This window comes from Ancylobacter mangrovi (assembly GCF_024752355.1).
Taxonomy (GTDB): domain Bacteria; phylum Pseudomonadota; class Alphaproteobacteria; order Rhizobiales; family Xanthobacteraceae; genus Ancylobacter; species Ancylobacter mangrovi.
Window position 1 is genome coordinate 339,570 of the sequence record NZ_JANTHZ010000002.1, and the last position, 113,027, is coordinate 452,596.

Annotated in this window: 101 protein-coding genes and 2 tRNA genes (2 of these 103 cut by a window edge); 58 read left to right on the forward strand and 45 right to left on the reverse strand. The window is 70.9% G+C overall.

Translation table 11 applies throughout. The annotated features are described in order from the left end of the window. The 3 genes from fabI to NVS89_RS06925 all read right to left on the reverse strand — a co-directional run. On the reverse strand, positions 1 to 545 hold the 5' portion of the coding sequence (gene fabI / locus NVS89_RS06915; RefSeq protein ID WP_258732354.1) for an enoyl-ACP reductase FabI. It extends 271 nt beyond the left edge of the window; the window shows 545 of its 816 coding nt (coding positions 1–545); the start codon lies at positions 543 to 545; its stop codon lies beyond the left edge, outside the window. Between the two features lie 113 nt (positions 546 to 658). Continuing rightward, a complete protein-coding gene (locus NVS89_RS06920; protein WP_258731866.1) occupies positions 659 to 1,648 on the reverse strand; it encodes a DnaJ C-terminal domain-containing protein in 990 nt (329 codons plus the stop codon). A gap of 96 nt (positions 1,649 to 1,744) precedes the next feature. Further along, positions 1,745 to 2,101 (reverse strand): RT0821/Lpp0805 family surface protein, encoded by a 357-nt coding sequence (locus NVS89_RS06925; protein ID WP_258731867.1) that lies wholly within the window; start codon positions 2,099 to 2,101, stop codon positions 1,745 to 1,747. 190 nt (positions 2,102 to 2,291) lie between these two features. On the opposite strand from NVS89_RS06925, the gene pdxH reads away from it, so the two are divergent. Both pdxH and NVS89_RS06935 read left to right on the forward strand, forming a co-directional pair. Further along, entirely contained in the window at positions 2,292 to 2,918 is a 627-nt protein-coding gene (pdxH, locus tag NVS89_RS06930) for a pyridoxamine 5'-phosphate oxidase (protein ID WP_258731868.1), read from the forward strand. A 31-nt stretch (positions 2,919 to 2,949) separates the two neighbouring features. Further along, a complete protein-coding gene (locus NVS89_RS06935) occupies positions 2,950 to 3,699 on the forward strand; it encodes an SDR family NAD(P)-dependent oxidoreductase (protein WP_258731869.1) in 750 nt (249 codons plus the stop codon). A 21-nt stretch (positions 3,700 to 3,720) separates the two neighbouring features. On the opposite strand, the gene NVS89_RS06940 is transcribed toward NVS89_RS06935, so the two are convergent. After that, positions 3,721 to 4,128 carry a DUF2000 domain-containing protein gene (locus NVS89_RS06940; protein ID WP_258731870.1) on the reverse strand — a complete coding sequence of 136 codons (408 nt, stop codon included), beginning with the start codon at positions 4,126 to 4,128 and terminating at the stop codon, positions 3,721 to 3,723. Between the two features lie 73 nt (positions 4,129 to 4,201). Here NVS89_RS06940 and NVS89_RS06945 point away from each other — a divergent pair, with 73 nt between their 5' ends. Then, positions 4,202 to 4,729: an Lrp/AsnC family transcriptional regulator gene (locus NVS89_RS06945; protein ID WP_258731871.1), complete on the forward strand. Its 528-nt coding sequence runs from the start codon at positions 4,202 to 4,204 to the stop codon at positions 4,727 to 4,729. On the opposite strand, the gene NVS89_RS06950 is transcribed toward NVS89_RS06945, so the two are convergent. Then, positions 4,707 to 5,684 (reverse strand): magnesium transporter CorA family protein, encoded by a 978-nt coding sequence (locus NVS89_RS06950; RefSeq protein WP_258731872.1) that lies wholly within the window; start codon positions 5,682 to 5,684, stop codon positions 4,707 to 4,709. The genes NVS89_RS06945 and NVS89_RS06950 overlap by 23 nt on opposite strands. A gap of 278 nt (positions 5,685 to 5,962) precedes the next feature. After that, positions 5,963 to 6,190, reverse strand: coding sequence for a hypothetical protein (locus tag NVS89_RS06955; protein WP_258731873.1), 228 nt, complete (start codon positions 6,188 to 6,190; stop codon positions 5,963 to 5,965). Positions 6,191 to 6,481: 291 nt separating this feature from the next. Here NVS89_RS06955 and NVS89_RS06960 point away from each other — a divergent pair, with 291 nt between their 5' ends. Beyond that, positions 6,482 to 7,084, forward strand: coding sequence for a L,D-transpeptidase (locus tag NVS89_RS06960; RefSeq protein WP_258731874.1), 603 nt, complete (start codon positions 6,482 to 6,484; stop codon positions 7,082 to 7,084). Between the two features lie 184 nt (positions 7,085 to 7,268). Here NVS89_RS06960 and NVS89_RS06965 read toward each other — a convergent pair whose 3' ends face one another. Together NVS89_RS06965 and NVS89_RS06970 are read right to left on the reverse strand one after the other, a co-directional pair. Then, a complete protein-coding gene (locus tag NVS89_RS06965; protein WP_258731875.1) occupies positions 7,269 to 8,651 on the reverse strand; it encodes an aminotransferase in 1,383 nt (460 codons plus the stop codon). Between the two features lie 169 nt (positions 8,652 to 8,820). Beyond that, positions 8,821 to 10,359, reverse strand: coding sequence for an extensin-like domain-containing protein (locus tag NVS89_RS06970; protein WP_258731876.1), 1,539 nt, complete (start codon positions 10,357 to 10,359; stop codon positions 8,821 to 8,823). A gap of 68 nt (positions 10,360 to 10,427) precedes the next feature. On the opposite strand from NVS89_RS06970, the gene NVS89_RS06975 reads away from it, so the two are divergent. Both NVS89_RS06975 and NVS89_RS06980 read left to right on the forward strand, forming a co-directional pair. Then, complete coding sequence (locus NVS89_RS06975) at positions 10,428 to 11,168, forward strand: HAD family hydrolase (RefSeq protein WP_258731877.1); 741 nt, start codon at positions 10,428 to 10,430, stop codon at positions 11,166 to 11,168. Beyond that, the gene (locus NVS89_RS06980; protein ID WP_258731878.1) at positions 11,165 to 11,950 is read left to right on the forward strand and encodes a DUF1499 domain-containing protein; all 786 of its coding nucleotides are present in this window, start codon (positions 11,165 to 11,167) and stop codon (positions 11,948 to 11,950) included. The genes NVS89_RS06975 and NVS89_RS06980 overlap by 4 nt, the downstream gene beginning before the upstream one ends. An 18-nt stretch (positions 11,951 to 11,968) precedes the next feature. Here the strand turns inward: NVS89_RS06980 and NVS89_RS06985 are convergent, their stop codons facing one another. Continuing rightward, complete coding sequence (locus tag NVS89_RS06985) at positions 11,969 to 12,880, reverse strand: MBL fold metallo-hydrolase (RefSeq protein ID WP_258731879.1); 912 nt, start codon at positions 12,878 to 12,880, stop codon at positions 11,969 to 11,971. Positions 12,881 to 13,020: 140 nt separating this feature from the next. Between NVS89_RS06985 and NVS89_RS06990 the strand changes: the two genes are divergently transcribed. Continuing rightward, positions 13,021 to 13,635, forward strand: a complete 615-nt coding sequence (locus NVS89_RS06990; protein WP_258731880.1) for a carbonic anhydrase — start codon at positions 13,021 to 13,023, stop codon at positions 13,633 to 13,635. On the opposite strand, the gene NVS89_RS06995 is transcribed toward NVS89_RS06990, so the two are convergent. After that, on the reverse strand, positions 13,569 to 13,967 hold the full coding sequence (locus NVS89_RS06995; protein ID WP_258731882.1) for a DUF2934 domain-containing protein: 399 nt from the start codon (positions 13,965 to 13,967) through the stop codon (positions 13,569 to 13,571). The genes NVS89_RS06990 and NVS89_RS06995 overlap by 67 nt on opposite strands. Positions 13,968 to 14,223: 256 nt before the next feature. Between NVS89_RS06995 and NVS89_RS07000 the strand changes: the two genes are divergently transcribed. After that, positions 14,224 to 14,778 carry a YciE/YciF ferroxidase family protein gene (locus NVS89_RS07000; RefSeq protein WP_258731883.1) on the forward strand — a complete coding sequence of 185 codons (555 nt, stop codon included), beginning with the start codon at positions 14,224 to 14,226 and terminating at the stop codon, positions 14,776 to 14,778. 12 nt (positions 14,779 to 14,790) lie between these two features. On the opposite strand, the gene treY is transcribed toward NVS89_RS07000, so the two are convergent. The 6 genes from treY to NVS89_RS07030 form a co-directional block, all read right to left on the reverse strand. Continuing rightward, the gene (gene treY / locus NVS89_RS07005) at positions 14,791 to 17,340 is read right to left on the reverse strand and encodes a malto-oligosyltrehalose synthase (protein WP_258731885.1); all 2,550 of its coding nucleotides are present in this window, start codon (positions 17,338 to 17,340) and stop codon (positions 14,791 to 14,793) included. Continuing rightward, positions 17,337 to 19,148 (reverse strand): malto-oligosyltrehalose trehalohydrolase, encoded by a 1,812-nt coding sequence (treZ, locus tag NVS89_RS07010; protein ID WP_258731886.1) that lies wholly within the window; start codon positions 19,146 to 19,148, stop codon positions 17,337 to 17,339. The genes treY and treZ overlap by 4 nt, the downstream gene beginning before the upstream one ends. Further along, positions 19,145 to 21,208 (reverse strand): glycogen debranching protein GlgX, encoded by a 2,064-nt coding sequence (gene glgX, locus NVS89_RS07015; protein ID WP_258731887.1) that lies wholly within the window; start codon positions 21,206 to 21,208, stop codon positions 19,145 to 19,147. Before glgX ends, treZ begins: the two co-directional genes overlap by 4 nt. A 129-nt stretch (positions 21,209 to 21,337) precedes the next feature. Beyond that, a complete protein-coding gene (locus tag NVS89_RS07020) occupies positions 21,338 to 22,030 on the reverse strand; it encodes an SOS response-associated peptidase (protein WP_258731888.1) in 693 nt (230 codons plus the stop codon). Between the two features lie 137 nt (positions 22,031 to 22,167). Further along, positions 22,168 to 23,502: an MFS transporter gene (locus NVS89_RS07025; RefSeq protein ID WP_258732355.1), complete on the reverse strand. Its 1,335-nt coding sequence runs from the start codon at positions 23,500 to 23,502 to the stop codon at positions 22,168 to 22,170. Between the two features lie 883 nt (positions 23,503 to 24,385). After that, positions 24,386 to 24,462, reverse strand: a tRNA-Pro gene (locus NVS89_RS07030). Positions 24,463 to 24,637: 175 nt separating this feature from the next. Between NVS89_RS07030 and NVS89_RS07035 the strand changes: the two genes are divergently transcribed. Further along, positions 24,638 to 24,712 (forward strand) — tRNA-Gln (locus NVS89_RS07035). A gap of 54 nt (positions 24,713 to 24,766) precedes the next feature. Further along, positions 24,767 to 25,519 carry an aspartate/glutamate racemase family protein gene (locus NVS89_RS07040; protein ID WP_258731889.1) on the forward strand — a complete coding sequence of 251 codons (753 nt, stop codon included), beginning with the start codon at positions 24,767 to 24,769 and terminating at the stop codon, positions 25,517 to 25,519. A gap of 49 nt (positions 25,520 to 25,568) precedes the next feature. Here NVS89_RS07040 and NVS89_RS07045 read toward each other — a convergent pair whose 3' ends face one another. The 7 genes from NVS89_RS07045 to NVS89_RS07075 form a co-directional block, all read right to left on the reverse strand. Continuing rightward, entirely contained in the window at positions 25,569 to 26,030 is a 462-nt protein-coding gene (locus tag NVS89_RS07045; protein ID WP_258731890.1) for a MarR family winged helix-turn-helix transcriptional regulator, read from the reverse strand. Positions 26,031 to 26,116: 86 nt separating this feature from the next. After that, complete coding sequence (locus NVS89_RS07050) at positions 26,117 to 26,836, reverse strand: ABC transporter ATP-binding protein (RefSeq protein WP_258731891.1); 720 nt, start codon at positions 26,834 to 26,836, stop codon at positions 26,117 to 26,119. Further along, positions 26,833 to 27,594 carry an ABC transporter ATP-binding protein gene (locus NVS89_RS07055; RefSeq protein ID WP_258731892.1) on the reverse strand — a complete coding sequence of 254 codons (762 nt, stop codon included), beginning with the start codon at positions 27,592 to 27,594 and terminating at the stop codon, positions 26,833 to 26,835. The genes NVS89_RS07050 and NVS89_RS07055 overlap by 4 nt, the downstream gene beginning before the upstream one ends. Then, complete coding sequence (locus NVS89_RS07060; RefSeq protein WP_258731893.1) at positions 27,591 to 29,504, reverse strand: ABC transporter permease; 1,914 nt, start codon at positions 29,502 to 29,504, stop codon at positions 27,591 to 27,593. The genes NVS89_RS07055 and NVS89_RS07060 overlap by 4 nt, the downstream gene beginning before the upstream one ends. Before the next feature lie 42 nt (positions 29,505 to 29,546). Further along, entirely contained in the window at positions 29,547 to 30,767 is a 1,221-nt protein-coding gene (locus NVS89_RS07065) for an ABC transporter substrate-binding protein (protein WP_374114533.1), read from the reverse strand. Positions 30,768 to 30,883: 116 nt separating this feature from the next. Then, a complete protein-coding gene (locus tag NVS89_RS07070) occupies positions 30,884 to 31,777 on the reverse strand; it encodes a DMT family transporter (RefSeq protein ID WP_258731894.1) in 894 nt (297 codons plus the stop codon). A 3-nt stretch (positions 31,778 to 31,780) separates the two neighbouring features. Beyond that, positions 31,781 to 32,308, reverse strand: a complete 528-nt coding sequence (locus NVS89_RS07075) for a GNAT family N-acetyltransferase (RefSeq protein ID WP_258731895.1) — start codon at positions 32,306 to 32,308, stop codon at positions 31,781 to 31,783. 201 nt (positions 32,309 to 32,509) lie between these two features. Here NVS89_RS07075 and NVS89_RS07080 point away from each other — a divergent pair, with 201 nt between their 5' ends. The 22 genes from NVS89_RS07080 (at position 32,510) to NVS89_RS07185 (ending at position 64,383) form a co-directional block, all read left to right on the forward strand. Next, complete coding sequence (locus tag NVS89_RS07080) at positions 32,510 to 32,989, forward strand: hypothetical protein (RefSeq protein ID WP_258731896.1); 480 nt, start codon at positions 32,510 to 32,512, stop codon at positions 32,987 to 32,989. Between the two features lie 185 nt (positions 32,990 to 33,174). Next, positions 33,175 to 34,077, forward strand: coding sequence for a L,D-transpeptidase (locus tag NVS89_RS07085; protein ID WP_258731897.1), 903 nt, complete (start codon positions 33,175 to 33,177; stop codon positions 34,075 to 34,077). A gap of 169 nt (positions 34,078 to 34,246) precedes the next feature. After that, positions 34,247 to 35,011, forward strand: coding sequence for a bifunctional demethylmenaquinone methyltransferase/2-methoxy-6-polyprenyl-1,4-benzoquinol methylase UbiE (gene ubiE, locus NVS89_RS07090; protein WP_258731898.1), 765 nt, complete (start codon positions 34,247 to 34,249; stop codon positions 35,009 to 35,011). Between the two features lie 4 nt (positions 35,012 to 35,015). Next, complete coding sequence (ubiB, locus tag NVS89_RS07095; RefSeq protein ID WP_258731899.1) at positions 35,016 to 36,584, forward strand: 2-polyprenylphenol 6-hydroxylase; 1,569 nt, start codon at positions 35,016 to 35,018, stop codon at positions 36,582 to 36,584. Positions 36,585 to 36,635: 51 nt separating this feature from the next. After that, entirely contained in the window at positions 36,636 to 37,865 is a 1,230-nt protein-coding gene (coaBC, locus tag NVS89_RS07100; protein WP_258731900.1) for a bifunctional phosphopantothenoylcysteine decarboxylase/phosphopantothenate--cysteine ligase CoaBC, read from the forward strand. Then, complete coding sequence (gene dut / locus NVS89_RS07105) at positions 37,862 to 38,335, forward strand: dUTP diphosphatase (protein ID WP_258731901.1); 474 nt, start codon at positions 37,862 to 37,864, stop codon at positions 38,333 to 38,335. The genes coaBC and dut overlap by 4 nt, the downstream gene beginning before the upstream one ends. A gap of 9 nt (positions 38,336 to 38,344) precedes the next feature. Then, complete coding sequence (locus tag NVS89_RS07110; RefSeq protein ID WP_258731902.1) at positions 38,345 to 38,788, forward strand: RrF2 family transcriptional regulator; 444 nt, start codon at positions 38,345 to 38,347, stop codon at positions 38,786 to 38,788. A 125-nt stretch (positions 38,789 to 38,913) separates the two neighbouring features. Continuing rightward, on the forward strand, positions 38,914 to 39,897 hold the full coding sequence (gene cysK / locus NVS89_RS07115) for a cysteine synthase A (RefSeq protein ID WP_258731903.1): 984 nt from the start codon (positions 38,914 to 38,916) through the stop codon (positions 39,895 to 39,897). A 130-nt stretch (positions 39,898 to 40,027) separates the two neighbouring features. After that, positions 40,028 to 42,592, forward strand: coding sequence for a sensor histidine kinase (locus NVS89_RS07120; protein WP_258731904.1), 2,565 nt, complete (start codon positions 40,028 to 40,030; stop codon positions 42,590 to 42,592). 5 nt (positions 42,593 to 42,597) lie between these two features. After that, positions 42,598 to 44,307 (forward strand): tRNA (adenosine(37)-N6)-threonylcarbamoyltransferase complex ATPase subunit type 1 TsaE, encoded by a 1,710-nt coding sequence (gene tsaE / locus NVS89_RS07125; protein WP_258731905.1) that lies wholly within the window; start codon positions 42,598 to 42,600, stop codon positions 44,305 to 44,307. After that, entirely contained in the window at positions 44,304 to 45,023 is a 720-nt protein-coding gene (locus NVS89_RS07130; RefSeq protein ID WP_258731906.1) for a nucleotidyltransferase family protein, read from the forward strand. The genes tsaE and NVS89_RS07130 overlap by 4 nt, the downstream gene beginning before the upstream one ends. Positions 45,024 to 45,074: 51 nt before the next feature. Then, positions 45,075 to 48,158, forward strand: coding sequence for a double-strand break repair protein AddB (addB, locus tag NVS89_RS07135; RefSeq protein ID WP_258731907.1), 3,084 nt, complete (start codon positions 45,075 to 45,077; stop codon positions 48,156 to 48,158). Further along, complete coding sequence (gene addA, locus NVS89_RS07140) at positions 48,155 to 51,580, forward strand: double-strand break repair helicase AddA (protein ID WP_258731908.1); 3,426 nt, start codon at positions 48,155 to 48,157, stop codon at positions 51,578 to 51,580. Before addB ends, addA begins: the two co-directional genes overlap by 4 nt. Before the next feature lie 80 nt (positions 51,581 to 51,660). Further along, a complete protein-coding gene (gene trxA / locus NVS89_RS07145) occupies positions 51,661 to 51,981 on the forward strand; it encodes a thioredoxin (protein WP_258731909.1) in 321 nt (106 codons plus the stop codon). A gap of 327 nt (positions 51,982 to 52,308) precedes the next feature. Beyond that, positions 52,309 to 52,758, forward strand: coding sequence for a chemotaxis protein CheW (locus NVS89_RS07150; RefSeq protein WP_258731910.1), 450 nt, complete (start codon positions 52,309 to 52,311; stop codon positions 52,756 to 52,758). Then, the gene (locus NVS89_RS07155; RefSeq protein ID WP_258731911.1) at positions 52,755 to 54,080 is read left to right on the forward strand and encodes a CheR family methyltransferase; all 1,326 of its coding nucleotides are present in this window, start codon (positions 52,755 to 52,757) and stop codon (positions 54,078 to 54,080) included. The genes NVS89_RS07150 and NVS89_RS07155 overlap by 4 nt, the downstream gene beginning before the upstream one ends. Further along, positions 54,073 to 54,714: a chemotaxis protein CheW gene (locus NVS89_RS07160; protein ID WP_258731912.1), complete on the forward strand. Its 642-nt coding sequence runs from the start codon at positions 54,073 to 54,075 to the stop codon at positions 54,712 to 54,714. Before NVS89_RS07155 ends, NVS89_RS07160 begins: the two co-directional genes overlap by 8 nt. Positions 54,715 to 54,729: 15 nt before the next feature. Continuing rightward, the gene (locus tag NVS89_RS07165) at positions 54,730 to 56,835 is read left to right on the forward strand and encodes a methyl-accepting chemotaxis protein (RefSeq protein WP_258731913.1); all 2,106 of its coding nucleotides are present in this window, start codon (positions 54,730 to 54,732) and stop codon (positions 56,833 to 56,835) included. After that, positions 56,832 to 59,066 (forward strand): hybrid sensor histidine kinase/response regulator, encoded by a 2,235-nt coding sequence (locus tag NVS89_RS07170; protein WP_258731914.1) that lies wholly within the window; start codon positions 56,832 to 56,834, stop codon positions 59,064 to 59,066. Before NVS89_RS07165 ends, NVS89_RS07170 begins: the two co-directional genes overlap by 4 nt. After that, on the forward strand, positions 59,066 to 60,127 hold the full coding sequence (locus NVS89_RS07175; protein WP_258731915.1) for a chemotaxis protein CheB: 1,062 nt from the start codon (positions 59,066 to 59,068) through the stop codon (positions 60,125 to 60,127). Before NVS89_RS07170 ends, NVS89_RS07175 begins: the two co-directional genes overlap by 1 nt. After that, on the forward strand, positions 60,114 to 63,245 hold the full coding sequence (locus NVS89_RS07180) for a response regulator (RefSeq protein WP_258731916.1): 3,132 nt from the start codon (positions 60,114 to 60,116) through the stop codon (positions 63,243 to 63,245). The genes NVS89_RS07175 and NVS89_RS07180 overlap by 14 nt, the downstream gene beginning before the upstream one ends. Beyond that, positions 63,238 to 64,383 carry an EAL domain-containing response regulator gene (locus tag NVS89_RS07185; RefSeq protein ID WP_258731917.1) on the forward strand — a complete coding sequence of 382 codons (1,146 nt, stop codon included), beginning with the start codon at positions 63,238 to 63,240 and terminating at the stop codon, positions 64,381 to 64,383. The genes NVS89_RS07180 and NVS89_RS07185 overlap by 8 nt, the downstream gene beginning before the upstream one ends. 29 nt (positions 64,384 to 64,412) lie before the next feature. Here the strand turns inward: NVS89_RS07185 and NVS89_RS07190 are convergent, their stop codons facing one another. The 5 genes from NVS89_RS07190 to NVS89_RS07210 all read right to left on the reverse strand — a co-directional run bounded on the left by NVS89_RS07190 (position 64,413) and on the right by NVS89_RS07210 (position 70,326). Beyond that, complete coding sequence (locus NVS89_RS07190) at positions 64,413 to 67,145, reverse strand: HAD-IC family P-type ATPase (RefSeq protein ID WP_258731918.1); 2,733 nt, start codon at positions 67,143 to 67,145, stop codon at positions 64,413 to 64,415. Between the two features lie 167 nt (positions 67,146 to 67,312). Continuing rightward, a complete protein-coding gene (locus NVS89_RS07195) occupies positions 67,313 to 68,122 on the reverse strand; it encodes a DUF2076 domain-containing protein (RefSeq protein WP_258731919.1) in 810 nt (269 codons plus the stop codon). Between the two features lie 28 nt (positions 68,123 to 68,150). Beyond that, positions 68,151 to 68,873, reverse strand: coding sequence for a Bax inhibitor-1/YccA family protein (locus NVS89_RS07200; RefSeq protein WP_258731920.1), 723 nt, complete (start codon positions 68,871 to 68,873; stop codon positions 68,151 to 68,153). Positions 68,874 to 68,915: 42 nt separating this feature from the next. After that, positions 68,916 to 69,701, reverse strand: a complete 786-nt coding sequence (locus NVS89_RS07205; RefSeq protein WP_258731921.1) for an anti-sigma factor family protein — start codon at positions 69,699 to 69,701, stop codon at positions 68,916 to 68,918. Beyond that, on the reverse strand, positions 69,685 to 70,326 hold the full coding sequence (locus NVS89_RS07210) for a sigma-70 family RNA polymerase sigma factor (protein WP_258731922.1): 642 nt from the start codon (positions 70,324 to 70,326) through the stop codon (positions 69,685 to 69,687). The genes NVS89_RS07205 and NVS89_RS07210 overlap by 17 nt, the downstream gene beginning before the upstream one ends. A gap of 153 nt (positions 70,327 to 70,479) precedes the next feature. Here NVS89_RS07210 and NVS89_RS07215 point away from each other — a divergent pair, with 153 nt between their 5' ends. Then, a complete protein-coding gene (locus tag NVS89_RS07215) occupies positions 70,480 to 70,740 on the forward strand; it encodes a hypothetical protein (protein ID WP_258731923.1) in 261 nt (86 codons plus the stop codon). Between the two features lie 267 nt (positions 70,741 to 71,007). Here the strand turns inward: NVS89_RS07215 and NVS89_RS07220 are convergent, their stop codons facing one another. From NVS89_RS07220 to NVS89_RS22975, 5 genes are all read right to left on the reverse strand, one after another. After that, positions 71,008 to 71,199 carry a DUF3008 family protein gene (locus NVS89_RS07220; RefSeq protein ID WP_258731924.1) on the reverse strand — a complete coding sequence of 64 codons (192 nt, stop codon included), beginning with the start codon at positions 71,197 to 71,199 and terminating at the stop codon, positions 71,008 to 71,010. Between the two features lie 51 nt (positions 71,200 to 71,250). Beyond that, the gene (locus tag NVS89_RS07225) at positions 71,251 to 71,757 is read right to left on the reverse strand and encodes a YciE/YciF ferroxidase family protein (RefSeq protein ID WP_258731925.1); all 507 of its coding nucleotides are present in this window, start codon (positions 71,755 to 71,757) and stop codon (positions 71,251 to 71,253) included. Between the two features lie 141 nt (positions 71,758 to 71,898). Beyond that, positions 71,899 to 72,303, reverse strand: a complete 405-nt coding sequence (locus NVS89_RS07230) for a hypothetical protein (RefSeq protein ID WP_258731926.1) — start codon at positions 72,301 to 72,303, stop codon at positions 71,899 to 71,901. A gap of 25 nt (positions 72,304 to 72,328) precedes the next feature. Next, a complete protein-coding gene (locus tag NVS89_RS07235; protein WP_258731927.1) occupies positions 72,329 to 73,144 on the reverse strand; it encodes an endonuclease/exonuclease/phosphatase family protein in 816 nt (271 codons plus the stop codon). Continuing rightward, positions 73,141 to 75,339, reverse strand: coding sequence for a VTT domain-containing protein (locus tag NVS89_RS22975; RefSeq protein ID WP_374114534.1), 2,199 nt, complete (start codon positions 75,337 to 75,339; stop codon positions 73,141 to 73,143). The genes NVS89_RS07235 and NVS89_RS22975 overlap by 4 nt, the downstream gene beginning before the upstream one ends. 234 nt (positions 75,340 to 75,573) lie before the next feature. Here NVS89_RS22975 and NVS89_RS07250 point away from each other — a divergent pair, with 234 nt between their 5' ends. After that, positions 75,574 to 76,758, forward strand: coding sequence for a M20 aminoacylase family protein (locus NVS89_RS07250; protein WP_258731928.1), 1,185 nt, complete (start codon positions 75,574 to 75,576; stop codon positions 76,756 to 76,758). Positions 76,759 to 76,777: 19 nt separating this feature from the next. Further along, entirely contained in the window at positions 76,778 to 78,016 is a 1,239-nt protein-coding gene (locus NVS89_RS07255; protein ID WP_258731929.1) for an MFS transporter, read from the forward strand. Positions 78,017 to 78,028: 12 nt separating this feature from the next. Here the strand turns inward: NVS89_RS07255 and NVS89_RS07260 are convergent, their stop codons facing one another. Together NVS89_RS07260 and tal are read right to left on the reverse strand one after the other, a co-directional pair. Beyond that, on the reverse strand, positions 78,029 to 78,790 hold the full coding sequence (locus NVS89_RS07260; RefSeq protein ID WP_258731930.1) for a sulfite exporter TauE/SafE family protein: 762 nt from the start codon (positions 78,788 to 78,790) through the stop codon (positions 78,029 to 78,031). Between the two features lie 45 nt (positions 78,791 to 78,835). Further along, positions 78,836 to 79,807, reverse strand: a complete 972-nt coding sequence (gene tal, locus NVS89_RS07265) for a transaldolase (RefSeq protein ID WP_258731931.1) — start codon at positions 79,805 to 79,807, stop codon at positions 78,836 to 78,838. Positions 79,808 to 80,021: 214 nt separating this feature from the next. On the opposite strand from tal, the gene NVS89_RS07270 reads away from it, so the two are divergent. From NVS89_RS07270 to NVS89_RS07280, 3 genes are read left to right on the forward strand one after another with little or no spacing between them, the layout of a single operon-like run. Then, positions 80,022 to 80,864 (forward strand): hypothetical protein, encoded by an 843-nt coding sequence (locus NVS89_RS07270; RefSeq protein ID WP_258731933.1) that lies wholly within the window; start codon positions 80,022 to 80,024, stop codon positions 80,862 to 80,864. 10 nt (positions 80,865 to 80,874) lie between these two features. Next, positions 80,875 to 81,549: a chromate transporter gene (locus tag NVS89_RS07275; RefSeq protein ID WP_258731934.1), complete on the forward strand. Its 675-nt coding sequence runs from the start codon at positions 80,875 to 80,877 to the stop codon at positions 81,547 to 81,549. After that, positions 81,546 to 82,091 carry a chromate transporter gene (locus tag NVS89_RS07280; RefSeq protein ID WP_258731935.1) on the forward strand — a complete coding sequence of 182 codons (546 nt, stop codon included), beginning with the start codon at positions 81,546 to 81,548 and terminating at the stop codon, positions 82,089 to 82,091. The genes NVS89_RS07275 and NVS89_RS07280 overlap by 4 nt, the downstream gene beginning before the upstream one ends. Positions 82,092 to 82,160: 69 nt before the next feature. Here the strand turns inward: NVS89_RS07280 and NVS89_RS07285 are convergent, their stop codons facing one another. Beyond that, positions 82,161 to 82,853, reverse strand: a complete 693-nt coding sequence (locus tag NVS89_RS07285; RefSeq protein ID WP_258731936.1) for a TIGR00266 family protein — start codon at positions 82,851 to 82,853, stop codon at positions 82,161 to 82,163. A gap of 248 nt (positions 82,854 to 83,101) precedes the next feature. Here NVS89_RS07285 and NVS89_RS07290 point away from each other — a divergent pair, with 248 nt between their 5' ends. Further along, positions 83,102 to 83,464 (forward strand): hypothetical protein, encoded by a 363-nt coding sequence (locus NVS89_RS07290; RefSeq protein ID WP_258731937.1) that lies wholly within the window; start codon positions 83,102 to 83,104, stop codon positions 83,462 to 83,464. A gap of 175 nt (positions 83,465 to 83,639) precedes the next feature. Further along, positions 83,640 to 84,320, forward strand: coding sequence for a YoaK family protein (locus tag NVS89_RS07295; RefSeq protein ID WP_258731938.1), 681 nt, complete (start codon positions 83,640 to 83,642; stop codon positions 84,318 to 84,320). A 48-nt stretch (positions 84,321 to 84,368) separates the two neighbouring features. Here NVS89_RS07295 and NVS89_RS07300 read toward each other — a convergent pair whose 3' ends face one another. Both NVS89_RS07300 and NVS89_RS07305 read right to left on the reverse strand, forming a co-directional pair. Further along, on the reverse strand, positions 84,369 to 84,713 hold the full coding sequence (locus tag NVS89_RS07300) for a hypothetical protein (protein WP_258731939.1): 345 nt from the start codon (positions 84,711 to 84,713) through the stop codon (positions 84,369 to 84,371). 126 nt (positions 84,714 to 84,839) lie between these two features. Beyond that, complete coding sequence (locus tag NVS89_RS07305) at positions 84,840 to 85,427, reverse strand: DUF6101 family protein (RefSeq protein WP_258731940.1); 588 nt, start codon at positions 85,425 to 85,427, stop codon at positions 84,840 to 84,842. Between the two features lie 214 nt (positions 85,428 to 85,641). Between NVS89_RS07305 and NVS89_RS07310 the strand changes: the two genes are divergently transcribed. Genes NVS89_RS07310 through lpxK form a run of 5 tightly spaced genes read left to right on the forward strand, consistent with a single transcriptional unit; the run spans position 85,642 to position 89,832 of the window. Then, positions 85,642 to 86,487: a 3'(2'),5'-bisphosphate nucleotidase CysQ gene (locus NVS89_RS07310; protein ID WP_258731941.1), complete on the forward strand. Its 846-nt coding sequence runs from the start codon at positions 85,642 to 85,644 to the stop codon at positions 86,485 to 86,487. A 44-nt stretch (positions 86,488 to 86,531) separates the two neighbouring features. After that, on the forward strand, positions 86,532 to 86,768 hold the full coding sequence (locus NVS89_RS07315) for a DUF4170 domain-containing protein (RefSeq protein ID WP_258731942.1): 237 nt from the start codon (positions 86,532 to 86,534) through the stop codon (positions 86,766 to 86,768). Positions 86,769 to 86,783: 15 nt separating this feature from the next. Next, positions 86,784 to 87,521, forward strand: coding sequence for a lysophospholipid acyltransferase family protein (locus NVS89_RS07320; protein WP_258731943.1), 738 nt, complete (start codon positions 86,784 to 86,786; stop codon positions 87,519 to 87,521). Positions 87,522 to 87,526: 5 nt separating this feature from the next. After that, on the forward strand, positions 87,527 to 88,822 hold the full coding sequence (locus NVS89_RS07325; RefSeq protein ID WP_258731944.1) for a 3-deoxy-D-manno-octulosonic acid transferase: 1,296 nt from the start codon (positions 87,527 to 87,529) through the stop codon (positions 88,820 to 88,822). 5 nt (positions 88,823 to 88,827) lie between these two features. After that, complete coding sequence (gene lpxK / locus NVS89_RS07330; RefSeq protein WP_258731945.1) at positions 88,828 to 89,832, forward strand: tetraacyldisaccharide 4'-kinase; 1,005 nt, start codon at positions 88,828 to 88,830, stop codon at positions 89,830 to 89,832. A 7-nt stretch (positions 89,833 to 89,839) separates the two neighbouring features. Here the strand turns inward: lpxK and NVS89_RS07335 are convergent, their stop codons facing one another. After that, on the reverse strand, positions 89,840 to 90,064 hold the full coding sequence (locus tag NVS89_RS07335) for a DUF2093 domain-containing protein (RefSeq protein WP_258731946.1): 225 nt from the start codon (positions 90,062 to 90,064) through the stop codon (positions 89,840 to 89,842). Between the two features lie 119 nt (positions 90,065 to 90,183). After that, the gene (gene xseA, locus NVS89_RS07340; protein WP_258731947.1) at positions 90,184 to 91,746 is read right to left on the reverse strand and encodes an exodeoxyribonuclease VII large subunit; all 1,563 of its coding nucleotides are present in this window, start codon (positions 91,744 to 91,746) and stop codon (positions 90,184 to 90,186) included. A gap of 122 nt (positions 91,747 to 91,868) precedes the next feature. Here xseA and NVS89_RS07345 point away from each other — a divergent pair, with 122 nt between their 5' ends. From NVS89_RS07345 to NVS89_RS07360, 4 genes are all read left to right on the forward strand, one after another. Next, positions 91,869 to 92,810, forward strand: coding sequence for a glycine--tRNA ligase subunit alpha (locus NVS89_RS07345; RefSeq protein WP_258731948.1), 942 nt, complete (start codon positions 91,869 to 91,871; stop codon positions 92,808 to 92,810). Positions 92,811 to 92,852: 42 nt separating this feature from the next. Then, a complete protein-coding gene (locus tag NVS89_RS07350; RefSeq protein WP_258731949.1) occupies positions 92,853 to 94,178 on the forward strand; it encodes an MFS transporter in 1,326 nt (441 codons plus the stop codon). A 108-nt stretch (positions 94,179 to 94,286) separates the two neighbouring features. Next, complete coding sequence (gene glyS, locus NVS89_RS07355; protein ID WP_258731950.1) at positions 94,287 to 96,335, forward strand: glycine--tRNA ligase subunit beta; 2,049 nt, start codon at positions 94,287 to 94,289, stop codon at positions 96,333 to 96,335. A 126-nt stretch (positions 96,336 to 96,461) separates the two neighbouring features. Beyond that, positions 96,462 to 96,626 (forward strand): DUF3096 domain-containing protein, encoded by a 165-nt coding sequence (locus NVS89_RS07360; RefSeq protein WP_258731951.1) that lies wholly within the window; start codon positions 96,462 to 96,464, stop codon positions 96,624 to 96,626. A 64-nt stretch (positions 96,627 to 96,690) separates the two neighbouring features. Here NVS89_RS07360 and NVS89_RS07365 read toward each other — a convergent pair whose 3' ends face one another. Next, positions 96,691 to 97,089, reverse strand: coding sequence for a DoxX family protein (locus tag NVS89_RS07365; protein ID WP_258731952.1), 399 nt, complete (start codon positions 97,087 to 97,089; stop codon positions 96,691 to 96,693). Between the two features lie 292 nt (positions 97,090 to 97,381). Here NVS89_RS07365 and ppdK point away from each other — a divergent pair, with 292 nt between their 5' ends. After that, positions 97,382 to 100,060, forward strand: coding sequence for a pyruvate, phosphate dikinase (gene ppdK / locus NVS89_RS07370; protein ID WP_258731953.1), 2,679 nt, complete (start codon positions 97,382 to 97,384; stop codon positions 100,058 to 100,060). Between the two features lie 160 nt (positions 100,061 to 100,220). Here ppdK and NVS89_RS07375 read toward each other — a convergent pair whose 3' ends face one another. Next, complete coding sequence (locus NVS89_RS07375; protein WP_258731954.1) at positions 100,221 to 101,678, reverse strand: MFS transporter; 1,458 nt, start codon at positions 101,676 to 101,678, stop codon at positions 100,221 to 100,223. A gap of 165 nt (positions 101,679 to 101,843) precedes the next feature. On the opposite strand from NVS89_RS07375, the gene NVS89_RS07380 reads away from it, so the two are divergent. Beyond that, the gene (locus NVS89_RS07380; protein ID WP_258731955.1) at positions 101,844 to 102,755 is read left to right on the forward strand and encodes a LysR family transcriptional regulator; all 912 of its coding nucleotides are present in this window, start codon (positions 101,844 to 101,846) and stop codon (positions 102,753 to 102,755) included. A gap of 25 nt (positions 102,756 to 102,780) precedes the next feature. On the opposite strand, the gene mutS is transcribed toward NVS89_RS07380, so the two are convergent. Beyond that, on the reverse strand, positions 102,781 to 105,549 hold the full coding sequence (gene mutS, locus NVS89_RS07385) for a DNA mismatch repair protein MutS (RefSeq protein WP_374114535.1): 2,769 nt from the start codon (positions 105,547 to 105,549) through the stop codon (positions 102,781 to 102,783). 59 nt (positions 105,550 to 105,608) lie between these two features. Then, on the reverse strand, positions 105,609 to 106,100 hold the full coding sequence (locus NVS89_RS07390) for an MmcB family DNA repair protein (RefSeq protein WP_258731956.1): 492 nt from the start codon (positions 106,098 to 106,100) through the stop codon (positions 105,609 to 105,611). 143 nt (positions 106,101 to 106,243) lie between these two features. Here NVS89_RS07390 and NVS89_RS07395 point away from each other — a divergent pair, with 143 nt between their 5' ends. Together NVS89_RS07395 and NVS89_RS07400 are read left to right on the forward strand one after the other, a co-directional pair. Beyond that, positions 106,244 to 106,825 (forward strand): chromate transporter, encoded by a 582-nt coding sequence (locus tag NVS89_RS07395; RefSeq protein ID WP_258731958.1) that lies wholly within the window; start codon positions 106,244 to 106,246, stop codon positions 106,823 to 106,825. Continuing rightward, positions 106,822 to 107,352, forward strand: coding sequence for a chromate transporter (locus NVS89_RS07400; RefSeq protein ID WP_258731959.1), 531 nt, complete (start codon positions 106,822 to 106,824; stop codon positions 107,350 to 107,352). The genes NVS89_RS07395 and NVS89_RS07400 overlap by 4 nt, the downstream gene beginning before the upstream one ends. Positions 107,353 to 107,364: 12 nt before the next feature. Here the strand turns inward: NVS89_RS07400 and NVS89_RS07405 are convergent, their stop codons facing one another. Next, positions 107,365 to 108,738 carry an MATE family efflux transporter gene (locus NVS89_RS07405; protein ID WP_258731961.1) on the reverse strand — a complete coding sequence of 458 codons (1,374 nt, stop codon included), beginning with the start codon at positions 108,736 to 108,738 and terminating at the stop codon, positions 107,365 to 107,367. Positions 108,739 to 109,045: 307 nt separating this feature from the next. On the opposite strand from NVS89_RS07405, the gene argB reads away from it, so the two are divergent. The 5 genes from argB to NVS89_RS07430 form a co-directional block, all read left to right on the forward strand. Then, positions 109,046 to 109,975, forward strand: a complete 930-nt coding sequence (argB, locus tag NVS89_RS07410) for an acetylglutamate kinase (RefSeq protein WP_258731962.1) — start codon at positions 109,046 to 109,048, stop codon at positions 109,973 to 109,975. A gap of 9 nt (positions 109,976 to 109,984) precedes the next feature. Further along, positions 109,985 to 110,698 (forward strand): pyrimidine 5'-nucleotidase, encoded by a 714-nt coding sequence (locus tag NVS89_RS07415; protein WP_258731963.1) that lies wholly within the window; start codon positions 109,985 to 109,987, stop codon positions 110,696 to 110,698. A 76-nt stretch (positions 110,699 to 110,774) separates the two neighbouring features. Then, the gene (dapD, locus tag NVS89_RS07420) at positions 110,775 to 111,617 is read left to right on the forward strand and encodes a 2,3,4,5-tetrahydropyridine-2,6-dicarboxylate N-succinyltransferase (RefSeq protein ID WP_258731964.1); all 843 of its coding nucleotides are present in this window, start codon (positions 110,775 to 110,777) and stop codon (positions 111,615 to 111,617) included. 123 nt (positions 111,618 to 111,740) lie between these two features. After that, positions 111,741 to 112,982: a succinyl-diaminopimelate desuccinylase gene (gene dapE / locus NVS89_RS07425; RefSeq protein WP_258731965.1), complete on the forward strand. Its 1,242-nt coding sequence runs from the start codon at positions 111,741 to 111,743 to the stop codon at positions 112,980 to 112,982. A gap of 10 nt (positions 112,983 to 112,992) precedes the next feature. Beyond that, positions 112,993 to 113,027 carry the start of an NUDIX hydrolase gene (locus NVS89_RS07430; protein ID WP_258731966.1) on the forward strand. The gene runs 409 nt beyond the window's last position, so only the first 35 of its 444 coding nucleotides appear in the window; it begins with the start codon at positions 112,993 to 112,995; its stop codon lies beyond the right edge, outside the window.

Genomic DNA, 113,027 nt, shown 5'->3' on the forward strand with positions numbered 1-113,027 from the left:
TTGGGGCCGAGGTCGGCGGCGAGGTAGCGCACGCTCGCCTCCAGCGCCGCCTTGGCGACGCCCATCACGTTGTAATGGGGCATCCACTTCTCGGCGCCGTAATAGGTGAGGGTCAGCATTGAGCCGCCGTTCACCATCAGCTTCTCGGCGCGCTGGGCGACGGCGGTCAGGCTGTAGCAGGAGATCAGCATGGTCTTGCTGAAATTCTCCGCCGTGGTGTCGACATAGCGCCCGTCCAGCTCGCTCTTGTCGGAGAAGGCGATGGCGTGGACCAGGAAGTCGAGCCCGCCGAGCTGACGCTCGGTCTCGGCGAAGACGGCGTCGATGGTGGCGGGGTCGGTCACGTCGCAATGGCCGACGACGACGGCGTCGAGTTCGGCGGCGAGCGGCTCGACCCGCTTGCGCAGCGGCTCGCCCTGATAGGTGAAGGCGAGCTTCGCTCCCTGCGCCTGGGCCGCCTTCGCGATGCCCCAGGCAATGGAGCGGTTGTTCGCCACCCCCATCACCAGGCCGCGCTTGCCGTTCATCAACCCGCCCGATGCCATGCCTGTCACGCTGTGCTCCGTACTCTCTGCTCACCTCGCGGTGGCGGAAGGTTCCTATCGCACAGCGGCAACACCCGCTCAAGCGACCCGCTCGCGCGGCCGGCGGTCCCGGATCAGCCGGCGCTCTCCTGACGGCGCTTCATCAGCGCCTCCAGTTCGGGGTCGTGATCCTCGGGCAGCACGATCCGCATGCTCGCGAAAAGATCGCCCGTGGTGCCGTCGGCCTTGGGCAGGCCCTTGCCGCGCAGGCGGAAGGTGCGCCCCGAATTGGTCCAGTGCGGCACCGAAAGCTCGACCTCGCCCGACAGGGTCGGCACGCGCACCTTGCCGCCGGTGACGGCGAGCGCGAGGGGGAGCGGGACGTCGGTGCGAAGGTCCGCGCCGTCGATGCGGAAATGGCGGTGCGGGGCATAGGCGACGACGACATAGGCGTCGCCCGGGGCACCGCCGAAGGGGCTCGGCTCGCCCTGGCCCTTCATCCGCATGCGGTGGCCTTCCGCCACCCCGGCGGGAATCTTCACCTCGACCGTGCGCCCGTTCGGCAGGTGGACCTTGACCGGGCCGCCCTCGATGACCTTGTCGAGCGGCACCGGGACCGTGATCTCGACGTCGCCGCCGCGCGGCATCTCCCCGCCGCCACCGCCGGCCCGGCCGCGACGCCCGCGCATGCCCCCGCCGAGGCCGCCGAGAATGTCCGACAGCACGTCGTCGAAGCCGCCGGCGTCATGCGGCCCGTGGCCGGAGCGGCGCGCGCCCTCCGGGCCATAGGAGAAGCTCTCGAAAATGGTCTCGCCGCCCGGCCCGCGGCCGAAGCCGCCGCGCCGGAAGCCGCCGCCACCGAAGCCCTGGCCGCCGCCGGGGAAGCCCTCGAAGCCGCGCGGCTTGCCCTCGGCGTCGATCTCGCCGCGGTCGAACTGGCCGCGCTTCTCCGGGTCGGAGAGGATCTCGTGGGCGCTGTTCAGCTCGGCGAACTTGTCCTGCGCCTTCGGATCGTCCTTGTTGGCGTCCGGGTGCAGCTTCTTGGCGAGCTTGCGGAAGGCTCGCTTGATCTCGCTCTGGTCGGCGGTACGGGCGACGCCGAGAATCTCATAAGGATCGCGCATGGGTGATTATCCGTCCGGCGGTTCCGGGCTTCGGACGTCATGTAGGCACGGTGTTGCTGCGATGCAACGGTCGAACCGGCCCCTGTCGAACGGCATTCAGCCTTTCTCGAGCATCCGGGCCTGATCGACCTTCCAGGAGCCCTTCGCGGTCCGGCACGCCTCGCCCTCGAGCCAGTTCTCGCTGGTGTCGCGCACGAAGCTCATCAGGAAGGCGCGGCAGTCGCCCGCGGTGGCGAGCCGGGTGCCGATCGGCGTCACCGTGCCACGGGTGGCGCTGGCATAATTCTCCCACGGCACGCTGGGCGCAACCTGGTCCTCGCTCAGCGCCTCGGCGAGCGCCTGGCGCGCGGAGAGCCAGTCGTCGGGCGCCACCCCGTCCGGGATCGGCTCGGAATAGGCCATGGGGATCGGCGTCACCGAGCCGGTCGCCAGCGGATCGAGCGCCGGCGGCATGGAGCAGCCGCCCAGAGCAAGCCCTGAGATACCGGCCAGGAACAGGAGCGATAGTGCTGGGCGTTCGCCAGCGGCACGCTTATATGAGGAGCGATGTGTCGCCCGTGTCGCTGTCATCCGCCGCCCATGGAACGTCGACATGGCCTTGATTTCCAAGGGGGCGCCCGCCCCCACCCTTGAAGATGCCGTTATGGAAGCGCCCGAACCGTTAACATCCGGTGATTTCACCGACGCCTCAGAGCCTTTTCAGCTGTTCGAAGACTGGTTCGAGGAAGCGAAGGCCAGCGAACCGAACGATCCTAACGCCATGGCGCTCGCCACCGTCGACGCCGACGGGCTGCCGGACGTGCGCATGGTGCTGCTGAACGCGCGCGACGCGCGCGGCTTCGTGTTCTTCACCAATACGGGGAGCGCGAAGGGCCGCGAGCTGGCGGCAGTGCCCAAGGCGTCCGTCGTGTTCCACTGGAAGTCGCTGCGCCGGCAGATCCGGGTGCGCGGGCCGGTGGAGCAGGTCAGCGACGCGGAGGCGGACGCCTATTTCGCCACCCGCCCGCGCCTGTCGCAGATCGGCGCCTGGGCGAGCCAGCAGTCGCAGCCGCTGGAAGGGCGCTTCGCGCTCGAGGGCGCGGTGGCGAAGTACACCGCGCAATACGCGCTCGGCGGCGTGCCGCGCCCGCCGCACTGGACGGGCTTCCGCATCAAGCCGGTGCAGATGGAATTCTGGCACGACCGCCCGTTCCGCCTGCACGACCGCATCATGTTCCGCCGTCCCTCCCCCGATGCGGGGGAATGGAACAAGTCCCGGCTTTATCCCTGACAGGCACCCGCCGCTGAGCTAAGACACACCCATGAACCAGGGTTCCAACCAGCCTCGCCGTACGCTCCTGCTCACCGGCGCCTCGCGCGGCATCGGGCACGCCACCGTGAAACGCTTCTCGGCGGCGGGCTGGCGCGTCATCACCTGCTCGCGCCATCCCTTCCCCGAGAACTGCCCGTGGGAGATGGGGCCGGAGGACCATATCCAGGTCGACCTGTCCGACTCCGCCGACACGATGCGGGCGATCGAGGAGATCAAGAGCCGGCTCGCCAATGGCGAGTTGCACGCGCTGGTCAACAATGCCGGCATCTCGCCCAAGGGCGCGGGCGGGGCGCGCCTCGACACGATCGACACGCCCGAGGAAGACTGGCACCGCGTGTTCCAGGTGAACTTCTTCGCCCCCGTGTTGCTGGCGCGCGGCCTGCTGGAGCAGCTCAAGCGCACGCATGGCGCGGTGGTGAACGTCACCTCCATCGCCGGCTCGCGGGTGCATCCCTTCGCGGGCGCCGCCTACGGCACCTCCAAGGCGGCGCTCGCCGGCCTCACGCGCGAGATGGCGGCCGATTTCGGGCCGCTCGGCGTGCGCGTCAACGCCATCGCGCCGGGCGAGATCGACACCTCGATCCTGTCGCCGGGCACCGAGAAGATCGTCGAGCAGATCCCGATGCACCGGCTCGGCACGCCGGACGAGGTCGCCAAGATCATCTATGTGCTGTGCACCGAGACCTCGTCCTATCTGAACGGCGCGGAAATCCACATCAACGGCGGCCAGCACGTCTGAGGGCGCTCCGGGCCCACGCCCTCACGGGTGAAGGCGGGCGCCCTTGACCGCCTTGTCGACGTCCTTGCGCGGCCCGCGCAGGGCGAGGCCGACGAGTTCCGGCGCGTCGGCGTCCTCCTGGCGGAACACCGCGCGGTTCGCCGCGTCGTGGCCGGTCTCGAACATGGCGCGGACATAGGCGGCGCGGGTCAGCTCGCGCTGTATCGCCTGTGCATAGGCGCGCCGAAGCTGCTCGCCGGTGGCGGCGAAGATCAGCATCGGCTGGCCGAGCAGGCGTGCGTGCCTTCGCCCCGCCGCATCCTCATAGGGCTCGCCCATCGCCTCGGGCGCCGCGCCGGCGATGCCGGTGGCGAGGAAGGCGGTCACGTTCAGCTTCTGCCAGACCGCGAGATCCTCCTCGACCAGAATGGCCACCTTGGTGTCGAACATCGCCAGCTTTCCGAATGATGTTAAGCTGGAGCGAGCTTATGCCGAACATCATTCGTCACAAGGGCACGTCACCATGTCCGCCGACAATACGAACCGCATTCGGTCGAGGCCCCTGGCCGCGCCGCGCCTCGACGCCACCGACCGAAAGCTGTTAGCCGCGCTCGCGGCCAATGCCGAGCGCAGCTATGCCGAGCTCGGCGAGCTGTTGCACCTGTCGCCGCCCGCGGTGCACGAGCGGGTGAAGCGGCTGAAGGCGGCCGGCGTCATCACCGCGGTGGCGGCGCGGCTCGACGGCGAGAAGGTGGGGCGCCCGCTGCTCGCCTTCGTCCATGTCGACACGACGAGCTGGGCGGTGACGCGGCAATTGCTGAAGCTGACCGAATTCCCGGAGGTCGAGGAGATCCACACCGTCACCGGCGAGAGCGCCATGCTGCTCAAGGTGCGCACCGCCAACACCCGCACGCTGGAGGCGCTGCTGGAGCGGATCCACGCCATAGAGGGCTTCACCGGCACGCGCAGCTATGTCGCGCTCACCACCTATCTCGAGCGCGGCCCGAGCCCCGAGATCGCCGCCGACGCTACAGCCAGCGCCGCCACTTGAAGAAGAGGTAGGGCACGATCGCCGCGGCCAGCATGGCGAGCAGCGCGATCGGGTAGCCCCAGCGGTCGGCGAGCTCGGGCATGTAGCGGAAGTTCATGCCGTAGACCGAGGCGATCAGCGTCGGCGGCATCAGCACCACCGAGAGCACCGCGAAGATCTTGATGATGTTGTTCTGCTCGATGCCGACCATGCCGAGCGTGGCGTCGAGCAGGAAGGTGACCTTGTTGCCGAGGAAGCTGACATGGTCGTTCAGCGAGGTGACGTCGCGCTGCATGCTCTTGAGCATGGCGCGCTGGTCCTTGCTGAAGCGCTCGACCTCGCTCTCATTGGCGAGGAAGATCACGAGGCGGCCGATCGAGACCAGGCTCTCGCGCACCTTCGAGCCGAGGTCCGCGCGCCGGCCGATCATGCCCATCAGCCCGCGGAAGCGGTCGCTGCCGGCCCCCTTGGTGCCGTTGTCGCCGAACACGCTGCGCGAAAGCTGGTCGAGTTCGTCCGCCAGCCGCTCGATGATGTCGGCGGCGCGGTCGATCACCGTGTCCAGCATCAGCAGCAGCAGCGCGTTGCCGCCGAGCCCGGAGGGGCAGCCGCGGTCGAGCCGTGAGACGATGAGCGAGAACGGCTTGGATTCGTCGTAGCGCACCGTGGCGAGCCGCCCGCCGGCGAGGATGAAGGTCACGACCGACAGGGTCGGGTGCTCGCTCTCGCTGTTGCAGACGATGGCGCCGGTCATGTAGCGCGCGCCGTTCTCGACCCGCAGCCGGCTCGACGGCTCGATCTCGGCCATCTCCTCCCGGGTCGGGATGGAGACGCCGAGCAGGGCCTCGACCCGCCGGTCCTCGTCGCCCGTCGGGCGGAACAGGTCGATCCAGATCGCTTCCGGCGGCACGGCGCCGTCCGGCTCCACCGGAACGCGCACCAGCGCGCCGGCCCGCACGCAATAGGCGTTGATCATGCCGTCTCCCGCTCGTCCATCCCGCCGGCCGGTCGCGCGTCGACCGGCCGAATCCCACTCATCCTAGCCCGCCTGCGCCCCGCTGGGAGCACCGGCGCGGCGAAGCGCCGCCCACCCACAAGCCGCAAGGCCGGCCCGCGTTCCGGAACGGGGCGCGTTCAGGAACGGTATGGGCGTGCGAACGCCGCCGGCAGCGCCGGCCCGTCTCGCCAGAAGGTGTGGCCAGGCGAGGTGGCCAGGGGATGTGGATGGTGTCGAGGGACGGGGCCGAGCCGAGCTCAGGCCGCGAAATACTCGATGTCGCGAAGCGTCACCACTTTGTCCGCGTCCTCGGTCCGCGCCGCACCCTTGGCGGGGGCATCGGATACCGTCTGCTTGTCGGAACTGTAGCGGGCCGCCGCGGCGACCGCCGAAATGCCGATCTCACGCCAATGTGCTCGTTGCTGCGAACGTTCCCAACGTTCGCTCGGCCGGCCCTCGGGGACCGGACTTTCCTCGTCAGACATGACCTTCTCCATCGTAAGGAGCCCACCGGACGGGCAGGCGCCGCGGAAGTGAGCCCCGGACTGCGTCAAAATTATGCGAAATCACCGTCGAAAGGTGGAGTTTGACGTAGGGAGAGGTCGATCCAGGGCAATTTTGACCTCTTCCAACGGAAGTGATGCTTTTTCGCAACATTCTTGAGCAACGACGCCATGGCACCGATGTGGCCTCTTCAAGGCGGAAAGGAGTTCGGTTAATCGACTGTAGCGACAGCATGCGCCGAGCATGCGCGAAACGATTCGGAGCAGCGGGAAATGAACGTGCGGGTGGCGGGAGCGGTTCTTCTGGCGCTTCTCCTTGGGGCGTGCAGCGCCGTGGAGCGCCAGCCGGCGCCCGAGGCGTCGCTGACGCCGCGCGACAAGAAGTGGCTGGCCAACGCGCCTTACAAGAAGGTGCTGCCGCCGGACATGTTCCAGCGCTCCATCGTCGACTATACGGGCTCCGAGAAGCCGGGCACGATCGTCGTCGATACCAACAAGAAGTTCCTCTATTTGGTCGAGAACGACGGCAAGGCGATCCGCTACGGCGTGACCGTCGGCGAGGAGGGCCTCGCCTTCCACGGCGAGGCCAAGGTCGGGCGCAAGGCCGAATGGCCGACCTGGACGCCGACCGCCGAGATCAAGGAGCGCCTCGCCGGCGTGCCGAACTTCGTCGGCCCCGGCCCGCAGAACCCGATGGGTGCGCGCGCGCTCTACCTCTACCAGGGCAACAAGGACACGCTGTTCCGCATCCACGGAACCAACCAGCCCGAATATATCGGGCAGGCAATCTCCTCCGGCTGCATCCGCATGCTGAACGAGGACGTGATCGACCTTTATTCCCGCGTGCCGCAGGGCGCGAACGTCGTCGTTCTCTGAACGATCGGCGCCGGCCCGGAACCGGGCCCGGACGACATCAAGGCGCTGCCGCGGCAGCGCCTTTTTTGTTGCGCGTCTTCCCCGACCGGCACCCAGCCGACAACAAAAATGCCCGGGCAGGCGCCCGGGGATTTTGTCGTCCATGGCGGAGGGGATCGCGGCGCAGAGCGCGCCGCGCCCGCCCTCAGGCCGCCAGCAGGTTCTCGCGCACGGCCCAGTCCAGCGTCCGGTCGAGCGCGCGGGTGAGGCGGTCGAACAGCTCGTCGATCTCCGCCGGCGAGATGACCAGCGGCGGGCAGATCGTCACCGCATCGCCGAACACGCTGCGCACGATCAGGCCCTCCTGCTGGGCGAAGCCGACGCATTTGGCGGCGACGCCGAGCTTCGGGTCGAACTGGTGCTTGGTCTTCTTGTCCGCCACCAGCTCGATGCCGGCCACCATGCCGGCGCCGCGCGCCTCGCCGACCAGCGGATGGTCCTCCAGCGCCGCGCGGCGGGCGTTGAACTGCGGGATCTTCCCCCGCACGCGCTCGAACACGTTGTCGCGCTCGTAGATCTCCAGCGTCTTCAGTGCGACCGCCGCCGGCACCGGATGGCCCGAATAGGTGAAGCCGTGGCCGAAGCTGCCGATCTTGGTGCTCTCGGACAGCATCGCCTCGTACATCACCTCGGGGATCATCACCGCGCCGATCGGCTGGTAGGCCGAGGACAGCGCCTTGGCGACCGAGATCGAATCCGGCTTCATCTCCATCGCGTCGGAGCCGAAGGCGGTGCCGAGGCGGCCGAAGCCGGTGATGACCTCGTCGGCGATGAAGAACACGTCGTATTTCGACAGCACGTTCTGGATCTTCGGGTAGTAGGTCTTCGGCGGTACGATCACCCCGCCCGCGCCCAGCACCGGCTCGGCGATGAAGGCGGCGACCGTCTCCGGCCCCTCGGCGAGGATCAGCGCCTCGAGGTCGGCGGCGAGGCGGGTGGCGAAATCCTCCTCGCTCTCGCCCGGCTCGGCGAGGCGGTAGTGGTGCGGGCAGGTGGTGTGCTTCACGCCCGCGATCGGCAGGTCGAAATCATTGTGGTTATTGGCGAGGCCGGTCAGCGAGGCGGAGGCGATGGTCACGCCGTGATAGGCGCGCATGCGCGAGATGATCTTCTTCTTCTTCGGCCGCCCGAGCCCGTTGTTCATGTACCAGACCAGCTTCATCTGGGTGTCGTTGGCTTCCGAGCCGGAGCAGGTGAAGAACACCTTGGAGATCGGCACCGGCGCCATCTCCTTCAGCTTCTCGGCGAGCTCGATCGCGGGATCGTGGCTCTTGCCGCCGAAGATGTGGGTGTAGGGCAGCTTGCGCATCTGCGTCGCCGCCGCCTCGACCAGCTCCTCGTTGCCGTAGCCGAGCGAGGTGCACCAGAGGCCCGCCATGCCTTCGAGATACGGCTTGCCGTCGACGTCATAAACCCACACACCCTGGCCACGCTCGAGCACGAGCGGACCGGTCTCGCGGAACGAGGCGAGATTGGTGTAGGGGTGGATCAACGTCTCGACGTCGCGAGCCTGAAGATTGGTGAGCATGGCGGGGCAACTCCGGGGGTAAGCATGGGTTGGCTCACCCTAGTGCGGCGCGGGTCGGACCGAAAGCGCATCCTTGGTCGGATCGCCCGCCCGCCCGCGGCATCGTCGCCCACCCGCCGCCGTTTCACGGCCGGCGGCGCCGCCTCGTCATTCCGTGACGGCAGACGCGCTATTTGCTGCTGCCGATCGCCCAGTGGCAGATCACCATGCCCGAGCGCCGCTCCGCCCGGTCCACATGCAGGTGATGCTCGTGATAGCCGTCCGAGCCGGGGCCGAGGATGGTGGTGAAGTCGGTGCAGGCGCTGGCCTTGAGGATCTCCTGGAACGCCTGCGGCATCGTCTCTTCCTTGCCCTTGCCGGGGCCGATGACGAAGACGCGGCCGTCTGAGAGCTGGTAGCCGCGCGTGTCCATGGCGTTGCCGCGCCCGTGCTCGCTGATCTTGGCGCCGGCGACGCGGTTGCGCGGGCGGCACTGCTGGGAGGCGGCGACCAGCACCGTGTCGAGCGGCGCGCCGAGCGTGGCCACCGCCGGGTCGACCTGCTCGCGCAGCCAGTGCGCGACCGAGGCCGCCATCTCGCAGCGCAGCGTCGCGGCCGGCTCGAGCTTCACGAGCCGCCCGTCCTTCATCCGCACCGCCGAGAGCGAGACCGCGCGGTCGACCGTGCAGAGCGGGTTGGTGGCGGTGACGGTGACGGGAGTGAACTCGCCGAGATCCCCGTTCGAGAGTTCGGGGCAGACGGTCGGGATCGCCGGCGTCTTCGGGGCGGCGCCCTCGGCCTGCGGCGCGCTGTCCGGCGTCAGCGCGGCGACGCGCGCGCCGTCGGCGGCGGGCGGCACCTCGGCCGGACGGGCCGGCGGCAGGGGAGCCGAGGCTGCGAGCTTCACTGATGAGCGCGCCGAGGGCGTGGCGGACGGCTTCGCCGTCGCCTCCGGGGTGGCGAGCGGCATCGGCGCCTCGACCGGCTCTTCGTCCAGCGCCGCGCTCGCATCGTGCTGCGGGTCCGCTGTGCCAGGCGCCGGCTCGGCCGGCGGCGGCGCGGGTGCGGCCGCCATGCGCCGCTCGGGCGAGGGCGGCGGCAGGGGCGCCGTGGCGACTCGGGCGGGCTTCGCAGGCTTTACGGGCGTCGCCTTCGGCGGCGGAGACGTCGCGGCGGCGGTCACGGGCGGAGCGGGAGCGGGAGCGCCCTGCGCCGACGGCTCCTGAGCGGGCTTGTTCCGCGCCTGCTTCTCCTGCGCCGGCTCGGCCGGGGCAGCTTGCGCCTTGGCCCGATCCACCGGCTTCGCTGTGACTGGCGCCGTGTCCTTCGGCGTCGTCCGCGCCGTCGCGGATTCGGAGGCGGGAGGCGTCGCCTTTTCGGCCGGCTTTGCGCCCTCCTCGTTCGACGCCGCCTCGCCCACCTGCGCCGGGCGCGGCGGGGGCAGCGGCGCGCGGGCGGGCATCGCCTGCCGGCGAGCGGGACGCGTCGTCTTGTGCGGCTTGTCGCCGAACCATTCGCCGAGCTGATTGTTCAGCGCCCGGCCGGCATCGTCGAAGGAGGAGCCGATCTCCGCCAGCGGCTCGGCGGCGGCAGGGCGGGCGAAGCCGGCCAGCGGCACGGCGATGAACAGCCCCAGCAGCAGCGGGCTGAGAAAGGTACCGCGGCAGGCGGCCGGACGAACAGGCAGGCGACCTTCGGACCGTCGCCGTGGGAGCGTGCGAGAATCCATGCTATCAGGCCTTTCCTGTTCGGTCGGTCTTGCCAATCGGGTCGTGCCAAGCCGTGAATGCACTTCAAGTGAACGCCGTTCGCGCCATTCTGTTCGACAAGGACGGTACGCTGGTCGACTTCGACCGCACCTGGGGTCCGGCCGCCGGCGCCGTCATGGAGCGGTTCGCCGCCGGCGACGCGGCCACACTGGCACGCCTTCACGCCGTCAGCCACTATCTGCCCGCCGAGCACCGCTTCCTGCAGTCCTCCCCGCTCATCGCCGGCTCGTCGCGTCAGTTCGGCCCGCTCTGGGCCGAGACGCTGGGCCGGCCGGCCGATCTCGCCTTCTTCCTCGAGATCGACCGCCTGTTCACGCTGGAGGGCCGCCGCTTCCTGACGCCGATCGGCGTGCCGCGTCAGGACCTCACCCGCCTGCATCGCTCGGGCCTCGTGCTCGGCATCGCCACCAACGACGCGGAGGCCAACGCCCATATCCAGGCCGACCTGCTCGGCATCGCCGGGTTGGTGAGCGCGGTCTACGGCTATGATTCGGGCCACGGCTCCAAGCCCGCGCCGGGGATGATCGCTGCCTTCAGCCACCTCACCAGGCTGCCGCCGGGCGCCATCGCGCTGGTCGGCGACACCAGGCACGACCTCGACACCGCCCGTGCGGCGGGCGCGCTCGCGATCCTCGTGCGCTGCGGCCCGACCCCGGTCGACGACTTCGCCGACGAGGCCGATCTGGTGGTCGACGATGTCGGCGCGCTGGCCGACCTCCTTCTCGCCGGCCGCCCGGCGGATGCGCTTTCCGCGGAGGCCGCGCCGTGATCCGCCGCCGGCTTTATGTCGAGGAGCGGGTCTCGCGGCTCGCCGTGTGGAGCCTGCGCACCGCCGTCTTCGCGCTGCCCGTCACGCTGATCGGCCTCGCGCTCTACCTCGTCGAGGCGCTGGACTTCCGCAGCGCCGCCTACACGGTGATGGCAGGCGTCGCCGTCGCGGCGCTGGCGCTGCTGATGGCGCTGGCCGGCTTCGTGGTGATCTGGAACGAGGGGTTGCGCGGGCTCGGCCGCGTGCTCGGTGCCGCCGCGCTGGCGCTGGTGCTGATCACCCCGGTGGCGGCGCTCGCCGCCTTCAGCGTCGGCCTGCCGGTGATGCACGACATCACCACCGACACCGAGGACCCGCCGCAATTCGTCACCCTCGCCATGGCACGCGGGCGTAACACCAACCCGCTCGCCTATGCCGGCGACAGCGCCGCCGAGGAGCAGCGCATCGCCTATCCGGGCATCAAGCCGATCGAGTTCGACGGCCTGCCGGACGACATCTACACCGCGCTGATGCGGCTCGTCGCGCACCACAAATGGCTCGTCATCGACGCCGTGCCGCCGCGCGGGGGCATACGCGACGGGCGCATCGAGGCGGTGGCGCGCAGCATGCCCTTCGGCCTGCGCGACGACATCGTGATCCGTATCCGCCCGACGGCGAACGGCACCCGGGTCGACATGCGCTCGCTCTCGCGCAACAGCGACCGCGACTTCGGCTCCAACGCACGGCGCATCGACACGCTGTTCTCCGAGCTCTCCGAAGCGCAGGGCCGCCCGCGCCGCTGAGCCGGAAAAGCGCGGCCTTCAGGCCAGCGAATAGGTGCCTTCCAGCGCCGCCGGTCCCTCGGTCAGCACTTCGCCGCGTCCCACGAGGTCTTCCAGATGGGCGAGCGTCGACAGGCCCGCCGCGCCGACGAGACGCGGGTCGAGGCCGATATAGATCGCCCGCACGATCTCGGGGATCGCCATCGGCCCGCGGGCGAGCGCGCGCATTATGGCCTGCTCGCGCGCCACGCGGTGGCGCAGATAGCGCGCGACGAAGGCCGGGCCCTCGCGCACCGGCCCGCCATGGCCGGGCAGGTAGAAACGCTCCGGCCGCTCGCCGAGGCGGCGCAGCGAGTCCATGTAGTCGCTCATCGAGCCGTCCGGCGGGGCGACGATCGAGGTCGCCCAGGCCATGACATGGTCGCCGACGAAGATCACGTCCTCGCCTTCCAGCACGAAGGCCATGTGGTTGGCGGTGTGGCCGGGCGTGGCGAGCGCGGCGAGCGCCCACCCCGCGCCCTCGATGCGGGCGCCGTCCGCCAGCGCCACGTCGGGGAAGAAATGCCGGTCGCCGGCGGCGTCGAGCGCGCTGGTCTCCCCGCCGTGCAGCGCACGGGCGGGCCGGTGCGGGCCCTCGGCATAGGTCGGCGCCCCGGTCGCCTGCCGCAGCGCGTCGAGCGCGCCGGAATGGTCGCGATGGGTATGGGTCAGGAAGATGTGGGTGACCCGCTCGCCGCGCACCGCCTCCAGCAATGCCGCGACATGCGCGGGCTCGTCGGGGCCGGGATCGATAATCGCCACCTCGCCCTCGCCGACGATGTAGCTGCAGGTGCCGGTGAAGGTGAAGGGGCCGGGATTGGGCGCCAGCACGCGGCGCACGCCCGGGGCCACGGTCTCGGCCACGCCGGGCACGGCGTCGAAGCGCCGGTCGAACGGAATGTCGTCTGCCATGGCCGCACCTCTCGCACCCGTTTCGCCGCTCTTCAACTAGCGCAGCGCAACGGGCGGGTCGAGACTGCGACCTCCGGGCGATTGCGCCCCGCGCCATGCCCGGCTATGCAACGATGTGTCGCGTGCGATGAGGGTGAGCGATGGACAATCTCGTTGATGGCTACCGCCGGTTCCGCAACTCGGCGTGGCCCGGGCGCAAGGCGCTGTTCGAGAAGCTGGCGGCCCTCGGCCAGCGCCCTCAGACCCTCGTCATCGCCTGCTCGGACAGCCGTGTCGACCCGAGCATGATCTTCGACGCCGGGCCGGGCGAACTGTTCGTGGTGCGCAACGTCGCCAATCTGGTGCCGCCCTATTCCGCCCCCGACCACGCCCATCACGGCACCAGCGCGGCGATCGAGTTCGCCGTGCGGGTGCTGGAGGTCCGGCAGATCGTCGTCCTCGGCCACGCGCTGTGCGGCGGCGCCGGGGCGCTGGTCGACGGCGCGCCCGAGGCGGCGCGCGACTTCCTGCCCGACTGGATCAAGATCGCCGCGCCGGCGCGCGACGTCGCGCTCAACCTGAGCGAGGACGCCGCCGAGCGGCGCCGGATCGTCGAGTACCAGTGCGTCAAGCTCTCGCTGCACAATCTCGAGACCTTTCCCTGGATCCGGAAGAGGGTCGAGGAGGGGCAGCTCGTGCTGCACGGGGCCTATTTCGCGGTGGCGACGGGCGTCTTGGAGCGGCTGCGGGCCGACGGCACCTTCGGCGCGGCCTGAGCAGGCTCGGCCGGCGCGGGCGCGGGCTTGCCGGCGGCGGGCTTTCCCGCTGCGGGTTTGCTCGCGACAGTCTTGGCTGCCTTCGGCGCCGGCGCCCCCACGGCGGTCGCCTTCGGCGTGACGGTCTCCGGCGCTACGCTGTCGGGCGAAGGCGCGGCGGGCTTGCGCGGCTTCTTCGGCGCCGCGACGGCAGGCGCCGGCACCGGCGCGATTTCCGCCGCCACGATCTCGCTCGCCCTGTACCAGTGATGATCGGCCCGCCCGTGCGGGCAACCTTCCTCGATCCACAGAAGATAGGCACGTTCGCGGATACGGTCCTGCAGCTCGTCCATCGCCTCATCTCCGGGAATGGCCGCCGATGCGGCCCATCGAATCACTCACCTCGCGATCATACGCGTCGAATCGACCGCGACACCGCTTCAGCCATGTGACCAATGCGCTTGTCCCAAGGTAAGGAGAAGCGGGTAGGCGAAGGGTTCCTGCGCCGTCGATTTCGGTATTGCACACCGGAACAAGGCGCCTTGGGAAGCGTTGAATCGACTGGCGGAGTATTTCGTCCAATCAAGACATTTCGAGGAGGAGAGCGCCATGGGGTTGCTCACGAAGGACATCAAGTCGCTCGACGACCTCCTGCGGCAGGGACTCGGCGAGCTGCTGTACAGCGAACGGCGCATCAGGCGGGCGATTCCGGCCCTGCGCAGCAAGGTTCGCGACCCGATGCTCAGGCGCGAGCTCGACGACTGCCTGCAGGCGGCAACCGAGAACGCCCGGCACCTCGAGGAGGCATTCACGCTCCTCGGTGCCCTTCCCGGCAGCATCGAGTGTCCGGCCATTGACGGCATCTTCATCAGCGCGGAAGAGCTGAACGACGAGATCGACGGCTATCACGTGCTCGACACCGCCATCGCCGCGGCGATGCAGGCGGTCGAGAACTACGCCAGCGCCCGCTATGTCACCGTCATCGGCTGGACCCGCGAGCTCGACCGGCCCGAGACCGCCCGGCTGCTGCAGAAATGCCGCGCCCGCCACCAGCATGGCGCCGACAGCATGTACCTGCTCGCCGAGCGCCGGCTGAATGCGCAGGCCGGGCGGCGCTCCTCGGCCTCGCGGAGCGTCGCCTCCCCCATGCCGCTGGCGAGCTGAGCGGCGCGGGGCTCAGCCCCGCCTCAGCGCGACCAGCAGCGGCAGGCGCGCTTCCAGCATGTGGCCGGCAAGAGAGACCTGCCGGCCTTCGAGATCGCGGAACCCCGCCGGCAGCTCCAGTGCCGTCATCTCCGGCGGTACCTCGCCCTCCGGCACGCGGGTCGGCACCACGACGAGCACCGCGTCACCCGCGCCCTCGCGCACGAAGCCGAACCAGCGCCATGGCGAAGGTGCGAAGTCGAGCGGCCGGTAGCCTCCCCCGGAAAAGCAGCCGAGATCGCGCCGCAGCCCGAGCAGGCGGTGCGTCAGCCCGCATTTTTCCACATCCTCCGGCTCCCCCTCGCCCGACAGCGCGGCGAGACGACGCTCGAAATCGACCGGACGGCGATTGTCGGGGTCGACCAGCGAGAAATCCCGGAATTCCGTGCCCTGATAGATGTCCGGCGTGCCCGGCAAGGTAAGCTGCAGCGCCGTCTGGGCGAGCGAGAGCACATGCGTGGCCGGCGCGAGGCGCGCCACCAGACGCCCGACGAGGCGGCGATAGTCCTCGCCCCCGGTGCCCTCGACCAGTTCACCGGCGACGCGCAGCACCGCCGCCTCATAGGCGTGGTCGGGCGTCTCCCAGGTGGTGTGGCGCTTGGCCTCGCGCAGAGCCTTGAGCATGTAGCCCTCGAGGCGTGCCATCGTGATCGGCCAGGTCGCGATCAGCGTCTGGTGGATCAGCCGTTCCTCCAGCCCGTCGGGGATCGCGCCCTCCTCGCTCTTTTCCCGCAGCGGGGCGAGCAGAGGTTCGGCCTCGCGCAGGAAGTCGCGCCAGAGCGCGGGGCGGTGCGACAGGGCGTTGAGCCGCGCACGCGTCTCCGGTCCGCGCTTGGTGTCGTGGGTCTCGAGCGGGACGAGGTCGCGCGCACCGAGCCGCGCCCGCGCTGCGAACAGGCGGTGCAGCTCGCCGGGCTCGCGCGCGGGATGGTCGAGATCTCCGCCGACCTCGTTGACCGAGACCAGGATCGGCGTGCGGTAGAGCTCGGTATCCTCGAAGCCCTTCGCCATGGCCGGCCCCGAGACCTGCTGGAAATAGCGGCGGAACGCGCGGTCGCCCGCGACCTCGGGCTTTTCGAGCCGGTCGAGCAGCAGGTGCGCCGCCGCCACCGTCATCGGGTCCTCATGCGCCTCGACGCGCTCCAGCGTCGCCGCCCAGATGGCCGTGTCGGCGGGACCGTGCGCGTGGTCGGTCGCGTAGCTGCGATAGACCGGGCAGTGGACGAGAAGGGCGAGGACCGCGCGCGCGAGCGCGCCCTCGGTGATGTCGCCGCGCTCCATTTCCTCGCGCAGCCCCTCGCGCACCAGCCCGACCAGCCGGGCAAGCTCGGCGCCGAGACTGGTGCGCATGATCTCGCGCTTGGCCGCCGCGACGCGCTCGCCCGTGGTGCCGCGCAGCAGGTTGGCGGCGCGCAGCTCCGCCTCGAAGGCACGGTAGCCGGCCTCGTCGACGAACAGGGCGTTGATGTCGTTGAGCCGCTCATAGCCGGTGGTGCCGTCGATCGGCCAGGCGGGCAGAACCTCGCCCGGCTCCAGGATCTTCTCGACGAACACCGGCACGTCGGGGCCGACCGCCGCGCGCAGCCGCTCCAGATATCCGGCGGGGTCGACGAGCCCGTCGACATGGTCGATGCGAAGCCCCTGCACGAGGCCGCGCCGCACCAGCGCCAGGATCAGCGCATGCGTCGCCTCGAACACCGCCGGGTCCTCGACCCGCACCCCGACGAGGTCGGTGATGTTGAAGAAGCGGCGGTAGTTGAGCTCGTCCGCCGCCGTGCGCCACCAGGCGAGGCGCCAGTGCTGGGTCTCCAGCAGCGCGGCGAGGTCGGCGCCAGCGAGCGCCTCTTCCACCATCTCCCGCGCCGCCTCGGGGAGCGCGCGCATCGCCTCGCGCGCTGCGCCGATGGCGGGCGCGTGGACATTGCCGGAGGCCAGCGCGACCCAGACGCCGGCGAGCGGGGCGAGCGCGTCCTCACGGTGCGCCAGCGGCTCCAGCAGGGTGGAGACGCTTGCGGGCCCGAGCGGGAAGGCGTGCTCGGCATAGGCAACGACGAAGCGCCCGGCCTCCCAGTCGGCGTGCAGGCTCAGGCGTCCTTCTTCCAGCGTGGCCCGCAGCGGGTCGCCGAGCACCGGGAGCAGCAGCCGGCCCGCCTCCCACCAGATGTCGAACAGCGCGGCGGCGGGCGCCGCGGGGCCGAATTCCAGCGCCTCCATCCAGTAGGGATTGTGGCTGGAGGCCGCCATGTGGTTCGGCACGATGTCGAGGATCAGGCCGAGGCCGTTCGCCGCCAGCGCGCCCGCCAGCGCCTCGAAGCCCGCAGCGCCGCCGAGCTCGGGATTGATGAGGTTCGGGTCGACCGCGTCATAGCCGTGCATCGAGCCCGGCACCGCCGCCAGGATCGGCGAGGCGTAGACGTGGCTGACGCCGAGCCGCGCCAGATAGGGCACGACGGCCTCCGCCGCGGTGAAGGGAAAATCGCGGTGGAATTGCAGCCGGTAGGTCGCGCGAAGGGGAGGCGTCATGCGGCAAGGCTCCAGACGGCGGCGGCGAACGGGCCGAGCGCGAGCCGTCCGTCCGTCTCGTGGAGCACGTCGCCGAGGCTGGTTGCCACCGGCATGCCGGGCCGGCCGGTCGGCGCGGCCATCACCACGCGCTCCGTGCCGGGGTTCAGCGCCATCACCAGCGTGCCGGCGGCAAAGCGCCAGACGAGGCGCAGCGCGTCGCCCTCGCGCGCCTGGTCGGCGCCGAGGAACTCGCTCGCCGTGAGCGGCCAGACGAGGCGTCGGCGCAATTCCGCCAGCCGGTGGAAGGCGTCGAGCTCGGCCTGCGCCGAAGCGGAGGCGAAATCGGCCGGGCGCAGCTTGGCGGACTGGAAGGTCGCGGGGTCGAGCGGATCGGGAAAGCTCGCCGCGTCGTGGTCCCTGAAGAAGTCGGGAAACTCGCTGCGACGTCCCTCGCGCACGGCGTCCGCGAGTTCGCCGCCGAAATCGCAGAAGAAGGGGAAGGGCGTCGCCAGCAGCGCCTCCTCGCCCATGAACAGCAGCGGCACGGATGGCGAGAGCATCAGCACGAAGCGCAGGAAGGCGAGCCGCTTCGGCTCCACCGCGCCGGCGAGCCGGTCGCCCAGCGGGCGATTGCCGATATGGTCGTGGTTCTGGATGAAGGCGACGAAGGCCTCCGGCGGCAGCTCGCGCGAGGCCTCGCCGCGCGGCGCGCCTTCCGCGTCCGGGTAGGGCTCGCCCTGGAACACGAAGCCTTCCGCCAGCGCCCGCCCGGCCCCGGCGACCGGATCGCCGGCATAGGGCCGGTAATAGCCCCGGCTCTCGCCGGTCGCGAGCACGTGGAACACGTGGTGCCAGTCGTCGTTCCACTGCGCGTCGTAGAGGCCTTCCTCGCGGGTCATCCAGCCGGCGATGTTGTCGTGGTTCTCGAGCACGAGATAGGCGTCCGGCTTCACCGCCCGGCAGCCCAGCGCCAGCTCGCGCAGGAAGGTCTCGACCCCGCCGGTGGTGAGGGCGTGGACGGCGTCGAAGCGCAGCCCGTCGAAGCCCACATCGCCCAGCCAGTAGCGCGCGTTCTCGACGAAGAAGGCGCGCACCAGCGGGTTCTCGAGGTCCACCGCCGGCCCCCACGGGGTGCGCACATCCTCGCGGAAGAAGGAGCGCGCATAGAGCGGCAGGAAATTCCCGCTCGGGCCGAAATGGTTGTAGACGACGTCCAGCATCACCGCGAGGCCGCGCGCATGGGCGGCCTCGATCAGCGCGTGGAGGTCCGCCGGCGTGCCGTAGCTGCGGTCGGGCGCATAGAGCAGCACGCCGTCATAGCCCCAGTTCCAGCGCCCGGGAAAATCGGCGAGCGGCATCAGCTCGATCACGGTGAAGCCGGCGTCGCGGTAATGGTCGAGCCGCTCGATCAGGGCGCACAGCGTGCCGTCGGGGGTCGCCGCGCCGACATGAAGTTCGGCGATGACCGCCTCGTGCCAGGGCCGTCTGGCGAAGGATGCGACGTCCGCCGGCGGCTCGGGCACCAGGCTCCAGCCCTCGGCATCCTCGCGCTGCCCGTGCGAGGCGGGGTCCGGCACGTCCTGCCCGCCGACGCGGAACATATAGGCCGTGCCCGAGCCGGCGCCGGGAACGTCGGCGACATGGAACCCGTCTTCCGTGGGCTGCATGGGCCGGGGTTCGGCGCCCTCGATCAGCAGCTCGACCGCCGGCGCATCCGGCGCCCAGAGGCGGAAGCGCGTGCCGCCCGCGGTCGGCAGCGGCCCGAACCGGGGCGGCGCGCCGGGCGGCGGAGTATCGGCCGGCGTCGTCTCGGAACTTCCACTCATTCGTGCCACTCCCATACGACGAGGGTGCGCGCGGGCATGGTGAAGGTCTCGCCGGGCGCGAGGCGCGCGCCTTCCAGATCGTTGCCCGTGGCGAGGACCGCCTCCCATCCGCCCGACTTGGTCGGCAGGGCGACGAAGTCGACGTCGACATGGGAGGCGTTGAGCATCATGGTCAGCGAATGTTCGTCGCGAAAGACCGGGGAGAGGCGCACCGTCAGGCATTTGCTGTGCGGGTTGGCCCAGTCCTCCTCGCTCATGCGCGTGCCGCCATTGGAAAACCAGGCGACGTCGGGCTGGCCGAGCTCGTTGCGCGCCCCGGTCAGGAACTCGGGGCGCGAGAGGGCCGAGTTGCGCTTGCGCAGAGCCGCCAGCCGGGCGACGAAATCGGTGAGCTCGGGGTCCTCGTCCGACCAGTCGATCCAGCCGATCTCGTTGTCCTGGCAATAGGCGTTGTTGTTGCCGCCCTGCGAGTTGGAGCGCTCGTCGCCGCCCAGCAGCATGGGAATGCCCTGGCTGAGGAACAGCGTCGCCAGCAGGTTGCGCTTCTGGCGCTGGCGTAGCGCCAGCACCTCGGGATCGTCGGTCTCGCCCTCGACGCCGCAGTTCCAGCTCCGGTTGTCGTCATGGCCGTCGCGGTTGTCCTCGCCGTTCGCCTCGTTGTGCTTGTCGTTGTAGGAGACGAGGTCGTGCAGGGTGAAACCGTCATGGGCGGTGATGAAGTTCACGCTCGACCACGGCCGGCGGCGCCCTTCCGAGAAGATGTCGGCCGAGGCCGCGAAGCGGGTGGCGAAGCTCGGCAGCAGCCCTTCCGAGCCGCACCAGAACTGGCGCACCACGTCGCGATAGTCGCCGTTCCACTCCGAGAAGCCGGGCGGGAAGGCGCCGAGCTGGTAGCCCCCCGGCCCGACGTCCCACGGCTCGGCGATCAGCTTGAGGTCGCCCAGCACCGGGTCCTGAAGGATCGCGTTGAAGAAGGCGTGGCCGGGATCGAAGCCGTCCGGCCGCCGGCCCAGCGTGGCGGCGAGGTCGAAGCGGAAGCCGTCGATGCCGTAGAGCTGCGCCCACATGCGCAACGAATCCATGATCATCTGCAGAACGCGCGGATGGTCGGTATTGACCGCATTGCCGCAGCCGGTCAGGTCGTCATAGTAGCGCGGGTCGCCCGGCAGCAGCCGGTAGTAGGACGCGTTGTCGATGCCCCGGAAGGAGAGCGTCGGGCCGAAATGGTTGCCCTCGCAGGTGTGGTTGTAGACCACGTCGAGGATCACCTCGATCCCCGCCTGGTGCAGCCTGTCCACCGCCTCGCCGATCGATTCCAGCCCGTCCTCGCCGAGATAGCGCGGCTCCGGGGCGAAATAGTTCAGCGTGTTGTAGCCCCAGTAATTGCTCAGCCCCCGGTCGACCAGGTGCCGGTCCTGCAGGAAGGCGTGGACCGGCAGCAGCTCCAGCGCGGTGACGCCGAGCTTTACCAGCTGGTCGACGAATTCCGGCTGGCCGAGCGCGGTGAAGGTGCCGCGGATCGATTCGGGCACCAAAGGGTGGCGCATGGTCAGCCCGCGCACATGCCCCTCATAGATCACCGTCTTGGGCCAGAACACGCGCGGGTGGGCGGTGGCGACCAGCGGCGCGCCCGACACCACCCTGGCCTTCGGCATGAAGGGCGCGCTGTCGCGCTCGTCCATGACGAGGTCGGAATCGGGGCTGCCGTCGATGGTGTAGCCGTAGAGAGCGTCGTCCCAGCCGATGCCGCCCACCAGCGCGCGCGCATAGGGGTCGAGCAGCAGCTTGTTGAAGTTGAAGCGGTGGCCTTCCTGCGGCAGCCAGGGCCCGGAGACGCGCCAGCCATAGACCTGCCCGCGCCCGACGCCGGGCAGGTGGCAATGCCAGACCCCGTTGGTGCATTCGTGCAGCTCGATGCGCTCCACTTCGCGCTCGCCGAGCCGGTCGAACAGGCACAGCGTGACGCCGGCCGCATTGTCGGAAAACAGCGCGAAGTTGGTCCCCGTGCTGTCGACCGTTACACCGAGAGGAAAGGCGTAGCCCGGATTGACGCGTCTCATCTGTGCCCCTGATCCCTGGTCGCCAGTATCGACCATCCGTGCCGCCGGCACCCGCCGAGGCCCTCGCCCCGGCAGCATAGTGCCTGCCTGCCGGCAACATCTCTCGCTGCCAGCCGTTCCCGGCGGGGATCAGGATATTTCGCGCGCGGGGGGTGCGAACAGGTCGCCCTGGGCAGGGCGGCCGGCCGATTCCGGCAGGCCGTGGCCGACGATCCTTAGCGCGTCGTCCGGCAGCGGGCGCTGCAGGGCCCTCGCCTCCTCCCACGGCGCGCGAAGCCAGACCTCGCGCTCCTCGGCGGTGGTGAGGATGACCGGCATCGCCTTGGGGTGGATCGGCTTCACCACCGCGTTCGGCTCCGTCGTCAGGAAGGCGAAGATGTCGGCGGTGACCTCGCCCTCCTTCACCTTGCGCACGCTGGTCCAGTTGGTCCACAGGCCGGCGAAGAAGGCGAGCGGGCGGGTCTCGTCGAGCGCGAACCAAGTGACCTCGTGCGTCACCGGCGCGTTCTCCGAGAAGCTGGTGAACGGCACCAGGCAGCGATGCGCCGGCCCGAGCCAGCGGCGCCAGTGTGGCGAGCCGACATTGCGGATGTTGGTGACGCCGGGATCGCGGTTCTTCCCCTTCAGCACGAACACCGGCGAGGGCATGCCCCAGCGGGCCATGGCGAGCTCGGCGCCGTCCGCGCCCATGCGCACGACCGGCGCGGGATAGTCCGGGAAGATCTCCGGCTGCGGGGGAAGGTTGCCGGCTTTGTTCTTCAGCGTCCCGACGAGATCAGCGATCGCGTCGACATTGGAGTGGTGGCTGTAGAGATTGCACATCGACCGCCCAACGCCAATTCTGTCGCGACAAAAGCTGGAATAGTCGTCGGAGGGTCAGGATTTGAGCCTGCCCCTGGTCCCGAACGAAGTGCGCGGCCGTCGGCGGACCGGCGGCCGCGCGCTTCAAAAAAGCTTCCTCAGTGCGAGATCGCCTCGAGCGACTTTCCCTTGGTTTCCACGCCAAGAAGTCCGATCGCCAGCGCGGCCACCACGAAGGATCCAGCACCTAGCGCGAAGACCCCGTGATTGCCAAGCGTCGGCAGGACCACGCCGATCACATAGGGGCCCAGGAGCGAGCCGATCCGACCCACGGCAGAGGCGCAGCCGGCGCCGGTTGCGCGCGAGCGCGTCGGATAGAGTTCCGGCGTGTAGGCGTAGAGCACCGACCACATGCCGAAGAGGAAGAACTGCATCGCAAGGCCATAGGCGATCAGCAAGGTGACCGACGGCGCGTTGCCGTAGAAGTAGGCCGCGACCGCCGCGCCGACCAGCATGAGCATCGCCGTCGGCTTGCGCCCCCATTTGTCGAGCAGTATCGCCGCGGCGATGAACCCGGGCACGCCCGCGAGCGAGATCGTGATCGTATAGCTGACCGACTTCATGACGCTGAAGCCGGCTTCCTGCAGCAGCGCGCTGAGCCAGGTGGTGAGGCCGTAGAAACCGAGCAGGGCGAAGAACCACACCGTCCAGATCATGACGGTACGGCGCGCATAGCCGTCGGCCCAGAGCTCCATAAAGGAAGAGCGCCGTTCGCGGCGCGGACGGGGAGGCAGGGGTTTCGGCTCGTCGAGCAGCGTGCCGGCCGGAAGGCGCTTCAGCACCTTGGCTTCGATCCCGACCATGACGCGCTCGGCTTCCCGGGTCCGGCCGGCATCTACCAGCCAGCGTGGCGACTCCGGGATGATGACCCGGACGACGAACAGGAACAGGGCCGGAAATGCCTGGAACAGGAACATGGTGCGCCAGTCGTGGTGGGTCAGGAAGTAGAGGCTGAGCACGCCCGCAGCAATGAAGCCGAGCGGCCAGAACCCTTCGAGGATCGCGAGATAACGCCCCCGCTTCGCGGTCGGCAGGAATTCGGAGAGGATCGCCAGCGCGACCGGGAACTCCATTCCCATGCCGAAACCGAGCAGCAGCCTCGCATAGCCGAGCGTCTCGGCGTTCGACGCATAGGCACACCAGAGGCTGCCGAGCCCCCAGAAGATCATGCTGATCTGGAAGACCGACTTCCGGCCGATCCGATCCGCCAGCATCCCCGCGAGCGCGGCGCCCAGGAACATGCCGACAAAGCTCATGCTGGAGAGAAGGCCCGCCTGGGTCGTCGTGAGGCCGAATTCCTCGCGGATCGATCCGAGCAGAAAGGTCAGCGATCCCAGATCGATGGAATCGAACAGCCACGCCGTCGCGATGATGCCGAAGATCAGCCGCTGATATCCGGTCATGGGCAGCCGCTCGAGTCGTGCGGCGATCATGACATCGGCAGTGGTATCGGCGGCGGCAGCGGTTCTGGCAGAAGCCAAAGCGGCTCCCGCCGCCTGGTCGGAAGCTAGATCTGACACGGTAATCGTCCTCCCTACATTTTAATTTTTTCAGTCGGAGAGCGAACCCAATCAGATCGGGCAATAACATGCAATAGATATGTCAGTAGTCGACATACAGAGACCCGCCTGCGACGGTGCCTCCTGTTCCCGATCCCGGAATATGCGGGACGGAACGCCGCTTTCTCGGCCGTGCAGCCACTGTGCTGCTGGCCGAAGCGCACGGCGCAGCAGTGCACACCTTCAAAGGACGAATTCGGCTTGCGAAGCTCCTCTTGCCTCTTGCCGGAAGGAGCAGAACCGGCGACCTCATCCTGCCGATAAAGGCTGGCTGCGGTCAGACCGCAGCGGCATGCAAATAGGGTTGCAGCCCAGAACGACCGCTAGATTGGCGATCGACTATGACACTGGCGCCGGATGCCTTCGGCGGCTTCTACAGACACAAGACGGGGCAAGAAGCGTCCGTTCGATCCGTGGGACGAGGGAGCTGGGACTGGGGAATCGGCGGACGATGCCGAGGGTTCGGCCGTCGAGAGAGCAGCGCCGACACCCGGCAGTTCTCTCAGCAAAGCTCAACATCCCGGTCGACCTACGTGCTTGAAACCGACGGGTGCCCGCACATCGCCGATTCAAGAGGCGAAGGGACTCTTTCGACTCCACTGAAACGGCCGCTCTGGCGATTCCGCGCGTCGGGCAGCGGAGAAGGATACGGACCTTCCCGTTCATGGAGCCGCCGTTTCGTGGACCATTTCATGGGCGCGCCTCTCGGCGCCGCCCGTCGCGGTGGCATAATTTATTGAAAGAACTCGGGAAATTTTGGTCGGAGTGGCAGGATTTGAACCTGCGACCCCCTCGTCCCGAACGAGGTGCGCTACCAGGCTGCGCTACACTCCGCCGCGGCGCGAGCCTCTAGCACGCCGATGCGGCCCGCCGCAAGGGCGCCGGCGTCGCTTCTCGTGGATGACCGGTGCGGCAGTGGACAAGGGCAGGTGCGGGGCCATCGCCGCCGCAGTTGAAAGCTGCGCGCTCCTGTGGCTATGTCCGCGCCGATGCGGGCCTCGCCGCCCGTTGGGGCGTCGCCAAGTGGTAAGGCAGGGGATTTTGATTCCCCCATGCGGAGGTTCGAATCCTCCCGCCCCAGCCAGCTCCCGTGCTAGAAGCTCATCGTCCTCTCAATTCGAACGCCTGCGGCCGGCCCTTGCGCATCCATCTCGTCAATCCGAACACCACGCGCTCGATGACCGACAAGATCGCCGCCGCCGCGCGGGCGGTGGCCGGGGCGCAGACCGAGATCCGCGCCGCCACCTCCGCCATGGGGCCGGCCTCGATCGAGGGCTATTACGACGACGCGCTGGCGCTGCCCGGCCTGCTGGCGGCGGTCGCGCAGGCCGAGGCTGAGGGTGCCGACGCGCATATCGTCGCCTGTTTCGACGATACCGGCGTCGACGCCGCCCGCGCCCTCGCCCGCGCGCCGGTGATCGGCATCGGCGAGGCCGGCTTCCATCTCGCCAGCCTGATCGCGCACCGCTTCGCCGTGGTGACCACGCTGTCGCGCTCGATCGCGGTGATCGAGGGCAATCTGCAGCGCTACGGCCTCGACCGGCGCTGCTGCGCGGTCCGCGCCTCCGACGTCGCGGTGCTGGAGCTCGAGGATCCCCGTTCGGACGCGCGCGCGCGCATCTCGGCCGAGATCGGCCGCGCGGTGCGCGAGGACCGGGCGGAGGCGATCGTGCTCGGCTGCGCCGGCATGGCCGACCTTGCCCGCGCGCTGGCGCTCGAGCACGGCGTGCCGGTGGTGGACGGGGTCGCCGGCGCCGTGACCCTGGCCGAGGGGCTGGTGCGCGTCGGCCTCGCCACCTCCAAGGCGGGCGCCTATGCGCCGCCGCGGCCGAAGGGCTATGTCGGCCGCCTTGCCGACTTCGCCCCGCCGGGCCTGCCCAAGCCGGACTGACACCACCGGACTGACGGGTCCGCCCACGCGATGCGCGACCCTATACGCGCTAGCTGATCTTCTTCAGCAGGCGGACCATCTGCTCGCGTTCGTCGGGCTCCAGCGGCTCCAGCGTGGCGGCGCTGATGGCCCTTGCCGCCTCGATCGCCTCCTCGGCGATCGCCATGCCGCTCTCGGTCAGGCCGACGGCGCGGCGCCGGCGGTCGAGCGGGTCGTCGGCCGTCATCACGAAGCCGCGACCGATGAGCCGATCGACCACGCCCTTGATGGTGGCGGCATCCAGATACACCAGCCGGCCGAGCCGATTCTGCGAGCAGGGGCCCACTTCACGCAGCCGGGCGAGGGTCGCGAACTGCGGCGGGGTCAGCCCGCCGACCATGCGGGCCATGAACAGGGCGGTGTGCCGCTGGTTGGCAACGCGCAGGAGAAAGCCGATCTGATCGTCCAGACGGTATGATTGAACCGCTCTCTCGTCAGCGTCCGTTTCCTTGGACCCGCGGGCCACCGTCATCGGTTTCTCCTGGTCTTTTGTTCGGACGGGCCAGACCCTGGGCAAGCCGGCTCACAGCTTCATTACAAAGGCATTCAGCAATTTTTTCAATCCAACGGCGACGCTGAATCGTGATTTCGAGCCTCGTCAAGGCTCGCCATCGGGCCGCTCCAGCGCAATTCGCCCTGCCCGATCACGTAAGCACGATCGCAAATCGAATTGCATACGGCGTAATTCTGTTCCGAAAGCAGGATCGACAGTCCGCTCGCCTTCAGAGCGCCGATGGTATCAATCATCTGTTCAACAATGATTGGCGCGACTCCTTCCGAGGGCTCGTCGAGAACCAGGAGTTGTGGCGCCGAAACCAGGGCCCGCGCCAGCGACAGCATCTGCTGCTCGCCGCCGGACATGGCGCCGCCGCGGCGGTCCTGCATCCGCGCGAGGTTGGGAAAGAGGTCGAACAGCGCCTCCCGACTCCAGGCCGGGCCGTGCCCGCCCGCGGCGCCGGGGCGGGCGGCGATGTCGAGATTCTCGGCGACGGTCAGGTCGGTGAAGATCCGCCGGTCCTCGGGCACGTAGCCGATGCCGAGCCGGGCGATGCGGTAGGTGGGCAGGTCGGCGATGTCCACGCCGTCGAACACCAGCCGCCGCGCGCGCCGGCGCACCAGCCCCATCAGCGCCTTCAGCGTGGTCGACTTGCCGGCCCCGTTCGGGCCGATCAGCGCCACCGCCTCGCCGCGCCGCACCTCGAAGGACAGGTCGAACAGGATCCTCGCCGCGCCGTACCAGGCGTCGAGCCCCTCGACCTCGAGCATCGGCGCGCTCATGCCCGCCCTCCCGCCGCCCGTCCGGTGCCGAGATAGAGGGCGCGCACCTGCGGGTCGGCGCGGATCGCGTCGACATCGCCGCTGGCGACGATCTGGCCACCCGCCAGCACGACCACCCGGTCGGCATGGCCGAACACGACATCCATCGAATGCTCGGTGAACAGCACGGCGAGCCCGCGCGAGCGCGTCAGGCGCTTGACCAGCTCGATCAGCGCCAGCCGCTCGGCCGGCGCCATGCCGGCGGTCGGCTCGTCCATCAGCAGCAGAAGCGGCTCGGAGGCGATCGCCATGGCGAGCTCCAGCCGCTTCACGTCGCCATAGGCGAGCTCGGAGGCGGGGCGTCCGGCATGGTCCGCCATGCCGGTCTGCTCGAGCAGATGCTGCGCCTCCTCGCGCGCGATCGTGGCCGCCGGACGCCACAGCGCGAAGGTCTGCCGGCGCGCGGCGATCAGCGCCGCCTGCACGTTCTCGAGCACGGTGAGCGAATCGAACACCGCCGCGATCTGGAAGGTGCGGCCGACGCCGAGCCGGGCCATGCGCCGCGGCGGCAGGCCGGTCACCTCGCGTCCGGCGAGGCGGACCGTGCCGCGATCCGGCCGGATCTGGCCGTCGACGATGTTGAAGCAGGTCGACTTGCCCGCGCCATTGGGGCCGATCAGCGCCAGCAATTCGCCCGCGCCGACCGTGAAGCTCACCCCGCCCAGCGCCTGCACGCCGCCATAGGCCTTGGCGAGCCCCTCCACCTCGAGGACGCTCATGGCGCGCGCCCCGCGCGGAACCGCAGGCGGCGCAGCGCGCCGGCGATGCCGCCCGGCGCGACGAGCACCACGGCGAGGATGAGCGCTCCGAGCAGGGCTCGCCAATAGTCGGTCTCGCGCATCACATTGTCCTTCAGGAAGGTCAGCGTGGTGGCGCCGAGCACCGGCCCGGCGAGGCTTTCGACGCCGCCGAGCAGCACCATCACCAGCCCGTCGATCGAGCGGCTCACCGAGATCGCCTCCGGCGAGATCGAGCCCTTGGCGAACGCATAGAGGCCGCCGGCGGCGCCGCACATCGTGCCGGCGAGGGCGAAGGCGAGCCAGCGCACCCGCGCCACCGGAATGCCCAACGCCTCCGCCCGCAGGCTTGAATCGCGGCAGGCGCGCAGGGCGAGCCCGAACGGGGCGAACACCATCCGCCGGATCGCCAAGAGCGCCAGCGCCACCAGCACCAGCGCGGCGAGGTAGAGCCCGGCGCGGCTGTCGAACGGCCAGTCCGGCCACACCCCGAACAGCCCGTTCGAACCGCCGGTCACCTCCTCCCACTGGAACGCGACCGACCAGACGATCTGCGCGAAGGCGAGGGTGAGCATGGCGAGATAGACGCCCTCGAGCCGCACGCAGAACCAGCCGAACAGCACCGCGCCGGCCGCCGCCACGCCGATCCCCGCCAGCAGCGCCACGGGCGTCGGCGCGCCGAGGGCGGTCGCCGCCAGCGCCGCGCCATAGGCGCCGAGCCCGAAATAGGCGGCGTGGCCGAAGGAATCCATGCCGCCCGGCCCCATGATGAAGTGCAGCGAGGCGGCGAACAGCACCGCGATCAGCATGTCGAGCGCCAGCACCGGGGCGTAGGGGAACGTGCCTTCGGCCAGCGGCAGCAGGGCGAGCAGCGCCAGCCCGGCGAGCAGCGCGAGGCGGGCCGGCCTTCCGAGCGGGCGCAGCGGCGCCTCGCTCGTGCCGCGATGGGGAATCGCTGCCTGCGGGCGGCCGAACAGCCCGTGCGGGCGCACCACCAGCACCAGCGCCATGATCAGGAACTCGGCGACGAGGGTCAGCCGCGACAGGTTGAAGGCGAGCGCGCCGATCTCCACCGTGCCAAGGGCGATGCACAGCGCCTTCACCTGCGCCACCAGCACGGCGGCGACGTAGGCGCCGCGGATGGAGCCCATGCCGCCGACTACCACCACGACGAAGGCGTCGCCCAGCACCGACAGGTCGATGGCAAGATTGGCCGGCTCGCGCGCCATCTGCAGCGCGCCGCCGAGCCCGGCGATGCCCGCGCCCAGCGCGAACACGGCGGTGAACAGCAGCGCCTCGTTGATGCCGAGCGCGGCGACCATCTCGCGGTCCTGCGTCGCCGCCCTGATGAGCCGGCCGAAGCGGCTGCGGGCGAGCAGCAGGTGCAGGCCGGCGAGCACCGCCGGGCCGGCGAGGGCGAGGAAGACGTCGTAGCGCGGCAGGTTGCGGCCGAGCAGTTCGACGGCGCCGGAAAGCCCCGGCGCGCGCGGGCCGAGAATGTCCTCGGGCCCCCACAGCCAGAGCACCGCGTCGCTGATCACCAGGAGCAGCGCGAAGGTAGCGAGGAGCTGGTAGAGCTCGGGCGCGCCGTAGATCCGGCGCAGCAGCACCACCTCGACCAGCGCGCCGAGCACCGCCACGCCGAGCGCGGCGCAGGCGACCGCCGCCCAGTAGCCGAGATCGGGCCCCAGCACCGCGCCGAGCCGCGGCGCCAGCGTGACCGCGCCGTAGAGCCCGAGCATGTAGAACGAGCCGTGGGCCATGTTCACGATGCGGGTGACGCCGAAGATGATCGACAGCCCCGCCGCCACCAGGAACAGTCCGGAGGCGGAGGCGAATCCGTTCACCGACTGGAACAGCAGCGACTGCAGCAGGGAGGAATCGAACGTCATTCCGGCCTTTCCGCCGCCCGGCGCGCCCGCGGCCCGCGCCCGTCAGTCGGACGCGGGGCGCAGCGCCTTCACCTCGGCGTCGGAGGGCAGGACCGAGAGCCCGTCGACATATTTCGGATCGAGCATCACCCCACCGCCATCCTTCACCCCGAGCGTCCCGACGAAGGCGCCCATGGTCGCCTGGTGGTCGCTGGCGCGGTAGGTGAAGGGCCCGAACGGGCCGACCACCTCGAGCCCCTCGAACGCCTCCACCAGCTTCTCGGGATCGGTACTGCCGGCCTTGGCGATGCCGGCCGCCAGCGACTTGATGGTGGCGTAGCCGACCACCGAGCCGAGGCGGGGATAGTCGTCATAGGCCTTGCGATAGGCGTCGAGGAATGCCTTGTGGGCGGGAATGTCGATGGCGTACCAGGGATAGCCCGTCACCACCCAGCCGGCGGGCGCCTCGCCCTTCAGCGGGTCGAGATATTCCGGCTCGCCCGACAGAAGGCTGACCACGAACGCGTCCTTCAGCGCACCGCGATTGTCGATCTCGCGCACGAAGCGGGCGAGGTCCGGGCCGAACAGCACGTTGAAGACGGCGTCGGGCCTGGCGTCGGCGATCGCCTGCACCACCGGCCCGGCATCGAGCTTGCCGAGCGGGGTCGCCTGCTCGGCGACGAATTCGACGTCGGGCTGGGCCTGCTTCAGCAGCTTCTTGAAGGTCTCGGCGGCGGACTGGCCGTATTCGTAGTTCGGGTAGACCAGCGCCCAGCGCTTGCGCTTGGCGGCCACCGCCTCCGGCATCAGCATCGCCACCTGCATGTAGGTGGAGGCGCGCAGGCGGAAGGTGTAGCGGTTGCCGTCGGACCAGGTGATCTTGTCGGTCAGCGGCTCGGCGGCGAGGAAGAACACCTTGCGCTTGCCCGCATAGCCCGCCACGGCGAGCCCGACATGGGAGAGGAAGGTGCCGGCGAGCACGTCCACCCGCTCGCGCGTGACCAGCTCCTCCGCCACCCGCACCGCGTCGCCCGGATTGCCGCCGTCGTCGCGCGAGATCAGCTCGAGCGGCCGGCCATCTATGCCGCCGGCGGCGTTGATCTCGTCGACGGCGAGCTGCATGCCCTGGCGGTAGGGGCCGAGGAAGGCCGGCTGGGACTTGTAGCTGTTCAGTTCGCCGATGCGGATCGGATCGGCCGCCTGGGACGGCCGCGCGGCCCCCATCGCGGCCAGCATCAGCACGACCCCCGCGAACACGGTGCGCAGAGGGTAAGGATGGCGCATGGCTCTTCCCCGACTGGTGGGCTCAGACCGCACCAAGGTATCGCGCGGCGCCGGCCCGTCCACCCCGGAACGCCGGCCGGCGGCACGAAATCGGCGGCAAGAGGTGCGGCAAGAGATTACGGCCCGATCTCCACCTCGGGCTCGGCGACCTGCGCCGGCCCGCGCGAGGCGATGAGCGCGCCGCCGACGATGAGCGCCGCGCCCAGCAGCGTGCTCGGCGCCGGCACCTCGCCGAAGACGGCGAGGCCGATGCCGGCGGCCCACACGAAGGCGGTGTATTCCAGCACGCCGAGCCGGCTGGCGTCGGCCCGGCCATAGGCCCAGGCCATGCACAGGTGCCCGGCCGTGCCGAGCAAGCCGATGGCGGCGAACAGGATAAGCTCCGGCCCGGCCGGCCGGGTCCAGTGGATCAGCCCGGCCGGAGCCAGCAGCAGGCCGGCGAACACGTTCTGCAGCAGCACGATGGTGGGCAGCGGGTCGCGCGCCGCCCTCGTCTTCAGCGTGACCATGGCCATCGCATAGGTGACCGCGGCGATCAGCGCCGCCACCACGCCGAACAGGTTGCCGCCCGCCCCGCCCCGGCCGAGTTGGTCCGACAGCACCACCAGCACGCCGACGAAGCCGAGCCCCAGCGCGACGAAGATCGAGCGCCCCGGCCGCTCGCCCAGCACGACCGCGGCGAACAGCGCGATGAAGATCGGCGAGGTGAAGGACAGCGCCAGCGCGACCGCCAGCGGCAGCGCGGCGAGCGCGTAGAAGAAGGCGAGCGCCGTGGTGGCGACAATCACCGAACGCCAGGCGTGCGGGCGCAGCGTCGCCATGTCCGGCCAGGCGGTGCGCGAGGCGCGGAACACCGCGAACGCCACGACCGCCCCCACCAGGTAGCGCAACGCCGCGACCTGCGTCACGTCGTGGCTGGCGGCGGCGTATTTCACCAGCCCGTCCATGATCGACAGCAGGCCGATGCCCGCCACCGCCATCAGGGCCGGCGCGACGGATGAGCGGGACATGGCCTAGCCTTCGGGAGAAGCGGGGGAGCGGGAGGTCAGGGCGAGGCTATAAGGGTATTCCCAGGTCGCGGAAAGGTCCCCGAGCGCACGCGCCCCGGGCAGGCGCACGAAGCCGCAGCTCTCGTAGAAACGGTGAGCGTCGGCGAAGCGCGTATCCGTCCACAGGTGAATCAGCGGCGCGGCGCGCTCTTCGGCCAGCGCTCGCGCCCATGCATAGAGCGCGCGTGCAACGCCGCGACGACGGGCGGACCGCGCCACATAGACCTTGGTGATCTCCATCGCCCCGTCGGCGAGGCCCTCATCGCGGCTCGGCGCGATGGCGAGCGAGCCAAGCACCGTGCCCGCTGCTTCCGCCACCCAGATCGCGCCGTCGCGGGCGGCGAAGTGGCTGGCGATGGCGTCGAGCTCGGGAAATTCCGCCGCCCGGTCGAAGACGCAGCCCTCATATTCGGCGAAGGCCTCGGCGATCAGCGCGGCGATGGCGTCGCCGTCGCCATCATCGCTGGCCGGCCGCACGATCAGGTCGTTCACGGGCGCACTCTCCGCCCCGCAGGGCGCGAAAAAACCGGCGCGGGGTCGTCAATATTCCAAGTTGTGGCGTGCGCGGACTATGTTCGGCCCCTCATCTCGCGTAAAGCTGAATCATTGTGGGCGCGTGCGAATCTCACCAGTGACGGGCGCGCGTCCGGCCCTCGAATGTCCGTGCGGCATCCTTCCGTCCCGGAGTGCTCGATGAAGTCTCATTCCCGCTTCCTGCATCTCGCCGCGATTGGCGCGGCCGCTTCCCTGGCTGCCGCCTGCGCGCCGTCCACCACGGCGCCGCCGGTCGCCACGCCGGCGACGCCGCAATTCATCTCGCCGATCACGCCGCAGCAGGTGGAAGGCAAATGGGGGCTCGCCGCCTATCATCGTCCGGACGATGCGGTGCGCACCGAGAAGCAGGCCCGCGAAGGCTGCCGCCAGCCCTACGTCATCAATGCCGGCCCCTCCGGCGGCTTCATGATGTACCTCGCCGACGAATCGCAGCCCTCGGAAGTGGTGTCGAAGCAGACCCCACCCGGCCCGACCTATATCGGCCTGCCGGACGAGCCCCCGGGCGCGCAGACCGACCGTGAGGTGGTGCGCTTCGACAGCAATGTGATGGTACTCAAATGGGTCGACCCGGAAGTCGCCGGGCGCTACGGCACCATGGTCTATGTGCGCTGCCCGTGAGGCGGCGCCCCGGCTCCCGGGCACGGAGCGGCGGTAGCTTATAACCCTTCGTTAACCATGGTTCGGGAAAACTGTGGTCAACGAAACGACATCAGGTTGCCGCCGCCATGCGTGATTCGCGCCGCGCAGGAACTGACATCGGGCTCCCGTGCCCCGCAGTGGTCGGGATCGCCGGCGGAGCGCTGATGGCGCTCTTCGCCTTCGCCGCGCCGGCGGCGGCCCAGAGCGGCATGTACGGCTTCGAATCCTCCTACCGGCTGTTCTCCGGCAACGGCTCCCCGCGCGGCGGCTCGCATGGCTGGCAGCCCGGCGCGCCGAGCGTCTATCCGCCCGGGCAGGTCTACCGGGCGCCTCCCCGCGGCCATGGCGGCCCCGGCTATGGCGCCGGCACGCTCGCCGTGGGCTCGGCCTACGGCTCGGGCGGCGGGGTCTACGGCACCGTCCCGCGGGGCAACACCACGTCCGGCTTCGTGCCGCCCGGCAATGTCCCGGGCGCGGCCAACGCGGGCGGCGGATCGAGCTATGACGCGCGCCGCACGGCCCCGCAGATGGCGGCCGCCACGCCCGACTATGACGATGACTATTACGACGAGGACGGCCCGGCGCTGCCGGTGCGCCGCGAGGTCAGCGGCGGGCAGGGCGTCGATCCCAAGTTCAACCGCCATGTGGTGAGCTATTCCAGCGCCGACCCGCCGGGCACCATCATCGTCGATACCGGGGCGCGCTTCCTCTACCTCATCGAGCCCGGCGGCAAGGCGCTGCGCTACGGCATCGGTGTCGGCCGCGAGGGCTTCGCCTGGAGCGGCACGCAGCGCATCTCCAGCAAGCGCGAATGGCCGGACTGGCGCCCGCCGGCGGAAATGGTCGCCCGGCGTCCCGACCTGCCGGACATGATGCCCGGCGGGCCGGACAACCCGCTCGGCGCCCGCGCGCTCTATCTCGGCAACACGCTCTACCGTATCCACGGCTCCAACGAGCCCGGCACGATCGGCCAGGCGGTGTCCTCGGGCTGCATCCGCATGCGCAATGACGACGTGATCGACCTCTACAACCGCGTGCAGGTCGGCACGCTGGTGCGCGTCATCTGACACCCCCATGCGGCACTGCGGGGCGCGGCTTGGATGCGCGCGCCCTCTCCGCTATGGTCCGCCGCGTTTTCGGTTCAACGGCGGAGCGACGAGGCAGATGGCTGCGGGCACGGAAGCGGCAGGCACGGACTCCGCAGGTGGCAACGCGCTGGGCGCGGACGCCGCCGGCATGAACGCTGCGAGTGCCGCCGACACTCATTTCGGCTTCCGCACGGTGCCGCTGGGCGAGAAGCAGCGGATGGTGGACGAGGTGTTCCATTCGGTCGCCCGCCGCTACGACCTCATGAACGACCTGATGTCGATGGGCCTGCACCGGGTCTGGAAGGACCTGCTGGTCTCGCGCATCCGCCCGCCCAGGAGCGCCCGGCCGTTCGCGCTGCTGGACGTGGCGGGCGGCACCGGCGACGTCTCGTTCCGCACGGTCGAGGCCGGCGGGGCCGGCACCCGCGCCACCGTCGCCGACATCAATGGCGGCATGCTCGCCGTCGGGCGCGAGCGCGCCGCCGGGCTCGGCCTTGCCGACCGCGTCGAGTTCGTCGAGGCCAATGCCGAGGAACTGCCCTTTCCCGACCGCTCCTTCGACGCCACCTCCATCGCCTTCGGCATCCGCAACGTGCCGCGCATGGACAAGGCGCTGGCCGAAATGCGCCGGGTGCTGAAGCCGGGCGGGCGCTGCTTCGTGCTGGAATTCTCGCGCGTCGACGTGCCGGTCCTCGACGCGATCTACGACACCTATTCGTTCAAGCTCATCCCCGGCATGGGCCGGATGGTGACGGGCGACGCCGAATCCTACCAGTACCTCGTCGAATCGATCCGCCGCTTTCCCCCGCCGGAGGCGTTCGCGGAGATGATGCGTGCCGCCGGGCTCAAGCGCGTGGACTACACGCCGCTGACCGGGGGTATCGTCGCCCTGCATTCCGGCGTGCGGATCTAGCGGCGTGGCCACACCCCTCGGCGATTTCCTGCGTCTTGCCCGGGCGGGCTTCGTGCTCGCGCGGGAGGGCGTCGTCTCGCGCATCGATCCGGCCATGCTGCCGCCGGGCTCGGAGCCGCTGTTCGCGGTGGCGAAGCTGATCGAGCGGCGCGGGCCGGCCTCCAGCGCCGCGCGCCTCGGCGCCGCCATCTCCCGGCTCGGCCCGTCCTACGTCAAGCTCGGCCAGTTCCTCGCCACGCGCCCGGACGTGGTCGGCGCGCAGCTCGCGCGCGACCTCGAGACGCTGCAGGACCGCATGCCGCCCTTCCCGCAGGAAGTGGCGGAACAGACCATCGTCCGCAATTTCGACCAGCCGGCGAGCGTCGTCTATCAGCGGCTCGGCCCGCCGCTGGCGGCCGCCTCCATCGCCCAGGTGCACCAGGGCGAGGTGAGCGATCCCGACGGCACGGTGCGAAAGGTGGCGGTGAAGGTGCTGCGCCCGGACGTGCAGCGCCGCTTCCGCATCGACCTCTCCTCCTTCTACCGCGCCGCCCGCCTCGGCGAGCGCGCCTCGCCCGAGGGCCAGAGGCTGCGGCTGGTCGCCATCGTCGACACGCTGGCCCGCTCGGTGGCGATGGAGATGGACCTCCGGCTGGAGGCGGCCGCGCTCTCGGAGCTCGCCCAGAACACGCAGGCCGAGCCCGATTTCCGCGTGCCCTCGGTGGACTGGGACCGCACCGGCCGCGAGGTGCTCACCACCGAGTGGATCGACGGCATCAAGCTGAACGACCTCGAGGGGCTGCGCGCCGCCGGCCACGACCTGCCGGCGATCGGGCGCATCGTCATGCAGTCCTTCCTGCGGCACGCGCTGCGCGACGGCTTCTTCCATGCCGACATGCACCCGGGCAACCTGTTCGTCGACGCCGACGGCCGGCTGGTCGCTGTCGATTGCGGCATCATGGGCCGGCTCGGGCTGAAGGAGCGGCGCTTCCTCGCCGAGATCCTCTACGGCTTCATCACGCGCAACTGGAAGCGCACCGCCGAGGTGCATTTCGAAGCCGGCTACGTGCCCGCGCATCATTCGGTGGAGGACTTCGCGCAGGCGATCCGCGCCATCGGCGAGCCGATCTATTCGCGCCGCGCCGACCAGATCTCGATGGCGAAGCTTCTCACCTTGCTGTTCGAGGTCACCGCCCTGTTCGACATGAAGACGCGGCCCGAACTGCTGCTGCTGCAGAAGACCATGGTGGTGGTGGAGGGCGTCGCCCGCTCGCTCGACCCGCAGCTCGACATGTGGAAGACCTCCGAGCCAGTGGTGCGGAACTGGATCGAGCGCAATCTCGGCCCGGTCGGGCGGATCGAGGAGGTCGCCCACGGCGTCAGCGCGATCGGCCGCTCGCTGCAGTCGCTGCCGGACCTCATCGCCCAGGGCCAGCGCATCGCCGACCAGCTCGATGCCGCGACGCGGCACGGGCTCACCCTCGCGCCGGAAACCACGGAGGCGATCGGGCGCGCCGAGGGGCGCGGCAATCGCTGGATGAGCATCGCACTCTGGGTCATCGTGGTACTGCTCGCGTTCAACCTGCTGACGTGACGGCGCCGGCGGCGGCATCGACGCTGCCAGGGCGCGGAAGATGGAAGGACCATGCTCGCGGACAAGCGCATCCTGCTCATCATCGGCGGCGGCATCGCCGCCTATAAGAGCCTCGACCTGATCCGCCGGCTGAAGGAACGCGGCGCGGGCGTGCGCGTGGTCATGACCGCGGCGGCGCAGCACTTCGTCACCCCGCTTGCCGCCGGCGCGCTCGCCCATGACCGGGTGTTCACCGAGCTGTTCGACCGCGAGGACGAGCAGGATGTCGGCCATATCCGGCTCTCGCGCGAGGCGGACCTCGTCATCGTCGCGCCGGCCACCGCCGACCTGATGGCGAAGATGGTGCACGGCCTCGCCGACGACCTCGCTTCCGCCGTGCTGCTCGCCAGCGACAAGAGGGTGCTCGTCGCCCCGGCGATGAACCCGCTGATGTGGGCCCATGCCGCCACCCGGCGCAACGTCGCCCGGCTCGTCGCCGATGGCATCGCCTTCGTCGGGCCGAATGCCGGCGCCATGGCCGAGCGCGGCGAGGAGGGCGCCGGGCGCATGGCCGAGCCGCTCGAGATCGTCGCCGCGGCCGAGCAGGCGCTCGCGCCCGCCGGCCCGCTCGCCGGGCGGCACGTGCTCATCACCTCCGGCCCGACCCACGAGCCGATCGACCCGGTGCGCTACATCGCCAACCGGTCCTCCGGCAAGCAGGGCCACGCCATCGCCGCCGCCGCCGCGCGGGCGGGCGCGCAGGTCACGCTCGTCTCCGGCCCGGTGAACCTGCCCGACCCGCAGGGCGTGGCGGTGCGCCATGTCGAGACCGCGCGCGAGATGCTGGCGGCGGTGGAGGCGGCGCTGCCGGCGGACGCCGCCATCTTCGCCGCCGCGGTGGCCGACTGGCGCACCGCGAGCGAGGCGGACGAGAAGATGAAGAAGGACGGCAAGGCGATCCCCGCGCTGGCGCTGGCCGAGAATCCCGACATCCTCGCCACGGTGGCGCATCTGTCGAACCGCCGGCCGCGCCTCGTCGTCGGCTTCGCGGCGGAGACGCAGGACGTGGTCGCTTATGCGCAGGCGAAACGCGCGCGCAAGGGCTGCGACTGGATCGTCGCCAATGACGTGTCGCGCCGCAGCGGCATCGAGGGCGGGGTGATGGGCGGCGATGAGAACGCGGTCCACCTCATCACCGCCGAGGGCGTCGAGCACTGGCCGCGCGCCTCCAAGGCCGACGTCGCCGGCCGGCTCGTGGCGCGGGTCGCCGCCGCGCTCGGGCCGATGGAGGCCGCCTCGTGAGCGTTCCCGTTCCCGTCACCGTCCTGCCCCACGCCGCCGGCCTGCCGCTGCCCGCCTACGCCACCGACGGCGCGGCCGGGCTCGACCTTCTCGCCGCCCTGCCGGCAGAGGAGCCGCTGGTGCTCGCCCCGCGCGCCCGCGCCGCCGTGCCGACCGGGCTGTGCCTCGCGCTGCCGGAGGGCTACGAGGCGCAGATCCGGCCGCGCTCGGGCCTCGCGCTGAAGCAGGGGCTCACCGTCCTCAACGCGCCCGGCACGGTCGATTCCGACTATCGCGGCGAGGTGAAGGTGCTGCTGGTCAATCTCGGCGAGGCGCCGGTGATCCTGGAGCGCGGCCAGCGCATCGCGCAGATGGTGGTGGCGCCGGTGACGCGCATTCAGCTCATCGAGGCCGGGGGATTAACCGAAACAACACGCGGCAGCGGTGGATTCGGTTCAACGGGGCTCGACGGCGGGACAATATCACGTTAGCGAGAGGCCATGCCGCGCTTATCCGACAAAAGCCTGCTCGCCATCGCCGCCGTGGTCGACGTCGCGCTTCACGCGCGCGGCGCGCCGGTGGCCGCGAAGGCGCTGGCGGCCCGTCACCAGCTTCCCCCGCGCCATCTCGAGCCGGTGCTGCAGTCGCTCGTGCATGCGGGCGTGCTGAAGGGCGTGCGCGGCCCGCGCGGCGGCTATGAGCTCGCGCGCGAGCGCCGGCGCATCACCGTGGCCGAAGTGGTGCGGGTGGTCGAGGCCGAGGCGGGCGAGGCCATGGCCGCGTTCCCGCCGATCGTCATCGACATCGTGCAGCCCGCCGTGGCGGAGGCGGAGCGCGCCTTCGAGAACGCGCTCGACGAGATCACGATCGAGACTCTGTGCCGCGCCGCCGCGCAGAACACGCTGCGCCGGGGATTGCCCGAAGGTATCGATTTCACCATATAATTTTGTATATTATGTCGTTCCTCGACATTATTTCGTGAATATGGTAGCACCGGGCCGATCTCGATGCGCCGGACGTGCGCCCGGGGCGCAGAGCCGCCTCGGCATCGAGCCCTGAGGAGGCACCCATGGCCGAAGCCACCCTGCACCAGCCCCCCGTTGCCGCGAAGCCCGGCCGGGGCCGCGTCTACAGCTCGATCACCGAAACCGTCGGCGACACCCCGCTGGTCGAGGTGAAGCGGCTTCCCGCCGAGCGCGGGATCAAGGCCCGCATCCTCGCCAAGCTCGAATTCTTCAACCCGCTCTCCAGCGTCAAGGACCGCATCGGCGTGTCCATGATCGACGCGCTGGAGGAGGCTGGCCTCATCAAGCCCGGTACGGTGCTGGTCGAGCCGACCTCGGGCAATACCGGCATCGCGCTCGCCTTCGTCGCCGCCGCCCGCGGCTACCGGCTGATCCTGGTGATGCCGGAATCGATGTCGGTGGAACGGCGCAAGATGCTAGCCCTGCTCGGCGCCGAGCTGGTGCTGACCCCGGCCGCCCAGGGCATGCGCGGCGCGGTCGCCAAGGCCGAGGAACTGGTCGCCGAGCTGCCCGACGCCATCATTCCCCAGCAGTTCCGCAACCCGGCCAACCCGGCCGTCCACCGCCGCACCACGGCGGAGGAGATCTGGAACGACACCGACGGCGCGGTGGATATCGTCGTCTCCGGCATCGGCACCGGCGGCACCATCACCGGCATCGGCCAGGTGCTGAAGCCGCGCAAGCCGGGCCTCACCATGGTCGCGGTCGAGCCGGAGGACAGCCCGGTCCTGTCCGGCGGCCAGCCCGGCCCGCACAAGATCCAGGGCATCGGCGCCGGTTTCGTGCCGGACGTGCTCGACCGCTCGGTGATCGACGAGGTGGTGACGGTCGGCAACCAGACCGCCTTCGAAACCGCCCGCGCCGTCGCCCGGCTCGACGGCATCCCGGTGGGCATCTCCTCCGGGGCCGCGCTGGCGGCGGCGCTGGAGGTCGGCGCCCGGCCGGAGAACGAGGGCAAGACGATCGTCGTCATCATCCCCTCCTTCGCCGAACGGTACCTGTCGACCGCTCTTTTCGAAGGTCTGTGACTCCTCGCCGGCTCTTCGACGCCGGTGCCCTTCTAGCGGGACTCCCGCTCCGGTAAAGTTCGGGTGATTCGGACCGCGCCGTGCGCGCGGCCGGCCGGGGCGAAACGTCGGCAAGGGGGGACAGGCGCGGATGGCGCAGCCGGCCGGCAGCGGCGCAGCCATTGAGGTGGCGGGAGGAAACCGGACGTCCGGCCCCCGCACCCGGCGTCGTCGCTCGGCATCCGCCCTTTCCCTCGTTACCTCGACCCTGAGCGCCGCCACGCTGTGGGCGGCAGGCCTCTCGGGCGCGGCCGCACAGACCGCCACCGCCCCATCGGCCGGTCACTCCCTGTTCGCCCCGCTCGCCGCGCTCGGGCCGGACGTGCTGATCGGCCTCGCGCTGGTTCTGGGCCTCATCGCCTTCGCCACCACCACCGCCATCGTCCATGTGCGCTTCCGCCGCCAGGCGCTGGAGCGCGAGACCTTCGCCTTCGGGGAGATCTCGCGGCTCGAGGCGCAGATCGAGGAGGCGCGCGCGCTGCTGCTCGCCGAGCCGCAGATCGTCGTGGTCTGGCGCGACCCGGCGGCGGAGCCGGAAATCATCGGCAACACGCCCGCCTTCACCGGCGTCGCCGCGCCCGGCCGCATCCTCGCCTTCGGCGCCTGGCTGGCGCCCTCCTCGGCGCGCGAGATCGAGAGCGCGATCGACCTGCTGCGCCGGCGCGGCGCGCCCTTCGCCACCACCCTCGCCACCCAGGACGACCGCCATGTCGAGGCGGACGGGCGCCCGGTCGGCTCGGCGGTGATCCTGCGGCTGCGCGACATCACCGGTGTGCGGCTCGACTATGCCCGCCTGCACGAGGGCTATCGCGCGCTCGACGCGGAAAGCTCGGCCGTGCGTGCCCTGCTCGACGCGCTGGCCGTCCCGGCCTGGGTCGGCGACGCGGCCGGCCGGCTGCTCTGGGCCAACCGCGCCTATGCCCATGCGGTCGAGGCCCGCGACGGAGCGGACGCGGTGGCGCGCGACCTCGCCCTGCTCGACAAGACCGGCCGCGACCAGGCCGCCCAGGCCCGCTCCGAGGGCAAGCCCTTCGCCGCCCGCCTGCCGGTGGTGGTCGCCGGGTCGCGCCGCGTGCTCGACGTGCAGGAGGTGAGCACCACTGAGGGCACCGCCGGCATCGCACTCGACGCCACCGAGGCCGAGGCGGTGCGGGTCGAGCTCGCCCACGTCATCGGCGCGCACCGGCGCACGCTCGACCAGCTCGCCACAGCGGTCGCCATCTTCGGCGCCGACCAGCGGCTGGTGTTCCACAACGCCGCCTATGCCAGCCTGTTCGAGCTCGACCCCGCCTTCCTCGACGAGCGCCCGACCGACACCGCCACGCTCGATCGCCTGCGCGCCGCCCGGCGCCTGCCCGAGCAGGCCGATTTCCGCGTCTGGCGCGACGAGCTCCACGCCGCCTACCGCTCGCTGGAGCCGCGCGAGCACTGGTGGCACCTGCCCGGCGGGCGCACGCTGCGCGTGGTCACCGCCCCCAATCCCGAAGGCGGCGTGACCTATCTGTTCGACGAGGTCACCGAGCGGCTGGCGCTGGAGAGCCGCTTCAACTCGCTCACCCGCATCCAGAGCGAGACGCTGGACGCGCTCGCCGAGGCGGTCGCGGTGTTCGGCAGCGACGGGCGGCTCGGGCTCAGCAATTCCGCCTTCGCGCGGATGTGGAAGCTGGAGCCGGCCGTGCTGAAGCGCCAGCCGCATATCGACCTCGTCGCCGAGGCCTGCGACCCGCTCACCGCCGACAGCGTGGTGTGGACGCGCCTGCGCGCCGCCGTCACCGGCATCGAGGCACGCGTGCCGACCGAGTTCCGGCTGGAGCGCACCGACGGCAGCGTGTTCGACGGCTCCACCCAGCCGCTGCCGGACGGCGGCACGCTGGTGACGCTGCGCGACGTGACCGACAGCGTCCATGTCGAGCGCGCGCTGGTGGACCGCAACGAGGCGCTGGTCGCCGCCGACCACCTGAAGAGCAGCTTCGTCAGCCACGTCTCCTACGAGCTGCGCTCGCCGCTCACCACCATCATCGGCTTCGCCCAGCTTCTCGACGACGTCGCCATCGGCCCGCTCAACACCAAGCAGCGGGCCTATGTGACGCACATCACCGAATCCAGCGCGGCGCTGCTCGCCATCATCAACGACATCCTCGACCTCGCCACCATCGACGCCGGCACGGTGGCGCTGGAGCTCGGCGACGTCGACGTGCGCACCGCCATGCAGGCGGCCGCCGAGGGCGTGCGCGACCGCCTCGCCGAGGGCGGGCTAAGGCTCGCCATCGAGCCCGGCAATGCCGCCGGCACCTTCCGCGCCGATGCCAAGCGCGTGCGCCAGATCCTCTACAACCTGCTCTCCAACGCCGTCGGCTTCGCGCCGGAAGGCTCCACAGTCACGCTCTCGGCCGAGCGCCGCGACGGCGAGGTGATGTTCCGCGTGCGCGACCTCGGCCCCGGCATCCCGCCCGAGATCGGCGAGCGCGTATTCGACCGCTTCGAGAGCCACACCGCCGGCTCGCGCCATCGCGGCGTCGGCCTCGGCCTGTCGATCGTGCGCGCGCTGATGGCGCTGCACGGCGGCAGCGTCGCCATCGCCCCCGCGCCCGGCGGGGGAACGCTCGTCACCTGCATCTTTCCGGCCGCCGGGGCGGGCCGGGCAGCGGCGGAGTAGTCACGATGGTCGAGCCCCGCACCTATCAGGGACAGCCGGCCACCGCCCATTGGGACGTCGTCCTTCCGGACGAGAAGGCCACCGGCCGCCTCGCCATGGACCTCGCCGCCATGCTGCAGCCCGGCGACCTGGTGCTGCTGAGCGGCGACCTCGGGGCAGGCAAGTCCACCCTGGCGCGGGCGCTGCTGCGCGAACTGGCCGAGGACCCCGAGCTCGAGGTGCCGAGCCCGACCTTCACCCTGATGCAGGGCTATGACCTGCCCCGCCACCGGGTGGTACACGCCGATTTCTACCGGCTGGGCGACGCGCTCGAACTCGACGAGCTCGGCTGGGACGAGCAGACCGATGGCGCCATCGCGCTGGTCGAGTGGCCCGAGCGCGCCGGGGCGGCGCTGCAGGTGCCGGACCGGCTGGAGGTGCGCATGGCGCTGGTGCCGGACGCGCCGCCGACGCTGCGCCGGGTGCGGCTGCTGGGCCATGGCCGGCTCGCCGGCGCGCTGCAGCGCATGCGGGCGATCCGCTCGCTGATCGACCAGTCGGGCTTCGGCCCGGCCCAGCGGCGCCACCTGCAGGGCGATGCCTCCACCCGCAGCTATGAGCGCCTGACCGGCGGCAAGCGCGACGCGGTGCTGATGAACGCGCCGCGCCGGCCAGACGGACCGCCGGTGCGGGGCGGCCGGCCCTACAGCGCCATCGCCCATCTCGCCGAGGACGTGAAGCCGTTCGTCGCCATGGCGCGGGCGCTGAAGGCGCGGGGATTTTCCGCACCCGCCCTTTACGCCGCCGACCTCGATGCCGGGCTGCTCATCATCGAGGACCTCGGCGACGAGGGCGTGGTCGCCGGCACGCCGCCCTCGCCGCTGACCGAGCGCTACGAGCTGGCCGCCGACGTGCTCGCGGCGCTGCACGGGCTCGACCTGCCGGCGACGCTGACCGTGGCGCCGGAGATCGAGCACCGCCTGCCGGCCTACGACATCGAGGCGCTGCTGATCGAGGTCGAGCTGATGCTCGACTGGTACCTGCCGCATCTCGGCACGCGCCCGCCCTCGGACGCCGCGCGTGGCGAGTTCCGGCGGCTCTGGAGCGCCGCCCTGGCGCCGTCGGTGGCGCAGCGCCCGGTCTGGGTGCTGCGCGACTACCATTCGCCGAACCTGATGTGGCTGCCCGAGCGCGACGGCCTCGCCCGGCTCGGCCTGCTCGACTTCCAGGACGCGGTGATGGGCCCGCCCGCCTACGACCTCGCCTCGCTGGCGCAGGACGCGCGCGTCGACGTCTCCGAGGAGCTGGAGCTCACCCTGCTCGGGCGCTACGTGAAGGCGCGCCGCCATGGCGACCCCGGCTTCGACATGCGCGGCTTCGCGGCGTCCTATGCGGTGATGGCCGCGCAGCGCGCGACCAAGATCCTCGGCATCTTCGCCCGGCTCGACCGGCGCGACGGCAAGCCCGGCTATCTCCGCCACCTGCCGCGCATCTGGAGCTATCTCCAGCGCGACCTCGCCTTCACCGACCTCGCCGCGCTGAAGGACTGGTACGATTCCTACGTCCCCGCGCCGGAGGGCTCGGCCTGGCCGCGCCCGGTGCCGCCACCGGCGGGCGTCCCGGCTGCCGCTCCCCGCGGCGACGAAACGGCATTGGCCGAGGCGAATGCGACGGCAAAATCGGATATATCCGCCGGGCACCCTTCCGAATCGTCGAGCGCTCCGACCCGTTCATGACCTCCATCCGCTCCGCCATGGTACTCGCGGCCGGCCTCGGCACGCGCATGCGTCCGCTGACCGACCGCATGCCCAAGCCGATGGTCGAGGTCAGCGGCCGGCCGCTGATCGACCACGTGCTCGACAGACTCGCGGATGCGGGCGTCGAGACCGCGGTGGTCAATCTCCACCATTACGCCGACATGCTGGAGCGCCATCTGGCGGGGCGCACGCAGCCCCGCATCGTCTTCTCCGACGAGCGCGGCGAGCTGCTCGAGACCGGCGGCGGCATCCGCCGGGCGCTGCCGCTGCTGGGCGAGGCCCCCTTCTTCTCGATCAACGCCGACACCATATGGATTGAGGGGATCTGCCCGAACCTGTCGAACCTCGCCGCCGGCTTCGACCCGGAGCGGATGGATGCGCGGCTGCTGCTGGCCGCCACCTCCTCCTCGATCGGCTATGACGGGCGGGGCGATTTCCTCATGACCAGCGAGGGACGGCTGGAGCCGCGCGCCGAGCGCGAGATCGCTCCCTTCGTCTATGCTGGCGCCGCCGTGCTCTCGCCCCGCCTGTTCGAGGGCGCACCGGAGGGCGCGTTCTCGCTGGTCCGGCTGTTCACCCGTGCCGCCGCGGCCGGGCGGCTGTTCGGCCTGCGCATGGAAGGGCTATGGATGCATGTCGGCACTGTCGATGCCATCAGTGAAGCCGAGGCGACGATACAGCGCTCGAAGGACTGACCGGCGCCTCACGGGCCGGTCCTGCCGCGCGCGACCTCCGGGCGCGCCGGCATGAACGCTGATATGAGCGGCGACCTGCGCCGTGCGGAGCCGCGCCTCTTCACCATTCCCGCCTCGGTGCCGTTCCTCGACACGCTGGCCGACGCGCTGCTCGACGGCCGGCTGATCGAGGGCTTCGCGCCGCGCGCCGACCCGTTCGCGCTCGCCTCCGCCACCGTGTTCCTACCAACCCGCCGCGCCGGCCGGCTGTTCGCCGAGGCCCTGCGCCAGCGCGCGCCCTCGGGCGTCGCGCTGCTGCCGCGCATCGTGCCGGTCGGCGACGTGGACGAGGACGCGCTCGCCTTCGCCGACAGCTTCGTCGATCCGCCCGACGCGGTGCCGGCGATGACCCGCCGGCTGGCGCTCGCCCATCTCATCGGCAGATGGCGGGCGCTGCTGCGCGCCGGCGACGGCCGGCTGGCAGTGGCGAGCGGGCCGGGCGCGGAGATCGCGCTCGCCGACGCGCTCGCCCACCTTATCGACGAGATGGCGGCCCAGCAGGTGCCGTGGGAGCGGCTCGACCGGCTGGTGCCGGGAGAGCACGACCTCTACTGGGACATGGCGCTCGACTTCCTCACCATCGCCCGCGCCTTCTGGCCGGCCCGGCTCGCCGAGCTGAACCGCGTCGACGGCGCGGTCCGGCGCGACCGGCTGATCGCCGCCGAGGCCGCGCGTCTGGCGGCGGGGCAGGCGAACGGCCCGGTGATCGCCGCCGGCTCGACCGGCTCCATGCCCGCCACCGCGCGGCTGCTCGGCGTGGTGGTGCGGCTGCCGCAGGGCTGCGTTGTGCTGCCCGGCCTCGACCCGGTGCTGGACGAGGCCTCCTGGGCCTCGCTGACCGACGAGGCCTCGCCCGCGCCGAGCCATCCCCAATACGGCCTCGCCCTGCTGATGCGCCAGCAGATGGGCGTCGGGCGCGAGGCCGTGGTCGCCCTCGCGCCGCCCGCCCCGCACGGGCGCGAGGCGCTGCTGTCGGAGGCGCTGCGCCCGGTCGATTCCACCGATGCCTGGGCCAGTCTCGGCGAGCGGCTGCCGGCCGAGGCGATCGAGGCCGCGCTGGCCGGTGTCGCCGTGATCGAGGCGGACGACGCCCGCGAGGAGGCGCTGTCGATCGCGGTCGCGCTGCGCGAGACGCTGCTCGCGCCCGAAGGCACCGCCGCGCTCATCACCCCGGACCGCGACCTCGCCCGCCGCGTCGCCGCCGAGTTGCTGCGCTTCGGCGTGAGGATCGACGATTCCGCCGGCGAGCCGCTGTCCGAGAGCGCCCCCGGCCGGTTCGCCCGCCTCGTCGCCGATGTCTGCGCCGAAGCGCTGGCGCCGGTGCCGCTGGTGGCGCTGCTGCGCCACGGCCTCGCGCGCTTCGGGCTGGCGCGCGAGACGCTCGGCGCGGCGGCGGACGCGCTGGAGCTGATGGTGCTGCGTGGCCCGCGGCCCGCTCCCGGGGCGCAGGGGCTGGTCGACGCCGTCGCCGCCTTCGACCCGGCACTCCACTATCGCAGCGACCCGCGCGCGAGCATCGACGAGGCGACCCGCGCCCGCGCCGCCGACCTCGCCGCCCGCATCGCCGCGGCGCTCTCCCCGCTGCTGGCGCTGGCGAAAGGCGAGCACCCCTTCGCCGACCTCGCCGCCGCCCATGGCGAGGCCATCATGGCGAGCTGGCGCGCGGGGGAAGAACCGGAGGAAGAGGCCGGCGACGAGGCGGAGGAGATCGCCCGCGCCGAGCTCGCGCGGGTGTTCGCGGAAATGGGCGAGGCCGCTTCCGAGGCCGGCGCCATGACGCTCGCCCATTACGCCGCCGCCCTGCCGCTGCTGCTCGCCGACCGCCCGGTGCGCCCGCCGATCGAGCCCGAGGCGCGGCTGCGCATCCTCGGGCCGCTTGAGGCGCGCCTGGTGGCGGTCGACCGCGTCGTTCTGGCCGGGCTGGTCGAGGAGACCTGGCCCGCCTCGGTGCGGACCGACCCGTGGCTGAGCCGGCCGATGCGCGCCGCGCTGGGGCTGGAGGCACCCGAGCGCCGGATCGGCCTTTCCGCCCACGACTTCGCGCAGGGGTGCGGCGCCCGCGAGCTGGTGCTGTCGCGCCCGCGCAAGCTCGGCGGCGCGCCGACCGTGCCCTCGCGTTTTCTCCAGCGCCTCGCCGCCGTCAGCGGGCCGGCGCGCTGGCAGGCGGCGCTGGCACGCGGCGACCGTTTCCGCCGTCTCGCAGAGCTGATCGACGCCGATCCGCCCGCCCCGCGCCTCACCCGCCCCGCGCCGCAGCCGAAGGTCGAGCTGCGCCCGACGCAGCTCAGCGTCACCGAGATCGAGGCGTGGCTGCGCGATCCCTACACGATCTATGCGCGCCACGTGCTCAGGCTGCGCCCGCTCGACCCGCTCGACCAGGAGCCGAACGCCGCCGAGCGCGGCACCGCGATCCACGAGGCGCTCGGCCGCTTCGCCCGCGCCTTCCCGCGCGAGCTGCCGGACGATGCCGAGGCCCGGCTCGCCGCCTTCGGCCGGGAAGCCTTCGCCTCGCTCGAGACCTTCCCGGCCGAGCATGCGCTGTGGTGGGCGCGCTTCGAGCGCCTCGTCGGGCGCTACATCGCCTGGGAGCGCACGCGCCGACCGACGCTGGCGCGCGTCCATGCCGAGACCGGCGGCGCCATGGTGCTGGCAGGCGGGCGGTTCCGCCTCACCGGCAAGGCCGACCGCATCGAGGAGCTGCGCGCGGGTGGCCTCGCCATCGTCGACTTCAAGACCGGCGGCGTGCCGAGCCCGAAGCAGGTGAAGTCCGGCCTCTCGCCCCAGCTCCCGCTGGAGGCCGCCATGGCGGCGGCGGGCGGGTTCCGCGACGTCGCCGCCGAGGAGGCGGCGGCGCTGGTCTACGTGCATCTGGGCACGCGCGAGCTGAAGGAGGGCTCGGCCGTTGTGAAGGAGACCACCGCCGCCGAGCTGGCGAAGGAGGCGCGCGAGCAGCTCGAGAAACTGGTGCTGACCTTCGAGAACCCCTCACGCGGCTATGTCTCGCTGCACAGCCCGATGTTCCGCGGCCGCTATGGCGATTACGACCACCTCGCGCGCATCCGCGAATGGTCGACCGGACCGGAGGGCGAAGCGTGAGCACCCTTCCCGACAGCGCTGCCCTGCGCGCGGCGACCGAGCTGCAGTCCCGCGCCTCGGACCCCGCCATCTCGGCCTGGGTGTCGGCCAATGCCGGCTCGGGCAAGACCCATGTGCTGGCGCGGCGGGTGATCCGGCTGCTGATGCGCGGCGTCGCGCCCAGCCGCATCCTGTGCCTCACCTATACCAAGGCGGCGGCGGCCAACATGGCCAACCGCGTGCTCGGCGAGCTGCGAAGCTGGGTGACGCTCGACGATGCCGCGCTCGACGCGGCGATCATGGCGGCGGATGGCGGCGCCCCGGGCCCCGCGCGCCGCGCCCGCGCGCGCCGCCTGTTCGCGCTGGCTCTGGAAACGCCGGGCGGCCTCAAGATCCAGACCATCCACGCCTTCTGCGGCGCGCTGCTGCACGCCTTCCCGTTCGAGGCGGGAGTGCCGGCCGGCTTCGGCGAGCTGGAGGACGCGACCCGCATGGAACTGCTGGCCCGGGTGCGGGCCGAGGTGGTGCTGGAAGCCGCCGGCCGGCCGGAAAGCGCGCTCGGGCAGGCGCTGGCGCTGATTGCCGGCGAGGCCTCGGACGAGGGCATCGGCCAGATGCTCGCCGACCTCGTCGACGATCCCGGCGCGCTGGAGGCGAGCGAGGCCGACCTCGCCGCCGCCGTCGGCCTCGAGCGCCCGCTCGCCTCGCGCGAGATCGAGCGGCGCATCGTCGACGAGGCGACGATCGCCCGCGGCGCCTGGATCGGGCTCGGCGAGGCGCTGGTGATCGAGGGCGGCAACTGTGCCCGGCGCGGCCATGCCCTGCTCGCCGCCGCCCGCGCGCCGGAGGACAGCGTCGCCGACACCTATGCCGGCGTGTTTCTGAAGGAGGATGGCAGCGCCTATGCCGACATGCAGTTCGGCAAGGCGGAGATCCGCGAGCGCTATCCCCAGCTCCTCGCCGAGCGCGACCGGCTGGCCCCGCTCGGCGCGATGCTCGCCGCCGCGCGCGCCTTCGAGCGCAGCCGCGCCGCGCTGCTGCTCGGGCGCGAGGCGGCGCGGCGCTATACCGGCGCCAAGGCGGCGCGCGGCGTGCTCGACTTCGCCGACCTGATCGACGCGGCGCGCCGCCTGCTCGGCTCGGGCGCCTCGGCCTGGGTGCACTACAAGCTCGACCAGGGCATCGACCACGTGCTGCTCGACGAGGCGCAGGACACCAGCCCCGAGCAGTGGGAGGTGATCCGCCCGCTGGTGGCCGAGTTCTTCGCCGGCGCCGGCGCGCGCGACGTGCCACCCGACCCGGCGCGCAGCCTGTTCGTGGTCGGCGACGAGAAGCAGTCGATCTTCTCCTTCCAGGGCGCCGATCCGCGCCGCTTCGACGAGGTGCGCCGGGAGCTCGCGGGGCTGGCGGCGCCGGGGCGCTTCGAGCATGTGAAGCTGCGCCACTCCTTCCGCTCCGCGCCGGGCATACTGGACGCGGTCGACGCCGTGTTCACCGCGCCGGAGGTCCATCACGGCCTCTCGGCCGAGAATGTGCGCCCGGTGCACGAGCCGATCCGCGGCGCGCTGCCCGCGCTGGTCGAGATCTGGGATACCGAACAGCCGGAGCCGCGCGCCGGCGAGGATGGCTGGCAGCGTCCGCTCGACGCCCCGCCGACCGACGACCCGAAAGGACGGCTGGCGGCGAAGATCGCCGCCCATATCGCGGCCCGGATCGGGCAGGGCTTCCCGCTGACCGGCCGCGAGGGCACGCGCCCCGCCCGCCCGGGCGACTTCCTCATCCTGGTGCGCCGGCGCGACGGGCTGTTCGAGGCGATCATCTGCGAGCTGAAGCGGGCCGGGGTCGCGGTCGCCGGCGCCGACCGGCTGGTGGTGGCCGAGCACATCGCCGTGCTCGACCTGATGGCGCTCGCCGACGCGCTGCTCATGCGCGAGGACGAGCTGGCGCTGGCAAGCGCGCTCAAGAGCCCGCTGTTCGGCTTCGACGATCACGACCTGATGGAGCTCGCGCCGGGCCGCACCGGCCTGCTGGAGGACGCGCTCCGGGCGCGCGCGGACGAGAAGCCGAAATGGCGCGCGGCGGTCGAGCGGCTCGACCGGCTGCGCCCCGAGGCGATGCGCCTTCGCCCCTTCGACTTCCTCGCCCGGGTGCTCGGACGCGAGCGCGGGCGCGCCGCCATGCTGGCGCGGCTCGGGCCGGAGGCGGCCGACGCGCTCGACGAGGTGCTGGCGCTGGCGCGCGCCTATGAGAACATCGAGCCCGCCTCGCTGCCCGGTTTCCTCGCCTTCCTGCGGCGCGGCGAGGCGCAGGCCAAGCGCGACATGGAGGACGGGCGCGACCAGGTGCGGGTGATGACGGTGCATGGCGCCAAGGGGCTGGAGGCGCCCTATGTCATCCTCGCCGACACCACCAGCGGCCCCTCGACGCGGCGCCCTTCCGGCCTGCTGCGCTTCGAGCGGAACGGGCGCCGGCTCGCGCTCCATCTGCGCGCCAAGACGCTCGACACCCCCGCCATGGCCGAGCACCGCCAGCGGGCCGACGAGGCGACGAAGGACGAATATCGCCGCCTGCTCTATGTCGCGCTCACCCGGGCCGAGAGCGCGCTGGTGCTGTGCGGGGCGGACGGGCTGAAATCCCGGCCGGAGGATTGCTGGTACGCGCTGGTGCGCGGCGCCCTCGAGGCCGAAGCGGTCGGGCGCGCCGCCACCGGCTTCGACGGCACGGTGCTGCACTGGCGCCCGCGCGCCGCCGACGAGCCGGCCGCCGCGGGCGCGCTCCCGGCACCGGCGCTGGCGACCGACGACGCCGAGCGCCGCCTCGCCGACGCCCTGATGCGGCCGGTGGCGGGCCCGCCGCGCACGCAGCCTCTGCGTCCCTCCGCGCCGGCGCTGCCGGTCGCGGGGTCGGAGACGGGCGGGAGAGCGGGCGAGGAGGCGGGCCGGCGGCGGGGCGAGCTTATTCACCGGCTGCTGGCCGCGCTCGGCCCGATACCGCCGGCGCAGCGGGCGGAGGCCGGCCGGCGCTTCCTCGCGGCCGCGTCGGCGATGACGGAGGCCGAGCGCGAGGCGCTGCTCGGCGAGGCGCTCGGCGTGCTCGCGCTGCCGGAGCTCGCGGCGCTGTTCGCCCTCGAGGGGCGCGCGGAGGTGCCGCTCGTCGGAACGCTCGACGACGGCACGCCGGTGTCGGGGCGAATCGATCGCCTGCGCCTCGACGGCGGGCGGGTGGTGATCGCCGATTTCAAGACCGACCGGCAGGTGCCGCGGCAGCCGGCGGCGATCCCGCCAGCGCAGCTGCGCCAGCTCGGGCTCTATGTGCGTCTGCTCGGAAAGCTCTTTCCCGACAAGGAGATCGCAGCCCTGCTGGTCTATACCGCCGCCCCGCTGGTGCTCCGGCCGGACGCCGCCCTGCTGGAACGAGCGGTGGAGAGCGTCACGTCGGCGTGACGGTGCCTTGACGCGGCCGGGGCCGCCTTCCTACCTTCTGCTCAACTTCTGCTGAATTCTCAGGAATGTGAGGTGTCGCCATGGGCGTCGAAAAGGTGTCGGACCAGAGCTTCGAGTCCGACGTGATCAAGTCCTCCGGTCCGGTACTGGTCGATTTCTGGGCGGAATGGTGCGGCCCGTGCCGCATGGTCGCCCCGGTGCTCGACGAGGTCGCCGGCGAGCTGGGCGACAAGCTGAAGATCGTGAAGCTCAACGTGGACGAGAATCCCGCCACGGCTTCCAAGTACGGCATCATGTCGATCCCGACGCTGCTCCTGTTCAAGGACGGCCAGCTTGCCTCGCGGCAGGTTGGTGCAGCGCCGAAGGCAAAGATGCTGCAGTGGATCAGCAGCTCGATCTGAATACGCAGGACTGCTCAGCAGTCGGACGTTCGGACCTAGAGGAACCCCGGAGCTAACGCTCCGGGGTTTTTCTTTTTTCAAGCATCTGCACCGTTTTCCGGCACCGGACGCCAGCAATCACGGTGGGGATGGTGCAGTGCCGTGCAACCCGTTCGTTGTCGTGCAAGCGAGTTGCGGCGGGGGCGGTATTTACAGCGGCAGGCGGTTGATTGGGCGATCGCGGAATCAGGTTCTCGAAACCAAATATTCCAAATATATTTCTATCTTATTTGAATTGTTAAATCATTGGCGTAGAGTGACGTCCCGGTACTCTCAGGAGCATCGCCGTTGCTTTTACTGCCGTTCAAGATCGATCAGGTGCGGATGGCGCTGCCGCTCGAGAAGGTTCTGCGCGTCGAGGCGATGGTCGAGACGCTGCCCCTGCCGCGGCCGGTGCCCAACGTCGCGGGCGGCATGATCCATGGCGGGCGGTTCGTCGCCATATACGGATTGCGCGGCAAGCTCGGATACGATCCTCGTCCGTCCGAAGCCGATGATTGCATCGTGCTGGCGAAGGCCCGCGACGAGGTGGTCGGCATCGTCGTCGACGAGGTGGCCGCGGTGATCGAGGTCCCGGCGGCGGACGTCTCCCGCTACGGGCTGGAGCGCGACGGCGAGACCATCGCCGGCGCGGCGGTCATCGACGACGACATCCTCCTGATCACCGATCTCGACCGCTTCCTCTCCGACGAGGAGCGGCTGGAGCTCGACGCGGTGCGGCGGGAGTTCGCGCAATGACGCCCGAGCGCTCCGTCGATCCCGAGCTGCTGGCCGAGGTCCGCGACCTTTTCGTCTCGCGCTTCGGGCTGCTGCGCGCCAGCCTCGGCGACGACGAGCTGGCCCACCGGCTGGTCGCCGGGCTTGGACCGCAGCTCGGCTCCCGGGCCCGGCTGAAGGAACTGCTGGCGCGGGCCGCCGGCCAGCCGCTCGACGGGCCGGAGCTGCAGCTCCTGATCCGAGCCATCACCATCCGCGAATCCTCGCTGCTGCGCCATCTGTCCTGGTTCGAGCTGCTCGCCCGCCACGTGGTCGACCCGCTGATCGCCGCCCGCCGCGCCACCGGCCGGCGCGACGTCGCGATCTGGAGCGCGGGCTGCTCCAGCGGCGAGGAGGCGTACGGCCTCGCCCTCCTGTTCGCCGAAAGGCTGCCCGACCTCGCCGACTGGGACATCCGCATCATCGGCACGGACCTGTGCGCGAGCGCGGTCGAAGAGGCCCGGCGCGGGCGCTACCGCACCTGGTCGCTGCGCGAGGTCTCGCCCGAGCGGCGGGCGCTCCACTTCCGGCAGCAGGACGACCAGTTCGAGGCCGGTGCGCCGCTGCGGGCGCTGGTGACGTTCGGCCTCGGCGACCTGCTGGACCCGGAAAGCGGCCCCTGGACCACGCTGAAGCCGGCCTTCGACATCATCGTGTGCCGCAACGTGCTGATGCATCTCGAACCGTCGGCGCGGCGGCGGGTGACCGAGCATCTCGCCGGCCGGCTGGCCCCGCAGGGCGTGCTGGTCAGCGCGCCGTCCGAAGCCTCGCCCGAACTGTTCCACCCGCTGCTGCGGAGCGACCACGAGGAACTGCTGCTGTTCCGCCGGCCGCCACGCGCGAAATCGTCGGCCGGTCTCGCGCCAGCCACTCGCCCGGCGGGCGCTCCCATGCCGCGCGCGGCCGAACGCCCGGCCGCCATGCCGCCGCCGAGCCAGGCGGCCACCCCGTCGTCCGCGCCGCTCGCGCGCGACGAACTCGTCGCCCATCTCGACGCGCTGATCGCCGCCGGCCGCCTCGCGGAAGCCCGCCGCCTCTGCGCGCTGGCGATGGCGCGGGCGCCGCTCGATTCCGGCCTCGTGCACCTGATGGCGACGCTGCAGGAGATGGAGGGCGACCATCACGGCGCCTTCCAGAGCCTGAAGCGCGCGCTCTATATCGACGGCGCCGACGGCTCGGCGCAGCTCCGCCTCGCCGGGCTGCAGCACCGGCTGCGGCGCGGCCAGGGACGGCCGGCCGGGAACGGCCCGGCGAACGAGCCGCGCGGCAGCGGCCGACGGGGGGAGACGCGCGACCGTGTCTGACGCCCCGCTCGACCCCGACGGCCCATCGGCCACATCCCGCGCCGCCAGCACGGGCGGCGTCGACTGGCGCGCCGCCGAAGAGCGCCTCGCCCGGCTCGCCGACGCGCTCCACGGCAGGCGGCGCGACGAGGCCGAGCTGCTGCGCCGGCGCGCCGCGCGCCTCGCCGCGCGGCCGGCCGCCGCCCCGGCCGGCAATGAGCGGGCCTATCTCGCCTTCCGCCGCGGCGAGGACCGGATCGCCATCGCCATGGAGGCGCTGCGCGAGGCGGTGCGGCCGCGCTCGGTGCTGCCGCTTCCCGGCGTCCCCCCGCACATACGCGGCGTCGTGCTCAATCGCGGCGAGGTGGTGCCGGTGGTCGAGGCCGGCTGGTTCCTCGACCCGGACCTTGTCCAGGCCGAGGCGCCGGCGCTGCTGCTGGTGGTCGAGGCGGGCGGCACGCGCTTCGCGCTGGCGGCCGATCTCCTCGACGAGGTGCGCTCCCTCGATCCCTCGGCCGGCGGGGCGGCGATGCACGCCTCCGGCCGCCTGCCGCCCTTCGTCGTCGGCCTCGCCGGCGACCTGCTCAACATTGTCGACCTCGACCTGCTGGCCACGGACGCCCGGTTCCGGGTGCAGGAAGAGGTGGGCGGATAGCCTGACGGAGAGAGCATGCCAAGGTTCAGCATTCGCGCCCTTCTCATCATCGCCGCCGGCGTCATCGCCGCCGTACCGGCGCTGGTGGTGGTCGTCGGCGCGGGTCTCTACATCCGCGACTATCTCTATGAGAACACGCTGCTGCGCGGACAGTGGAGCGCGCAGGAGCTGGCGCTGATCTATGGCGGCTATCTCGACAAGCACGTCCAGGCGCTCGACACGCTCTCCGATGCCCTCGCCACCAGCGGCATAGCGGACGTCGCGGTCGACCAGCAGGCGCTGACCCGGGTGAAGTCGAACTATGCGGGCTTTGCCAGCAGCGTCATCCTCGCCGACCTGTCGGGCCGGGTGATCGCGGCGGCGGCCTCGGAGGCCGACCGGGCGGCGGACCTCAATGTCGGCGACCGCGACTGGTTCAAGACGACGATAGAGACGCGCAAACCCTTCGTCGACCGCAAGGTGCTGCGCTCGCGGCTGACGGGCCGGCTCATCGTCCCGCTCGCCGCGCCGGTGCTGGACGCCGGCGGACGGGTGATCGCGGTGGTGTCGGGCGGGCTCGACCTCGGCGAGATCGGACGGCTGGCCAAGCGGCCGGTCGGCAAGGACGGGGCCGGCCATGCCGGCGTCGCCACGGCCGAGGGCCTGCTGCTCGCCTATCCGCGCAACGAGCTGGTCGACGCCGGCCAGACGGTGACGGGGCAGGGCTTCTGGCCGCAGGCAAATGACAACGCGACCGGCACCATCCCCACCTTCATCGGGCTGGAGGGCAAGCCGCTGATCGGCGGCTTTGCCACGGTGCCGAGCACGGGCTGGAAGGTGTGGGTGGTGGAGCCCGCCACGACCGCCGACGACGTGCTCTACAAGGCCTATGCCCGCGCCTCGCTGATCGGCGCGATCGGCGCCGGTGGCGGCCTGCTGCTGGCGTTCTTCGGCGCCGGCGCGCTGGCCCGCCCGATCGAGCGGCTGCGCGGCACCGCCAACGCCATCGCCGCCGGCGATCTCGACCAGAAGGCCGGCGATCAGGGGCCGAGGGAAATCAGCGATCTCGGCCGCGCCATCAATGCGATGTCGCTGTCGCTGCGCGAGCGCATCGCCTCCGAGCAGGACACGCAGCAGGAGCTGCGCCAGGCGGTGAGCGACTATTCCGACGTCGCCCGGCGCATCGTCCAGGGCGACCTGTCGGCGCGCGCGCCGGTGAGCGACCATCCCGAGCTCAGCCTGCTCGCCACCAGCCTGAACGGCATGACGGAATCGATGGCGCGGCTGGTGAGCGAGATCCGCGAGGCGACCGCCAACCTGTCGAGCGCGAGCTCGGAGATTCTGGTCGCCACCAGCCAGCAGGTCTCGGCCACCGCCGAGGAGGCGGTCGCGGTGAAGCAGACCGCCTCGAGCGTGATCGAGGTCAAGCAGACCAGCACCCTCGCCATGCAGAAGGCCGGCGCGGTGGCGCAGGCGGCGCAGCGCGCCAGCGACGTCGCCGAAACCGGCCGATCCACCGTGGAGGCCACCATCGCCGGCAGCCAGGAGGCGCGCCAGCGCATGGAGACGGTCGCCCAGCGTATCCTCGGCTTCATCGAGCAGGCCGAGGCGATCGCCGAGATCAACACCACGGTGGGCGACCTCGCCGAGCAGTCCAACCTGCTCGCCGTCAATGCCAGCATCGAGGCCGCCAAGGCCGGCGAGTTCGGCCGCGGCTTTGCCGTCGTCGCCAGCGAGATCAAGACGCTGGCGGACCAGTCCAAGCAGGCGACCGCTCAGGTGCGCCGCATTCTGGTCGACATCCAGAAGGCCTCGCAGGCGGCGATGCTCGCCGCCGAGCAGGGGGTGAAGGCGGCCGAGGTGGGCTCGGTGCGCGCGGCCGAGTCCGGCAACACCATCGGGGTGCTCGCCGACAGCATCACCGAGGCGGCACGGGCGGGGCAGCAGATCGCCGCCGCCAGCCAGGAGCAGAGCGCGGGGATGGACCAGATCGCCGCCGCCATGCGCAACATCGAGCAGTCCACCAGCCAGACCGTCGCCGCGACGCGGCAGGTCGAGCGCTCGGCGCGCGACCTGAACGACCTCGCGAGCCGGCTTTCCGCCCTGGTCGCCTTCGCCTCGTCGAGGGAACCTCCCCAATGAACGACCGACAGGCCGCACTGCGCGACAGGCTGCTCGCCGCCTTCCGGACCGAGGCGGGAGAGCATCTGCACGGCATGGACGGCCTGCTGCGTGAGTGGCCCGCCCCGCCCGAGCAGCCCGGGCCGGCCATCATCGAGCAGCTGTTCAAGATCGTTCACACGCTGAAGGGCGCGGCGCGCTCGGTCGCGCGGCAGGACATAGAGGGCCAGTGCCAGAAGCTGGAGACGACGCTCTCCACCGCGCTGCGCGAGGGCGCGCCGACCGACGGCATGCAGCTGCGCCGCGCGGTCGAACGACTGCGGCGCGCGATCAGCGCGGAAACGCGCCAGAGCCCGGCCCCCGCCCCGCAGCCGCAGACCGCAACGCCGACGGCCGCAACGCCGACGGCCGCGACGCCGCCCGGCACAGCGCCGGAAGGCACGAGCGCGGCGCCCCCCGCCGATCCCGCCCCGGCTTCGCAAGCCGTCACTCCGCAAGCCTCCGCGCCGGCCGCACCGGCACCTGTCGCCACGTCACCGGCCCCCTCCACGGCGGCGCCGGCCACCACCCGCGCCAACATCGCCGCGCTCGACGCGCTGTTGCACGGGGTCGGCGAGCTGCTGACCCACCGCCAGTCGCTCGACCAGCAGCTCGACGCGCTGGAGGACACGCTCGAGCAGCTCACCCTGCGCCGCCACCTCCTGCGCACGGCCGGTCCCGCCTCGCTTTCGCCCGAGCAGCTCGACCACGACCTCAGGCTGATGGAAGGCCGGCTGCGGCAGATGCACCGGGCGATGGCGGCCGACCGGCGCCGCTTCGACGGCTCGCTCTCGGCGCTCGGCGAGCAGGCGCGCGAGCTGCGCCTCTCGCCGGCCTGGAGCGTCGTCGAGGGGCTGGGCGCCATGCTGGAGGACATCGCCGCCGAGCAGGGCAAGCAGGCGAACGTCGACATCGCCGGCTTCAACGAGGTGCTGGACCGGCGCATCCTCGACGCCATCAAGGACCCGCTGGTGCACCTCGCCCGCAACGCCATCGACCACGGCGTCGAGCCGGTGGCCGAGCGGCGCGCCGCCGGAAAGCCGGAGACGGCGCAGATCGCGCTGCGGCTCTCGCGCCATGACGAGCGCCGCATCGCGATCGAGATCAGCGACGACGGCCGCGGCATCGACATGGACCGGCTGCGGGAATCGGCGGCGCGGCTGCGCATCGAGACGGCCGAGGACCTCGCCGCCATGCCGGAGGACCGGCTGATGGCGCTCGCCTTCCGGGCCGGGCTGAGCACCGCCACCGTCGTCACCACCCTGTCGGGCCACGGCCTCGGCCTCGCCATCGTGCGCGACCGGGTGGAGGCGCTGGGCGGCCATGTCGAGCTGGTCTCGATGCCCGGCAAGGGCGCCACGGTGCGCATGCTGGTGCCGACCAGCGTCGACACCTTCCGCGGGCTGGTGGTGGAGGCGGGCGGGCACCCGTTCCTGCTGCCGATGGAGAACGTTCTCGGCGTGGTGCGACACGGCGAGGAATCGATGCCGGCCGGCAGCCTCGGCCGGACGCTGAGATGGCGCGGCGAGGTGCTGCCGGCGGCCGCGCTCTCGGACGTGCTGGCCCTGCCCGGCCACGTCGGCGAGCCGGTGGTGCGGACGAGCGCGGTGATCCTGCAGGCGGGCGAACAGCGCGGCGCGCTGCTGGTCGACGTGCTCGGCAGCGAGCAGTCGCTGCTGCTGAAGCCGCTGCCCGCCCCGCTGGTGCGGGTGCGGCACGTTCTGGCGGTGGCGGTCGCCGACGAGGGCGACCTGCTGCCGGTGCTGCGCGCGGCCGACCTCTTGCGCGCGCTGGCGCTCGACCACGGCGCGCGCCCGGCACGGCCGGCGCCGGTGCGACGCGAGCGCCGCAAGCTGCTGGTGGTCGACGATTCCGTCACCACCCGGCTGATGGAGCAGAGCCTGTTCGAGGCCGCCGGCTACGAGGTCCATCTCGCCTCGGACGGCGTCGAGGCGCTCGCCCTGCTGCGCCAGGTCGACATCGACATGATCATCTCCGACGTCGACATGCCCAATCTCGACGGCTTCGAGCTGACGCGCCAGATCCGGCGCGAGGCGGCGCTGGCGAGGAAGCCGATCGTGCTCGTCACCGCGCTTGAAAGCCGCGAGGACAAGGAGGAGGGCCTGCGTGCGGGCGCCAACGCCTATGTCGCCAAATCCGCCTTCGACCAGACCCACCTGCTCGAGATCGTCCAGAGGCTGACACTGCATTGATGTCCAGGCGCCCCATACGCATCCTGATCGTGGAGGACTCCGCCGCCGTGCGCGCGTTCCTTAGCCAGGTCGTGGCCGGGGAGCCCGACTTCGCGCTCGCGGGCGTCGCCGAGGACGGCGCGGCGGGGGTCGCCGCCGCCGTCGAGACCCTCCCCGACGTCATCCTCATGGACGCCAACATGCCGGTGATGGACGGGTTCCGCGCCACGCGCCAGATCATGGAGCGCTGCCCGACCCGCATCATCATCGTCACGGCGAGCTTCGAGCCGTCGGACATGCGCATCTCCATGCAGAGCCTGGAGGCCGGCGCGCTCGCCATCGTCGAGAAGCCCTGGGGGCCCGGCCACCGCGACCATGAGAGATCGCTGCGCCGGCTGTTCGAGACCATCCGCACGATGAGCGAGGTCGAGGTGGTGCGGCGCTGGCCGGCACGCGAGGCCGTCCCCGCGCCCGCGCCAGCTCCGTCCCGCCCGCCCGGCTACCGCATGGTGGTGATGGGCGCCTCCACCGGCGGGCCACGCGTGCTGGCGCAGATCCTGCGCGACCTGCCGCACGATCTGCGCACGCCGGTCTGCGTCGTCCAGCACATCTCGCCGGGCTTCGTCGAGGCGTTCGTGAGCTGGCTCAACGACGAGTGCCCGCTGACGGTGGAGATGGCGAAGACGGGGCTGCGCGCGCGTTCCGGCCATGTCTATTTCGCCCCCGACGACATGCAGCTCGGCTTCGCCGAGACCGGCGAGCTGCGGCTCACCCGCGACCCGCCGGTGTGCGGCTTCCGCCCCTCCATCAGCCATCTGTTCGGCGCTGCCGCCGAAATCTGGGCGGGCGCGGCGATCGGCGTGCTGCTCACCGGCATGGGCAGCGACGGCGCGGAAGGCTGCCGCCGGCTGAGCCAGCAGGGCGGGCCGATCATCGTCCAGGAGCCGGCGAGCTGCGCGGTCGCCAGCATGCCGCTGGCGGCGGTCGCCGCCGCGAAATCCAGCCTCGTTCTGCCACCCGACCGGATCGGCGCCGAACTGCGCCGCCTGGTCGGCATGGAGGTCGATCATGCAGATTCCTAACACCCTGAGGTCGTCCGAGACCGAGCTGCGCGCCGAACTTATCCTGATGGCCGAGGACAGCCCGACCCAGGCCGAGCATCTGCGCTGGCTGCTGGAGGACGCCGGCTACCGCGTCGCCGCCGCCACCAACGGGCAGGAGGCGCTGGAGCTGGCGCGGCAGGAGCGGCCGGACCTCGTCATCAGCGACGTCGTGATGCCGGGCATGGGCGGCTACGAGCTGTGCAAGGCGATCAAGGACGACCCGGAGCTGAAGTCGGTGCCGGTGGTGCTGGTCACCTCGATGTCGCACCCGCGCGACGTCATCGCCGGCCTCAATTGCGGCGCCGACAACTTCATCACCAAGCCCTATGACGGCGACCACCTCATCGCCCGGCTGCGCTACCTGACGGCCAACAGCCGGCTGCGGGCGAGCGACAAGATGCATCTCGGCGTGCAGATCGAGCTGCAGGGGGAGAGCCACTTCATCACCGCCGAGCGCAAGCAGGTGCTCGACCTGCTGATCTCGACCTACGACGCCGCGGTGCGGCTCAACGACGACCTGCGCGGGCGTCAGCAGGACCTCGAAGTCTCGATCAAGAGCCTCGACGGCCTGACCCGGATCATCGAGGCGCTCAACCGCTCCACCTCGATGGACACGGTGCTGCACGAGGCGCTGAGCGGCGTGGTGGAGCTGCTGGACGCCGATGCCGGCTGGCTGACGCTGGAGGACCAGACCCCCGCTGCCGCCATGCCGGCGGCGTGGGACGGAATCTACCCGACCGAGATCCCGCTCACCTCGCAGCCGGTCGAGGCCGACGAGGCGAGCGGCGTCCACTGGCGCCGTTCCGTGCCCGCGGATGGCCGGCCGGCGGAAGACCATCTGCACATCCCGATCGCGATCGACGGCCAGACGCTCGGCAGCCTCAATCTGCGCCTGCCCGAGCCCGTCGCCATCGACGAGCGCATGCGCGGCCTGCTGACCGCGGTCGGCCAGCAGGCCGGCGTGGCGATCGAGCGGGCCCGCCTGCTGGCGGGGCTGGAGGAGACGGTGGAGCGCCGGACCGCCGAGCTCCAGCGCGAGGTGACCGCCCGCCGCGAGGCGCAGGAAGCGGAGATGGTGCGCAGCGCCCAGCTCGCCGAGTTGGTCCGGCTCGGCAATCTCGCGCTCACCGACAGCACCCCCGACGCGCTGTTCCGCGAAGCCGTCGAGTGTGCCTGCAAGGTGCTGCGCATGCCGCGCGGCAGCGTCTGGCTCTACGCCCCCTCCACCGACCATCTGACCATGATCGCGGCGCATGGCTGGGAGGATACCGGCGATCCGCGCGCGATTCCGATGGCCTGCCAGTCCGTCTTCGGCCCGACGCTGACGAACTCCCATGTCGCGATCGAGGACTGGCGCCAGCAGCCCGAGGACGGGCGGCCGGCCGTCTTCGGCATCCACGAGATCCGTTCCACGCTCGCGGTGCCGATCCACGGCCCCGACCATGTGAGCGGGGTGTTCGCACTCCACAGCGATGCCGTCCGCCGGTTCGACGCGAGCGACATCACCTTCCTGTCGTCGGTCGCCAACGTGGTCGGTGCGGCGATGAACCGGGCGGAGGGGCTGGCGGCGCTGAAGCACAGCGAGGACGAGTTCCGCGCCACCTTCCAGCAGGCCCCGATCGGCATCGCCCACCTCAATGCCGACGGCAGCTGGCGGCGGTCGAATGTTCATATTGCAACGGTATTTGGATACGATAAACAGGAGCTGGAAGCGCGGAGCTTCTTCACCTTCATCCATCCTGAGCATCGCGGCATCATGGAGGAAACCACCCGTCGCCTGTTCTGCGGCGAGATCGACCAGAGCGTGGAGGAGGCCCGCTGCCTGAACCGGCACGGCCATGAGCGCTGGGCGCGCATCACCATGTCAGTCAAGCGCGGCGCGGACGGGCAGGCCGAATACGCCATCGCCGTCCTCGAGGACGTCACCGAGCAGCGCGAGGCGCAGGCCAAGATCAGCCACCTGCAGCGGATGGACGCGATCGGCCGCCTGACCGGCGGCATCGCCCACGACTTCAACAACCTGCTGACGGTCATCATCGGCAATCTGGAGCCACTGCAGCAGCGCGTCGCCGCCGATTCGCTGGAGGCGACGCTGGTGCGCGGCGCGCTGCAGGGCGCGAACCGGGCGACCGAGCTCACCCGGCGCCTGCTCGCGCTCTCGCGCCGCCAGATCCTCAAGGCCGACACGGTCGACATCAACGACCTCGTCGAGGACATGCTGGTGCTGATGAAGCGCTCCTTCGCGAGCAACATCGAGGTCGTGTTCCGCGAATCCGAGACGCCTTGCCGCTGCAAGGTCGACACCACCGAGCTCGAGACCGCGCTGATGAACCTCGCGGTCAACGCCATGGACGCGATGCCGGACGGCGGCCGCTTCGTGGTCAGCACCGACGTGCAGACCTTCACCGAGGCCGACATCGCGCATCTGGGCGACCTCCGGCCGGGGCGCTACGCCGAGATCACCGTCTCCGATACCGGCACCGGCATCCCTGAGCACGTCAAGGAGCAGGTGTTCGAGCCCTATTTCACCACCAAGGACCGCGGCAAGGGCACCGGCCTCGGGCTGAGCCTCGTCTACGCCTTCGTGAAGCGCTCGGGCGGGCGGATCGCGCTCTACAGCGAGGTCGGCCGGGGCACCACGATCCGCATCAACCTGCCGCTGGAGGATGGCGACGTGGCGGACGCCACCTCCGCCACCGCCGAACGGGCGCTGCCGGACGAATGCGTGCTGGTGGTCGATGACCAGGACAACGTGCGCAAGATGCTGGTGAGCCAGATCCGCGGCCTCGGCTACGCCACCCGGGAGGCGGCGAACGCGCAGGAGGCGCTCTCCATGTTCCGCGCCGGGCTCGGCATCGACGTGATGGTGACCGACATCGCCATGCCGGGTGGGGTGGACGGCGTGATGCTGGCGCGCCAGGTACTGGACACCCAGCCCGAGATGAAGATCATCATCTGCTCGGGCTTCGACGCCTATGTTCTGCCACCCTGGATCGAACGCGATCCGCGCTGCGCCGTTGTACGTAAGCCGCCCGCGGTCGCCGACATGGCCGCCGCGATCCGCCGCCTGATCGACCAGGAGGCCGAACATGCCTGAGTGCCGGTTCCTAGTTCTGGACGACGAGCCCGACATCGGCGCCCTGCTGGTGACGGCGATCCGCATGCTCAACTACGAGGCCCGCTCGGTCACCACCTTCGAGGATTTCGACCGGGCGCTGGCCGAGTGGCGCCCCACCCACATCACGCTCGACCTGCAGATGCCGGGCTATGACGGGGTGGAGACCATCCGCGCCCTCGCCGAGCGCGGCAGCAATGCGCGCATCGTGCTGGTCAGCGGGGTCGACGCCAAGGTGCTCGAGATGGCGGCCCTGCTCGGGCGCGAGCGCGGGCTCGACATCGCTGGGACGCTGACCAAGCCGTGGGGCATGGCGAGGCTCAACGAGCTGCTGACCCGGATCGTGCACGAGAACCCGCTCGGCGCCGACGCCATCGCCAAGGGCATCGAGAACGACGAGTTCCGGCTCTTCATGCAGCCCAAGGTGCGCCTGCCCGGCGGGCGGATCACCGGCTTCGAGGCGCTGGTGCGCTGGAATCACCCCCGGCTCGGCCTGCAATCGCCGATCAACTTCATCCCGCTCGCCGAGCAGAGCGGACTGATCGAGCCGCTGACGCGCTGGATTCTCGGGCGCGCGGCCGACGTCCTCGCCGGCTGGAAAAGCGAGGGCATCGACGCGCAGGTCTCGGTCAACCTGTCGACGCGCAACCTGATGTCGCTCACCGTGGCCGACGAGTTCGCCGAGATCGTGCGCGCGCGCGGTCTCGACTGCTCCTGCTTCATCCTGGAGCTGACGGAGAGCGCGGCGATCACCAACCTCGTCGACGCGCTCGACATTCTGGTGCGACTGCGGCTGAAGCAGTTCGCGCTGTCGATCGATGATTTCGGCACCGGCTACTCGTCGCTGGCGCAGCTCCAGCGCCTGCCCTTCTCCGAGCTGAAGATCGACCGCTCCTTCGTCTCCGCCTGTGCCGCCTCGGCCGAGGCAACCAACACCATCCGCGCCATCGTCGAGCTGGCCCGCCGGCTGGAGCTCGACCTGGTGGCGGAAGGCGTGGAGACGGAGGCGGTCGAGCGCACGCTGATCGGGCTCGGCATCACCCATGCGCAGGGCTTCCGCTACGGCCGGCCGGAGCCGGCGGAGGTGTGGTCGCCGCGCCTGCGCTGCCAGGTGGCCTGAGCCGGCAAAAGGCGCTGTGACGCCCGTGCCTAGAGATCCTCAGGGTCAAACAGGCGGAAGCGGCGGACCAGTGCCTTCTCGGCTTCGAGCAGCAGCATCAGCAGCACGCCCACGCCGACGATCATCACCCCGTCGAGCAGGGCCACCGGCCGGGTGCCGAACATGTGCTGCATCGGCGGCAGGTAGGTGAAGGCGAACTGCCCCGCCACCACCGCCACCAGCGCCGCCAGCACCGCCGGCGTGCCGAGCGCCCCGCGCCAGGTGATCGAGCTCATGTGCATGAAGCGCACGCTGAACAGGTAGAAGATCTCCATCACCACGATGGTGTTGACCACGATGGTGCGCGCCATCTCGATGCCCTGCCCGCGCGCCAGCGACAGGGTGAACATCGCCGCCGTCGCCAGCATGAACAGCACCGACACCAGCACGATCCGCCACAGCATGAAGCGGGTGACGAGACCGCCATCGGCGCGGCGCGGCGGGCGGTTCATGATCCCCGGCTCGGTCGGTTCGAAGGCGAGCGCGAGGCCGAGCGTGATGCTGGTGGCGAGGTTGATCCACAGGATCTGCGCCGCCGACATCGGCATGGTGAAGCCGAAGGCGATGGCGCCGATCACCGACAGTACCTCGCCGCCATTGGTCGGCAGCGTCCAGGCGATCATCTTGCGGATATTGTCGTAGACGGTGCGCCCCTGCGTCACCGCCGCGACGATGGAGGCGAAATTGTCGTCGAGCAGCACCACCTCGGCCGCCTCCTTGGCCGCCTCCGTACCCTTCACCCCCATGGCGATGCCGACATCCGCCTGGCGCAGCGAGGGGGCGTCGTTCACCCCGTCGCCGGTCATCGCCACCACCGCGCCGGTGGACTGGAGCGCGCGCACGATGCGCAGCTTGTTCTCCGGGCTGGTGCGGGCGAACACCGAGGTGCGGCCCGCCAGTTCCACCAGCTCCGCGTCGGACACCGCGTCGACCTCGGCGCCGGTCACCACCACCGGCTCGCGCGCGAGGCCGAGCTGGCGGGCGATGGCGCCGGCGGTGAGGCCGTGGTCGCCGGTGACCATCTTCACCCCGATGCCGGCGCTGCGACACTCGGCGATGGCGGCGATCGCCTCCGGGCGCGGCGGATCGATGAAGCCCGCGAGGCCGAGGAAGGAGAAGCCGCCGGCGACGTTGTCGAAGGTCAGCCGGTCGGGCGCGGCGTCGAGCGTCTTCATGGCGAAGCCGAGCAGCCGCTCGCCCTCGGCGGCGACGCCGGCGATCGCCTCGCCCCAGCGCTCCCGCTGGGACGCGGAAAGGGCGCACATGGCGAGCACCGCCTCCGGCGCGCCCTTCACGAAGACGGCGATCTCCTCCTGCGGGCCGCGATGGAGGCTCGCCATGAAGCGGTAGGCCGCGTCGAAGGGGATCTCGTCGAGCCGGCGCCAGTCGCCGCGCTCCACCGCCGGGCTGAGGCCCGCCTTGGCGGCGAAGGCGACCAGCGCGCCTTCCATCGGGTCGCCCTCGGCGCGCCAGACGCCGTCCCTGGCGTGGAGATGCGCGTCGTTGCACAGCAGGCCGCAGCGGGCCAGCGCCTCGGCCGCCGCGGACGGATCGCCCGAATTGGCCCAGCTCAGCGTGCCGACCGGCTCGTATCCCGCGCCCGAGACCTCGATCGCCTCCGTCGCGTCGGTCTCCGGCAGCACGACGCGGCGGACCGTCATCTCGTTGCGGGTCAGCGTGCCGGTCTTGTCGGAGCAGATGACGGAGGTGGCGCCCAGCGTCTCCACCGCCGGCAGGCGGCGGATGACCGCGTTGAGCCGCGCCATGCGCCGCACGCCGATCGCCAGCGTGATGGTGATGACCGCAGGCAAGCCCTCCGGCACCACGCCGACCGCCAGCGCCACCACGGCGATCAGCGCCTCGGTCCAGCCATAGCCGCGCACGGCCACGGCGAAGACGAACAGCGCGCCCGCCGCGAGGATCGCCGCCCAGGTGAAGCGGCGGGCGAAATTGTCGATCTGGCGCAGCAGCGGCGTCGCCAGCGGCTCGACCTCGGCGATCAGCCGGCCGATGCGGCCGATCTCGGTGTGGCTTCCGGTGGAGACGACGATCCCCGCCCCCTGGCCGGCGGCGACCGTGGTGCCGGAGAACGCCATCGAATGCCGGTCGCCGAGCGCCGCGTCGGCCGCCGCCGGCTCCTCGCGCTTGGAGGCGGCCACGGATTCGCCGGTGAGGATCGATTCGTCGATCAGCATGCCGCGCGCGCGCAGCAGGCGCGTATCGGCCGGCACCCGGTCGCCCGCCTCCAGCAGCACGAGGTCGCCGGGCACGAGGTCGCGCGCATGCACGCTGATGCGCTGCCGGCCGCGGATCACCGCCGCATGGGGCGAGATCATGTTGCGGATGGCGCGCAGCGCCTGCTCGGCGCGGCCTTCCTGAAGGAAGCCGACGACCGCGTTGACCATCACCACGGCGATGATGACCACCGCGTCGACCACGTGGCCGAGCGCGAACGCCGCCGCCGCGCCGGCCAGCAGGAAATAGATCAGCGCGCTGTTGAACTGGGCGAGGAAGCGCCGGATCGGGCTCGGGCGGGGCGGCTCGGGCAGCGCGTTCGGCCCGTGCTCGGCCAGCCGCTGGCGCGCCTCGTCCTCGCTCAGCCCGTCGAGCGAGACGCCGAGCCGGGCCGCGACCTCCTCGTGCGGCATGGCGTGCCAGGAGGTCGGCAGCGGGGCGGCGGCGGTGTCAAAGGGGCTGGGCGTCGGAACGGCGCTGTCGGTCATCGCGGGAAGGAAGCTCGCGGCGAGGGAGGAACGCTAACGCTACCGGCAGGCGGGCATCGGACATCCGGACTTTCCCTTAGGCAAGACCGGGTCGCCATAAAGGAAGGGCCGGCGGGGAGGCCGGCCCTTCAAGTACCCGTGATCGAGGGGGCGCGGATCCCGGGTGGTCAGATCTCGCCGTCGCCGAAGAAGCCGCCGCCATCGAACCAGCCGCCCTCGTCGGAGGCGGAGATGTCGTCATAGCCGGCGTCGGCGCTCTGGTCGGGCTCGTAGGAGGCGTCCTGCGCGGCCGCGTCCTGAGCGGAGGCATCAGCCCCCGTCTCCTGCGACGTGTCGGCTGCGGCGGAGGTGTCGGCCGGAGCTTCGGCGGCCTGCGCCTCGCTGCCGCCGAACATGCCGGCGATGGCATGGCCGAGCAGCACGCCGCCGGCGACACCCATCGCGGTCTGCGCGGCGCCGGCGAGAAAGCCGCCGCCGCCGCCGAAGCCGGGCCGGGCACCGAAGCCCTGTTGCATGCCCGCGCCCGCACCCGCGTTCATACCCGGCTGCGCGCCCTGCGGTGGCCCGCCGGCACTCGGCCCCCAATTGCCCGAAGGACCGGGGCCCGCGGGCACGGCCGCGGGCGTCGCGGCCCGGGGCATGGCCGGGACGGAGCCGCGGCGCTGGGGCGGCTGTGACGAGCCGAACAGCCCGCCGAGAAAGCCGCCGGAAGCCGGCGCCTGCTGCGCCGTCTCCGCCGCCTGGCGTTCCAGTTCGGCCGCCTGACGCTCCAGTGCCTCGATGCGCGCCTGCGCCTGCTGCAGCGCGTAGTCCTGCATGACGATGGTCTGCGCCATCAGATAGGGCGCGGCGGGCTGGCCGGCGACGCGCTCGGCGATGAAGCCCTCCGCCTCCCCGTCGCGCGGCCCGCTGCGCTGCTCGGCCTCGGCGAGCCTGGCGAAGAGGCCGTCAATGGCTTGGCGATCCTGCTCGTTCATCTGGGATCCTCCGCGTGGGGAATCTTCCTCACTCGCGCTCGCCGGTGAAGTTGAGCAGGAGCTGGAAGATGTTCACGAAGTTCAGATAGAGCGAGAACGCGCCGAACACAGCGAGCTTCTGCTGCGATTCGGAATCGAAATGGTCGGCGTACTGCTCCTTGATCGCCTGCGTGTCCCAGGCGGTAAGGCCGACGAACACCACTATGCCGACCACCGAGACGATGAACTGCAGCATGGTCGAGCCGAGGAACAGGTTCACCAGGCTCGCGATCACCACGCCGATCAGCCCCATCATCAGGAACGAGCCGAACTGCGAGAGGTCGCGCCGGGTGGTGTAGCCGTAGAGGCTGGTGGCCCCGAACATGGCCGCGGCGATGAAGAAGGTGCGCGCGATCGAGGTGCCGGTGAACACCAGGAAGATCGACGCCATCGACACGCCCATCACCGCGCAGAACGCCCAGAACATGGTCTGTGCGCCGCTCGCCGACATTGACTGCATGCGGAACGAGAAGAACAGCACGAAGGCGAGCGGCGCCAGCATCGCCACCCATTTCAGGGGGCTGGAGAAGATCGGCACGTAGAGCGCCGGCGTGGTGCCCACGATGAAGGCGACGAGGCCGGTCAGCACCAGCCCGATGCCCATATAGTTGTAGACGCGCAGCATGTGGCGGCGCAGGCCCTCGTCGAAGACGGCCCGGTCGGCGCCGCGCGCGCCGCTCTGCCACTGGAAGCCGTAATTCGGCGTGTTCATGTCTTTCTCTCCTGGGAAAGGCGATGATAAAGGCGGTTCATGTCAGTAGAGCGAGCGCGCCAGCCGTTCCGCGGTGCGGTCCAGCTCGCGCGGCGGGGCCTGGGCGACGAGGGCGTAGGCGACCTCGCCGATCTGCCAGTAGGCGGCGTTGAGATCCTCGCTCGACACCGTGCGTGCCTGCACCACGTCGAAGCTGCCGGGGCGCACGGCGAACAGCGAGACCGGGCCGAAATCGCGCGTCTTGACCGACATCTCGACGCTCGGGCCGAAGGCCGAGGGGAACACCTGCACGTCCTCCACCGACCAGCCGGTGGGAAGCTCGGGCATGACGATGGCGGTGGCGGCGCGGATCTCGGCCGGGTCGTAGCTCGCCCCGGTCTGGGACAGCATGCCCGCGCGCACCTGCGCCGTGCGGTGGGCGCGCAGCGCGTCCTCCACATAGGCGGGCGGCAGGTCGGAGGCGACGACGCGGCTCACCGCCAGCGGGCCAAACTCGGCATGGGCGAACCAGCCCGCGCAGACCAGCAGCCCCACCGCCGCGACGCGGCGCAGGCCGCGCAGCCAACGGTCGCGCGAGAGCGCACCCTCGAGCCGCCGCGCCGCCTCGGCGGTGGCGAAGCGCAGCCTCGCCTGCGCGGGATCGGCCGGCATGTCGGCGAGCGACAGCCTGAGCTCGTCGCGGATGCGCAGATCCGCCATCACCCGCGACGCCTCGGCCGGATGGGCGCTGAGATAGGCCTCGACCTCGATCCGCCGCGCCACGTCGATTTCGTCGTCGACATAGGCCTGCAGGTCGTCGTCGGAGATGGGGTCAACGGGCCGCGTCATCGGAGCCTCCCACCAGCCGGAGATGGGTGATGCGCGCGCCGCCCTCCTCGATCGCGCGCAGAGCGGCGCGCGCCCGCGACAGGCGCGACATCAGCGTGCCCTGCGGGATGCCGAGCGCGCCGGCCGCCTCGGCATAGCCGAGCCCCTCGATCGCCACGAGGTGAAGCGCGGCGCGCTGCTCCTCGGGCAGTTCCATGAACGCCTCGCGGATCTGCGCCAGCCGGACGTGATGCTCCTGCGCCGGCGCGGACTGGGTCGCGGCGAGCTGGGCCGCCTCGCCCGCGCGGCGCTCCTCGGCGACGCGGCTGCGACGACGGTCGATGAAGACGTTGTGAAGAATGGACATCAGCCAGACGCGCAGACCGCCGCCAGGAGCGGCGCCCGCCGTCCGACCCGCATTTGTCCGGCTTTCCCCGGCGCCGCGCGCGGGCGCGAAGCTGCCGCGCCGCTCATAGGCGCGCAGCAGCGCGTCGTGCACCAGGTCCTCGGCCTCCGCGTCGTCGCGCGTCAGCACCCGCGCGTAGCGGCGCAGCGCCGGAAGCTGCCCGACGACGTCGAACCGCCCGCGGTCGGCTGCGCCGGTGCCGGAGGACCCGTTGCCGGATATGGAGGATTCCCGCCTCATGATCCGTATACGGAGCGGCCCGCCTTTCTATTCCCGAAGGTCAGCCGCGCCGGATTCGGGCCCGTTCCGCGGCCGGGCCGCGCGAGCGTGCCGGGAACGCGCGCGGAGTGCGACCGTTTACCCCCTGTCGGCCCGCTTCCGCCGATCCTGCCCATGGACCCCATAACCATGCGCCATTCACCTGCCGTCCGTTCGCCCGCGCCGCTGCCGCCGTTCCGGCTGCTCTTCCAGGAACCGCGCGATCCGCCGCCGGGCCTGTGCGCCATGATGAACGCGCGCACCTTCGCCCGGCTCGACGACGCCCGCCGCCATGCGCGCGCGATGATGAACGATCGCGCCCGCAAGCCGGTGCAGATCCTCGATGCCAACCGCCGCATTGTCTGGGATGAATATGGCGACGACCATGGCCGATAGGGGGCGGAACGCGCCCGGGCCGGTCACGCTTTACGGAGCAGACCGTGCCGGCTCGCACGCGGGCGGGCGGAACATGCGTGTCTCCGCGCCCGGAAGATCCTAGCCAACCTGATCCGGCGGCCCCGTCCCGGACGGGCACGCTGCATGGCGGAAATCAGAAAGGAAGGGCGCCACCCGCCGGCCGGGCCGCTGTCGCGGCGGGGCCGGCGCCGATGGCGCCCAGTCCGTCGGGACCCCCGAAGGGTTCCCGTCATTCACTTAGCCGGCTTATCGATGATGATCGACGTGGCCGGGCTTGCCCTTGCGCGAGGTGGAGGCGAACTCCTCCAGCTCCTTCTTGGTCATGGATTTCTCCATCGACTTCGAGGCACCGCGCAGTTCGCTCTTCTTCATCTCGCCCCGCTTGGCGGCGAGCGCGGCGCCCGCGGCCATCTGCTGGGCCTTTGATTTGGCAGGCATGGAATCCTCCTCCCGGTAGAGAGCGATATCCTTCGGGCGAAATCCTGCAGCCTATTCGGCGGCCTGGATGTTGACCCGCGCCTCGGCCAGCTTGGTCAGCGTGGCGTCGGCCTTGTGCTCGTCGGCGAGGTTCTTCGCCAGCACGCTGGCGCAGTCCGGGCGGCCGAGCAGCTTCGCCCAGGCGATGAGCGTGCCGTAGCGCGTCATCTCGTAATGCTCGACCGCCTGCGCCGAAGCGATCAGCGCGGCATCCAGCACCTGCTTGTCGGCAACGTCGCCGGCGACCTCGTCGGCCTCCTTCAGGATGCCGTCAATGGCCGGGCAGTCCACCGCCTTCGGCTCCACGCCATGCATCCGGAACACTTCCTCGACGCGGCCGACATGGCCCTCGGTCTCGGTTAGATGCTTGGAGAAGTCGCTCTTGAGTTGATCGTCGGTGGCCTTGTCGATCATTCTCGGCAGAGCTTTCACGATCTGCTTCTCGGCGTAGTAAATGTCCTGAAGCTGATGAACGAAGAGATCGTTCATCGTCTTGATGTCCTTTGAGAACAGACCCATGGTAGGATCCTCCTGTCTATTTTCTGTTTTGATGATCTTTGAGGTATTCGGACCCCGCGCATGAAATTCATGCGCCGTCGGATACAGGAAAAACGGGTGAAACGAGCGAACGTTCCGCTCCGCCTTTGCTTTACCTCCCGATCAGAAGCCGGGAGTACCCGGCGGTGGCGACGGGGGAGTCCGTGGCGGCAGGTCGATCGGCGGGGCGCCGGGCTCGTCCTCGGGCTCGCTGACATCCGGGCCGATGTCCGGGTCGGGATCGGGCGGGATGAGCGGGTCGTCGATGATCGCCGGCGGACGCCGCCCGGGCGGCGTGTCCGGCGGCGGCGTGCCGGGTGGCAGCGGCGATGGCATCGCTATCGCCGCCCCGTCGCCGGGAAAGGCCGGCGGCGGAGGCGGTGCGGGCGGGGGATCGCTCACGCCCGGCGGTTCGGGATCGCGGATGCCGGGCACGTCGGGGTCGTGCACCGGGGGCTGCACCGGATCGTGGATCGGCGCGGGATCGGGCACCGGGTTCGGCGCGGGCGCGCCCGGATGTTCGGGCATCGGCGGCACTCCGGGAGTGGGATGTTCAGGGGTCGGCTCGTTGGGGGTCGTCACTGGCTCCTCCCATCTCGCGACGGGTCGTGTCGCGACCTCCGGGGTCAACGTATGGTGAGGGGAGCGGTTCCGGCGCCGAGGCGGTCGCCGGCAGGCGGATGTCGGCGATGATCGGCAGATGGTCAGAGGCGCGGCGCGCCTGCGGGTCGGTGAAGGCCGCCGCCAGCATGCCGGGCCTGCTGCAATAGACCCGGTCGAGCCGCAAAGTCGGGCGGCGGGCGGGAAAGGTGCGCAGGTCCGTGCGCTCGGGCAGCACCCGGCGCATGGCGCGGCTGACCTCGCCGAAGGAAAACCAGTCGTTGAAGTCGCCCAGCATCACCGTCGGCATGGCGGCGACGTGACGGGCCATGGCGGCGAGCTTGATTGCCTGCCGGCGGCGCTCGACGATGGCGAGGCCGAGATGCACGGCGACGAGGTGGAGCGGCCCGCGCCCGGTGCGCAGCACCGCCTCGATGGCGAGCCGCGGCTCGCGCAGGCGCACCGACAAATCGTGCAGCCGCACCTCCTCGGTCGGCCAGCGCGAGAACAGCGCGTGCCCGTAATGCCCGTCGGGTACGGCGATGGTGCGCGCCTCCGCGAAATGGTCGATGGAGAGCCCGCGCAGCGGCGCGAGGCAGTCCACGCCGCGCCCGCGCGTGTCGATCTCCTGCAGGGCGAGGATGTCCGGCGCGTGGCGCGCCACCAGGGCGGCGATGCGGTCGAGGTCGAAGCGCCGGTCGGGGCCGATGCCGCCATGGATGTTCCAGGTCATCAGCCGCAGCGTTCCCGGCGGCCGGACAACGCTCAAGCCGTCCTCCGGAAACGGCTGACGAGGAGCTGCAGCCCGAACGAGCACAGCGCCCACAGCACGATGACGCCGATCAGCGCGGCGACGCTGAACAGGGACGGGTCGGTGATCAGCTCGACGATCTGCCGCCCGAGCGCGGTCATCACCACCAGCCCCGGCAGCATGCCAATGGCAGAGCCGATCATGTAGTCCGTGAAGCGAAGCTCGGCCGCCCCGGCCACCAGATTGACCACGGTGAAGGGCGCCACCGGCATAAGGCGCATCGTCGCCACCGTCAGCACGCCGCGGTCGGACAGGCTGCGCCGGATGCGGTTGATGCGCGGGCCGATGAAGCGGCGCACCAGCCCGGCGCCGAGATAGCGGCCGATGGCGTAGGTCACGGCCGCGCTCGCCAGCACGCCGAAGGCGGCGAGGATGGCGCCCGACCAGCCGCTAAACACCGCCACCGTCGCCACCATGAGCACGGTGACGGGAAACGCCACCAGCCCGCCGAGCACGAAGATCGCCACCATCAGCGCCGGCGCCCAGGGCCGCTGCGAGATGCCCTCCAGCGCCGCGACGATCCGGTCCGGCTCGGCGAAGGGCGACTTGGTCCAGACCAGCATCAGCGCGGCGATAAGCGCGACGGCGGCCGCCAGCGCCAGCACCCATTTGCGCCGGCTCGGCGTTGCCGGCGCCGGCCTCTCGTCATAGATCGGCTCGATCGGGTCGGCGATGGCGTCGATCGCGCCAAGGCCCGGCTCGTCGGTCTCGGTGGCCGGCGGCACGTCGATCAGCCGGCGCGCCCGCCCCTTCCCGGCGGCGTCGATCACCGCGGCGAGCGAGCCGGTGCGCGCGACGACGGCGCCGACCTCCTCCGCGCTCATGCCGACATGCTCGGCGAGCAGCCGGTTGCGCACCGATGCAACGGCCGCGCGCTGGTCCTCGCCCGAGGCGTCGACCACGAGGTCGCACTCGCTGTCGAACCCCATCGAGCGGTTGCACAGATTGGCCGAGCCGATGCGCAGGATGCGGTCGTCGACGATCATGACCTTGGCGTGGACCATGATCGAGGCGTCATCCCCGCCGGCCGTGGATTCGGGGTAGAGCATGCGCACCCGGTGAGAGACGCCGGCCTGCGCGAAGCGCTCCAGCACGCGCTGGCGGCCGATGCCCATGGCGCGGTGCTCGAACCAGCCGCGATAGCCCTCGGGGACGATCAGCACCGCCTCGAGCTCCGGGCGCTCGCGCATCCGCTCCACCAGCCGCTCGGCGAAGCGCTCGCAGGCGATGAACTGGTTCTCGACATAGATGACGCGCTCGGCGGCATCGATCATATCGAAGAACAGCGCCTCCACCTCGCGCACCTGAGGCGCGTCCGGATAGGCGGGCATGGTGCGGGCGATGCCGACCCCGACCTCGTGGAAGTCGGGCGCGAGGCTGTCGGGCCAGCAATCGGTGGCGCGGCGCATCCGCGGCACCGGCAGGCGCTCGCAGGCGGCACGGCGCCAGCGCTCTCGGAACAGCCGTCCGAGCGCGCGCGCGACGCCGCCATCTGCCGCCATCTGCACATCGTGGAACGGGCCGTAGGCGGCCCCGGTCGGGTCGACCCGGCGCGGGTCGTCCGGCAGGTGCGCGCTGGTGTCCCAGCGCCGGCGGGTCAGGTCGAGACCGCCGGAGAAGGCGACGTTGTCGTCGATGACAACGATCTTCTGGTGATGGGAGGCGCCGAGCGGCAGCTCGTCATCGAGGCACAGCTCGATCTGCGGCGGCGTGCTCCACAGGAAGGAATAGAGCGGGGTGAGCTCGCGCTCGAAGGCGAATAGGACCGAATAGTCCCACAGCAGCAGCCGCACCCGCAGGCGCGGGTTGCGCTTCACCAGCGCGGAGAGGAAGGCGGCCAGCGTGTCGGGCAGCCCGTCCTCGGCTTCGCCGCTCTCGCCCACCAGCTTCATCCGGCTGTCGAGGTCCCAGCCGGCGATGTGGATGGTCTCGCGCGCCTTGGTCATCGCCTCGCGCAGCGCGCCGAAATAGGAGGCGCCGTCGACCAGCACGCTGGCGCGCGCCGCCTGCTCCACGCGCCAGACATTGCGTCCGGGGCGCAGCAGGGGGCCTTCGTCGAGCACGGCCGGCGGCCTGGCGGAGGTCGGCACCGGGCGTTCGGCGAGGGCGCTTTCGACGAGGTCTTCAGCGAGCGGGGGCGAATTTTGCGGCATGATCGATGGCGGTCTCCCGTGCAGGCTCCGCCGGCTTGCGCGGGCGGGGTCACGGCGGGTCAACCGCGCGGCCCCGTGCAAGGTTCCCCGCCCTTTCCCGCAGGGCGGCAATGCCCGGGCCGCGCTTGTCCGGTGCAGGGCGGCGGACTATAGAGCCGACGAGGCGGCAGCATGGGCCGGGATATCTGGTCTGCTGCCACGGCCGGAGCCGAGGCAGGGCGGGGAGCAGGCAGCATGAGCGAGCAACCGGTTCCGGGCGTTCTATCCGCCGTCGCGGCCGGCGCGCAGGAGATGACCGGCTGGCGGCACGCGCTGCACACCATGGCCGAGACCGCCTTCGAGGAGCACCGCACCAGCGCCTTCGTCGCCGCAAAGCTCGAGAGCTTCGGCCTGAGCGTCGATCGCGGCCTCGCCGGCACCGGCCTCGTGGCGACGCTGAAGGGCCGGCTTGGTGACGGCCCGGCGATCGGCCTGCGGGCCGACATGGACGCGCTCGACATCCACGAGGCGACCAACCTTCCCTATCGCTCCGACACGCCCGGCAAGATGCACGCCTGCGGCCATGACGGGCACATGACCATGCTGCTCGGCGCCGCCCGCCACCTCGCCGCCAACCCGGACTTCGCCGGCACGGTGCACTTCATCTTTCAGCCGGCCGAGGAGAACGAGGGCGGCGGCAGGGTGATGGTGGAGCAGGGCCTGTTCGAGCGCTTCCCGATGGACCAGGTCTACGGGCTGCACAACTGGCCCAACGCGCCGTTCGGCACCTTTCTCGGCCGGGTCGGGCCGATGTTCGCCGCCTTCGACATCTTCGAGGTGAAGATCATCGGCCGCGGCGCCCACGCCGCCATGCCCCAGCGCGGCGTCGATCCGGTGCTGACCGCCTCGCTCGTCGTCGCCCAGCTGCAGTCGATCGTCTCGCGCTCGGTGAGCCCGCAGGAGGCGGCGGTGGTGACCGTGACGCAGATCCATGGCGGCGAGACCTGGAACATCATTCCCGACGAGGTGGTGCTGCGCGGCACGGCGCGCACCTTCACGCCGGAGACGCGCGACCTCGTCGAGCGGCGCTTCCGCGCCGTGATCGAGGGCGTGTGCGCGGCACAGGGCGCCGACAGCGAGATCCGCTACGAGCGGCGCTATCCCTCGCTGGTGAACTGGACCGAACCGTTCGGCACCGCCGTCGAGACGGCACGCGCCATGGCCGGGGACGACCATGTGGTGGCCGATTTCGAGCCGATCATGGCGGCGGAGGACTTCGCCTACATGCTGCAGGCGGTGCCGGGCGCCTATCTGTGCCTCGCCAGCGGGCCGGGGCCGAACCTGCACAACGCGCAGTACGACTTCAACGACGCGCTGCTGCCGGTCGGCGCCAGCTACTGGGTCAATCTCGTCCATCGCGTGCTGGCACCCGCCGGCTGACAGTCGGGGCGGCGCCGCCGTGACCTTCTCCTCACCCGCCGCCCCCCACCAGCCGCCCAGCACGCGCGGCCTGTTCATCAACGGGCTGGGGCTCGGCCAGCTCTGCTCCTGGGGCTCGCTCTACTATTCCTTCCCGCTGATCGCACAGGCGATGAGCGCCGATCTCGGCTGGTCGAAGGCCGAACTTTACGGCGCGGCGACGCTGGGCCTCGGCCTCGCCGGCCTCGCCGCCTATCCGGTCGGCGTCGCCATCGACCGCGGCTACGGGCGGGCGGTGATGACCGGCGGCTCGCTCGCCGCCGGCCTGCTGCTGGTGCTGTGGGCGCACATAGAGAGCCTCGCCCTGTTCTATGTCGCGGTCGCGGGCATCGGCGCCATGCAGGCGGCGACGCTGTACGACCCCGCCTTCGCGGTGGTGGCGCGCAAGGCCGGCCCCGCCCATGCGCGCGCGGGCATCACCGCGCTCACCATGTGGGGCGGCTTCGCCTCCACCGTGTTCATCCCGCTGATCCAGCTCCTGCTCGACCATGTCGGCTGGCGCGACACGCTGATCATCCTCGGCGCCATCAACATCGTCGTCTGCGGCGCGGTGAACTTCGCCACCATCGACACCGTCGCCGATGCGCCGGTGCGCCGGCCGGCGGGCGAGGGAGCGCCGAAGGAACGCTCCGCGATCGCGGACGCGATCCGCCAGCCGGCCTTCTGGGCGCTGGCGGTCGCCTTCACCGCCTATGCGGCGATGTTCTCCGGCTTCACCTTCCACGCCTACCCGCTGCTGATCGAGCGCGGCTTCGACACCGCAACCGTAGTCGGCGCCATCGCCATGATCGGCCCGGCGCAGGTGACGGGGCGGCTCGCGGTCTGGCTGTTCGCGCCGCGCACGCCGGTGCGCCTGCTCGGCTCGGTGATCGTCGCGGTGTTCCCGCTGGCCTTCCTCGCGCTCGAGCTGATGCCGCCGGACTTCACGCTGGTGGCGCTGTTTGCGCTCGGCTTCGGCGCGGTCAACGGCATCATCACCATCGTGCGCGGGCTGGTGGTGCCCGAACTCATCACCCGGCGCGCCTATGGCGCGGTCAACGGCGCGCTGGCGGTGCCGGCCACCGTCTCGCGCGCGCTCGCCCCGGCGGGCCTTGCCATGCTGTGGACCGCGAGCGGCAGCTACGACGCGGTGCTGATGGCGATCATCGCCGGCTCGCTGGTCCTCGCCGCCGGCTTCTGGACCGCTGCCGCGCTGGCGGGCGCGGGTCCCGAGGACTGACGCGGGTCGGCGTCACAACCCGGCGATGCGGGTCACGCCGTCATAGGTGAGCCGGAGCGAGAGCAGGAACAGCGCCGCCACCACCAGCCGGAAGAACAGCGCCTCCGGCAGCACGCGGGTCAGCCGCACGCCGGCGAAGGTCCCCATCACCGCGACCGGCAGCAGCAGGCCGGCGATCTTCAGATTGGCGATGCTGAGCTGGCCGAGCGCCCAGTAGGGCACCAGCTTCATCGCATTGACGGCGGCGAAGAGCAGGGTCGAGGTGCCGGCGAACACCATCTTCGGCAGGCGCTGGGGCACGACGTACATCTGGAAGGGCGGCCCGCCCGCATGCGTCACGAAGCTGGTGAAGCCGGCGATGGCGCCCCAGAACAGGCCGCGCGGCAGATCGGCGGGCTTGGCCGCGCGCGAGGCGCCGCCGAACCAGCGGTTGAGGCAGAAGGAAATGCCGATCAGCCCCACCATGAGCGCCACCAGCGCGTCGGTGACGATGGCCGCGGTGGCCCAGCCGATGCCGATGCCGGCGGCCGCCGCCGGCATCAGTATGGCGAGGTTGCGCCCGGAGAATTCACGCCGATACGCCCACACGCCGAACATGTCGCTGACCACATAGACCGGCAGCAGCAGCCCGGCGGCGGCGACCGGCGACATGACGAGCGACATGATCGGCACGGCGAGCGTGCCGATCATCGGCAGCCCGCCCTTGCTCATGCCGACGACCGCCGCCGCGGGCACGGCGACGAGCGCGAGGGCGGCCAGCTCGGGAACCGGCATGGAAGCGGGAACGCGAAGACGCGGGACGGCGGGGAGGGCGGCCGGTCAGGCCGCCTCGGCGCCTTCCAGCCGCTTCGCCACCATCGAGCGCAGCGTGCGCAGGTCCTTCACGAACAGGCGGATGCCGTCGGAAAGCTTCTCCGTCGCCATCTGGTCCTCGTTCAGCATGAAGCGAAACGCCTTCTCGTCCAGCTCCACCTTGGCCGGGGCGGCCTCGGTGTTGGACGGGTCGAGCTGGCGCACCAGCGTGCCCTCGTCGGCGGCGAGCTGGTCGAGCAGCGCCGGGCCGATGGTGAGCCGGTCGCAGCCGGCCAGCGCCTCGATCTCGCCGGTGTTGCGGAAGGAGGCACCCATCACCACGGTCTTGATGCCGTACTTCTTGTAGTAGGCGTAGATCTGGCGCACCGAGACCACGCCGGGATCGGTGTCCGGCGTGAACGGGCCCTCGCCCGCCTTGACGTGCCAGTCGAGGATGCGCCCGACGAAGGGCGAGATGAGGAAGGCGCCCGCATCCGCCGCGCCCACCGCCTGGGCCAGCGAGAACAGCAGGGTCAGGTTGCAGTCGATGCCTTCCTTCTGCAGCACCTCGGCGGCGCGCAGCCCCTCCCAGGTGGAGGCGATCTTGATGAGGATGCGCTCGCGCCCGACGCCGCGGTCTTCATAGGCCTTGATGAAGGAATGCGCCTTGGCGATGGTCGCCTTGGTGTCGAAGGAGAGGTCCGCGTCGACCTCGGTCGAGACCCGTCCGGGGACGATGGAGGCGAGCTCGGCGCCGAAGTTCAGCGCCAGCCGGTCGCAGGTCGCCATCACGGCGCCGTCGTGCGAGCCGCCCTGGCGCTTGCCCCAGTCGATCGCCTCGTCGACGAGATGGGCATAGGCCGGCATCTCGGCGGCCTTCAGCAGCAGCGTGGGATTGGTGGTGCAATCCTGTGGCTTGAGCCGCCGGACCGTTTCGATGTCCCCGGTGTCGGAGACGACGACGGTCATGGCACGCAGTTGGTCGAGCTTCGAGGGCATGGCGATTTCTCTCTCTTGCGGGAGCCCGGATCACCTCACCCGCAGGCGCCGGGATGGCCGCGTATGGCGGACCGCTTCTTGGACCACAGAACCGGCCGTCGCATCAAGGTACCCGACGATGTGACGGCCGCGCGACACGGGCACTTGTGGCGGATCGTAACTTCGGCGTAAATCCGACATTGGCGTGCCGGACGCGCGTTGCCGAGGCCGGGGAATGGACGATATCCACTACCGCGAATACAAGATACTGCTCCGTCCCGAGCGGTTCTTCGACCCCCACCAGTTCGAGGTCTACTGGCACAAGCTGTGCCTGATCGCGCCGGAATTCAAGGTTGGCGTCGCCACCAACAAGGACGGCTTCAAGCGCCATGTCCGCGAGGTGCTGTTCTACGACACGCCCGAGCACGACCTCTACCGAAACGCCTTCATCCTGCGCAAGCGCACCTTCTACACCGACGGCTGGCCGGACCCGGAGCACGAGCTGACGCTCAAGTTCCGCCACCCCGACCTCGACATGGCGGCGGCGGTGGACGTGACCCCGCACCTGCAGGGCGCCGCCGACATCAAGTTCAAGGAGGAGCTGCTGCCGCTGAAGGACGGCGTCGGCGGCATGCGCGCGCTGTTCTCGCACAATTGCGTGCTGATGACGCCCGGCCTCGTGCTCAACGAGGGCCTTGAGCGCATCAGCCAGGTGTTCCCGGCGCTGGCCGAGCACTGCCCGGCGCAGAAGAGCGCGCAGGTCTCGCTGGTCAACAACCTGCCGGTGGTCGAGGTGCAGGTGAATGTCGGCTCGTTCGACTTCGGCCACGGGCTCGTCGCCAAGGCGACGATCTCGGTCTGGCGCGAACGCGTCACCGAGACCACGATCGTTGGCGAATTCGCCTTCCAGGCGAAGTTCGACCGCTATGACGAGCTTCACGCCAAGGCGCGCGCGCGCTCGGAGGAGTTCTTCAAGGCGGCGCAGAACCACGCCCCCGAATGGGTGCAGCTCGGCACCACCAAGACCGCGCTGGTCTACAATTTCGGCAACCAGCTGGTGGCGAGCCAGGAAGGGTGAGCGCGCCTCGATGAGCATGCCCGCGCCGCCCGCGCCCGACGGGGCCGGGGCACCCGCCGGCTCCCCGGCCGAGCGCGACGCCGCGCCCGGGGACGCCTCCTTCGCCATCCCGCGCGGCGTGCCGCTGTGGGAGATCTTCGCCACCTTCCTGTTCATCGGCGCGGTCAGCTTCGGCGGCGGGGTGGTGGCCTATCTGCGCGCGGGCCTCGTGCTGCAGAAAAAGTGGCTCGACGAGGAGCGCTTCCTCTCGGCGCTTGAGATCGCGCAGGCGCTGCCGGGCCTAAACGCCACCAATATGAGCATCATCGTCGGCGACCGGCTGCGCGGCGTGCCCGGCGCGGTCGTCGCCTTCCTCGGCATCACCCTGCCCGGCGCGACGCTGGTGATGATCCTCGGCGTGCTCTACGCCTCCAATGCCAGCAACCCCTATGTCAACGCGACGCTGGTGGGGGTCGGCGCGGCGGCGGTCGGCATGCTCACGGCGGTGACATTGCAGATCGGGCGCAAGCAGCTCGGCAGCCTGATCGACATCGCCATCATCGCGGTGACGCTGGTCATGGTCAGCGTGCTGCACATCTCGCTGATCTGGGTGCTGCTCACGGTCGGGCCGGCGGCGATCTTCATCTACCGGCCGCGCAAATCGCCGGCGCTCGACCCCGACGAACCCTCGGAGCCCGCGGCATGAACGAGAATCTGTCCGTCCTCGGCGTGTTCTCGCTGCTCTCCGTGCTCGCGGTCGGCGGCGGTGCGGCGGTGCTGCCGGAGACCAAGGCGCTGGTGGTCGGCGCCCATCACTGGCTCACCGACGACCAGTTCCGCGACATTTACGGCCTCGGGCAGGTGGTGCCGGGGCCGAACATGCTGATGGTGCTCGTCATCGGCTACCACGTCACCGGCTATCTCGGCGCGCTGCTGGCCTTTATCGGCTTCTTCGTGCCGGCGGGGGCGATCTCGTGGGGCGCCTCGCGGGTGTGGGACCATTTCGAGGGCTCGCCCTGGCGCGGCGCGCTGCAGCGCGGCCTCGCCCCGCTGGTGGTCGGGCTGATGGCGGCCGGCACGGTGTCGATCGCCCGCACCGCGATCGACGGCGCGACCACGATCGCCATCGCCATCGCGGTGTTCGCGGGCGTCTATTTCGCCAAGCGGGTCAACCCGGCCCTGTTCGTGCTGGCCGGCGGGCTGGTGGGGCTGGCGCTGCTCAGCGGCACCGGCGCGGGCCAGCCCTGACGGGCGGGACCGACGCAATAGCCTGTCGCATCGGCCGTCCCGATCAGCCGTCCCGATCAGCCGTCCCGATCAGCCCTGGCGGTTCGGCAGATAGTGGCTGATGGTGTGGGCGAGGCCCGGCGCGGTCAGCGTCTGCAGCCACACCTTGCCCGGGCCCGACAGCTTCACCAGGAACAGCCCGTCGCCGCCGAACAGCGCGTTCTTGATGCCGCGCATGGTGGTGAGCTCGAAGGCGACGCTCGCCTCGAACAGCCCGACATGGCCGGGATGCACCATCAGGAACTGGCCCGGCTGGAGATCGTAGGTGACGATCTCGCCGCCGAGCTCGATCCAGGCCGTGCCATTGCCCGACAGCTTCTGCAGGATGAAGCCCTCGCCGCCGAACACGGCGCCGCCGAGCGTCTGCTGGAACGCGCTCGCCACCTCGATCCCCGGCGTGCCGCAGATGAAGCCGTGGCGGTGCACCAGATAGCCTTCGCCGCTGACCTGGGTGGGAAGGATGTTGCCGGGCAGCTTGGCCGCGAAGGCGACGTTGCCGGGCCCGCGCTCGGCGTGGAACTCGGTCATGAACAGGCCGCCGCCGGAGACGGCGCGGCTCATCAGCCCGAACAGGCCGCTGCTGCCGCCACCGCCCATCGAGGTGGTGAGGACGATGTCGCCGGACATCCAGGAAAGCTGATCGGGTACGCCGACGACCTTCTCGCCGGCCTCGAGGCCGATCTCCAGGACGGGCAAGGTGGTGCCGATGATCTTGTGCTGCATGGGAGCCTCCTGCGCACGAGGGACCGGATCGATGAAACAGGGTCGACCGGACCGTAGCCTATGGAACGGGTTCGATGAACGGGCACGCCGGGAGCCGGCGGCGGAACGGGCCGCGACGACCGCGCGAGGATGGCGGTCGAACCGAAAAGATTCCGTTATCGCATCGGCTTATCGATACACACCTCTGGTGCCCGGCGGGCGCCGTGCTATCGTGCCGGAGTTGGTCTTTTTCCGCTCGGGAGTGCATTATGAGACGCTTCTGCCAGACCTTCGTGCCGTCCTCTCGCCTCACCCACCTGCGCGCCGGCCTGCTGGCCGTCCTGCTCGCCCTCGCCGGCCTCGTCGCCGGCGGCACGGCCGACCGTGCCGACGCCGCGCTCGCCACCCCCGCCCTCGCCGCACCGGCCGTCGCCACGTCGCTCCTCGACACGCCCGCCCCGCTCGCCGAGCCGGTGCACTGGATCTGCGGACCCTGGCGGTGCGTGTGGCGGCCGAACTATCCCGCCTACTGGTACGTGCCGCCCTATGCGCGGGGCTGGGGCCCGCCGGTGCGGCCGAACTGCTACTGGGCCCGCCGCTGGGGCGGCGCCTGGGTGCACGTCTGCCCGTAATCGCGGGCGCACGTCCTTCCCCCGCATATCGGCGGCCGGTCCGCCCGTTGCCGCCGATCACCGCCACCACCTGCCGCCCGGACAGCTCCCGGCGGCACGGCTCCTTGTGCGCCGCCGTCGGCGCGCCCCCATCATAGCCTGACGACCGATGCCCTCTTCGTCGCCGATCTCTTCGTTGCCCATCCCCTCGCCGCTGCGCCGCTTCGCCTTCGCGACCTTCGCCACCATGGTCGCCGGCTTCGTCGACGCGGTCGGCTACGCGCATCTGGGCGGGCTGTTCCTGTCCTTCATGAGCGGCAACAGCACGCGGCTCGGCATCCAGATCGCGGACGCCGACCGGGCCCACGCCGCGCTCACCGCCTGCGTCATCGGCGGCTTCGTCGCCGGGGCCTTCGCCGGCACGCTGGTCTCCGACCGCGCGGGGGAATGGAAACTGACGGCGATATTGTGCGCCGAGGTCGTGCTGTTCGCGCTCGCCTGGGCGCTGGTCGGCGCCGGGGTCGGCTTCGCCGCGCTGCTGCCGGTGGCGCTCGCCATGGGCATGCAGAACAGCGTGCACCAGCTCGTCGCCGGCGCCGATATCGGCAAGAGCTTCGTCACCGGCGCGCTGTTCGGCCTTGGCCAGTCGCTGGCCCGCTTCGTCTCCGGCCGTGAGAGCGCGGGGGAGGCGGCGGCCTATGCCGCCTCATGGGGATCCTTCGTCGCCGGCGCGGCGATCGGCGCGCTGGTGCTGGCCGCGACCGGGCTGTCGGCCGCGGTGGGCGGTGCTTGCCTGCTATTGGTGGCGCTGGCCGCGCTCGCCTACGCGTTCCACGGCCATCTGCTCCACGCGGTGGGCGAGACGGGCGGCGACTGAGGCGCGCCGGTGGGCGGCCCCCCTGGCTCGCGCCTGCCCGGCCCGCGCCTAGTTCTGGGCGATGGCGGCCTTTGCGGCGGAGACTTCCTTCAGGCAGGTCGCCTCGTCGCCGGCCGCCGCGGCCGCGTGGGCACGGTCGAGAGCCTTCTGGGCATCCTCCGGCTGCAGGCCGTCGCCGATCTTGGCCTCGGTCTTGGCGAGCCCCATCGGGCTCGGGTCCTGGTTCAGCAGTGCGCCACTGCTCTCCGGCGCCTCCGGGCCCTTCGCCGCCAGCTTCTCGATCAGCTTGTCGAGCGCGGCCTGGGTCTTGGTCATCTCCTGCGCGCAGTCGGCGAAGGCCGGGGCCGTGCCGAGCATCACCAGCGCGGCCAGCGTCGTCAGGAAGGGCTTCATGGGGTCTCTCTCCGGTGGACGGTCTCGACGGGTACGGAAGTCTAGCGCCAAGCGCCGCGGCATTTCGAGACGTGTCACGGTATTTCAGGAAGCGTCGCGGCTTTTCGGGCGCGGATGCGCCTCATCTCAGGTGCCGGAGACATCCGGCCCGCCGGCGCAGCGGGCGAGCGGGCGCCCGGCCGCGCGGCGGCGGAACACGCTCGGCCGGCGGTCCTTCAGCGCCCCGCGCCGGCGCCGGCGCGCCAGCACCCCGGCGACCGTGAGGCGGCCGAGCATGGGGTAGGCGGGCGAGCGCGAGCCGTCGGCCTCGGTCACCAGCATGGGCCGGCCGAGTTCGGCGCTCCAGCGCCGCCATTCGGCGACCACGTCGTCGATGTGCGGCGCGCTGTAGAGCGTCACCGACAGCGCGGGATCGGGATGCAGCAGCACCACCGCGACGCCCTCGCCTTCGCCATCGGGATCGAGCAGCGCCACGGCCAGCCCCTCATAGGCAGCCATGTCGATCCGCAGCCTCATCGGAATGCCGGCCATGCGCCGGCGCAGCACCAGATGGTCGCGGTGCAGCTCGACGAGCCGCACCCCGCCATCCGCGCACGGGTCGATCGACTGGAACGTCACCGGCCAGCCCTCGGCGCCGGCCGGCAGGTCCAGCGCCACATGGGGATAGGCCGTGATGGGAGGCAGCGCCTCCGACTTGAGCTGGCAGTTCATCATGCAACCCCGCCGTCCTTTCGGGCTCTCGCGGCCCGGTGTTGCGGCAAAGCTAGACCCGCCCCGGTCGCAGACGGCTTAATCGACATGGTTGACCGTTTCTTCGCGGGCGGATTTCCGGCGCATGCTTGATGAAACCTTGTCGCGAAAGCTTGATTTGAGCGGGTCCGGACCCGACATACGGCTTGCCAGAGCGGCAGCGACCGCCTAATCCCCCATGATGAACCAACCCCCGACAGAGGCGCCGGGCGGAGCACCCGAGGGTCCGCTCCCGACGCGACATCACGACCCTCTCGCCGACCCGGCCATCGCCGCCCGCCACCTCGCCGACTCCGTCGTCGCCGCCGGGGCGGTGGCGCTCGCCATGTTCCGCACCGGCGTGAAATCGTGGTCGAAGCACAATGATTCCCCCGTCACCGAGGCGGACCTCGCCGTCGACGTGATGCTGCGCGAGCGGCTCAGCTTGCTCGGCCCGGACTATGGCTGGCTGTCGGAGGAGACGGTGGACGAGCCCTCCCGCCTGTCGCGGCGCCGGGTGTGGATCGTCGACCCGATCGACGGCACCCGCTCCTACATGTCCGGCGGGCTCGACTGGTGCGTGGAGGCGGCGCTGGTGGAGGACGGGCGCCCGATCGCCGGCGCGCTGTTCGCCCCCGCGACCGAGGAGCTGTTCGTCGCGGTCCAGGGCGGCGGGGCGACCCGCAACGGCCTGCCGATCCGCGTCTCCGAGCGCAACTTCGCCGCCGGCGCGACGGTCGACGGGCCGGCGCAGTGGCAGAGTCACATAAACGGGCACGACACGTTCCACCGCGTCCCGCGCATCCGTTCGCTGGCGCTGCGCATCGCACGTGTCGCCACCGGCGAGCTGGATGCGGCATTTGCGTCGCCCAATGGCAATGACTGGGACCTTGCCGCCGCCGACCTTTTGGTGCACGAAGCAGGCGGACGCCTGACAACACTCGACGGCCTCGCCCTGGCCTATAACGCGCCCGTGCCTCGTCATGGAGCGCTGGTTTCGGCCGGCCTGCGGCTGCATCCCTCCCTGACGGGCGGGGCGCGCTGAGGCGGGTTCGCAGGATCGCTATATAACGGGAATCGACCGGGAACATGAACAGCCCCCAGCTTCTCCATCTCGTCTTCGGCGGCGAACTCGAGGACATCAGCGGCGTGACCTTCAAGGATCTCGACTCGCTCGACATCGTGGGCATCTATCCGAACTACGCGACCGCCCATACCGCCTGGAAGGCGAAGGCGCAGCAGACCGTGGACAACGCGCATATGCGCTACTTCATCGTCCATCTCCACCGCCTGCTGGATCCCGAGACCAGCACCGGCAGCCGCTGAGCCCGGCCCGGGTCCATGTGGCGTAAGTTGCGTACGTCGCAGGCGGTGCGCACCGCGCTCGGTCGCGGCATGGCATCGTATCTGCGTTTCGTCTGGCGGACCCAGCGCGTGGTGATGGAACCGGCGGATCTGTACGATCTCGCCGAAGTGCAGCTGCCGATGATCCTGACCTTCTGGCATGGGCAGCACTTCCTCACCCCGTTCCTGGTAAAGCCCCACCACAAGGCACGGGTCATGATCTCGCGCAGCGCCGACGCCGACGTGAACGCCATCGCCGCCGAGGCGCTCGGCATCGGCACCGTGCGCGGTTCCGGTGCGCAGGGGCGCGACTTCCGCACCAAGGGCGGCTTCAACGCGACGCTGGAGATGATCCGCCACCTGTCGGAAGGCACGAACGTCGCCATGACCGCGGACGTGCCGAAGATCGCGCGCCATGCCGGGCTCGGCGTGGTGACCATCGCCAAGCATTCCGGCCGGCCGATCTATCCGGTCGCCATCGCCACCTCGAACCGCATCCTCGCCCGCTCCTGGGACCGGGCGGCGATCCACCTGCCGTTCGGCCGGGCGGCGGTGGTCGCGGGCGACGGCGTGCGCGTGCCCGCCGATGCCGACGCACAGGAGATGGAGGCCGCGCGGCGCGAGGTGCAGCGCCAGCTCGAGGTCGCGACCGCCCGCGCCGAGGAACTGGTGGGCCGGGGGGCCCCGCAGCTTCCCCATCCTTCCGCCATCGCCGATGGAAACACGCAGGGCTAGCATGCATGGCTAGACCGCGCTCCACCTTCCTCATCCGCCTCTACCGGCTCGGCACCTGGCTGGCGCCGCCCTTCGTGCGCCTGCTGCTGGCGCGCCGGCTGAAGCGCGGCAAGGAAGACCCGGCGCGGCTGCGCGAGCGCTACGGCCATGCCAGCGCGCCGCGGCCGAAGGGACCGCTGGTGTGGCTGCACGGGGCGAGCGTCGGCGAGATGCTGGCGGTGCTGCCGCTGATGGACCGGCTGCGCGCGCGCGGCTTCAACGTGCTGCTCACCTCCGGCACGCTCACCTCGGCCAAGCTCGCCGCGAGCCGGCTGCCGCCCGACATCGTGCACCAGTTCGTGCCGCTCGATTCGCCGCTGTTCCTGCGCCGCTTCCTCAAGCACTGGCGCCCGGACCTGGTGCTGCTGGTCGAATCCGAGCTCTGGCCCAACATCCTGATCGAGGTGAATGCGCGCCGCGTGCCGCTGGTGCTGGTGAACGCGCGCATGTCGCCGAGATCCTTCGCCAGCTGGCAGCGCATCTCGACCAGCGTGAAGGCGCTGCTCGGCCGGGTCGACCTGTGCCTCGCCCAGGGGCCGGACGATGGCGAGCGGCTGACGCAGCTCGGCGCGCCGCGGGTGGCGGTGACCGGCAACCTCAAGTTCGATTCGCCCCCGCCCCCCGTCGACCTCGCCGCCTTCGACACGCTGCGCGCCGCCTCGGCGGGGCGCGAGGTGCTGGTCGCCGCCTCCACCCATCCGGGCGAGGAGGAGATCGTGATCGAGGCCCATAAGCGCCTCGCCAAGGAGCGGCCGAACCTGCTCACCATCATCGCCCCGCGCCATCCCGAGCGCGGCCTGTCGGTGATCGCGCTCGCGAGCGAGGCCGGCTGCCCCGCCGTGCTGCGCTCGGACGGCTACCTGCCCGATCGCGGCACCGCGATCTATGTCGCCGACACGATCGGCGAGCTCGGCCTGTTCTACCGGCTCGGCCCGGTGGCGCTGCTCGGCGGCTCGCTGGTGCGCAAGGGCGGGCAGAACCCGATCGAGCCGATCAAGCTCGACACCGCCATCCTGCACGGCCCGCACGTCACCAATTTCAGCGATCTCTACGGCGCGCTCGACGCCAGCCGCGGCGCCGCGCCGGTCACCGACGCGCGCTCGCTCGCCGCCACCGCCTTCACCCTGCTGGCGGAACGGGCGGTGCGCCAGCGTATGATCGAGGCCGGCAAGACGACGGTCGCGAGCTTCGGCGGCGCGCTGGAGCGCACGCTCGCGGCCATCGACCCCTATCTGGTGCAGATAAGGCTGGAGAGGCATTAGCGACCATGCAGGCGCCCGACTTCTGGTGGCGACGCGAGCGCAGCACGATGGCGAAGCTGCTCTCCCCGCTCGGCACCGTGCTCGGGGCCCTGACGCTGGCCCGGATGCGCGGGACCGGCGCCTCGGTCGGGCTTCCCGTGGTCTGCATCGGCAACCCGACCGTCGGCGGCGCCGGCAAGACCCCGACCGCGATCCATCTCGCCCGCCGCCTCGCGCGGCAGGGGCGGCGCCCGGCGATCCTCACCCGCGGCTATGGCGGGCGCGAGCACGGGCCGGTGCAGGTCGACCCCGCCCATCACCACGCTGAGGATGTCGGCGACGAGCCGCTGCTGCTGGCACGCGCCGCCCCGACCTATGTCGCCCGCGACCGGATCGCCGGCGCTCTGACCGCGGTGCAGGACAGCGCCGATATCCTGCTGATGGACGACGGGTTCCAGAATCCGGCGCTCGCCAAGTCGCTGTCGATCCTCGTCGTCGATGCCGGGGTGGGGGTGGGCAACGGGCTGTGCGTGCCGGCCGGGCCGCTGCGCGCGCCGCTCGGCCCGCAACTCGCGCGCGCGCAGGCGCTGCTGGTGCTGGGCGAGGGCGCGCCGGGCGAGCGCGTCGCGCGAGAAGGCTACGCGGCCGGCCTCGTCGTGCTGCGCGGACGGCTCGCGCCGGAGGCGCAGGCGGTGGCGCGGCTGTTCGGCCGGCGGGTGCTGGCCTATGCGGGGATCGGCCGGCCGGGAAAGTTCTTCGAGACGCTGAAGAGCCTCGGCGTGCTGCCCGTGGTGACGCGGGAATTTCCCGACCACCACGTCTTCACGGCGGCGGAGGCGGCCGAGCTGCGCCAGCAGGCGGAGGAGGAGGACCTGCTCCTCGTCACCACGGAGAAAGACGCGGTGCGCCTTGCCGGAAGCGAGGCGGGGGAGGGACTGCTCGAAGCCTCCGAGGTGCTCCCGGTCCGTCTCGCACTGGAGCCGCACAGCGCCAAGGCGCTCGACCGGATGCTGGCCGGCGCGATCGCCTGACGCGCGTTCAGCGCGCGCGCACGCGCTCGGGATAGAGGCGGGCGAGCACAGCCTCGGGGGTGGCGTAGGCTTCCTGCAGGTCGACGCTCCAATAGCGCAGCTCGTCGAGCGGGATCGGCTGGCCGGTCACCGCGCAGCGCACATAGGTACCCGGACGCACGACGCGGAAGTCGCCGTCGAGATAGCGGACCTCGGCCTCGCCGGAGGCGGAAAATCGTTCGAAGCGGTTCATCGTGCGTGGCGGCGCATGGCGGCGCCCTCCTGTGGCGGCGGGACAACATAATGAAACGGGGACCCCGGCCGCAAGTCGGGCCGCCGGCATCGGCCGGCGATGCGCCCGGACCGGGCGCGTCAGGTCTCGAACAAGGTGGGTTGCGCGGGCTCCTTCGGCAAGCCCCGACTGGACTTGCGCGTCCCCCGCCCGGCCCCGCGCGCTGGCGGCGCGGCGGGCGGAACGTCTCCGGCTCCCGCCGCGACCGCGGCCACCGTGCCGTCGCGGAACTCGATCTCCAGCCCCTGCCCGGCGACCACCTCGCGCGCCGCATGCACCGGCGCGCCCGAGGCATCGCGCACCAGCGCATAGCCGCGCGCCAACACGCCCTTGTAGGAAAGCGCCTGCATGAGCTGCTCGAGCGCGCGGAGCCGGCGCGCGCGCTCCTCGTTGCCCCGGACGAGGCAGGGGGCGAGGCGCGCATGCACGCTCATCAGCCGCTCGCGCCCGCGGGCGATGCGCTCGCGATGGGCGTTCTCATTGGCGCGCAGGGCGCTCGCAAGCCGCCCGCGGATCAGCTCGAAGCGCTCGCGCCGGCGCTCGACCAGCACCGACAGGCGCTGCGGCGCCAGCCCGCCCTCGGCGCGGGCGAGGCGAAGGCGGTGCGCGCTCGCATTGGCCTTCAGCGCACGCGGCAGACGCTGGCCGGCGACGTCGAGGCGCTGGCGCGGGACGGCGAGCAGCGCGTCGGCGCTCGGCAGCAGGCGGGCGAGCGCGCGCAGCTCGGCGCGCCGGTATTCCGCGCCCCGCGCGAGCGCGCCGCCGAGCCGCGCATGCAGGCCCTCCACCTCGGCGACGAGCTCGCCGCGCACCGGCACCACCATCTCGGCGGCGGCGGTCGGGGTCGGGGCGCGGAGGTCCGAGGCGAAGTCGATCAGCGTCACGTCGGTCTCGTGGCCGACGGCGGAAATCAGCGGAATGGCGCTCTCCGCCGCCGCGCGCACCACCTGTTCGTCGGAGAAGCCGAGCAGGTCCTCCAGCGAACCTCCGCCGCGCGCGACGATCAGCACGTCCGGGCGCGGCACGGGGCCGCCGGGCTCCAGCGCGTTGAAGCCGCGTATGGCCGCGGCCACCTCCGACCCGCAGGTGTCGCCCTGCACCCGCACCGGCCATACCAGCACGTGACGCGGGAAGCGGTCGGACAGGCGGTGCAGGATGTCGCGGATCACCGCCCCGGTCGGCGAGGTGACGACGCCCACCACGCGCGGCAGGAAGGGCGGGCGGCGCTTGCGCTCGGCGGCGAACAGGCCCTCGGCGGCGAGGCGCTGCTTCCGCTCCTCCAGCATTGCCATGATGGCGCCGGCACCGGCGAATTCGAGCTGCTCGATGACGATCTGGTAGGAGGACTTGCCGGGGAAGGTGGTGATGCGCCCGATGGCCACCACCTCCAGCCCTTCCTCGGGCTTGAGCCGCAGGCGCTGGAAGGCGCCGCGCCACACCACGGCGTCGAGCCGGGCGCTGGTGTCCTTCAGGCTGAAATAGGCGTGGCCGGAGGAGTGCGGCCCGCGATAGCCGGAAATCTCGCCGCGCACGCGCACATGGCCGAACGCGTCCTCCACGGTGCGCTTGAGCGCCCCGGAAAGCTCGGAGACGGTCCAGTCGGCGGCATTGGAGGTCGGCGCGGCGCCGGGCAAATCGGCCATGCCCCCTGTTTAGTCGGATTTGCCCGGTTCGGGAACCGGCCGAAAGGGTGCCCGCCGCGCTTGATCGCACGCGCGGGCCAGCCTAGGTTGCGCCCCTTTCCCGCCAACTGCCGGCCTCTCCAATGATCGATCCCGCCCTGCCGCCGCACATGCGCCCCGACAAGTCGTTCCAGGGGCTCATCCTCGCGCTCCATGCCTTCTGGGCGGACAAGGGCTGCGCGGTGCTCCAGCCCTACGACATGGAAGTCGGCGCCGGCACCTTCCATCCCGCGACCACGCTGCGCGCGCTGGGCCCGAAGCACTGGAAGGCCGCCTATGTGCAGCCCTCGCGCCGGCCCAAGGACGGGCGCTACGGCGAGAATCCCAACCGGCTGCAGCACTATTACCAGTATCAAGTGATCCTGAAGCCCTCCCCGGCCAACCTCCAGGACCTCTACCTCGCCTCGCTGGAGGCGATCGGCATCGACCTCAACCTGCACGACGTGCGCTTCGTCGAGGACGACTGGGAAAGCCCGACGCTCGGCGCCTGGGGGCTGGGCTGGGAATGCTGGTGCGACGGCATGGAGGTCTCCCAGTTCACCTATTTCCAGCAGGTCGCCGGCTTCGAATGCACCCCGGTCTCGGGCGAGCTGACCTACGGGCTGGAGCGCCTCGCCATGTATGTGCAGGGGGTCGAGAACGTCTACGACCTCAACTTCAACGGCCGCGAGGGCGACGAGAAGGTCACCTATGGCGACGTGTTCCTGCAGGCCGAGCAGGAATATTCCCGGCACAATTTCGAGTTCGCCGACACCGACATGCTGTTCGAGCAGTTCCGCATGGCCGAAAGCGCGGCGGCGAAATATCTCGAGGCCGGCTGGAGCGCCGACCGCAGCCGCCATCTCATGGCCCAGCCCGCCTATGACCAGTGCATCAAGGCGAGCCACGTGTTCAACCTGCTGGACGCGCGCGGCGTCATCTCGGTGACCGAGCGCCAGAGCTACATCCTGCGCGTACGCGAGCTCGCCAAGGCCTGTGGGGCGGCCTGGCTCGCCACCGATGCCGGCGGCGCCCCCGCCGCCTGATCCACCCGCCTTCCCTCCACCGCGCCTCATGGAAGCTTCGCCGTGTCCGTGACGAGCCTCGACCAGCCATCCTACCGCGTTACCCGTCCTTCCGAAGGCGGCGTGAGCCCGGCGACGCTCGTCGCCGGCGCGCTGGGCAATGCGCTCGAATGGTACGACTTCGCCGCCTACGGCTTCCTCGCCGCCATCTTCGCGAAGAACTTCTTCCCCGAAAGCGACGCCTTCGTCGGGCTGATCTCCGCCTTCGGCATCTTCGCCGCCTCGTTCCTGATGCGCCCGATCGGCGGCGTGGTGTTCGGCCATGTCGGCGACCGCTACGGCCGGCGGCAGGCGCTGCTGATCTCGGCGGCGATGATGACCTGCTCGACGGTGGCGATCGGCCTCCTGCCGACCTTCGCCACCATCGGCGTGCTGGCGCCGGTGCTGCTTTTGCTGCTGCGCCTGCTGCAGGGGCTGTCGATCGGCGGCGAGTACACCACTTCCGCCATCTTCCTCGCCGAGAACGCGCGTCCCGGCCGGCGCGGCCTGCTCACCTCCTTCGCCGGCTGCGGCGCCTCGGGCGGCACGCTGCTCGGCTCGATGGTCGGGGCGGTCACGGCGATGATGATGTCGAGCGACGCCCTGCTCGCCTGGGGCTGGCGGATTCCGTTCCTGCTCGGCATCGTGCTCGGCGGCTTCACGCTCTATCTGCGCCGCACCGCCATCGACGCCGAGGCCCACGAGCCGCCGAGGCCAGGCCCGGGCCATGCCGCGATGCGCGAGCTGCCGCTGCTCGTCGCGCTGCGCACGGATGGGGCCAGCATGCTGCGCGCGGTGGCGCTGAACCTCACGCTCGGCGCCGGCTTCTACATGCTGTTCGTCTACCTCACCACCTACATGCAGCAGGTGGACGGCCTGCCCGACCGGCTCTCGCTGCAGATCAACACCATCTCGATGATCGTGGTGCTGGTGCTGGCGCCGGTGTTCGCCGCCCTGACCGACCGCGTCGGGCGCAAGCCGGTGATCTGCGCCGGGCTCGCCGGCATGGTGGTGTTCTCTTGGCCGCTGTTCCGCCTGCTCAGCGCCGGCAATGCCGAGGAGGCGCTGATCGGCCAGCTCGGCTTCGCCGTTCTCATCGCCTCCTTCGCCGGGCCGATCCCCTGCGTGCTGGTGGAGATGTTCCGCCCGGCCACGCGCTGCAGCGCGCTCTCGCTCAGCTACAACGTGGCGCTCGGCCTCGCCGGCGGCACCGCGCCGATGGTCGCGGTCTACCTCGTCAATCGCGAGCAGCTCGACATGGGGCCGGCGCTTTACCTCATGGCCATCTCGGCGGTGTCGTTCGTCGCCGCGCTGACGCTCAAGGAAACCCGCGGCCGGCCGCTGGGCTGAGCGCGAGGCAAATCCGCACTCCCGTCGCGCGCCGTCCCGTGCTAGGGCGTCCGGCGACATTCCTCCGGGGCGGGCGCCCGCCCACCCGCCAGCGCATCGAACCGTTCCATGCCCGATCTACTGCTCGAACTCTTCAGCGAGGAAATCCCGGCCCGCATGCAGGCCGACGCGGCGGAGACCCTGCGCAAGCTCGTCACCGACGCGCTGGTCGAGCGCGGGCTCGTCTATGAGGGCGCCAAGGCCTTCGTCACCCCGCGCCGCCTCGCCCTCGCCGTGCACGGCCTGCCCGCCGGGCAGCCCGACAGCCACGAGGAGCGCAAGGGCCCGCGCGTGGGCGCGCCCGAGGGCGCGATCCAGGGCTTCCTGAAGGCGGCGGGGTTGGAATCGATCGAGCAGGCGATCGTCGAGAGCGACCCGAAGAAGGGCGACTTCTACCTCGCCCGCATCCACCGGCCCGGCCGGCCGACGCCCGAGGTGGTGGCCGAGATCGTGCCCGCCATCATCCGCTCCTTCCCCTGGCCGAAATCGATGCGCTGGGGCTCGGGCAGCCTGCGCTGGGTGCGCCCGCTGCAGTCGATCCTGTGCACCTTCGGGCCCGAGACCGAGGAGCCGGAGGTGGTCCCGTTCGAGGTCGACGGCATCGCCTCGGGCGCCGTCACCCAGGGCCACCGCTTCCTCGCCCCCGGCGCGATCCGCGTGCGCCGGCTCGAGGACTGGATGGCGAAGCTCGAGACCGCCTTCGTGGTCGCCGACCGCGAGCGGCGCAAGGACATCATCCTCGCCGACGCCAAGGACCTCGCGCTCGCGCAGGGGCTGGAGCTGGTCGAGGACGCCGGCCTGCTGGACGAGATCTGCGGCCTCGTCGAATGGCCGGTGGTGCTGATGGGCACCTTCGACGAGAGCTTCCTCGACGTGCCGGACGAGGTGATCCGCGCCACCATCCGCGCCAACCAGAAATGCTTCGTGCTGAAGGACCCGGCCAGCGGGCGGCTCGCCAACCGCTTCATCCTGGTCTCGAACCTGAAGGCCAGTGACGGCGGCAAGGCGATCATCGCCGGCAATGAGCGCGTCATCCGCGCCCGGCTGTCGGACGCCAAGTTCTTCTGGGACACGGACCGCCGGACCAACGCGACGGTGCCGCTCGCCGAGCGGCTGGAGAAGTTCGCCAACGTCACCTTCCACGAGAAGCTCGGCTCGCAGTTCGAGCGCATCGAGCGCATCGCCGCTCTGGCCGAGACGCTCGCCCCCCTCGTCGGCGCGGACGCGAAGCTGGCGCGCGAGGCGGCGCTCTACGCCAAGAGCGACCTGCGCACGGAAGTGGTCGGCGAGTTCCCCGAGGTGCAGGGGCTGATGGGCAAGTACTATGCCCGCCTCGAGGGCCTGCCGGAGGAAATCGCGCTGGCGGCCGAGGAGCACTACAAGCCGCAGGGGCCGAGCGACCGCGTGCCGACCGCCCCGGTCTCGGTGGCGGTGGCGCTCGCCGACAAGCTCGACACGCTGGTGGGCTTCTGGTCCATCGACGAGAAGCCGACCGGCTCCAAGGACCCCTATGCGCTGCGCCGCGCGGCGCTGGGCGTGGTGCGCCTCGTGCTGGAGAACGGGCTGCGGCTGCGGCTCGCCGAGATCGTCGAGCCGGAGCTTCTCATCTTCTTCGCCGACCGGCTGAAGGTGCATCTGCGCGAGCAGGGGGCGCGGCACGATCTGGTCGACGCGGTGTTCGCCCTTCCCGGACAGGACGACATCCTGCTGATCGTCAAGCGGGTCGAGGCGCTGGGCCGCTTCCTCGCCACCGATGACGGGCGCACCCTGCTCGCCGGCTACAAGCGCGCGGCCAACATATTGCGCATTGAGGAGAAGAAGGACGGCGTCTCCTATGCCGGCGGCGTCGACCTCGTGCTTCTCCACGAGCCGGAGGAGCGCGCGCTCGCCGAAGCGATCGCCAAGGTCGGCGAGCCGATCGAGAAGGCGCTGGAGGCGGAGAATTTCGAGGCCGCCATGGGCGAGATGGCGACGCTGCGCGCGCCGGTCGACGCCTTCTTCGACAAGGTGACCGTGAACGCGCCCGATCCGGCGCTGCGGGTCAACCGCCTGCGCCTGCTCGCGGATATCCGTACCGCCACGCGCGCCATCGCCGATTTCGACCGCATCGAAGGCTGAGCGGGCGCGTCCCGCAGGGCCTCGCGCCGGGAAACGCGTCCGAAGAACGTGCCGACGTCATGAGCGCGGGGGGAACCTTCCGCCGGCCCGCTCGCTTAAGGCGTTGCCACCCTTCGGAGCGTTTTCATGGACATCAACATCATTACCCTTCAGCCGATCGTCGCGCTGATCGCGGGCATCCTCATTCTGGTGATCCCGCGCCTGCTCAATTTCATCGTCGCGATCTACCTGATCTTCGTCGGCGTGGTCGGCCTGCTCGGCCATGGCGGGCTCGAAAGCCTCACCCCCTGAACGTGAAAATGCCCGGGCCGACGGCCCGGGCATGTCGTCCGCGGATCCCTCTTCCGCCACAGGCTCACGCCCTCTCGGCGCCACGGAGCCAGTCGACGCTCCACGGGCCGGGGCCGGCGAAGACGAGGTAGAAGAACACGAAGCAGTAGAGCGCCGCCGTTTCGCCCCCGTTCACCACCGGGAAGAAGTCCTGCGGGGCATGGACCAGGAAATAGGCCACCGCCGTCATGCCCGAAAGGATGAAGGCGGACGCGCGCGAGAACAGGCCGATCAGCAGCAGCAGGCCGCCGACGAGCTCGATGATGCCCGCCAGACCCGGCATGGTGGTGAGGCCGATGCCCGACATCTGGGTCACGGGGAAGCCGAGGATCTTGGTCGTCCCGTGCTCCAGAACCAGCAGCGCGGACATGACGCGCAGCAGGCTGAGGGCGTGGGGTGCGAGTCGGTTGAGAAAGCCAATCATGTGGGGCCCCTTCGCGGCGAGGATGATTCCGGCGCGCAGAACCTGCCCCAGCCGCGACCGGCCGGCAATCGGGCACCGCTCACATTCCGGTGCGAAAGGAGGAGGCCATGATGCACTGCGAATGATGGATTGAACGAAACCCCTCAACGGGCTAGACCATTCCTTGGGAAAGGGTCCGGCACGCTCGTCCTCTCCCGTGCGAACCTATTGTCGGTGCTTAATTTTTGGCCTCATCGCAATTTCCACCAGGGCGATGGGGTGGCTGGCGCCTCACACCAACAGGGCTTCCGAAATGACGAAATGGGTCTACACCTTCGGCGACGGCACTGCGGAAGGTGCAGCGGATATGCGCAACCTGCTCGGCGGGAAGGGCGCTAACCTCGCGGAAATGTCGAATCTCGGTCTGCCGGTTCCTCCCGGCTTTACCATTTCGACGGAGGTCTGCACCTACTACTACGCCCACGGCAATTCCTATCCCGACGACCTCAAGGCCCAGGTCGACACCGCCCTCGCCCATGTCGGCGAGTTGAGCGGGCGGACTTTCGGCGACCCGGCGAACCCGCTGCTGGTCTCGGTGCGCTCGGGCGCGCGGGCCTCCATGCCCGGCATGATGGACACGGTGCTCAATCTCGGGCTGAACGACGTCACCGTCGAGGCGCTGGCCGCCTCCTCCGGCGATGCGCGCTTCGCCTATGACAGCTACCGCCGCTTCATCCAGATGTACTCGAACGTGGTGCTCGACTTCCCGCACCACCATTTCGAAGAAGTGCTGGACGGCTTCAAGGCCGAGAACGGCTACGGCTTCGACACCGATCTCACCGCCGACGACTGGAAGGAGATCGTGGTCCGCTACAAGGCGCTTGTCGCGCACGAGTTCGGCCGCCCGTTCCCGCAGGAGCCGGCCGACCAGCTCTGGGGCGCCATCGGCGCCGTGTTCGGCTCCTGGATGAACCAGCGCGCCATCGTCTACCGCCGGCTCCACACCATTCCCGAGAGCTGGGGCACCGCGGTGAACGTGCAGGCGATGGTGTTCGGCAATATGGGCGACACTTCCGCCACCGGCGTTGCCTTCACCCGCAACCCGTCCACCGGCGAGAACGCGCTCTATGGCGAGTTCCTGATCAACGCCCAGGGCGAGGACGTGGTGGCGGGCATCCGCACTCCGCAGAACATCACCGAGGCCGCGCGCATCGAGGCGGGCTCCGACAAGCCCTCCATGGAGAAGGCGCTGCCGGACGTGTTCACCGAGTTCCGGCGCATCGCGGGGGTGCTGGAATCGCACTATCGCGACATGCAGGACCTCGAATTCACCGTCGAGCGCGGCAAGCTGTGGATGCTGCAGACCCGCTCAGGCAAGCGCACCGCCAAGGCCTCGCTGCGGATCGCGGTCGAGCTCGCCAATGACGGCGTCATCACCCGCGAGGAGGCGATCGCCCGCGTCGACCCGGCCGCGCTCGACCAGCTCCTCCACCCGATGCTCGACCCGAAGGCGGACAAGAACATCATCGGCACCGGCCTTCCGGCCTCGCCCGGCGCCGCCTCGGGTGAGATCGTGTTCTCGGCCGACGACGCCGAGTTGCTGAAGAGCCAGGGCCGCAAGGTCATCCTGGTGCGCATCGAGACCTCGCCGGAGGACATCCACGGCATGCACGCGGCCGAGGGCATCCTCACCACCCGCGGCGGCATGACCTCGCACGCCGCCGTGGTGGCGCGCGGCATGGGCAAGCCCTGCGTCTGCGGCGCCGGCACCATCCGCGTCGACTACGCCGCCGGCACGCTGACCTCGGGCGGAGTGACGCTGAAGAAGGGCGACATCCTCACCGTCGACGGCGCCACCGGCCAGGTGATCGCCGGCGCCGTGCCCACGCTCCAGCCCGAGCTCTCGGGCGAGTTCGGCACGCTGATGGGCTGGGCCGACGGCGTGCGCCGCCTGAAGGTGCGCGCCAATGCCGAGACCCCGCTCGACGCCCGCACGGCGAAGAATTTCGGCGCCGAGGGCATCGGCCTCTCGCGCACCGAGCACATGTTCTTCGACGGCGAGCGCATCCGCGCCGTGCGCGAGATGATCCTCGCAGACGACGAGAAGGGCCGGCGCACCGCGCTCGCCAAGCTGCTCGCCGCCCAGCGCTCGGACTTCCAGGAGCTGTTCGAGATCATGGACGGCCTGCCGGTCACGATCCGCTTGCTCGACCCGCCGCTGCACGAGTTCCTCCCCCACACGGACGAGGAGATCGCCGAGGTGGCGGAGGGTCTCGGCGTGAGCCCGGCCAAGCTCGCGACCCGCAAGAAGGAGTTCGACGAGTTCAACCCGATGCTCGGCTTCCGCGGCTGCCGCCTCGCCATCGCCTTCCCGGAGATCGCGGAGATGCAGGCGCGGGCCATCTTCGAGGCCGCGGTGGCGGCGGAGAAGACCACCGGCAAGCCGGTGGTGCCGGAGATCATGGTGCCGCTCATCACCGGCAAGCGCGAGTTCGACCTCGTCAAGGAGTCGATCGACACCGTCGCGCGCCTCGTCGAGGCCGAGACCGGCGCCACGCTGAACTACCAGGTCGGCACCATGATCGAGCTGCCGCGCGCCGCGCTGAAGGCGGGCGAGATCGCCGAGACCGCGGAGTTCTTCTCCTACGGCACCAACGACCTGACCCAGACCACCTACGGCATCTCGCGCGACGACGCCGGCACGTTCCTGGGCACCTACGTCGCCAAGGGCATCTTCGAGGTCGACCCGTTCGTTTCGATCGACACCGAGGGCGTGGGCGAGCTGGTGCGGATCGCCACCGACCGCGGCCGCTCGGTGCGCCCGAAGCTGAAGCTCGGCATCTGCGGCGAGCATGGCGGCGACCCCGCCTCGGTCGCCTTCTGCGAGGAGGTCGGGCTCGACTACGTCTCGTGCTCGCCGTTCCGGGTGCCGATCGCCCGGCTCGCCGCGGCCCAGGCCGCGTTGCGCACGCAGGCCGCCAGCCAGGCGTAAGACGCGACCACGCGAGGCCCGCCCGCAAGGACGCGCCTCGCCAGAACCCGATGACGACGCGATGGCCGGGCTTGCCCGGCCATTTGCGTTTCCGGGTCATGCGTTTCCGGGTCATGCGTTCCCGGTTTTGCGTTCCCGGTCGCGGCTCGGGGTTTTCCGCCTAGAGGCGGCGCAGCGGCAGCGTCGAGGCCAGCGCCACGGCGCACAGGGCAATGGCGCCGATCATCATGAAGCCGGCGCGGAAGGCGACCGCGATGTCGTGCCGGATCGCCGGCGTGACCGCGGCCAGCGTCGCCGGATCGGCGCGCAGCAGGTCGCTCAGCATGCGCGAGGCGTCGCTGTGCGCCAGATTGATCATCATGAAGATCAGCGTGCCGACCAGCGCCGTGCCGAAGGCGGCGCCGAGCGAGCGCGAGAGCTGCACCGAGGCGGCGGCGCGGCCCAGCCGCTCGGGACCCGCCGCCCATTGCACGGTGATCTGCACCACCGCCATCACGCTGCCCATGAAGAACGAGGTCACGCCCAGCGAGATCGAGGCCGCGGTGGTCGACATGTCGGGCGAGTGCCAGGCGAAGCCCATCAGGCTCAGCGCGGCGGCCGTCAGCCCCACGGTGGGGAAGATCGCGGTGCGGCCGGTCTTGCTCACCAGCCGGCCGGTAAGGATCGAGCCCATGCCGACGCCCGCCGTCATCGGCAGCATGATGAGGCCGGCCTGCCCGGCCGAGACGCCGTGCACCACGCACAGATAGATCGGCACGAAGGTGAGCAGCGACACGATGCAGGCGCCGTGCATGAAGGCGAGCGTGTCGCTGCGCCAGATCGCCGGGCTCCGCAGCAGGTTCAGCGGCAGCAGCGGCAGCAGGGCGCGGCGCTCGCGCCAGATGAGCATCGGCAACAGCACCAGCACGGCCGCGACCAGCGCGCTGAAGGTCGGGACCGAGAGGTCGGCCGGGTTCTGGAGCTGCTCGAGCGCCACCAGCGCGAAGGTGACGAGCAGCGAGAACAGCATCACGCCCGGATAGTCGAAGCGGAAGTCTTCCGGCATCAGCGGCGGCGAGGGCAGGCGCCAGACCAGCATCGCCGCGACCGCGGCGATCGGCAGGTTGATGAGGAACACCGACTGCCAGCCGAGATATTCGGCGAGGATGCCGCCGATCACCGGCCCGAGCGTGCTCGCCGTCACGGCGATCGAGGCGGTGTAGCTCTGGTAGTGGCCGCGCTCGCGCGGGGGCACGGATTCGCCGATCAGCGCGTGCGACAGCGTCATCAGCCCGCCCCCGCCCAGCCCCTGCGCGAAGCGGCCGATCACCAGCATCTCGACGCTGGTGGCCATGGCGCACATCAGTGAGAACACCGCGACCAGAAACAGGGCGATCAGCAGCAGGCGCCGCCTTCCGAAGCTGTCGCCCAGCACGCCGAACACCGGCGCCGAGATGGTGATGGCGACGAGGTAGGACACCATGATCCAGGACAGCCGCCCGACGCTACCGAATTCCTGGCCGATGGTCGGCAGCGCGGTCGCCACGATGGTCTGGTCGATGATCGCGAGGAACATCGGCAGCATGATCGCGGGAAACAGCGTGAGGAAGGGCGTGCGGGCTGTATAAGGAGCGTGCAAGGAACTGGACCGGCTGCAAGGGGGATCATCGCGAATAACGCGGCACCCCCGAAAAACACTCGACTTTCGCTGCCGTCCAATTCCAAATCCGACGCCGCCCATAACCTGAGGAATGGGTGGCATCGGGCAACCGTCGGAACGGGGAGCGCGCGGTCCGTGAGCGGCATGAACATTCGGCAGATGGAGGTGTTCTGGGCCATCATGCGCACCGGCACGGTGACGGGCGCGGCCAAGTTCCTCGGCCTGTCGCAGCCGGCCGCGAGCAAGATCCTCCAGCACGCCGAAGACCTGATCGGCATGCCGCTGTTCACCCGCCGCGGCGGCAAGCTCCATCCCACCCGCGAGGCGGAGGACCTGTTCGCGCTGTCGGAGAGCATCTTCGACACGGTCGAGCAGATGCAGCGCGCGGTGCAGGACCTGCAGCGCGGCCATACCGGGCGGCTGCAGGTGGCCGCGACGCCCGGCATCACCACGACGCTGCTGCTGGCGCCGATCGCCCGCTTCCTGGTCGAGCGCCCGCAGGTGAACTTCTCGATGCGTATCCTCTCGTCGCACGAAATCGTGACGCGCATCGCGCGCAATCAGGTCGACCTCGGCGTGCTCTACGGCCCGATCCCGGACGCTTCGCTGCAGGCGATCGACCTCACGGGGCTCGACGTCATCTGCGCCGTGCCCGTCACCTCGCCGCTGGCGCGGCGCGACGAGATCACCCCGCGCGACATCGCCGGGGAGCGGCTGATCTCGTTCAACTTCAACCTGCCCTGGGCGGTGGGCGTCGCCGCCGCCTTCGAGGAGGCGGGCGTGCCGTTCCATGTCGGGGTGGAGGCGAACCATCCCACCGTCGCCATGTCGCTGGTGCAGGCGGGGGTCGGCGTGGCGCTGCTGCCGAGCGACATGCAGGACTGGCGCGAATACCCGCAGGTCAAGCGCCTGCGCTTCGCCCCGCGCATGACGATCCGGCTCTACGCCGTCTGCCGCCCGGAGCGGCTGTCGCGGCTCGCCACCTTCTTCATCGAAAACCTGCGCACCTGCTTCGCCGAGAGCCCGCCCGAGCGTCTGGCCGGGCCGACGGGGTGAGCGCTACGGACGTTCCGGCGCGCGCCTACCCGCCCTTCGCGGCCGCCTTCAGCCGGTAGAGCGCCTCCAGCGCCTCGCGCGGGGTCATCTCGTCGGGGTCCAGGCCCGCCAGCGCGGCCTTCACAACCTGCGCGGCCGGATCGGCCTTCGGCGCCGGCGCGGCCTCGGCCACGGGCGCGCGGTTGATGGCGGCGAACAGCGGCAGGTCGTCGAGGATGCGCTGGGCGGGTGCGGCGCGGTCGGCGTCCTCCAGCTCGCTCAGCACCGCCTTGGCCCGCGCCACCACGGCCGGCGGCAGGCCGGCCAGCTTGGCGACCTGGATGCCGTAGGAGCGGTCGGCGGCGCCCGGCACCACCTCGTGCAGGAAGATCACCTCGCCCTCCCACTCCTTCACCTTCACCGTCGCGTTGACGAGGCGGGTGAGGCGCTGGGAGAGCGCGGTCAGCTCGTGGAAATGGGTGGCGAACAGGCCCCGGCAGCGGTTCACCTCGTGCAGGTGCTCGAGGCTCGCCCAGGCGATGGAGAGGCCGTCGAAGGTCGCCGTGCCGCGCCCGATCTCGTCGAGGATGACGAGCGAGCGCTCGGTCGCCTGGTTGAGGATGGCGGCGGTCTCGACCATCTCGACCATGAAGGTGGAGCGCCCGCGCGCCAGGTCGTCCGCTGCGCCGACGCGCGAGAACAGCCGGTCCACCACCCCGATGCGCGCCGCCCGCGCGGGCACGAAGGCGCCGGCCTGGGCGAGGATCGCGATCAGCGCGTTCTGGCGCAGAAAGGTCGACTTGCCCGCCATGTTGGGGCCGGTCACCAGCCAGATGCGGCCGGATTTCGCGTTCTCCGGCGGGGAGAGCTCGCAGTCATTGGCGACGAAGGGCCCGCCCGAGGGGCCGTGCTCACGGCGCAGCGCCTGCTCGACCACCGGATGGCGCCCGCCCTCGATCGCGAAGTCGCGCCCGTCATCGACCTCCGGGCGCACATGGCCCTCGTCCACCGCCAGCCGGGCGAGGCCGGCGGCGACGTCGATCACCGCCAGCGCCTCGGCGCAGGCGCGGATGGTTTCCGCATTCTCCAGCACCGCGGCGGCCAACTCGTCGAAGATCGCCTGCTCCAGCGCCAGCGCGCGCTCGCCGGCGCTGGCGATCTTCGCCTCCAGCTCGGCGAGTTCGGTCGAGGTGAAGCGCATCGCCCCGGCCATGGTCTGGCGATGCACGAACACGGCGTCGAACGGCGCCTCGCGCAGGCGCTCGGCATTCTGCTGCGAGACTTCGACGAAATAGCCGAGCACGGCATTGTGCCGGATCTTGAGCGACCTGACGCCGGTCTCCTCGGCGTAGCGGCGCTCCAGTGCCGCCACCACGCGCCGGCTCTCGTCGCGCATCGCCCGGGTGGCGTCGAGCTCCTCCGAATAGCCCGCGCGGACGAAGCCGCCGTCGCGGCGGTTGAGCGGCAGCTCGTCGGCGAGCGCGGCGCCGAGCATCAGCGCGAGCGCGGGGTCGACGCCGCTCGCCGCGCGGGCGGCCGAGGCGAGCTCGGCGGGGGCGGGAGAGGCCGCGATCAGCGCGGCGATCGCGCCGCCCTCGGCCAGGCCGCGCCCGATGGCGGAGAGGTCGCGCGGCCCGGAACGGCCCAGCGCCACGCGCGAGAGCGCGCGGGCAAGGTCCGGCGCCCCGGCGAGGCGCTCGCGCAGCGCGCCGGCGAGCGCCGCCTCGTCGGCAAGATGCTCCACCGCGTCGAGACGGGCGGCGATGCGGACGGGGTCGGTCAGCGGCTCGGCGAGGCGCCGGGCAAGCAGGCGCGCGCCGGCGGCGGTGACGGTGCGGTCCACCGCCGCGCACAGGCTGCCGGTGCGCTCGCCGGTGGTGGTGCGCAGGATTTCGAGATTGGCGCGCGTGGCCGGGTCGATGACCATGGCGTCGGCGGCGCCCTCGCGCTGCGGGCGGTTCAGCGGCGGGCGGGCGCCGAGCTGGGTGCGCTCGATATAGGCGACGATGGCGGCGGAGGCGGCGAGCTCCGCGCGGGTGAAGCTGCCGAACGCCTCCACCGTGGCGACGCCGAAGAAGCCGGCGAGCCGCCGCTCGGCGCTGGCGCCGTCGAAGCTCTCCTTGGGCAGCGGCGTCACCGCCGGCAGGGCGCGCCACAGCGGGCGCAGATGCGGTTCCTCATAGACCGCGTCGGCCACCAGGAGTTCGGCCGGCTCGATGCGGGCGAGGTCGGCGGCGAGCCGGCCGGCATCGGTCTCGGCAACGCGGAACGAGCCGGTGGAAATGTCGGCGAAGGCGAGCGCGTAGAGATAGCCGTCCTCGCCCTCGCTGCCGCGCATGCGGGCCACAGCCGCGAGCACGTTCTCGCGCCGGGCGTCGAGCAGCGCGTCCTCGGTCAGCGTGCCGGGGGTGACGAGGCGGATCACGTCGCGCCGCACCACGCTCTTCGGGCCGCGCTTCCTGGCCTCGGCCGGGTTCTCGGTCTGCTCGCACACGCTGACGCGGTGGCCGCAGGCGATCAGCTTGTTGAGATATTCCTCGGCGCGCTCCACCGGCACGCCGCACATCGGGATGTCCTCGCCCAGATGCTTGCCGCGCTTGGTGAGCACGATGCCGAGCGCGCGCGAGGCGATCTCGGCGTCCTCGAAGAACAGCTCGTAGAAATCGCCCATGCGGTAGAACAGCAGGCTGCCGGGATTGGCGGTCTTGATCTCGACATACTGCGCCATCATCGGCGTGACGCGGTCGGTCGCGCCGCCCGCGCCGGGCGCACGCTTCACCTCGCCGGACGTGGTGTCATTCGCTCTCGCATCCATGGAACGACGCTGGCAGAGGCGCGGCCCGCGATGCAAGCACGCGCGCCGGTTATCCCCTCCTAGAGTTCGATGCCGCGCACGCCGTCCGGGTCCATCAGCCCCATCAGGCGGCCGGCCGCGGTGCGCGCGAGGCGCAGCGTCACGGCGCGCCGCGTCACCCCGGGCATGGGGTGGCGGGGCGCCTCGCGCACCAGCCCGGCACCGAACTGATCCGCGACCATGACGCCGGCATCCTCGGGCAGGATCTCGACCGGAAAGTCCGGCCCGACGGCGAAGAACAGCCGGTCGCAATGCAGGCGGTAGTCGGCCCATTTGCGGTCGGTGCGGAAATCGGTCACCGACGACTTGATCTCCACCACCCACACCTCGCCGCGCCCGTCGATGGCGGCGATGTCGGCGCGCCGTCCCGAGGCGAGCGAGAACTCGGGCACGCCGACCAGCCCGCGCGCCGCGAGATAGCGCAGCGCGCCGCGCTGGATCGCGCGGGCGGTCTCGGACTGGCGTCCGTCGAGCGGCATGACGATGGAGAGGGAAGCGAGCGCCTGATCCATGTTCGTACCCTATCCGTTCTCATTCGCGGACGGAAGGCGGCGCCCTGCCGCACGATCGTGCAATGTAAATTGAATGCAGACGGGCGTTACCTGCCGCGCGCGATTCGTCTAATAGGCACGCACTCCCTCCCGTGATCGCCCCCATGAACAAGTCGCCATCGCCCATCGAGCCGCTCAGTCCGCCGCCCGGACTGGTGCAGCTTTTCGTCGGGTTCCTGTCGGTCGCCGTGATCGCCTTCGGCGGCGTGCTGCCGATCGCCCGGCGCGCGCTGGTGGAGCGCTATCGCTGGATCACCCCGGACGAGTTCACCGAGCTGATCGGGCTCGCCCAGTTCCTGCCCGGCCCGAACATCATCAACCTGGCGATCGTGGTGGGCGGGCGCTTCTGCGGGCCGGCCGGCTCCGTAGTCGCCTTTCTCGGGCTGGTGCTGGTGCCGGGCACGGGCGTGGTGCTGGCGAGCATCCTGTTCAGCCACTATGCGGACGTGCAGGCGGTGTCGGACATGCTGGCGGGCCTCGCCGCCGCCGCCGCCGGGCTGGTGCTCGCCATGGGCGTGCGCATGGCGGAGCCGATCTATCGCCGCCCGCGGGTCCACACCATCGCCATCGCCGCCGCCGCCTTCATCGCCATCGCCGTGCTCGGCCTGTCGCTGCCGGTGGTCATGCTCACGCTGGGGGTGATCTCGATCGCCCTGTCCTGGTGGGTGGAGAGACGCCCGCGATGAACGATTCCAACCCGCTGGTCGCGCTCGCGCTGCACTTCCTGGCGATCTCGATCTTCGCCGTCGGCGGCGCCAATGTGGTGCTGCCGGAAATCCACCGGCAGGTCGTGGACGTGGCCGGCTGGATGAGCGACGTCCAGTTCGCCCAGAACTACGCCATCGCCCAGGCGGCGCCCGGGCCCAACATGCTGGTGGTGACGCTGATCGGCTGGCACGTCGCGGGCGTGTGGGGCGCGATCGTGGCGACGCTCGCCATGACCGGGCCGACCTGCGTCATCGCCTATGTCGTCGGCGGCATCTGGCACCGCTTCCGCGCCGCCCGCTGGCGCCGCGTCGTGCAGGGCGCGCTGGTGCCGCTCACCGTCGGCCTGATCATCGCCAGCGGCCTGATCCTCGCCGAGGGCGCGGCGCGCAGCTATGCCACCGCCGCCTATACCGCGGTCACCATGGTGGTGCTGCTGCTCACCCGCATCAGCCCGATCTGGCTGATGGCCGGCGGCGCGATACTGGGGGCGGCCGGCCTCATCTGAGGCGATCGCCTCTCAGCCCAGCCCCTCCTGCTCGATGGCGGAGGCACCCTCGCCGCGCGAGAAGGGCGGCAGCTCGGCGCCGGCGAGCGGCGTGCCGCGCTCGGGCGGACGGGCCTGGCTCTGCAGCCGCGCCACCAGCGAGAAGGCGCAGATCAGCGCCGCGACGCCGAACGCGACCGAGCCGATCGCCTGTCCGCCGATCACCCCCTCGGCGCCGAACCAGCGCCCGCCGAGCCAGACCAGAGGAATGGTGCCGATGGTCGCCCGCGCCCAGTTGAAGCCGGTCGACATCAGCGGCGCGCCGAGATTGTTGAAGGCTGCGTTGGCGGTGAACAGCGCGCCCTGGAACACGAAGCTGCCGGCGGCGTAGAGGCAGAAGAAGGCGACCAGCTGCTCGCCCTCCGGCGACAGGCCGAACAGGCCGGCGAGCGGCAGGCGCGCCAGCGCCAGGGCCAGCCAGATCAGCACGACATAGGAGATGATCAGCTTGAGGCTGTCGCGGATCGCCTGCCGCACCCGGTCGTAGCGCAGCGCGCCGACATTCTGGCCGACCACCGGCCCGATGGCGCCGGTGAGCGCGAAGAGCGGGCCGAAGGCGACCGGGATGATGCGCCCGATCACCGCCCAGGCTGCGATTGCCGCGTCGCCGTGCGGCGCCAGTGCATAGGTGACGTAGGCATTGCCGACCGGCGTCGCGACATTGGTCAGGATCGCCGGCACGGCGATGGCCGAGAGCGGCCCGACATCGGTCAGGAAGGCGGACAGGCGCGGGCGCTCGGCCAGATGATGGATGCGGACCACCGCATAGAGCCCGTAGGCGGTCATCACCGCGCGCGAGATCACCGAGGCGATCGCCGCGCCCTCGACGCCCAGCCCCAGCGCCAGGATCAGCAGCGGGTCGAGCACCGCCGTGGCGAGCCCGCCGCACAGCGTCACCCACATGGAGCGACGCGCATCGCCCACCCCGCGCAGCACGCCCGAGGCCGCCATGCCGATGCCGAGCAGGGGCGTGGAGGGCAGCACGATGAAGAGAAAACCGCGGGCGAGCTCCAGCGTGCGGCCGGAGGCGCCGAGCAGCGCCAGCATCGGCCCGACAAAGGGAAGCATCACCGCGACCAGCAGCACCGTCGCCAGCACCATGTAGACCATGGAAGAGGTCGACAGGCGCCGCCCGTCCTGCGCGTGGCCGCTGCCGATGGCGCGCGAGACCAGCGCCGAGCCGGCGATCATCACCCCGATGGCGACCGAGGTGGTGAAGAACATCACCGTGCCGGCATAGCCGATCGCCGCCGCCAGTTCCTCCTCGCCGAGCAGCGAGATGTAGAAAAGGTTGAGCAGGTCTACGACGAACACGGCGACGAGGCCGATCGAGCCGGTCGCCGTCATCACCGCAACGTGACGCAGCGTGGAGCCCTCGACGAAGCGAGGTCTGATCGGGGAGCGGGAGGGGGTACCGGCGGACGGAGCACTCATGCAGGCGCATATGGCATCGAAAGGCCGCGCGCGACAGGCGTGGGCCCGCAATCGACCGCTTGCGCGGCTGCCGCGCCTCGAAGGGAAGGCGCCGAAACCTCGGCGGATTATTGAGAAGCGTCACCGAAATCGGCTAGAAGGGCACGCCTCGACACCGCTGCCGGCCCGCCGGACGGCGGCGCGCCGCAAGCCCCGCATCCTCCCGCGAGACGGATCCGCCATGACCGCCGCCACCACCGCCACCCCGACCGACGACGTCAACATCGACCCCATCGATGACCACGCCAAGGCGCGCGTGCTCGTCCAGGCGCTGCCGCACATGCAGCGCTATGACGACGCCACCATCGTGGTGAAGTATGGCGGCCACGCCATGGGCGACGAGCAGGTGGCGCGCGACTTTGCGCAGGACATCGTGCTGCTCGAGCAGTCCGGCGTGAACCCGGTGGTGGTGCATGGCGGCGGGCCGCAGATCGGCGCCATGCTGGCCAAGCTCGGCATCAAGTCGGAATTCGCCGCCGGGCTGCGCATCACCGACAAGGCGACGGTCGAGATCGTCGAGATGGTGCTGGCCGGCTCGATCAACAAATCCCTGGTCGGCTTCATCAACGAGGCCGGCGGCAAGGCGCTCGGCCTGTCCGGCAAGGACGGCAACATGGTCGTCGCCTCCAAGGTGACGCGCAGCGTCCGCGATCCCGATTCCAACATCGAGAAGGTGGTCGATCTCGGCTTCGTCGGCGAACCGGAAAAGGTCGATACCACCGTGCTCGACCAGATCCTCGGCCGCGACCTCGTCCCGGTCCTCGCCCCGGTCGCCACCGGCCGCGACGGCGGCACCTTCAACGTCAATGCCGACACCTTCGCCGGCGCCATCGCCGGGGCGCTGAACGCCAAGCGCCTGCTGCTGCTGACCGACGTGCCCGGCGTGCTCGACCGCGACAAGAACCTGATCAAGGAACTGACCATCTCGCAGGCGCGTGCGCTGATCGCCGACGGCACCATCTCGGGCGGCATGATCCCCAAGGTCGAGACCTGCATCTACGCGCTCGAACAGGGCGTGGAGGGGGTCGTCATCCTCGACGGCAAGGTGCCGCACGCGGTGCTGCTGGAGCTGCTGACCGACCACGGCGCCGGCACGCTGATCACGCGCTGAGGCGGGACCATGCCCGAATCCGCCGCCGCCCCCGGGGCCGACTTCACGCGGATCGACACCTGGGTGTTCGATCTCGACAACACCCTCTACCCGCCCGGGCTCGACCTGTGGCGGCAGATCGACATGAAGATGCGCGCCTATATCGCGGAGTTCCTCGGCCTGTCGCTCGACGAGGCCTTCGCGCTGCAGAAGAGCTATTACCGCAAATACGGCACCTCGCTGCGCGGGCTGATGATCGAGCACGCGATGGACCCGGACGCCTTCCTCGCCGAGGTCCACGCCATCGACCTGTCCGAGCTCGACGCCGCCCCCGCGCTGGGCGAGGCGATCGGCGCGCTGCCCGGGCGCAAGCTCGTCTACACCAACGGCTCGCGCCGCCATGCCGAGGCGGTGCTGGCCAAGCTCGGTATCTCGCACCATTTCGCCGACGTGCACGACATCGTCTCGGCCGAGTTCCATCCCAAGCCGCAGGAGGCGGCCTATCGCGGCTTCCTCCGGCGCTTCGACGTCGACCCGGGACGGGCCGCCATGTTCGAGGACCTGGCGCGCAACCTCGAGGTGCCGGCGACGCTCGGCATGCGCACCGTGCTGGTCGTCCCGCCGGGCCTCGCCGTCAACCCGGCCGACCGCGAGGCGTGGGAGCACGAGGGGCGCGACGCGGGCCATATCGACGTCGTGACCGACGATCTCACCGGCTTCCTCACCGGGCTGCGCCGATCATAGGCATGCGCGCGCCGATCAGCCGTTGACAGAACCCGTCCGCGCCCGGACAAGACGCGCCGGATAAAGGAGAGGCCGGATGTCGAGCGAACTGAAGAGCATCGTCGAGGACGCGTTCGAAAAGCGCACCGAGGTCAATTTCGAGACCGGCGGCGCCGTGCGCCATGCGGTGAACGAGGCGCTCGCCCTGCTCGATGCCGGCAAGGCGCGGGTCGCCGAGCAGGGTGCCGACGGCAACTGGACCGTCAACCAGTGGCTCAAGAAGGCGGTGCTGCTCTCCTTCCGCCTGAACGACATGACGCCGATCCCCGGCGCCCCCGGCGGGGCGCACTGGTGGGACAAGGTGCCCTCCAAGTTCGAGGGCTGGGGCGAGGGCGAGTTCCGCGCCGCGGGCTTCCGCGCGGTGCCGGGCGCGATCGTGCGCCGTTCGGCCTTCATCGCGCCGAACGTCGTGCTGATGCCCTCCTTCGTCAATCTCGGCGCCCATGTCGGCGAGAACTCCATGGTCGACACCTGGGCGACGGTGGGAAGCTGCGCCCAGATCGGCCGGAACGTGCACCTCTCGGGCGGCGTCGGCATCGGCGGCGTGCTGGAGCCGCTGCAGGCCGGCCCGGTCATCATCGAGGACGACTGCTTCATCGGCGCGCGCTCGGAAGTGGTCGAGGGCGTGATCGTGCGCACCGGCTCGGTGCTCTCCATGGGCGTGTTCATCTCCGCCACCACCAAGATCATCGACCGCAGCACCGGCGAGGTGTTCGTCGGCGAGGTGCCGCCCTATTCGGTGGTGGTGCCCGGCTCGCTGCCCGGCAAGCCGCTGCCGGACGGCACGCCCGGTCCCTCGCTCTACTGCGCGGTGATCGTGAAGCGGGTCGACGCGCAGACCCGCTCCAAGACCTCGATCAACGACCTCCTGAGGGATTGATCGCCGGCGGCGGTTCTGCCGTCATCCCGGCCGAAACACCGGCTAGGCGGTAGAGCGCCGAGCCTTCCCAACAGCCCGGACCGGCCTCGGCCGCGCCGGGGCAACGGTTCGAGGAGATGTCGCATGGCCGACCCAACTCCCGTTCAGGCCGGGGCGGACGCCGCCGGGACGGCCCCTTCCGGGGCCGATCCGGTCGAGATCGCCCGGTCGCTCATCCGCTGCCCCTCGGTGACGCCGCAGGAGGGAGGGGCGCTGGCCTGCCTCGAGGGCATGCTCGGCGCCGCCGGTTTCACCGTCCACCGCGTGAAGCTGACGGGCCCGGATACGCCGGACGTCGAGAACCTCTATGCCCGCTTCGGCACCAAGGGGCCGAACCTGTGCTTTGCTGGCCATACCGACGTGGTCCCGCCCGGCGACCCCTCGCACTGGCGCTTCCCGCCTTTCGAGGGCGCGATCCATGGCGGGATGCTCTACGGGCGCGGCGCGGTGGACATGAAGGGGGGCGTCGCCGCCTTCGTCGCCGCCGGCATCGACTTCGCGCACAGCCATGGCGGCGCGGCGAGCGAGGGCGAGATGGCGCCGGGCTCGATCTCCTTCCTCATCACCGGCGACGAGGAAGGCCCGGCCATCAACGGCACGGAGAAGCTGCTGCGCTGGCTGGCCGACCGCGACGAGCGGCTCGACCATTGCGTGCTGGGCGAGCCCTCCAGCCGCGCAGTGCTGGGCGACATGGTCAAGATCGGCCGGCGCGGCTCGCTGTCGGGCACGCTCACCGTGCACGGCAAGCAGGGCCATGTCGGCTATCCGCACCTCGCGGAAAATCCCATTCCCGGCCTGACGAAGCTTCTTGCGGGCCTTTACGGCGAGCCGCTCGACGGTGGCAACACGCATTTCCAGGCGTCGAACCTCGAAGTCGTCTCGGTCGATGTCGGCAATCCCGCCTACAACGTCATTCCGGCCGAGGCGCGGGCGCGCTTCAACGTCCGCTTCAACGAATTGTGGACGCCGCAGACGCTGGCCGCCGAGATCGAGAAGCGGCTGCGCGATGCGGCGGGCAATTCGGTGCGCTGGAGCGTCGATTTCGAGGCCCGCTCCTCCGACAGCTTCCTCACCGCGCCGGGCGCCTTTGTCGAGCTCGCGGTCGAGGCGATCGCCCAGGCGACCGGGCAGAGGCCGGAGCTCTCCACCACGGGCGGCACCTCGGATGCGCGCTTCATCAAGGACTACTGCCCGGTGATCGAGTTCGGCCTCGTCGGCACCACCATGCATGCGGTCGACGAATCGACGCCGGTCGCCGAGATCCAGGCACTGACGCGGGTCTATGCCGGCATCATCGAGCGCTATTTCGCCACCTTCGGCCGTTGAGACGACTGGCATGAGCACCCCGCGCCCCGTCCTCGCCACCAGCGC

Bases quoted from the DNA above. Each gene is read 5' to 3' on its own strand.
- NVS89_RS07400 (WP_258731959.1), top strand. From the start codon at position 106,822: ATGAACGATTCCAACCCGCTGGTCGCGCTCGCGCTGCACTTCCTGGCG.
- NVS89_RS06985 (WP_258731879.1), bottom strand. From the start codon at position 12,880: ATGGCAGACGACATTCCGTTCGACCGGCGCTTCGACGCCGTGCCCGGC.
- addB (WP_258731907.1), top strand. From the start codon at position 45,075: ATGAACGCTGATATGAGCGGCGACCTGCGCCGTGCGGAGCCGCGCCTC.
- NVS89_RS07315 (WP_258731942.1), top strand. From the start codon at position 86,532: ATGAACAGCCCCCAGCTTCTCCATCTCGTCTTCGGCGGCGAACTCGAG.
- NVS89_RS07050 (WP_258731891.1), bottom strand. From the start codon at position 26,836: ATGAGCGCGCCGATGCTCGAGGTCGAGGGGCTCGACGCCTGGTACGGC.
- NVS89_RS07335 (WP_258731946.1), bottom strand. From the start codon at position 90,064: ATGAACCGCTTCGAACGATTTTCCGCCTCCGGCGAGGCCGAGGTCCGC.
- NVS89_RS07280 (WP_258731935.1), top strand. From the start codon at position 81,546: ATGAACGAGAATCTGTCCGTCCTCGGCGTGTTCTCGCTGCTCTCCGTG.
- NVS89_RS07055 (WP_258731892.1), bottom strand. From the start codon at position 27,594: ATGAGCGTCCTCGAGGTGGAGGGGCTCGCCAAGGCCTATGGCGGCGTG.
- NVS89_RS07065 (WP_374114533.1), bottom strand. From the start codon at position 30,767: ATGCGCCATCCTTACCCTCTGCGCACCGTGTTCGCGGGGGTCGTGCTG.
- NVS89_RS07210 (WP_258731922.1), bottom strand. From the start codon at position 70,326: ATGAGGCGGGAATCCTCCATATCCGGCAACGGGTCCTCCGGCACCGGC.
- NVS89_RS07290 (WP_258731937.1), top strand. From the start codon at position 83,102: ATGAGACGCTTCTGCCAGACCTTCGTGCCGTCCTCTCGCCTCACCCAC.
- NVS89_RS07120 (WP_258731904.1), top strand. From the start codon at position 40,028: ATGGCGCAGCCGGCCGGCAGCGGCGCAGCCATTGAGGTGGCGGGAGGA.
- NVS89_RS07405 (WP_258731961.1), bottom strand. From the start codon at position 108,738: ATGACGGCGACCGGCTCGATCGGCCTCGTCGCCGTGTTCGTCGTAGAC.
- tsaE (WP_258731905.1), top strand. From the start codon at position 42,598: ATGGTCGAGCCCCGCACCTATCAGGGACAGCCGGCCACCGCCCATTGG.
- NVS89_RS07220 (WP_258731924.1), bottom strand. From the start codon at position 71,199: ATGCCTGCCAAATCAAAGGCCCAGCAGATGGCCGCGGGCGCCGCGCTC.
- NVS89_RS07380 (WP_258731955.1), top strand. From the start codon at position 101,844: ATGAACATTCGGCAGATGGAGGTGTTCTGGGCCATCATGCGCACCGGC.
- ubiE (WP_258731898.1), top strand. From the start codon at position 34,247: ATGAACGCTGCGAGTGCCGCCGACACTCATTTCGGCTTCCGCACGGTG.
- NVS89_RS06990 (WP_258731880.1), top strand. From the start codon at position 13,021: ATGGACAATCTCGTTGATGGCTACCGCCGGTTCCGCAACTCGGCGTGG.
- NVS89_RS07390 (WP_258731956.1), bottom strand. From the start codon at position 106,100: ATGGATCAGGCGCTCGCTTCCCTCTCCATCGTCATGCCGCTCGACGGA.
- NVS89_RS07195 (WP_258731919.1), bottom strand. From the start codon at position 68,122: ATGAACGAGCAGGATCGCCAAGCCATTGACGGCCTCTTCGCCAGGCTC.
- NVS89_RS07170 (WP_258731914.1), top strand. From the start codon at position 56,832: ATGAACGACCGACAGGCCGCACTGCGCGACAGGCTGCTCGCCGCCTTC.
- NVS89_RS07365 (WP_258731952.1), bottom strand. From the start codon at position 97,089: ATGATTGGCTTTCTCAACCGACTCGCACCCCACGCCCTCAGCCTGCTG.
- NVS89_RS07085 (WP_258731897.1), top strand. From the start codon at position 33,175: ATGGCGCTCTTCGCCTTCGCCGCGCCGGCGGCGGCCCAGAGCGGCATG.
- NVS89_RS07215 (WP_258731923.1), top strand. From the start codon at position 70,480: ATGGACCCCATAACCATGCGCCATTCACCTGCCGTCCGTTCGCCCGCG.
- NVS89_RS07300 (WP_258731939.1), bottom strand. From the start codon at position 84,713: ATGAAGCCCTTCCTGACGACGCTGGCCGCGCTGGTGATGCTCGGCACG.
- NVS89_RS07060 (WP_258731893.1), bottom strand. From the start codon at position 29,504: ATGACGTTCGATTCCTCCCTGCTGCAGTCGCTGCTGTTCCAGTCGGTG.
- NVS89_RS07395 (WP_258731958.1), top strand. From the start codon at position 106,244: ATGAACAAGTCGCCATCGCCCATCGAGCCGCTCAGTCCGCCGCCCGGA.
- NVS89_RS07025 (WP_258732355.1), bottom strand. From the start codon at position 23,502: ATGATCGCCGCACGACTCGAGCGGCTGCCCATGACCGGATATCAGCGG.
- NVS89_RS07190 (WP_258731918.1), bottom strand. From the start codon at position 67,145: ATGACCGACAGCGCCGTTCCGACGCCCAGCCCCTTTGACACCGCCGCC.
- NVS89_RS07130 (WP_258731906.1), top strand. From the start codon at position 44,304: ATGACCTCCATCCGCTCCGCCATGGTACTCGCGGCCGGCCTCGGCACG.
- NVS89_RS07020 (WP_258731888.1), bottom strand. From the start codon at position 22,030: ATGTGCAATCTCTACAGCCACCACTCCAATGTCGACGCGATCGCTGAT.
- NVS89_RS06960 (WP_258731874.1), top strand. From the start codon at position 6,482: ATGAACGTGCGGGTGGCGGGAGCGGTTCTTCTGGCGCTTCTCCTTGGG.
- NVS89_RS07270 (WP_258731933.1), top strand. From the start codon at position 80,022: ATGGACGATATCCACTACCGCGAATACAAGATACTGCTCCGTCCCGAG.
- NVS89_RS07165 (WP_258731913.1), top strand. From the start codon at position 54,730: ATGCCAAGGTTCAGCATTCGCGCCCTTCTCATCATCGCCGCCGGCGTC.
- lpxK (WP_258731945.1), top strand. From the start codon at position 88,828: ATGCAGGCGCCCGACTTCTGGTGGCGACGCGAGCGCAGCACGATGGCG.
- NVS89_RS07325 (WP_258731944.1), top strand. From the start codon at position 87,527: ATGGCTAGACCGCGCTCCACCTTCCTCATCCGCCTCTACCGGCTCGGC.
- NVS89_RS06935 (WP_258731869.1), top strand. From the start codon at position 2,950: ATGAACCAGGGTTCCAACCAGCCTCGCCGTACGCTCCTGCTCACCGGC.
- NVS89_RS07230 (WP_258731926.1), bottom strand. From the start codon at position 72,303: ATGCCCGAACATCCGGGCGCGCCCGCGCCGAACCCGGTGCCCGATCCC.
- pdxH (WP_258731868.1), top strand. From the start codon at position 2,292: ATGGAAGCGCCCGAACCGTTAACATCCGGTGATTTCACCGACGCCTCA.
- ppdK (WP_258731953.1), top strand. From the start codon at position 97,382: ATGACGAAATGGGTCTACACCTTCGGCGACGGCACTGCGGAAGGTGCA.
- xseA (WP_258731947.1), bottom strand. From the start codon at position 91,746: ATGGCCGATTTGCCCGGCGCCGCGCCGACCTCCAATGCCGCCGACTGG.
- NVS89_RS07000 (WP_258731883.1), top strand. From the start codon at position 14,224: ATGGGGTTGCTCACGAAGGACATCAAGTCGCTCGACGACCTCCTGCGG.
- NVS89_RS06955 (WP_258731873.1), bottom strand. From the start codon at position 6,190: ATGTCTGACGAGGAAAGTCCGGTCCCCGAGGGCCGGCCGAGCGAACGT.
- NVS89_RS06970 (WP_258731876.1), bottom strand. From the start codon at position 10,359: ATGGATTCTCGCACGCTCCCACGGCGACGGTCCGAAGGTCGCCTGCCT.
- dapE (WP_258731965.1), top strand. From the start codon at position 111,741: ATGGCCGACCCAACTCCCGTTCAGGCCGGGGCGGACGCCGCCGGGACG.
- NVS89_RS06950 (WP_258731872.1), bottom strand. From the start codon at position 5,684: ATGATCAACGCCTATTGCGTGCGGGCCGGCGCGCTGGTGCGCGTTCCG.
- mutS (WP_374114535.1), bottom strand. From the start codon at position 105,549: ATGGATGCGAGAGCGAATGACACCACGTCCGGCGAGGTGAAGCGTGCG.
- NVS89_RS07225 (WP_258731925.1), bottom strand. From the start codon at position 71,757: ATGGGTCTGTTCTCAAAGGACATCAAGACGATGAACGATCTCTTCGTT.
- NVS89_RS06945 (WP_258731871.1), top strand. From the start codon at position 4,202: ATGTCCGCCGACAATACGAACCGCATTCGGTCGAGGCCCCTGGCCGCG.
- NVS89_RS07110 (WP_258731902.1), top strand. From the start codon at position 38,345: ATGCCGCGCTTATCCGACAAAAGCCTGCTCGCCATCGCCGCCGTGGTC.
- NVS89_RS07250 (WP_258731928.1), top strand. From the start codon at position 75,574: ATGAGCGAGCAACCGGTTCCGGGCGTTCTATCCGCCGTCGCGGCCGGC.
- NVS89_RS07045 (WP_258731890.1), bottom strand. From the start codon at position 26,030: ATGACGGTGGCCCGCGGGTCCAAGGAAACGGACGCTGACGAGAGAGCG.
- NVS89_RS06920 (WP_258731866.1), bottom strand. From the start codon at position 1,648: ATGCGCGATCCTTATGAGATTCTCGGCGTCGCCCGTACCGCCGACCAG.
- NVS89_RS07285 (WP_258731936.1), bottom strand. From the start codon at position 82,853: ATGCAGCACAAGATCATCGGCACCACCTTGCCCGTCCTGGAGATCGGC.
- glgX (WP_258731887.1), bottom strand. From the start codon at position 21,208: ATGAGACGCGTCAATCCGGGCTACGCCTTTCCTCTCGGTGTAACGGTC.
- NVS89_RS07185 (WP_258731917.1), top strand. From the start codon at position 63,238: ATGCCTGAGTGCCGGTTCCTAGTTCTGGACGACGAGCCCGACATCGGC.
- NVS89_RS06940 (WP_258731870.1), bottom strand. From the start codon at position 4,128: ATGTTCGACACCAAGGTGGCCATTCTGGTCGAGGAGGATCTCGCGGTC.
- treY (WP_258731885.1), bottom strand. From the start codon at position 17,340: ATGACGCCTCCCCTTCGCGCGACCTACCGGCTGCAATTCCACCGCGAT.
- NVS89_RS07175 (WP_258731915.1), top strand. From the start codon at position 59,066: ATGTCCAGGCGCCCCATACGCATCCTGATCGTGGAGGACTCCGCCGCC.
- trxA (WP_258731909.1), top strand. From the start codon at position 51,661: ATGGGCGTCGAAAAGGTGTCGGACCAGAGCTTCGAGTCCGACGTGATC.
- NVS89_RS07310 (WP_258731941.1), top strand. From the start codon at position 85,642: ATGATGAACCAACCCCCGACAGAGGCGCCGGGCGGAGCACCCGAGGGT.
- NVS89_RS07415 (WP_258731963.1), top strand. From the start codon at position 109,985: ATGCCCGAATCCGCCGCCGCCCCCGGGGCCGACTTCACGCGGATCGAC.
- NVS89_RS06995 (WP_258731882.1), bottom strand. From the start codon at position 13,967: ATGGACGAGCTGCAGGACCGTATCCGCGAACGTGCCTATCTTCTGTGG.
- glyS (WP_258731950.1), top strand. From the start codon at position 94,287: ATGCCCGATCTACTGCTCGAACTCTTCAGCGAGGAAATCCCGGCCCGC.
- NVS89_RS07320 (WP_258731943.1), top strand. From the start codon at position 86,784: ATGTGGCGTAAGTTGCGTACGTCGCAGGCGGTGCGCACCGCGCTCGGT.
- NVS89_RS07200 (WP_258731920.1), bottom strand. From the start codon at position 68,873: ATGAACACGCCGAATTACGGCTTCCAGTGGCAGAGCGGCGCGCGCGGC.
- NVS89_RS07360 (WP_258731951.1), top strand. From the start codon at position 96,462: ATGGACATCAACATCATTACCCTTCAGCCGATCGTCGCGCTGATCGCG.
- NVS89_RS07155 (WP_258731911.1), top strand. From the start codon at position 52,755: ATGACGCCCGAGCGCTCCGTCGATCCCGAGCTGCTGGCCGAGGTCCGC.
- cysK (WP_258731903.1), top strand. From the start codon at position 38,914: ATGGCCGAAGCCACCCTGCACCAGCCCCCCGTTGCCGCGAAGCCCGGC.
- NVS89_RS22975 (WP_374114534.1), bottom strand. From the start codon at position 75,339: ATGCCGCAAAATTCGCCCCCGCTCGCTGAAGACCTCGTCGAAAGCGCC.
- NVS89_RS07070 (WP_258731894.1), bottom strand. From the start codon at position 31,777: ATGTCCCGCTCATCCGTCGCGCCGGCCCTGATGGCGGTGGCGGGCATC.
- NVS89_RS07305 (WP_258731940.1), bottom strand. From the start codon at position 85,427: ATGATGAACTGCCAGCTCAAGTCGGAGGCGCTGCCTCCCATCACGGCC.
- NVS89_RS07275 (WP_258731934.1), top strand. From the start codon at position 80,875: ATGAGCATGCCCGCGCCGCCCGCGCCCGACGGGGCCGGGGCACCCGCC.
- argB (WP_258731962.1), top strand. From the start codon at position 109,046: ATGACCGCCGCCACCACCGCCACCCCGACCGACGACGTCAACATCGAC.
- treZ (WP_258731886.1), bottom strand. From the start codon at position 19,148: ATGAGTGGAAGTTCCGAGACGACGCCGGCCGATACTCCGCCGCCCGGC.
- NVS89_RS07260 (WP_258731930.1), bottom strand. From the start codon at position 78,790: ATGCCGGTTCCCGAGCTGGCCGCCCTCGCGCTCGTCGCCGTGCCCGCG.
- NVS89_RS06965 (WP_258731875.1), bottom strand. From the start codon at position 8,651: ATGCTCACCAATCTTCAGGCTCGCGACGTCGAGACGTTGATCCACCCC.
- NVS89_RS07080 (WP_258731896.1), top strand. From the start codon at position 32,510: ATGAAGTCTCATTCCCGCTTCCTGCATCTCGCCGCGATTGGCGCGGCC.
- tal (WP_258731931.1), bottom strand. From the start codon at position 79,807: ATGCCCTCGAAGCTCGACCAACTGCGTGCCATGACCGTCGTCGTCTCC.
- dapD (WP_258731964.1), top strand. From the start codon at position 110,775: ATGTCGAGCGAACTGAAGAGCATCGTCGAGGACGCGTTCGAAAAGCGC.
- NVS89_RS07205 (WP_258731921.1), bottom strand. From the start codon at position 69,701: ATGACGCGGCCCGTTGACCCCATCTCCGACGACGACCTGCAGGCCTAT.
- NVS89_RS07180 (WP_258731916.1), top strand. From the start codon at position 60,114: ATGCAGATTCCTAACACCCTGAGGTCGTCCGAGACCGAGCTGCGCGCC.
- coaBC (WP_258731900.1), top strand. From the start codon at position 36,636: ATGCTCGCGGACAAGCGCATCCTGCTCATCATCGGCGGCGGCATCGCC.
- NVS89_RS06925 (WP_258731867.1), bottom strand. From the start codon at position 2,101: ATGCCGCCGGCGCTCGATCCGCTGGCGACCGGCTCGGTGACGCCGATC.
- NVS89_RS07345 (WP_258731948.1), top strand. From the start codon at position 91,869: ATGATCGATCCCGCCCTGCCGCCGCACATGCGCCCCGACAAGTCGTTC.